Consider the following 115,343-nt stretch of genomic DNA (forward strand, 5'->3'; position numbering starts at 1 on the left):
TCCACTTCGACCGTGAGCTCACGTTCGACCTTGCCGAAGATCTGCACGTCGGCGACGCCCGGAAGCGCGCGCAACTCTCGCGTGATGCCCGGATCGGCGAGCCGGGTCAGCTCCGCCGGCGACAGCACGGTCGAGGAAATGGCGAGCGAAACGATCGGCCGATCGGTGTCGTTGAACTTGTTGACGATCGGCTCCTTCATCTCCGTCGGCAGATCCGACCGGATCGACGAGATCGCGTCGCGCACTTCCTGCGAGGCGACGTTGAGATCCTTGTCGAAGAAGAACTCGATCATGATCATCGAGTAGCCGTCGTACGCCTTGCCCATGATGCGCTTGACGCCCGAGATGGAGCCGATCTGCTCTTCGACCGGCTTCAGCACTTCGCTCTCGACGACGTCGGGCGACGCGCCCGGATACACGATGCCGACCGTGAGGAACGGCGGATCGACGTCCGGGAACTCGTCGGTCTTCAGCTTGAACAGGGCGAACGTTCCGAAGATCACCATGGCGACCATCGCCACCACGGTGATGAGCGGCCGCTTGATTGCGAAATCTGAAATAATCATGGCTTGCGCTCCGTGTCAGCCGCGACCGCGCTGACTTTGACCGGCGTCTTCTCCGAGATGCCGCGCGCCGCGCCGAGCAGGATCGTGTCGCCCGGTTGCACGCCGCTCTTGATCTCGACCGTCTCCGTGGCCGCGTCGCGAATCCCCAACTCCACCTCTGTCTTCGTCACGAGGCCGTTCCTAATCTGCATCACGAACGGTTTCAACCCGCTCTCGTCCACCGCCGCCGTCGGCACGACCGGCGCCTTGCGCACTTCGCTCGCCACGTGGCCGTCGGCGAAGAGGCCGCCCACCAAAGCGTTGTTCTCGTTGGGCAGCGAGACGATGATGCGCACCTGGCGCGTCGCCGGATCGGCCACCGGATTGATGTTGGCGATGTGGCCGGTGAACGCGCGGTTCGGATAGCCGTTGACGGTGAAATCCACCGGCGCGCCGACGTGAACCGCGGAGAGTTGATCCGCCGGCACCGACGCCTCGAGCCGCATCGTCGCCGGATTCACGATCACGTACAGGGCGCCGCCCGGCTGCACGACGTCGCCCGCGCTCACCTGCCGCGCGCTGACGATGCCGGTGAACGGTGCGACGATCGTCGCCTTGCTCAGCTGCTTGTTCGCGTTGGCGAGAATCGACTTCGCGTTCGCCAGCTGGGCCTGCGCCGCCGACAGCTGGTTCTGCGACATCTCGAGGTCGCGATCGGCGATCGCGCCGGCCTTGAGCAGCGCCGTGTTGCGATCGACCTGCCGCTTGTCGAGATCGACCGTGTTTTGGGCCGTGGTCGCCGCGGCCTGCGCCGACAACACGGACTCCTGGAGCGTCGCGTCGTCGATGCGCGCCAGCGTCTGGCCGCGCGAGACGCGCTGTCCCGCTTCGGCGAACGTTTGGAGAATCGTTCCGCCGACTTCGGCCCGCACGTTCGCCTGCTCCTCGGGCTGCAGCGTGCCCGAAATCGCCGGACCCGAACGCAGCTGCTCGCCCTTCACGACCGCGATGTTCTCGGGACCGACGAGCATCGCCGGCGGCGTCGTCGCCGCCTTGCTTGCCGGTGCGCCTTTGCACCCCACCACTACGAGCGCCAAGGACAACACCGCGGGGGTGAGGGTGGTTAGACCGCGGCGCGTAGCGCTCTTCTTTCGGTTCATGGCTGAATGCTCCCTGGGGGGGGGGGTCCACCGGCGCCACTGGTCGAGCGCGCGGCTTGATTTGCCGAGTTGGTTTGTTGTTGTGATTGATTCAACTGCTGTTGTTGCTGCTGCGCGTTGGCGTTCTGCCCCGAGACCGCACCGGTGCCGGTTTGCTGGATCGGGAGGTCGCGCAGCAGCGCGAGTCGGACGCGCGCGACGGCGAGATTCCGCGCCGCCATCGCCCGGTTCGCCAGCGACTGCTCCAGCAGCAGTCGCGACTGCGTGAGATCCGTTTGCGTCGAGATCCCCTCGCGGAACCGCACTTCGTCGATCGCGTAGGTCTTCTGCGCCTGTTCGGCGGTGCCCTTGCTCGCTTCCCACGTCGACTGCGCTTCGGCCAGCTGGTTCAGCGCGACGCGTGTGTCGAGCGCCGCGAACTGGCGCGTTTGCTCACGCTGCGCGCGCGCCTGCCGCAACCCCGCCTCCGCGATCAACTGGTCGCCCTTGATCCGCCCGCCGTCGAGAATCGGAAAGCTGGTCTGAAGACCGACCGTCCAGTTGTTGACGCCGAAGTTGGAGCTCGGGAAGAGTTGCTGCGGGAAGTAGAGCCGCTGGAACGCCGACACGATCGCCAGCGTCGGAATCCGCTCCGCGCGCGCGACTTTGATCTGCGCTTCCGACGCACGCACCGCCTCGTCGAGTTCGCGAACCGGCGCGCGGCCCGAGACCGACGTGTCGACGGCCGCCGACGCGATCGACGGAAGGTTCGGACCCTGCGGCGTCTCGATCTGCGTCGTGAGCGACACGACGTTGTCGAGCGGCATGTTGAGCAGCTGCTTCAACCGGAGATACGCGACCTCGCGGTTCGACCGCGCCTGAATCGCGACGGGCAGCTGGTTGTCACGCGTCACCTGCGCACGCAGCAGATCGTACTCCGCGGCGTTGCCGACTTGCCGCGCGACTCGCGTCTGCGCGAGCACGACTTCCGTCTGCGCGACCGATGAATCGGCGATCGCCACGAGCTGGTCGGCGAGCGCGGCGTCGTAGTACGCCGACGTCACGTCGAGCGCCGTCTGCGCGCGCTGCGCCGAGACTTCGATGTTCGCCGACGAGAGCTGCGCGTTCGCCGCGTCGGCCTGCGCCGTGATGCGGCCGCCGGTGTAGACGTTCTGCGAGAAATTGAGTCCGACCGTCCATTGGTTCTTCGCGCCGAAGCTCGTCTTGCTCAGATCGAAGCCCACGCCCGAGGTGGACGATTGGCAGCTCGCCGATTGGGCCAGCGCGGCAAGGCGCTGGTCCGGCGTGGCGTTGGCCGGAATGTTCGGCGCGCAGAGCGCTTGCAGCTGCGGCTTGGTCGTGTCCACCGGCGTGGCGGTGCCGGAGAAGCTCGAGAACTGCGACTCGAGCGTCTTGTTGTACGCGGCCGACGCGTTCAGTTGCGGAAAGAACTGGCTGCGCGCCTGATAACGCTGCCCCGTCGCGCGAACGACGTTCGAGCGCGCGACCTCGATGGTCGGACTCTGTGCCTCCGCCAGCCGCAGCGCGTCGTCGAGTGAGAGCCGAACGGTGGCTCCGACGGCCGCGCCTGCGGCTGGGGAAGTGGGGGAAGTCGGTTGTTGTGCGACGAGCGGAACGGCGCAGACGAGCGCCGTGGCGAGCGTCAACGACGCCCGCGCGAAGCGGATATGTCCTTCGGTCTTCATGGGACTCGGTGGGTAAGAAGTCATGCGAGCGCGTCAGTCTCCGGCGGCTGACCGCGCGACTTGCAGTGGGCGCGCCCGGTCGATGCCGAGCGCGCGGACGACGATTCCTACGTATTTCGCGGCGGCTTCTGATTCAGGCTCGGGGAAGACGTGCTCCATCATGTCGCGACAGATCGCGTCGCCGAACATCGCGCTCATGAGCATCGCGCGGACGGTTTCGACGTCGACGTCTCGGTCGGCCCAGCCGCGGTCCTGGAGCCGTCGCATGTAGTTCGAGAGAATCCTTCCGGCGCACGTCGGGCCTTCGCACATCGTTACCGCGGCCCCGGGTCGTTCCTCCGCCTCGCCAACCGACGTCCGGATGATCGCACGGTTCTCCCTGAGGTGGCCCAGGACTCGGCGAACCCACTCGGTCAGTTCTTTCACCGGGTCGACCGGTTCGTCGGGGAGCTCGGGGATCGGAGTTTGAGCGTTGTGAGCAGCCATCAACGCTTCGAACAGAGCGGCCTTGGAGCCGAACGTTCGGAAGAGCGTGACCTCGTTGACGTCGGCTTCGATCGCGATGAGGCGCGTCGTCGCGCCCCGGAAGCCGTGCTGGGCATAGACTCGCGTCGCGGCTTCGAGGATGCGGGCTCGGATATCCATGGCGAGGATCCTAAGGCCGCTCCGGTTGCGATGCAAGTACCTACTTGCTTCGAGTCCGATACATCGGAACCCGATTCCCGCCCTCGACAGGACCGAACGGCAAACGCTCCAAACGGCGAGAGGGCGGCAAAAGCGAGTCGATCCCCCGATTCGCTCCTACCGCCCTCGTCGCCGTCTGGCGATCTAGCCCTTAACTGCCTTCGCTCGTGGGCCCGTTGGCCCTACCCGCAACTTCGCTCTTGGGCTTCTTCGCTCTTGGGCTCTTTCGCCCTACGGTTTCTTCTTCGCCGAATCCGTCGTCGCCGCTCCCGCGAGCTTCGACTGGATCGACTGTGCCTTCTCGAGGTGCGCCTGGATCGTCGGCTGCGCCTTCGTGATCAGCGCCTTGAGGGACGTGTCCTGAGCCGCGCTGCCCGCAGTCTGCAGAAGGTTCAGCACCGACTGGTGCACCGCGACTTCGTTGTCGATGTAGGCCTTGTCCCAGTCCTTGCCCTTCGGCATCGACGTCAGGTTGTCGTGCATCTTGGCGGAAGCCGTCGCGAGCGTGTCGTTCGACGGCGCCTGCGGCGCGAGGTTCTCCTTCTTCGCCAGATCCTGTCCCGCGACGCGGAGCTTGTGATGGTCGCGCTCCATGTCGCGCCCGAATTCCTTCACCGCCGCGCTCGTGGCCTTCGTCGACGCCAGCTTGCCCATCGCGCTGTCGCCCGCGTTCGCTTCGTCGAGCAGCGCGACGATGTTGACGTCGGTCAGCGTCGCCGTCGCAGCAGCTGTCGTGTCGGTCGTCGGCGTCGCCGCCGCCGGCTTCGCCGTCGTGTCCATCGCGGCGAGCGTATCAGAATTCCTTGCACTCTTGGTGCACGCCGCCGCTACCACGGCCAGTGCGCACGCGCTGATGATTGCCATGCTTCGAGCAGGGCGTTTCGACATGGGTTCCTCCGCACGGTTGAGACGCCCCGGGCTCTCCAGGGCCGCCTCCACCATTGGCAAGATCCGTACGCACCGCTCCGGTCGGGCCGATCGAACCGGTCCGCATGCGTGCTCGACTGTATTTCCCGGTCCTCACGCGTGCTCGACCGTATTCGAGTTCGCTAAACCGCCTCAGTCACCGGGCTCAGGCACGGCTTCGGGCAGATGCGCGCTCGCGCGTCGGCCGAATCGCGCGAGCGTTCGCTCCCGCCACTCGTCGAGAATCTCGTAAACGGTCGGAATCACGACGAGGGTGAGCACGGTCGACGTGATCACGCCGCCGATCACCGCGCGGCCGAGCGGCGCGCGAAAGTCGGCGCCTTCGCCGAGTCCCATCGCGACGGGGACCATGCCGGCGATGAGTGCGAGCGTCGTCATGAGAATCGGGCGGAGCCTTATTCGGCCCGCCTCGATCAACGCGGCGCGTCGATCGAGGCCGCGTCCCGTGTGCGACCACTTCGCGAAGTCGATCAGCAGAATCGCATTCTTCGCGACGATGCCCATCAACAGGATCACACCGATCAGACTCATGAGGTTCAGCGTATCGCGCGTCACGATGAGCGCGAGCACGACGCCGATCAGCGACAGCGGCAGCGATACGAGGATTGCCAGTGGATCGAGGAACGATCCGAACTGCACGACGAGAATCAGATACATCAGCATCACCGCGACGCCGAGGGCGATGAAGATGTTGCTGAACACCTCGTTTTGGCTTTCCGTCTCGCCCCCCAGCGAGATGTGGTATCCGGAGGGCAGCGACAACCGGTTCACGGCCTGCGTCACGCTACGCGACACGTTGCCGAGCGACGCGCCCTCCACGTTCGCGCCGATCGTCACCACGCGTTCGCGCTGGTAGTGGTCGATCTGCGACGGCCCGGTACTCGGTGTGATGTCCGCGATCTGCCGAAGCGGTACGTACGCCGGCATCCCCGTGCCGGGCGTGCCGGCCTGTGCGGGTGTGACGAGTACCGGCAGTGCCCCGAGGTCCGCGGCATTTTCGCGCGCCGACGGCACGAGCCGAACGTGCACGTAGCGCGAAATCCCCGCGGGATCGACCCACGTTCCAGCGTCCACGCCAGCGAACGCGAACCGCAGTGACGACGCGAGCTGACTCACGCTCACGCCGAGCGTGCCGGCAAGGCCGCGATTGACGCGCACGTTGAACTCGGGCTTCTGCCCCTTCGTCGAGAGACCGACGTCGACCGCGCCCGGCACGCCCGACACGATCTTCGCGATCTGTGCCGCATAGCTGTTGAGAACGGCCAGATCGGGACCGCGCAGCTGCAACTGCAACTGTTTCTGCGCTCCGCCGAATCCCGACGCGAACGTGAACGCCGTCGCGCCGCCGACTTGCCGCATCTCGGTGCGCAGAATCTGCCCGAGCTCGTCTTGGCTCATTGCCCGCTCTTTCTTGGGCTTGAGGCGGACGTAGACCGTGGCGTTGTCCGCTTCGGAAGATCCGCTCGTGCTGCCCACCGTCGTGTACGTGTAAGCGACCTCCGAACGCGCCCGGATCATGCGCGCGATTTCCTCGGCCTTGAGCGAGGTATAGTCGAGGTTGGACCCGGGCGGCGTTTCGATCGCGATGTTCAATTCGCTCTGATCGGTCACCGGCACGAACGCGAAGCCGCCGATCAGAACCTGCAGCGCGATCGCGAAGATGAACGACGCGGCGGCCAGGGCGACCATGGTCCAGCGGTGGTCGAGCGCCCACGCGATGACCGATTTGTAGCGATCGGCCTGGCGATCGAACCACATGTTGAAGCGGTCGAGCGCTCGCGCGATCGGATTGCGCCGCTCATGCGCCTCGAGCTGCGGATCGGGCCAGTATGCCGAGAGCATCGGGTCGAGCGAGAACGACACGAAGAGCGACACGAGCACCGCGGCCGCGATCGTCAGCGCGAACGGCTTGAACCACTGCCCCGCGACGCCGGGCATGAAACCGACGGGCACGAACACGGCGACGATCGAAAACGTCGTCGCGGCGACGGCGAGGCCGATCTCGTCGGTTCCTTCGTGCGCCGCGGCCATGTGGTCGGCGCCCATCTCGACGTGTCGCACGATGTTCTCTCGCACGACGATGGCGTCGTCGATCAGAATGCCGATCGCCAGCGACAGCCCGAGCAACGACATCGTGTTGAGCGTGAAGCCGAGCATCAGCAGCGGCACGAACGCCGAGAGCACCGATACCGGCAGCGCAAGACCGGTGATCACCGTCGAGCGCCACGAGTTCAGGAAAAGGAACACCACGAGGACCGTGAGAAGCGCGCCTTCGACGAGCGCCTCCTGGACGTTGCGCACGGAGTTGCGGACGCGCACACCGGCGTCGCGCACGATCTCGATCCGCGTTCCCGGCGGCATCAGGCGCTGCAAGCTGTCGACTCGCGCCCTCACGCGGGTCGCAACCGCGGTCGTGCTGTACTCGCGCGATTTCACGATGTCGAGACCGATCGCCTGTCGTCCACTGAAGTACGCCGCCGACAGCGGCTCGGCGGCGCCGGCTTCCACGTTCGCCACCTGGCCGAGGGTGACGAGTTGTCCGTTGCGCGCCGAAATGACGAGCGCCGAGAAATCCTCCGGCCGATCGAGCCGTCCTTCCAGTCGGATCGAGCGTTGCTGGAGCGCGCTGTTCACGTTGCCCACGGGCGCGGCGAGGTTCTGCGCGCGCAGCGCGGCCACGACCTGATCGATGCCCACGCCCAGCGACGCGAGATCGGTGGGGCGGACGTTGACGTTGAGCTGTGCGCTGTCGCCGCCGACAACGTTCACCTGCGCGACGCCGGCGATCGCCCGCAATTCTCCGGCGATCGTCTGATCGGCGATCTGCGTGAGCTGCGGCGGCGACAGGACGCTCGACGTGATCGCCAGCGAGACGATCGGCAGCTGATTCGGATCGAAGCGCTGAATGATCGGCTCGATGATCTCGGCCGGAAGTTGAGCCCGCACCGCGGAGATGGCGTCGCGAATGTCCTGTGTCGCCTGGTCCACCGGCTTCGAGAACACGAACTGCACGATGATCTGCGCGAAGCCGTCCGTCGCCGTCGAGTTGATTTTGTCGACGCCGCTGATGCCGGAGATCTTGTCTTCGATACGTGTGAGGACTTCGCGCTCCACGACGTCCGGGGACGCGCCGGGGTACGCGATCGCCACGAACACGATCGGCGCGTCGATGGCGGGGAACTCGTCGGTGTCGAGCTTCGTCAGCGCGGCGAGGCCGAACACCACGAGCGCGATCATCGTCACTACGGTGACGATGGGCCGCCGGATCGCGAAGTCTGAGACGAACATGTCAGCGTCCTGAGTCGCAACATGGGTGCCCGGCGCCGCTCGCGACGGGCCGGCCCGACGCGCTCGGGATCACTGATGCACTGGTGTCGGCGTCCTCACGAAAACGATCGCGTCGAAGTTCGTCGGCAACTCGATCGTGGTTTCGAACGCTCCGGGTAACACCGGTGAATACAGCTCGTTGATGAGGCGCATTTGCCGCGGCCCGCGCAGCCACCCGCCGGCCTTGTCGCTCGGAAGATTCCGCGCGTCGAGCCAGAACGCGTCGCCCGAGGGGGACGGCGCGCGATTCAGGACATCCTCGTACGAGTTTGGCGTGGGACGAGCCACACGCGTGTCGGAGAATCCCGGCTCTCCGCTGCCGCGTCCGCCGGAGCCGCGGTTCACCGATGGGACCCGCGCTCGAAGCATTCCCCCGCCGACCGCGAACGCGACGGGGCGGTAGGCGGCCGTAAGACGCTGGCCCAACGGGACGCCCGTTTGCACGGTGGTGCGCTCGAGCGTGAGACGTCCCATCTCTACGTCTCCGCCCCATAGCACGATGCGGCCCTGCGGCCCGAAGAGGTTCGCCAGGTACATCACGTGTTCCGCGTTGCCTTCCTGTCGCGGCAGATGGCGAAGGCCGACCGCCACATGATGCTGGATGAGGCGCGCCATTTCCTCGGCGTACGCCAACTGCGCGGCGGCTCCCGCGCTTTTTGCACGAGCGCGTGCCGCAACCACGCTGTCGAGGGCGGCGCGCGTCGCCGGCGCGCAGGCATTCCAGAAGGAGCTATCCGCGGCGCGACCCTCGAGCCCGAAATGCGCCGACTCATTTTCCGCCACGCATGCGTAGCTGCGCGTCAGCCAACCGCGTGTGGCGACGTCGATCACCGAGTCGGGCAGCGTGACGATCGTCCGAACCGCGAGTTCGGCGGTCGGGATCTCGAATCCATAGAAGTCGATCTGCTTGTCGGAATGCAAATGATTCCAGTCGCGCAGGGCGTTCACGAACGCCACCATCTCGCGCGTATCGAATCGCCACGAGCCGAGCGCGCGCAGAAGACGCCGCACGTCGTTGGGGTTGCCCGGACCGCCGCGCACGTACCGATCGATCTCGAGGGCTTCGGGCATCGGAGCCTGAACGGCGACCGCCTTGAAGCCCGAATCCGAGAGCGCGACCAATGTGCGGCGCACGACCTCCGGGAACTCCGCCGTTCCCTCAGTGAGCTCGCTGAGGCCGAGGATTCTCGCCCCGCTCGCGATCGCGGCGACCCCGCGCCGCTCGTCGGCCGAGGGCGTCGAATCGTGGAGCGCAATCGGCGCAGCGTGCGATTCGACCCACGCGAGCGCCGCGGTCGCTGAGTCGCTGAGCGCTGGAGGGGGTGCCGGTGGCGGTGGCGGCGGGTGGCTGCATGCCGCAGCGGCGAGTGACGCGGCGAGGGCAAGCTGGCTCACGCGATACAACATCGGAAAACCAGAACGGCGCGAGGTCGTGCGTGTCATCGTGAATTTCCGGGGCGCGCCAGCGGCGCGCGTTCTATTGTGATCACTCGAACTTATAGCCTCTCGGCGTCTCGCCCTCGTGCTCGCACCGCGCGCGCGATCAAGAAGGCGTAAAGCCCCCCGCCGAGACGCCTGTCGCGTCGGATTCAACGTCGCCACTCGACGCCTCGTCCAGCAGCAGCTCCAGCTCTCGCGCAGCAGGACTGATACCCGGGACGCGCGAGCGCAGCCTGAGCCGCGAGAGCACCCGGCGAATCCCGAACCCGTCGACCGGTACAATCGCGAGTCGGCCGAGCTCGAGCAGATCCGTCGCGGCCACCCGAGACACGACGCCGAGGCCCAGCCCTGCGGCGACCCCTTGTTTGATCGCCTCACTGCTGCCGACACGCATGGTCCGAAGCCGGACGCCACGGTCGGCGAACGCGCGCTCACCGGCGCGTCGAATCGGGCAGCGTCTGTCGCTCACCAGGAACCGGTAGTCGGCGAGATGTTCCGGGACGACTCGGTCGCGGGAGCGGAGGTCGTGGTCGCCCGAGGCGACGACCACCAACTCGTCATCACGCCAGGGAACGACTTCGACGAGTTCGTGCTCGATTGGATACTCGCTCAATGCGACATCAACGTGCGACTCTAGCAGCAGTTTGAGAACAGTTTCGTCGTCGACTTGCCTCGCCGTGATCATCACGGTCGGCCGGCGGCGATGGAACCGCGCCAGGACTGGCGGCAGAAGGTAGGTCGCGATCGTCGGGCTGGCGGCTACGCGGAGACGGCCGCGCTTCAACCCTCGGATCTCCCTCAGCTCGCGCTCGGCAAGTCGCTCGATGCCAAAGATTTCGCGCGCTCTGGCGTGAAGTGCCCGGCCGGCCTGGGTGAGACGCGGCGTTCGCCCGTTGCGGTCGATGAGGCGAACGTTGAGGCTGCGCTCGAACTCACTCAGCGACTTGGAGATCGCCGGCTGGCTGAGGCCGAGCTGTGCGGCGGCTTTTGTGAACCCGCCGTGATCGACGACGGCGGTAAACAGCCGGAGGTGGTGGAGATTGATTGACATTACCTATTCTGGGAAGTGTGTACTTGGCGCACGGCCCCCAAAGTCGGCCGAGAAGTCATAGGCGGAATGCATCTATGACTTTTCGTTATGAGCCGGAACGGCACAAAGAAAACGGCCTGCCTAAGTCGCGGCAGGCCGTGCAGTTGGGTCTAGCCGACCTTAGCCGGTTCTGGCGGGTCGTTGGCCTTCCATCCGTGGCCGTGGCTGCGATGCACCGCGACCGACGGCAGTTTATCGGGGGGCGGATCGACCTCAAGGGACTGGAGAAATTCAAAGACGATATAGTCGTCGGTCGGCTGATGCCCGAGCACGATCATGCGCAGCAACCGATCGGTCGGCGCCGACATTGCGTTCGCCCCTGTTTCCCACCTGCTGACAGTTTCGCGGGTGACGCCCATCGTCGCCGCCAGGGTGATCGACGAAAGCCCCACGTGCTTCCGAAGGAAGCGGATCTCGGATGGGGCCAGCATGCGTGGCTGCTTGACGAACATCGCCGCGAGCAGGGCATGCAGTTGGCTCAGGCGTGGAATCCCAATCTCCTCATAGCCGCACGCCTCGCATCGCGTCACTTCGACACCATGCAGCTCTACGTGGTGGAGTCCAGCGATGTCGTATCGGATGACAGCCTGTCGGTCGGTCGTCACGGGGCCGCCGCCGCACTCATCGCATTTCGTCATTTTTTCCTCCACATGGTGACCACGCGCAATCGTTCACGTGACTTGAAAACGAAGACCAGGCACATCTTCGGTGTCACCACCCTGTACCGCAGTTCTCCATTGATGTACTCGGGAGCCGCGAAAACCCCTCCGCGAAGCATGTTCCGTGCATCAACGACATCGAGCGGGCCGAGCGAATCACCGGCCATCTCCTGCTTTGCATGCCCCGAGAAAATCACTACCCCCGTATCAACGATCTGGTTGGCAAGCTTCTTCGCCTCCGGACCGCTCATTGGAACAAGTGTCGGATCGTCGGACGGCGGCTCCGGCTTATGTGACATAATATCACACTGTGAGGTAACGGCAAGTAAGGGGCCGGATAGCCCCCAGGCCGCCGAGGAGGGGAATTTGCTACTTGACGCACAGACGTGCGCCAAGTATAATATTACATGGCCAACCGCAAAGCTGGAACCGCCAAAACCGCCGTCCTCGCCAATCTCCCACGGGCATGCTCGGACGAGCGCACCGCCGTTGAGTTCTTCGAGGCGCAACGTTGGGGTTCAGCCCCCAACTGCCCGCATTGCGGCGATACGGACGTCGTAATGATGAAAGCGAAAGACGGTTCCCGGAATGCCCGGTATCTCTGGCGGTGTCACGGTTGCAAGCAACAGTTCACCGTCAAAGTCGGGACGATTATGGAAGGCTCGCCTGTTCCGCTGCGCCACTGGGCATACGCTTTCTATGAAGCGTGCAAGTCCAAGAAGGGCGTCAGCGCGAAAGAAATCGAGCGCCAGTGCCACGTCACGTACAAGACCGCCTTGTTCATGATGCATCGCATTCGTTGGGCAATGGCACCAGCGAATGCGAACGAACCGAAGCTCGGGCAGGACGGCGGCATCGTCGAATACGATGAAACGTTCGTCGGCGGCAAGCCGCGCGGCCTGCCAAACTACATGGCCCACCTTGGCCATCGGAAAATGGGAATGCGCCCCGATTTCAAAGAGCGCAAAACCCCGGTGGTCGCCGGCATCGAGCGCGGCGGTCGCGTGAAGGCGCGCGTCGTTGACGACACGAAGGCGGAAACGCTCGGCGCGTGCGTGCGCGAAATGGTCGATCCGTCAGCGACGCTGATGACCGACGAGAAGCGCGCCTATGAAGCGATTGGTCGCGACTTCGCCGCGCACCACACGATCAAACACTATCGCGGACGTTGGGCGGATGGGGATGTGACGACCAACCGCATCGAAGCTTTTTGGGCGCTCCTGAAGCGGCAGATTCTCGGGACGCACCACAGCGTCAGCAAGAAGCACCTGCACCGTTACGTCAGCGAGGTGGAGTTCAAGTTCAACACGCGCGGCATGGATGACGGCCAACGCACGGTGCTCGCGATTCAGTCGGCCGACAACAAGCGCCTGACCTATCGGAAGCAGGTGGACGGATGAACGTCACGTCCGCTATTTTTGAAAAAGGTCCAGCCGGGCGTGGTCTTGGACACCGCACCCGGCTGGGGACGAACCGCGAAGGGTTGGACTCCTTCACGGGGGGGTGGAGCGTTCGAGGATTGAACCCGACGGCGGAGATTCCAAGGCCCCAGCCGGTCACCAGACGCGCCCCACAATTGTTTTATCACAGCGGTCCCGGCGCCTTCACGGCGTCGCGGATCGTTGTGTTACTTCAAACCGCGAAGCGCCATATACGCTCGCACCTGAGAGTCGATGTAGTTCCACTCAGCCAACGACAGATCGGCGGGAACCGGAACCGCAAGCGTTCCACGGCTCGGCAGCTGGATCATGAAATCATCGGGGCTGGACTGTCGCGCGTCAGCGCGCCCGCCCTCATCGCGACGCGGCACTTCGGTATCGCTCTTCGTCCCGTTCGTCGGCTTTCCGTTTGTCTTGGCCTTCGCCGGACGGTCGCCCGATACGACGCTGAGTCCCCGCGCCTTGAAGTGCGGCGAGAACGTACATCCGGTCGCTGTCAGCCCGTCGAGATAGAAGCGCAGCGATTTCCGAAGGACGGAGCCGCTGACCCCGCCGTTGTCGCGGAAACGATCGACCAGCTGCTTAAGTGTCGCGCGGTCGGTATCAAGGTCGCCGATGATTTGTTGGTAGTGGCCGAGGAACACGGCCTTCCACTCGTGGACCCACGTATCCGTGCCGACGCTCGACGCCAAATCGTGCAGCGACTGGGTCACGGTGCCCGTGTCGTCGATCAGATCGAAGAAGCGGAGCGCGCCGCGCACCTGACTCTTCGCGGTGCCGGACATCTTCGTCATGACGCTGGCGTCGATCTGCGAAGGGATCGCGGTGTTTTTCAGCGATTCAAGGAAGCCGACGAATGTCTTCCACGGCGCGTACGGCGGGGTTTGAACGGCTTCGGCTGGACCGGCGGTCATGGCAACCTCGTGGTTTGCGCGAACGCCTATATCTAGCGGAGGGTCATATGATGGGTCAAGTGGGTCAAGAATTGGGCAGAGGGGATGATGTCATCGTCCGTGCCTTCGGAGATGAACCGGTCGCCCTTTTCGTGGTATCGGACGACGGGGAGTATATCACCGTCGCCAGCCGTGACGGCGTCGCGACGGTGCGATTCCCCAGGGCGTGCGTCTTTCGGTTCGATTCCGCGCTTCTGAGCGCCATGAAGGCCGCATTCGACCGAAAAGAAGCCGATTTGCTCAAGTCCCTTTGGAGGAACCTCGTCCGTGCCTAAAAAGCCCAAGCGAGCGCCGAAAAAGCGAGGCCCAAAAGCCGACATGCTGGTCATCGACCGGAACTGGAAGGACGCTGTGAGCGACGCCATGAAGCGGGGAAAGCCGCCCGCCGAAGAAGCGAAGCCGCCAAAAAAGAAACGGGCCTCGAAGAAGTGAGGCCCGCTCTAAAGGGTGTTACCCTGTTAACCCGGAGGGATGGTGTGCGGCAAGTACATAGTTCCCCCTATTCTCATCGAAGCGCGAGAATAATGTATTGTCTTTATGACATCCCCACCACCTTGGACGCCTGTTCTCTCGTCCGACGGGCTACGGTCAACCGTGGCCGCTGTGGTCGTGATCGTCGTGGCCGTCGTGATTCTCATCCTCGAACGCGTGGAACGACGTGCCGATGCGCGCGATGAACTGGCCCATCAGCGACGGCGTCGCGTTGAGCTTCGACGGGTCCAGCAGCGAGCCGTCCGTGTTCGTGAACCACGTCGCGAGCGGTACGGTGACCGTGATCGACGTCGCCGTGCCTGCTGCAACCACGAGAGGAGTCGTGAATTGAATCTCTCCGCGCACCGGCGTCGCGACCGTGACGTCGAACGCGGTGCCGTCGAACGTTCCCTTCAAACGAACGAACGCCAGGCGGAGCTCCAATTCTTGGAATGTGCCCGCGGGAATCGCGTCGGCCGGCACGCTCACGATGCTTCCGTCGAGCGGCAGGTCGATCGACGTCGGACCGATCTTCATCTCGCCGCAATCGTCGCTGCCGCTGCCATTGTGGTCGCCATCAGCGCTCGCGCTTGCACTCGGACTCAGGTTGTCGTTGGCACCTTCGTTGTCGTCGGCGCACACCGCAGAAGACGCCGGCTTCAGCTCGGCGCGCGAAACGGTGATCGTCACCGCGCTCAGAACCAGTGTGTGCCCGTTGATCGTGATCGGCGCCGCGTCGGCGAGTGCGCCGAGCTTCGGGCCGGTCGTGAACGCCAACTGACTCGATGACGTCTTTACGCTCGTGGAGTCGCTGCACGCCGTGGCGAGACCTGCGAGCGCCACCAGCGATGCAATTCCGTACGTCGTTCGTGTGTGCCGCATACGTCGTGTCCCTCGCGAAGCTTGTGGGAGATACCGCAGGAGTCGCGGCGGTCGGGTCTGCATTCGCATGCATCGGACCGCCGTTACCGCGTGAATCTTCTTTGCACGACATAGGTTCCTCGCCGCGCGATCGTGTGAGGATTCACATAAGCACGACGTGATGCCGCGCACACTTCGCTCGCATGCGTAAAAATTCTTGCGCGTCACCGATGCGCAGGTCGTCGGACGATGTCGGCGAATCCCCGACGGGGGATGCGTCCGCTCGCGTGTCCGCTAGTCCGCGCGGAGCGCGTTCGCCGGATCGATCTTGGTGGCGCGGCTCGCCGGCGCGTACGCGGCGACCAACACGACGACGAGCAACGCGGCGCAGGCGGCGGCGAGCGCGACCGGATCGGCCGGGCTCACCTCGAACAAAATCGAGGACAACAGCCGCGACGTGCCGAAGGCCGCGACGAGGCCGACGAGTGCTCCGATGCCGGAGACGCGCAGCGCGTGAATCAATACGTCGCGGCGAAGTCGTTCGGGCTCGGCGCCCAACGCCATACGAATCCCGAGCTCGCGTGTTCGTTCGCGCACGATCGACGCCATCAAACCGTAGAGGCCGATCGCCGCGAGCAACAGCGCCGCCACGCCGAACACCGACATGAGAAGCGCGCTCATTCGCGGTTGCGACAACGGGGCGTCGAGCAGCTCGTCCGTGGGATGGACGTACCACAGCTTCAACTGCGGATCGACGGCGGCGACCGCTTGTCGCATCGCCGGCAAGACGCTCGAAATGTCGCCGCGAGTGCGCATCGCGAAACCGAACTGCCAGAAGCCCATCTGGCGCCACGGGACGTAGATGAGCGGCACGACGGTCTTCAGCGCCCGAATGTGCGCATCACCGGCGACGCCGACCACCGTCCGCCACGCGGTACTGTCCGACAGATAGTGAATGCGCTTGCCGATCGGATTCTCCCCGGGCCACAGACGCTTCGCCGCCATTTCGCTCACGACGGCAACCAGCGGTGCATTCTCGCGATCGGCGTCGGTGAACGCTCGACCGCGCAGAATCGGCGTACCGAACGTGCGGAAATAGTCCTTGTCTCCGCTCAGCTCCGGATAGAACCCGTTCGACGCGTACTCACTCGGCGACTGTCCCTCCTTGTCGACGCGACCGAGGAACACGTTTTCACCGACCAGCGGCGGGATGAGCGTCGGCGTCAGAGCAACGATTCCGGGAATGGCTCGCCAACGGTTGAGAATGTCGTCGCCGAGTGGATAGTACTTCGACACGGAGTCGTATTTCTTGGACGGCCATGAGACGGAGAGCTGGGTGAGGTGCTCCGGCGTGTAGCCGAGGTCGATCGACTCGAGGCGCAGGAGGCTGCGCGCGAGGAGCGCGCCGCCGGCGAGCATCACCAGCGCGAGCGTCGTCTGGCCCGCGACGAGCACGTGACGGAAGCGACGCCGCGCGGCGGAGTCTCGCCCCGAGCGCGAATCGAGGCGCAGCGTCGACGCGACGTCGGTGCGTGCCGCGAGCAGCGACGGAACGACGCCGAACAACAGCACGGCGAGCATCGTCACTCCGACCGTGACGAAAATCGGCGCGCCGGACAGTCCGATCACGTCGAGTCGCGGCAGACGCGATGGAGCGGCGGCGATCAATAGCTGAATCAGCGCCACCGCGCACAACAACCCGAGTATGCCGCCGCCGACCGCGAGCAACGTGCTCTCCAGGAGAAGTTGCCGCGTGACGTCCGCGTACGTGGCGCCAAGCGCGCGTCGGATCGCGAGTTCGCGCGTGCGCGAGTTGGCGCGGAGCAGAAGCAACCCGCCGACATTCACGCAGGCGATGACGAGCAACAGGATTACGGCCGCGCTCAGCGCGATGAGTGCGGGCCGGATGTCGCCAACCATCGCCTGCGTGAATGTCTTCACGTTGGCCCCGTTGATCCCGTTGCCGGTGCGCCACGGTGGTATCGGATTGCGCTTGATGATGGAGACCACCTCGCTCGCCGCCGCGGAAGGCGTCGCGCCCGGCGCGAGACGAGCGATCGCGATCGTGCTGAAGCCGGTGTTGCCGGTGTCGGGCGACGGCCATGGCAGCCAATAGCCCGCGCCGTTCGGAAAATCGAGGCCCGGCGGCGCGACGCCGACGATCGTGTACGTGAGCTGCGAGTACGGCTCGTACAAGTGGTGGCCGACGATCTTCGGATCGCCGCCGAACCACTGTTGCCAGTTCTGGTAACTGATCACGAGCGACGGCGGCGCTCCGACGACGTCATCTTCGGGCTTGAGCATGCGTCCGAGCGCGGGCCGCGCGCCGAGCACATCGAAGAAACCGCCCGACACGACCACCCGGCCCAGCGTCAGCGTGCGATCGCCGTCGACCAATGGGCCTTGCGACGTTCCCCAGTGCGCATAACCGCCGACCTCGCGGAGCGTCCGGCTCTGCCGCTTTATGACCTTCAGATCGCTCTTGACCAGCCCGAACTCGACGGTTGGATCCCTGTAGGTCGACAACACGACCACGCGGTCGGGGTTGGGAACCGGTATCCGCTGGAACAGCACGGCGCGGAACACGGTGAACACGGCGACCGCCGTCCCGATTCCCAGTCCGAGGATCGAGAGGGCCGCCGCCGTGAACGCCGGTGTACGGCCGAGGCCACGAAGCGCGATGCGAATCGAGCGGATGGAGTCGGTCATCGGTCCTGGAGGATTCCGTTCGAGTGACGCGAAGAAAGACGCCGTCGGACTTCAAGACACGCGGTGCTGCCGGAACCCTCTCGCGGGGTCAGGTGCGCACGAGCTTCTTGTAGGCGACGCGATGCGGCTGGTCGGCGTCGGCGCCCTTTCGTTTGTGAAGATCGTCGACGTACGACTGATAGTTCCCTTCGTGCCACACGACCTCGCTGTTCCCCTCGAAGGCGAGGATGTGCGTGGCGACGCGGTCGAGGAACCAGCGGTCGTGCGAGATCACCACGGCGCATCCGGCGAAATCGACGAGCGCATCCTCGAGCGCGCGCAGCGTGTCGACGTCGAGATCGTTCGTCGGCTCGTCGAGCAGGAGCAGATTGCCGCCGCTCATGAGCGTTTTCGCAAGGTGCAGCCGGTTGCGCTCGCCGCCCGAAAGCAGCCCGACTTTCTTCTGCTGATCCGTGCCCCTGAAGTTGAAGCTCGACAGATAGGCGCGGCTGTTGAGCTCCTTGCGCCCGACCATGATCTGCTCTTGGCCGCCGGAGATCTCCTGCCACGCGCTCACGTCGGAATTCAGCGTGCGATTCTGATCAGTATAGGCGATCTGCACCGTCTCCCCGACCTTGAGAGAGCCCGAATCCGGCTCTTCCTGATCGACGATCATCTTGAATAGCGTCGTCTTGCCGGCGCCGTTCGGTCCGATGATGCCGACGATCCCGCCGCGCGGCAGCGCGAACGAAAGTCCGTCGATGAGCAGCTTGTCGCCGAACGCCTTGCGAAGGTCTTTCGCATTCACGACGTCGTTGCCCAGCCGCGGCGGCGGTGGGATCACGATCTCGTGCTGCATGATCTTTTCGGCCGTCTCCTCCGCGACCATCTCCTCGTACTTCTGCACGCGGGCCTTGTTCTTGGCTTGGCGCGCACGGGGAGCGAGACGCACCCAGTCGAGCTCGCGCTGGAGCGTGCGCTGGCGGGCCGACTCCGTCTTCTCTTCCGCCGCGAGGCGCGTCCTTTTCTGGTCGAGCCAGGACGAGTAGTTCCCCTCGTACGGAATGCCGTAGCCCCGATCCAGCTCGAGGATCCAACCGGCGACGTTGTCGAGGAAGTAGCGGTCGTGCGTGACGGCGACGACCGTGCCCGGAAAGTCGTGCAGGTAGCGCTCGAGCCACGCGACGCTCTCGGCGTCGAGGTGGTTCGTCGGCTCGTCGAGGAGCAGCATGTCCGGCTCCTCGAGCAGCACGCGGCAGAGTGCGACGCGGCGTCGCTCACCACCCGACAGCGTCGTCACGTCGGCGTCGGCCGGCGGCAGACGCAGCGCGTCCATGGCCACCTCGATCTTGTTGTCGAGATTCCACAGGTCGTGCGCGTCGATCTGCTCCTGCACGCGCGCCTGGCGCGCGAGGAGTTTTTCCATCGCCGAGTCGTCCATCGGCTCGGCGAACATCATCGAAATCTCCTCGAACTCTTTGAGAAGCCGGCGCTGCGCCTTCACGGCGAGCTCGACGTTGCCTTTGACGTCGAGCGAGGCGTCGAGCTCCGGCTCCTGCGGCAGATAGCCGATGCGCGTGCCTTCACGCGGCCAGGCTTCGCCCTGAAAATCGTGATCGACGCCGGCCATGATGCGGAGCAGCGACGATTTCCCAGATCCGTTGGCGCCGAGCACGCCGATTTTCGCGCCGTCGTAAAAAGAGAGCCAAATACCGCGCAGGATCTCCCGCGATGGCGGGACGACCTTGCGCAGGTCTTTCATGACATAGATGAACGTCGGAGGAGGCACGTGAGACGGGTGGGCTGGGGGGCCGGTAGGCCGGGGGCCGTAAGCCGGAGAACAGAATCTAGTCCCGTTCAAGGGCTACAGTTTGAGCTCCCAGACTTCGGCGATCGCCGGCGTGCCGAAGGAGCGATGCGACTCCTCGCGCACGCAACGGAAGCCGGCGGCGTGATAAATCCGCCTGGCGGCGGTGAGCTCGCTCTGCGTCCAGAGGACGATCTTCTTGTAGCCGGCCTGCCGCGCGAACTGGACGACTTCGTCGACGAGGCGCCGGCCGATTCCGAGGCCGCGCGCCGACGGCTCGACGAGCAGAAGCCGCAGTTTCGCGACGTGCTTCGACTTCGACACCACGAACACAGAACCAGCGATCTCGCCGCTTCGCTCGGCGATCCAACACCGCTCGCGTGAAGGATCGAGGTGCTCGATGAAGTCCGCGACGACTCGCGCGACGAGCGCCTCGAACCGTTCGTCGTAGCCGTACTCCGCTTGGTACAGCGCGCCGTGCCGGTGCACGATCCAGCCCATGTCGCCGGCGCGGTGGGAGCGAAGCGTGAAAGGCTCCTCGGTTGCTCGCGGGGCGGGCCGCTTGGCCGGCTCGAGCGAGCCGCGAATCGTCGCCATCGCCCTGACCACGCGTTGCTGATGCGCATCGCTCAACGGCGCGAGCATGCGAACGACTTCATCGCGCGCTCTTTGATCGAGCGGCGCAAAGGCTTTGCGGCCCGCCGCCGTAAGCGCGAGATGCGTGTGGCGTCGGTCGTCCGCATCGCGCCGCGTCGTGATCAGCCCACGCCGCTTGAACGCCCGCAGGGTACGACTCAAGTAGCCGCGGTCGATGCCCAGTGTCGACGCGATCCCGCTCGCGGTGGTTCGGTCACCGCGCGCGAGCTCATAGAGAACGCGCACTTCGGTGAGCGAGAACTCGCTGCCAAGGTGCGCGGCGCCGAGCGCGCCGATGCGGCGCGTGTAGAAGCGGTTGAAATGCCGAACGACGTCGGCGCGCTGATCGATTTCCCGCATGACTCCACCGAGATGACGGTGAAGTGACGATCGGCGAAGTGGTTGACTTTGTCAACTATTTGCCATCGGGCTTCCTTCCCCCCTGGGGTCCGCCGTGGTGGTCGTCGCCCCAGATCGACGCGAGATCGCGGCCTTCGACCACGTTGGCGTGGATCATCCAGCCGAACAGGTTCGCGTGAAAGTCGCCGCCCACCGCGTCGCACTCGGCCTTCGTGGCGATCGGACTCTCCGGACCGAAGACCGGTTGGCCGTTCTTTCGCTCGAGGTACCGCACTTCACCGCCCTTTTTCGGCAGACACCAGTTGACGTGCTTGTGCCAACGCGCGACGCCGAGCGGAACGCGGTCGTTCAGCCGATCGAGGCTCGCGGTTTTCGGCATCGTGTACATCGCGCCGACGAGCTTGAGCTTGCCGTCGGCACCCCGTGAATAGAGGATCGACGTCGGCTTGGCCGGGTCGAACCGGAACGCCTCCATGAAGGCGCGGCCGTAGTTCGTGAAGTGGTAGACGTTCTGCTGCTTCACGTTGGGGAGGAACATTTTGTAGCCGTCGGCCACCGCGGCCGCCGTGTCCGCGTACTTCGCGATGACCTGCTTCAATTCGCCCGCCAAGCGCATGGCACTCACCGAGTCGTCGTGAGTCGCGGTGCGGACGGGGGTGAGCTGCATGTGCTTCATCATGTTCCCGTCCATGGCACCGCTCATCGCGTGGTCGGCCATGCCGGCCATCCGCGCGCTGTCCATGGCGCCCCCGGGTTGCTGGGTGGCTCCCACCCCTAGCGCCGCGGCGTGCTTCTCGTGTCGCGCCAGCAACAGGATCGCCGCGGCGCCGAGAGTGATTGTTATAGCAGTCGTTTTGGTCATACCTTACCCGGGTGGACGCGTGGATCGTTGGACGGTGGACCGGTAGGCCGCGAGGCCGGGTTGTCGCCTGTTTCCCGTCCACCTGTCCACCAGTGCACCCGTCCACCGTTTACTAGATCGACGCCCGCTTCTTCTACTCGTTAACTCTTGGTCCTGCAGACGCTTCTTCCCGACCTTTCCGGCAACCCGCTCAGGGCGATCCCCTTCGTCTTCGCCGGCGGCGTGCTGACGAGCTTGACGCCGTGCATTTATCCGATGATCCCGATCACGGCCGCGATCGTCGGCGGGACGTCGGTCGCCGCGCCCGCGGGAGCGTCGAAGCCCACGCGATCGCGACCCGTCGCCCTCACGCTCACCTACGTATTCGGGCTCGCCCTGGTTTACTCGGCACTTGGGCTGTTTGCCGGAATGACCGGAACGCTTTTTGGCACGGTGAGTACGAATCCATGGCTCTACCTCGCGATGGCGAACCTGTTGCTTGTCGCGGCGTTGGCCATGTTGGACGTGATCCATGTTCGGTTCCCAGCGGCGATCGTCGAACGGGCGAGCAACGTGGGGACCACGGGACGATTGTCGGGCGCGTTCGCCATGGGCGCCATGTCGGGCCTCGTGGCGGCGCCCTGCTCCGCTCCGGTGATGGCGGCGGTTCTGACCTGGGTGGCGTCGACGAAAAGCGCCGTGCTCGGCTTCGTCTACCTGTTGGTGTTCTCGCTGGGAATGTGCAGTTTGCTGGTGTTCGTCGGCGTGTCGTCGGGTACGATCGCGCGGCTTCCGCGCGCGGGCGTGTGGATGGTGTGGGTCAAGCGCTTCTTCGCGATCGTGATGGTGATCGCCGCCGAGTACTACCTGGTGAAGATGGGACAGCTGCTCTTCTGATTCGAACGCTTCGAGAGAGTTTGAGACGATGAGAATCTCGATCCGCCGTACATCCATGTTCGCCGCCGCCACGGTGGCGTTGACGATTGGCGCTTCGCGCGTCGCATTCGCGCAGGATCTCGGCATCGAGCTCGGGAGCATTGCCCCGGGCGCCAAGCTGCACACGCTCGACGGCAAGGACACCGACCTGTCGGCCTACATCGGCAAGGGTCCGGTGCTGATGGAGTTCTGGGCCGTGTGGTGCCCGAACTGCAAGGAGCTCGAGCCGACCTTGCTGTCGGTCGCGAAGAAATACGGCAACCGCGTGAAATTCATCGGCATCGCGGTGTCGGTGAACGAGACGCCGGACCGGGTGAAGGCGTTCGTCGAGAAGCACGGGATGCCCGGCGATCAGCTCTTCGACACGAAGGGCAACGCGACGGGCGCCTACGACGTCCCCGCGACATCGTACGTCGTCGTTCTCGACAAGAGCGGCAAGGTCGTCTACACGGGACTCGGCGGAAAACAGGATCTCGAGTCGGCGCTCAAGAAGGCGATGTAGGCGGTGTGGGCCGGCGGGCCGGTAGCCCGGTGGGCTGGAGAATCGGACAGCGTTAGATGCTGCGCGCGCAGGCGGCGAGACCGTCGAGGATCGCTTTGACGTCATCCTCCGTGGTTCGCGGGTTCATCATCGTCACGCGGAGGACGCGGCGGCCGTTCAGGTTCGTGGCGGTGATCCAGCCTTCGCCCGACGCGTTGAAGCGTTCGCGGATGCGGCGATTGAGATCGTCGAGCTGCGCGTCCGAGCGCGATCCGTCGCCGACGTAGCGGAAACAGAGGATATTGCCCTCGGGCTCGTGCAGCGCCTCGAAATCCGGGCGCGCCGAGATCTCGTCGTAGACACAGCGAGCGAGCGAGCAGAAGTAGTCGTAGAGTTGCTCCATCCCGGCCGCGCCATAGCGCTCGAGGCCGACCCAGACCTTGAGCACGTCCGCCCGGCGGGTGCACATGAAGCTCCGCGTGCCTTGATCCCACGCCCGCTCGCCGCGAGCCTCGTGGAACAGATAGGGGGCGCGCTGCGAGAACGCCGCCTCGAGGTCTCCTTCGTCGCGCACGAGCAACATCCCGGCCTGGCTCGGCATGAGCATCATTTTATGAGTGTCCCAGGCCACCGAACGGGCGCGCCCGATGCCGCTGAGCCTGTGCTTGTGCTTCGCGGACCAGAGGGCGGAGCCGCCGTGGGCGGCATCGACGTGCAGCCAGATGCCTCGGGCATCGCAGAGCGATGCGATCGTGTCTATGTCGTCGAACGAACCCGTGGCCGTCGAGCCGGCCGTGGCGACGACGGCCATGACACGACGGGTGTCGCGCGCGAGCTCGTCGAGCGCGCGCTCGAGCGCCGACGGGTCCATCGCGTAGCCGCGCGACGAAATCGCGCGAACGTTCCGCATCCCGAGCCCGAGCTGCGCCGCGGCGCGGGTGACGGCGTAGTGCGCGTGCTCCCCGCAGAGCAACGTCGGCGGATCGGCCCCCACGCCGTCGGACCAGGCATTCGGCATCGAGGCGCCGCGAGCGGCGAGGAGCGCGGTGAACGTCGCTTCGGTTCCACCGCTCGTGAACGTGCCGCCCGCCCCTTTGGGAAAGCCAACGAGCTCACACATCCACGAGATGACTCTATGCTCCAGGATCGTTCCGACGGGCGACATCTCGAACACGGCGATCGACTGGTTGAGCGCCGCGGTCACCGATTCCGTCCAGATGGCCGCCGGCAGCGGTCCGGAGTTCTGGTGCCCGACGTAACGCGGGTGCCACAGGTGATTCGATTCGGCGATCACGTCGCGGCGGATGCGATCGACGATCGCGTCGATCGGGCGGCCGTCGCGCGGGAGCGGCTCGTCGAATCGCGCCGCGATTTCGCCCGGCGTGTGGCGGGTCGAGACGCGCGTCTCACGATCCCGCGTCTCGGCGAGGTACGACGCGATCACTTCGACGAACGCGCGGCCCACGGCGGAGTCGGCGTCGGATTCGATGGCATCGAGAATCGGCGGACGTTCGAACGGGCGGTCGGTCGAGCGCGTGGCGGCGTCGGTCACGCGGCGGCTCCGAGGGGCAGGTCGACCACTTTGATCGTCCGTGTGAGGTCGAGGGCTCGATACGCCTGAATGCGGTCGATCCTGACCGGATCGTTGACGCGAAAGCGGGTCAGCTCGCGCAACGAGTCGCGCGACAACTCGGGGTAGAAGCTCAACGTCACGTGCGGGGTGAAGGTGTAACGAGGCCGCTCGTGCGACAATCCGCTCGACTTGATCCGCTCGTGCAGCGCGCGGATCGGACCATTCGGATCGATCAGCATCACGACCACCGGGCTTTGCATGAACCGCGTCGGAGCCTGGAGGGTCACGTCGAACGGCACGCTCGCCGCGGCGACACGGGTCAACGCGGCGAGCACTTCGTCGTCGGTGGTGTCGGGAAAAATCGGGCCGACGCCCGAGGAGCCGGTGATCGTGACGTGCGGCGGAAGCTCCGCGGCCATGCGCGGATCGAACCGTCGCTGCACATCGAGCACGCGAGCCGCCACGTCGCCCTTCAACTCGGACATCACGATGATTCCGGGCTTCACGCTCGAAAACTACAAGGTGATCTCCCGCGATCCCTCGAGGTCGGCCAGGAACATGTTCTCCGCTTCTTCGCCGAGCGACGCGTCTTCGATCACCGCGTCGAGCTCGTAGTTGACGGTGACGCCGAGGGGGTTGAAGTCGGTCGATCCGACACGCACCCAGCGGCCGTCGACGACGCTCGTCTTGGCGTGCATCATCTCGCCGCACCACTCCCAGATGCGGACGCCGTTCGTGAGTAGCCGCCGGTAGTAGCGCTTCGCGAGCAGCGAGACCCACGGATGATCGTTACGCCCTGGCAGGAGGATGCGGACATCGACGCCGTCGCTTGCCGCGCCGTTCAACGCTTCGACCTCGGAAGGTGAGGGCGTGAAGTAAGCAGTGGCGATCCAGATCGATCGGCGCGCGGAGATCGCTTGGATCTGGAGCGCACGCGACACGCGTTGCCTGAGCGGCTCGCCCTCGATGATGCCGACGAGCGCGCGTTCGTCGGTGTCGGGGTCGAGATGCGCGCCGCGCGCCGGCCGATGCAGGAATCGATGCGACCCGCGGCGCTCGTGCCCCACGGCTCGGCGCCACATCCGATCGAACGCTTCCTGCATGTCGTTTGCGGCGGGGCCGTCGATGCGCACCGCGGTGTCGCGCCAGCGCGAGCGCTTGATCTTGTCGACGCCGGTGGTCCACTCGCGGCCGATACCGACTCCGCCCGTGATTCCGACCGCGCCGTCCACGACCAGCAGCTTGCGGTGGTCGCGCGGCACGAGTCCGAGCCAGCGGTGGAACCCCGGTCGGTTGAACAGCACCACTTCGAGGCCGGCGGCGCGCAGCTCTCGGAGGAACTTGCGCCGCGTTCCGCGGATGCCGATCCAGTCGAGGAGAATGCGAACGGCGACTCCGCGGTCGGCCGCGGCGGCAAGTGGCCGGGCGAACCGGTCGCCGACGTCGTCGGCGCGGAAGATGAAGCTCTCGAGCGAAATCGACGAGCGAGCGCTCTCGATGAGCGCCAGCATGGCGTCGAACGTCGCCGGTCCGTCGCGGAGGAGCGACACGCGATTGCCGCTCGACACGTTCGCCGCCGCGATGCGCCAGAGTCCGCGCGCGAACGACGGCCCGCCCCCCTCGCCGATGCGCGGCGATTCGGACGGCCTTCGGACGACGGTTTGGCGGGCGGGGGCGGGACTAGTCACGTTGCCGCTGGTTACAGATTGCGTGCCCGACCGAACACCGACGATGGCCGGGCGGACTATTATATCGCATGCTCGAGATCGATCTCACAGGGCGGCGCGCGCTCGTGGCCGGAGTAGCTGACGACGCCGGCTTTGGATTCGCGATCGCAAAGGCGCTGGCCCAAGCCGGCGCCAGCGTCTGCGTCGGAACGTGGCCGCCGGCGCTGAACATTTTCCTGAATTTGCTCGAGCGGGGCAAGATGGATGAGTCGCGCAAGCTGTCGTCCGGGTCTCTTTTGTCGTTCGAGAAGATCTACGCCCTCGACGCGGTCTACGATACGTACGACGAAATGCCCGAAGACGTCCGGACGAACAAGCGCTACAAGGACGTCGGCGACTGCTCGATCGGCGGCGTGGCGGCGCGTCTCGTCCAGGATTTTGGCGACCACCCGCTCGACATCGTCGTGCACTCGCTGGCCAATGGCCCCGAGGTGAAGAAGGCGCTCATTGACGTGAGCCGCTCAGGCTATCTCGCGGCCATGAGCGCCAGCGCCTATTCGCTGATCTCGATGGTGAGCCGCTTCGGGCCGATCATGCGGCCGGGCGGCTCATTTGTGTCGCTGACGTATCTGGCCAGCGAACGAGTGATACCGGGTTACGGCGGCGGAATGTCGTCAGCCAAGGCCGCGCTGGAGAGCGACACGCGCACGCTCGCATTCGAGGCGGGCCGCCGGTTCGGGTGCCGCGTGAACACGATCTCCGCCGGCCCGCTCGCATCGCGCGCGGCCAGCGCGATCGGGATCATCGAGAAGATGGTCGAGTACGTCTCTGACAACGCCCCGCTGCCCGAAAAACTCACCGCGCAGGAAGTCGGCCAGGTGGCGGCTTTTCTCTCATCGCCGCTGGCGAGCGGCATCACGGGCAGCACCGTGTATGTGGACAAGGGCTATCACGCCATGGGCATGGCGGTGCCGCCCGATCGCGACGCGACGCACGCCTAGCGAAGGACCCACGCGTGGCGAGCGAGCACTCGTGACCAGCGACCCACCCTTGGAACGAACACTACTGCAACGCAGATGACAGAGGGTGGCTCGCCGGCCACATACAACGCTCAGGCGATCGGCCCTTTCGACTCGATTTCCTTGAGGCCGGCGGCCTTCAGCACCGTGTTGATGCGCGGCAGGTTGGCGTTGATCGTCGCGCGCAGTTTCGCCAGATCCTTGTTGAGCTCCGTCGCGAGGACCTTGTCCACGTCGTAGCTCTGCTGCGTGGGCCGCCCATCCGCGCTCTGCACGACGCCGAGGAGCGCGCCGATACGGTTGTTGAGGCGGATCGGATAGTTGAGCGGATCCTGGCCGCTGCGGTTCTTCGTCTGATAGAGCGAGTCCTCGACTTCCGAGATCGAGGTCGCGAAGGGCACCGAGAGCGACGTGAATTGCGAGAGCTGCGTGGACGGCATCTTCTTTTCGCGGTCGGCGAGCTCGGTTTTCAGACGCCTGATCTCCTTGACCGCGTCGTTCGCTTCGGAAAAGCGGTCGCGAACGGCGAGCGCGAGGCGCGACTGCTCCTGCCAGTCGGCGAGCGTCGCCTTGATGCGCGGATCGGGCAGAACCCGGAACGTCTCGGTCGCGATCTGCTTTCCGTTCACGGCGAGGCGCACCTTGTACGAGCCCGGCGGCACGAGCGGCCCGGTCACGCCCGCCGCCCAGAGGATCATTCCCGGAAAGCTCGACGCGTCGGGATAGCGCATGTTCCACGCGAACGTGTTCACGCCCTTCTTGCTGGGAACGCGCGGCGCCGGCGGCGGAGCGAAAAAGCCGTCCTCCGGCTGCTGGCCTCCGGCCGGCTGAGCCGCCGAGTCGGCCTTGCTCGAGTATCCTCGAATGAGCTTTCCGCTCGCATCGAGGAAATCGAGCGCGACCGTGTCGTTCGCCGTGCCGAGCCAGTACTGCACGACGACTCCCGCGGGCGGATTCTGGCCGACGGGATGGTTCGGAGCATTCTCGGGCGTCACTTGAGCCGGCGCGGCACCGCCGCGGCCGCCGCCACCACCGAAACCGCCGCCCGTCGCCAACCGATACTGATCGCGCGGCTTGAACAGATGCGCGCTCTCGGCTTCGACCGCGCTCGTCATCTGTTCGAGGGTGGTGATGTCGTCCATGATGTAGAAGCCGCGGCCGTGCGTGGCGACCACGATGTCGCCTTCCTTGAAGACGAGGTCGTGCACCGGAACGATCGGGAGGTTGAGCCGCAGGGTCTTCCAATGCGCGCCGTCGTCGATCGAATACCAGATGCCGCGCTCGGTGCCCGCGACGAGAAGGCCGCGCTTGGCGGGATCCTCACGCACGACGCGCGTGAACTCGGTCGCCGTGATCCCCGCGTCGATGCGCGTCCAATGCGCGCCGCAGTCGGACGTCTTCCATAGATACGGCTTGTCGTCGTCCAGCTGAAAGCGGTTCGCGGCGACGTAGGCGACGCACTCGCCGAACTTCGACGCGTCGATGCTCGACACGCGCGTGAACTTCTGCATGTCCTTCGGCGTGACGTCGGTCCACTTCACGCCGCCGTTTCGCGTGAGGTAGATCTTGCCGTCGTCGGAGCCGGTCCAGAGCGTCTGCGCGGTGACCGGCGATTCCTCGATCACGAACACGGTGCCGTAGTACTCGATCGACGTCTGGTCCTTCGTGAGCGGACCACCGGAGTTGCCCAGCGTTGCCGGATCGTGGTAGGTGAGATCGGGCGAGATCGCCGTCCAGCTCTTTCCGCCGTTGGTCGACTTGTGCACGACGTTCGATCCGGCGTACACCACGTTCGGGTTGTGCGTCGAGACGATGATCGGGAACGTCCACTGGAAGCGGTACTTCAGGTCCATCGCCGGGTGACCCATCGGGTTGTCCGGCCACGGATTCACGTTCACGCTGATTCCGGTGCGAAGGTCCTTCCGGGTGAGCAGGTTGCCGTAGCTGCCCGCGTACACGACGTCGGGGTCGTCGCCGCGCGACGCTATCCATCCGCTTTCACCGCCGCCGGCCTCGAGCCATTCCGATATGTCCAGGTTTCCCCTGCTGGGCCCGCAGAGTGTGGAGTTGTCCTGCTGCGCGCCGCAGATGTGATAGGGGAAGTGATTGGTCGCGATCACGTGATAGAACTGCGCGGTCGCGAAATCCTCATCCGACCAAGTGCGTCCGCCGTCGACGCTCACTTCGGCGCCGCCGTCGTCCGACTCGATCATGCGCTGATTGTTCTTCGGGTCGACCCACAGATCGTGCGAATCGCCGTGCTGCATGCCACGCACCGCACGGAAGGTCTTGCCGCCATCGGTCGACTTCATGAACGACACGTTGTTCACGTACACGACGTTCGTGTCCTTCGAGTCGGCGTGGATCTTGGTGTAGTACCACGCGCGCTGGCGCAGATTACGGTCGTTGTTCGTACGCTGCCACGTAGCGCCGCCGTCGTCGGAGCGGAATACGCCGCCGGAGTCGGCCTCGATGTTCGCCCAGATGCGATTCGAGTTTCCGCCCGACACGGTGATGCCGATGTTCCCCCAGATGCCTTCGGGGAGACCGGGATTTCGGGTGAGCTCCGTCCAGTGGTCGCCGCCGTCGGTCGTCTTGAACATCCCGCTGCCCTTTCCGCCCGACGACAACAGCCATGGCGTTCTCCCGGCCTGCCAGAAACCGGCGTACAACACGTTCGGGTTGTTCGGGTCCATCACCAGGTCGACGACGCCCGTCGAATCGTTGCGGAAGAAAATCTTGTCCCACGTTTTGCCGCCGTCCTTCGAGCGAAACACGCCGCGTTCCGGATTCGGTGCCCAGACGTGACCGAGCGCCCCGACGTAGACGAGATCTGGATTCGTCGGATTCACGACGATGTCGGCGATCTGCCGCGTCTCGGCGAGCCCCATGAACGACCACGTCTTTCCGCCATCGGTCGTCTTCCACACGCCGTCGCCGTACGAGACGTTGCCGCGGATCGGATATTCGCCGCCGCCGATGTACACGACATCCGGCGACGACGCCGAAACGGCGATCGCGCCGATCGTGCCGCCGAAATACTTGTCCGTCACCGGCGCCCACGACTGTCCGTCGTTGATCGACTTGAAGACGCCGCCGCCGGTCGTGCCCATCCAGAACTCGTTCGGCCGAGATGGATTTCCGGTTGCCGCAACCGAGCGGCCGCCGCGATACGGCCCGACCTCTCGCCAGTGGACTCCGGCGAGCGCGAGTGAATCCTGGGCGCGCAAACGCGCCACAGCGGGGTGAACGAGCACGGCGAACGCGGCGAGGGAGCCGGCGAGGCGAGCGATGCGCATCATCTGTTTCGGGAGGCGGGCGGGGACGGTCGGAACCGGTGGCAGGGAAAAATGGGGTCGAATGTAGCCTATCGATCTACACGCGATCTGGCCATGAGCGACGCCCGATGAACACAGGCGGCACCCGCCCTGCACCTCTAGCCGGCGTGCGAGCGCTACCATCCGATACCAATCGCTGCGTCGTTTGCGGTGGAGCCGAGAATTCGGTCGTCGCGGATCATCGAAGCGTCCGCGACGAGATCGAGGCGTTGTGGGCCTATCACGCGCGGCGTCTTCGCGTCGACACGCCGACGACTCGGCTCGTCGACCGCGTCACGTTCTCGGAGAATCCACCGCTCCGCGTGGTGAAGTGTCGAGACTGCGGGCTCGTGTACCGCAGCCCGGCCGAGCCGGCGCGCGATCTCGTCGACGCATATCGACGCGCGGCGCCGTCGTCGGACGCGCTCCGCGCCTTGCACTCCGCGCAGTACGGCGCCGCGCGCTCGCAGGTGCGGCGTCTCCGACGCGTCTTGGGGCGCCGGTGCAGCGGGCTCGAGGTGGGGAGCTATGCGGGTTCGTTTCTGGCGGCGGCCCGCGACGACGGGATGCGCTTCGAGGGACTCGACGTGAGTCCCACGGTCAACGCGTTCACTCGATCGCTGGGCTTCGTCGTCGAAGACGGCGACTTCGGCTCGTATCGCGCGCGCCGCTTGTTCGACGTCGTCGCGATATGGAATACGTTCGATCAGCTCGGAGATCCGCGCGCCGCGGCTGAGGCCGCGTGGCGCATGCTGCGGCCCGACGGGCTGCTCGCGCTGCGCGTTCCGAACGGCGGCTTGTACGCGCGTGTGCGCAACGATCTCGCGAGCCGGAGCCGCCTGCGCCGCGCGGTCGCGCGCTCCACGCTCGCGCAGAACAACTTGCTCTCGTTCCCGTACCGCTTCGGGTTCACGCCGGGCGCGCTCGGGCGAATGCTGCGTGACGTCGGGTTCCGGGTCACCCGCGTCGAGGGAGATGTTCTTCCCCGGCTTGCCGACGAATGGACGCGCCCCTGGGCGCGGGTCGAGGAGTTGGTGTTCAAGCACCTGCTCCGCTCGGGCGCCCGCTACGACCCCGCCGGGGCGCCCTGGTTCGAGCTCTACGCGCGACGCATCGGCTAGACGCAATCCGCCGTCGCCCGGTCGCCCGGTCCACCGGTCCGCGGTTTCACCGGCATTCAAACCAATTGAATCTTTGCGGCGTCCAAGGCCGTACCAGATCTTGCACCAACCTCGTTAGTGGAGCCTCCCTGATGCCCCGCGACGTCAGCGATTTGCTGCACGGGACACTCGACGTCCTCGTGCTCAAAGCGCTCTCTCTTGGTCCGTTGCACGGCTACGCCGTCACCGAGTGGATCGAACGCCACGGCGACGGCGATCTGGTGATCGTGGATGCCGCACTCTATAAGGCGCTTCATCGCCTCGAGGACGGCGGCGCGATCGAAGCCGAGTGGGGCCTCTCGGAGAACAATCGAAAGGCGAAGTACTACTCGCTCACGCCGCGCGGACGCGCGCAACTCCGCACGGAGACCGCGACCTGGCGGCGCTACGCCAGCGCCGTCGGACGGATCCTCGAGGCGAATTGAGCGTGCGGCCGCCGGGCGGGGTGCGGCGTGTGTTTCGGCTTCCGTCCACGGAGGTCCGACTCGCGCGTGAGCTCGACGAGGAAGTCGAGTTCCATGTGGAGCGCCGCGTCGCTCGGCTCATCGCCGATGGCGTGCCGTACGACGAAGCGCGCGCCGAGGCGATGCGACGATTCGGCGACGTCGACGATTTGCGAACCTACTGTCACGACATCGAGAGGGCGCACATGCAGCGAATGCAAACGGCCGAACGCGTGGAGAGCATGATCCAAGACGGGCGCGTGGCGTTTCGGCAGATGAGGAAGTCGCCGGGCTTCTCCTTCGCCGCGGCATTCACGCTCGCCCTCGGCATCGGCGCGGCCACGGCGCTGTTCAGCGTCGTGAACGGCGTGCTGCTCAAGGCGCTCCCGTTTCCGGGACCCGATCGGATCGTGCAGATCACCGGACTGAACGCGAACGGCGACGTCCTTCGAAATTTCGCGGATCCAACGTTCGAGGCCATAGGGGCGCGCAACCACACGCTCGACGCTGTCGCCGAGATGAATTCCTATTACGTGATCGTATCGAACGACGGCGAGGCGATGCGTCTCTCCGCGTCGTGGGTCAGCCGTCAGTTCTTCGATGTCCTCGGTGTGAAACCCGCCGCCGGCCGGTTCTTCGTGCCCGAAGAACAGCAGCGCGGCGCGGCTAAGGCGGCGGTGATCAGCTACGCGCTCTCGCAGCGCCTCTTCGCCAGCACCAGCAAAGCGGTCGGGGCAAGGCTGCCGAACGGCTCTTCGTTCCTCACCGTCGTCGGCGTGCTGCCGAAGGGACTGGAATATCCGCCGCAGACCGACGTCTTCCTCGCGCGCGAGACCGAGGTGCGATACCCGAGCTACACGGCTGGCAACTGGCGGCTCCTCGCGCGGGTCAAGCCGACCGCGACAATCGAACAAGCGAAGCAAGACGTCTCGCTCGTGTTGCGCCAACTCAAGGCGGAGGTCGGCGAGAACACAATTACCGTCGACGGCAGCGTCGTGCCGCTCCGCGATCAAATCGTCGGGCAGATCAAACCGATTCTGTTGCTCCTCTTCGGCGCGTCCGGAGTGCTTCTGCTCATCGCGTGCACCAACGTGGTGAATCTGCTGGTGGCGCGCATGGCGGCGCGCGAGGGCGAACTCGCGGTGAGAGTCGCGTTGGGCGCGGGGCGCGGACGTCTCATTCAGCAGTTGCTCATCGAAGCGACTTTCCTTTCGCTGCTGGGGTGCGCAGGCGGTCTCGCGCTGGCGTCCGGCGGCGTGAAGTTGTTGCTCGCGCTTCGCCCCACGTCCATTCCTCGGCTTTCCGAATTGGGCGTCGACTGGCGGGTCATGGCGTTCGCGGTCGCCGTCTCGCTGGTCGTTGCGTTCGCCCTCGGATTGGTGGCGGCGTGGCGCGGCGCGCGCGGCGATCTGCGCTCGGCACTCTCGCAGTCGCAGCGTTCGCAGTCGGGCGGCGTCGCGAGCTACGGGGTGCGCGACGCGCTCGTCGTCGTGCAGTTGTCGATGACCGTCGTACTGATGGTCGCGGCGGGCGTGCTCGGTCACAGTTTCATGGAGCTGATCACGACGGACGCGGGTTTTCGGACGAAAGACGTGGCGATCGTCACGCTCGTGACCGAGACGGGAGAGTTCTTTGCGCCAGCCGACGAGCGCATCACGCGCCGGAGTCAGTTGCTCGACGACGCGGCGGCGTTGGCTCGGCGCACTCCGGGGGTCAAGTCGGTCGGCTTGATCAGCAACCCGCCGCTGAGCGGCGGCGGCGCGGACGGCGGGTTTCTCATGCTCGAGAACGCATCGGAAAAAATCTCGCCGTCCGATTTCGAGCGGATGTTCAAGGACAAGTCGCGCACCGGCGACGCGTATTACCGACTCGCCAACGCGGACTACTTCAAGGCGCTCGGTATCCCGCTCTTGACCGGTCGCTTCTTCGACGACCGCGACCGCAGAGACGCGCCCCACGTCGCGGTGATCAACGCGTCGCTCGCCAAAGCCAAATGGCCGAACGAGAGCCCGATCGGCAAAGCGATCGAGTTCGGAAACATGGACGGCGACCTCACGCCGATGACGATCATCGGCATCGTCGGGGACCTGCGCGACGGAGGACCGTCGACCGACGTGACGCCGATGATCTACGGCTACTATCGGCAGCGTCCGGGAAACGGCGGGCAGTTCAGCGTGGTGATGGTCACCCCGTCGCCCACGACGACGCTCACAACGATGCGACGGGAGCTTCGGCGAGCTCGGCCGGATGTCCCGGCGCGCTACTCCACCATGGATGAGGCCGTAGCGGCATCGGTGGCGACCCAGCGGTTCATGCTCACGCTCGTCGGCGTATTCGGCGCCTTGGCGCTGCTGCTGGCGGCGCTGGGCGTCTACAGCGTGATCTCGTACCTGGTCGCGCAACGCGGTCGAGAGATCAGCATTCGTGTGGCGCTGGGCGCGCGATCGGCCGACATCCTCGGCCTCGTCATTCGGCACGGGTTGATGCTGGCGGTCGTCGGAGCGCTCGTCGGGGTCGCCGGAGCGTTCTCGACCACGCGGCTGCTCACGCACATGCTCTACGGGATCAGTGCCTGGGACCCTGCCGCGTTTGGAGCCGTCGTCGTCTTGCTTGCTGTGGTCGCCGTTTTGGCCAGCTACGTCCCCGCCCGCCGGGCTGCCCGAATCGAGCCAATGGACGTGCTTCGCGGCGGCTGATCCGGCTTGCCGAAAGTGGTCCGCACCCGGTCTCTGGATCAATTTGATCCAGGGCCGGCTGGTGTTTCGCTGACGCAGCGATTTGACCAACGAGCCCGTTCGTGGTATGAGCAGTAAGTAACTGGGACGCTTCGTCCCCCTCTCCCACAATCAGGGCTGTATCCATGCGAACGAGCTCGCTCCTCGTCTTGGGGTCTGCCGCCGCGACGGTCGTCGCGATCGGCTGCACCACCAAGACCCCCGCCCCCGCTCCGGCGCCGGCACCCGCGTCGGCCCCAACGCGACCGGCGCAGCAAGCACCGTCGAGCGTCCCGAACGACACCTCCGAAACGCCGGCTGGCGGCGGAGGTGGTGGTGGCGGCGGAGGTGGCCGCGGCGGCCGCGGTGGTGGTGCGAACGGCGCCCAGGGCGGGAACACGAATCCCCAGCCGTACAACCGCGTCGTCACGGCGCAGGCGCAGACGAAGAACGGATTCTTCAAGACGATTCGCATCGGCGACCGGCTGCTGTTCGAGATCCCGCGCAGCCAGATGAACAAAGACATTCTGCTCGTGCAGGAAATCGCGCAGACGGCGCTTGGCGCCGGCTACGACGGACAGGCGGCGGGCAACCGCGTGCTGCAGTTCGAGCGGCGCGAGAACCGCGTGTTGCTGCGCGGCATCTCGAACGAGATCATGGCGAGCGACACGCTGTCGCCGGTCGCCGGCGCGGTGAGCGCGTCGAACGTTCATCCGGTCATCGCGATCTTCAACGTCGAAGCGTACGGACCGGACAGCTCGGCCGTCATCGACGTCTCGCGTCTCTTCACGCAGCCGCCGACGGAGCTCTCACCGGCCACGCGCATCGGCGCCGGATACACGGTGGACGCGACGCGATCGTGGATCGAGCGGCAGGCGGCATTCCCGGACAACGTGAACGTGTACTCGACGTTGACCCTCCAGCAGGGCGCCGGTGGTCGCGGCGCGGCGACGACGGGTGGCGGTCGCGGCGCGGGCCGGGGCGGCGCGGGATTCACCTCGCCGACGGCGACGATCGTGATGTCGTACAGCTTCCACCGGTTGCCCGACGTGCCGATGGAGCCGCGGATCTGCGACAACCGTGTCGGCTATTTCTCGTTGACGGTGACCGACTACGCCGGCGACGAGCAGCGCATGGCCAGCAATACGCACTGCTACATCACGCGCTATCGCCTCGAGAAGAAAGATCCCAACGCGGCGATCTCCGATCCGGTCAAACCGATCGTGTACTATCTCGACGCCAACACGCCGATGAAGTGGCGTCCGTGGTTGAAGAAGGCGATCGAAGATTGGCAGCCGGCGTTCGAGGCCGCGGGCTTCAGCCACGCGATCATCGCCAAGGATGCGCCGACGAACGATCCGGATTGGTCGCCTGAAGACGCGCGCTACTCGGTGGTGCGCTGGCTCCCTTCGACGACCGAGAATGCGAGCGGGCCGAACATCCACGACCCGCGCTCGGGCGAGATTCTGAACGCGCACATCCAGTTCTACCAGAACGTCCAGAACCTGGCGCGCACCTGGTACTTCACGCAGGCCGCGGCGAACGATCCGAGAGCTCGCGTGTTCCCTTATCCCGACTCATTGATGGGGCGCTTGCTCGAGTACGTGCTGGCGCACGAGGTGGGGCACACGATCGGCTACCAGCACAACATGAAGTCGAGTTCGCAGTACGCGCTCGACAGCATTCGCAATCCTGATTTCCTCCGTCGCATGGGCCATGTCGCGACGCTCATGGACTACTCCCGCTTCAACTACGTGGTGCAGCCCGAAGACCACGTGCCACCCGAGCTCCTCATCCCGCGCATCGGTCCGTACGACATCTGGGCGACGCACTGGGGGTACGCACCGATCGCGACGCCGATGGCGGTCGCGCAGCAAGGCACCAACAGCCACACCGGCGCCGAGCTGATTCGCTCGGCCGAGGCGAAGCGCGTCGTGCTGGATCAGTGGGCGCGCGAGCAGGATTCCAAACCGTGGCTCCGCTTCTCGACGAGCGGCGCGTTCGGCTCAGATCCGGGCGACGAGACCGAGGCGGTCGGCGACGCCGATCCGGTGCGCGCGACGGAGCTCGGGTTCAAGAACCTCCACCGCAACATGCAGTGGATCGAGTCGGCGACGGTGAAGCCGACTGACGACTTCGATGTGCTAGCAGAATTGTACAATCGCCAAATCGGCCAGTACCGCACCGAGCTTGGGCACGTCGCGAACGTCGTGGGCGGCATGAACTCACAGGAGAAGTATGGCGACCAGCCGGGCGTACGGTTCGTGCCGGTTCCGAAGGCGAAGCAGCAGGCGGCGATGAAATTCCTCGCCGAGAATTCGTTCCAAACGCCGACGTGGCTCATCGACACGGACATCCTCCGCAAGATCGAGCCGGAAGGCGAGGTCACGCGGATCACGGCGGCGCAGTCGGCGGCGATCAACGCGCTGCTCAACGACGGCAAGCTGACGCGGCTCATCGAGAACGAAGCGCTGGCGAAGAATTCGTCGGACGTGTACACGCTAACCGAGATGTTGGGCGATCTGCGCCATGGCGTGTGGACGGAGATCTACGGCACAGCGCCGGTGAAGATCGACGTCTATCGCCGCGGCGTGCAGCGCGCGTACCTCACGGACGTCGGCAACAAGATCAACCCGCCGGCAGCCGGCGCGGCGGCCGGCGGCCGTGGTGGTGGCGGCGGCGGCCGCGGGGGCGCCGCTCCCCCGCCGAACACGGGCGAGATCAAGTCGATGCTGCGCGGCGAGCTGAAGACGCTCGACGCGGAGCTGGCCGCCGCCGCGAAGCGCGCGACCGACGTGCCGACCAAACGCCACATCGACGACGCTCGTCAGCAAATCAGCCACATCCTCAAGCCGGCTGCTGCTGCGAGCGCTGGCGCGGCGGACGAAGAAGGAATCACGCCGCCGGCAGTGAAGTGGGAGCGCTGAGCCGAATAGAACCGCGTGACGCGGAGCCGCGGAGCCGCGGCGAGGCGGAGACGCGGAACGGTTTGAAACTGGAACGCCCCGCTTGGTTGGGGGGCGTTTCTATTTTGGGTCGGCTTTGCGGTCTGCGGGCGCCGCGGGTAGCGGTGTAAGCTCGCCGTCGGCGATGGCCGCGATCTCTTCGGCTTCTTGCCAGTCACGTCGCAGTGACTCGAGCTCGCCCTCGAGCGCGCGCTGCTCGGAGTCCTCGTGGAGCGACATCTCGAGCGCGAGACGCTGCACTCGAGGAAGGCGGTGCAACGCGCCTCGATTGCGCGGCGCGATGCCGTTTGGTGCCCAGAATCCGACCTCGCGCCGAGCCTCGCGCTGCGACTCGAGCACTTCGGCGATGGTCCTTCCTCGCGGGCCGCGGGCGACTCTCGCGGCTTGCTCCTCATAGTCACCGGTTCGGCGTTGAGCGTCGGCGGCGATGAGCGCGATTGCCTTGGCGGGATTGCCCGCGTCGGCAATGAACGTCGACGCGTCCCTCACGGAGCCGGCCGATCCACCGCCGCGGTTCACGAATGCGAGCAGTGTCGACAGGGCGCGCGTCGCGCGGTCACCCGCGAGCTCGAGGCGGCCGTAGGCTAGTCGCACGTGCAGGTGAATCGGCTCGCCGGGAATGGCCGTAAATCGAGTATGCTCGAGATTCGGTACCAATGGCCGGCCACTCTCTCCAACGATCTTCGGAACAGCCCTCAGACGTCGCAGGTTCCACACGCTCATCGCGAAATTCGCCGCGGTCGTCTGGGCGAAGAAGAGGCCGATCGCGTCGCGCGCGCCGACGCCGGTGACGCCGATCAGTCCCGCGAGCATCGCGGACGCAGCGCTGATCGCGAGCTCCTTTCGGAATCGTCGCCGAAACGACTCGCCGTACCGCCATGCCGCGAACTCCGGCCGCAACGGGTGCCCGATCCGAATCAACTCCGTCGCATCAGGGAGCCGAACGAGCCCGATGTTGTCCGTCTGCGCCCGAAGCCTTTGCGCGCGGAACGTGCGTTCGGATTCCTCGACGGCCTCCCATCGCTCCTCGATCGGCGTGAGATTCCAGCGCGCGCAGTGTTGGCATACGACCCACAAGCGACCCTTCGCGCCGTCGAACGCCAGCCGGCGGCCGACGGGAAAGTGTTCGACGACGTCGTTCCTTCCGAGAGGCTTGTGGCAATGCAGGCACGTGGAATACATGCAGTCTTAACCATGGGCGCGGGGTGAACCGCGTGGAAGCCGTCTCTCGCCCCGCCCGCGCGTGAACTGGAAACGCTGGGCATTCACCTTCGCGTCGTTCGCGGCGGTGATCGGCGTCTCCGCCTTCTTCATCGTTCGCTGGTGGCGCGCCGGCAGCACGATTCGCCTCCCGCTGGAAGCGCATCTCCTGGCGATCGCGGCGGTGTTGACCGAAATCATCACGCGCTCATGGAAGATTCAGTGGAGCGCCAAGGCCGCGCACATCGAGCTCGATTTCATGACGGCGCTGCGCACGACGCTCGCCGGAGACTTCGGCGCGTCGATCACGCCGGCGCGCTCCGGGGCCGAGCCGGCCCGATTCCTCGTCCTTGCCGAGTCGGGGATCGAAACGTCGAGCGCGCTGGTCGTGCTGTTCGCCGAGTTGTTTTTGGAATCGCTGTCGCTGGCGACGGTAGTGATCGTCGTCGCGATTGTCTTTCGGCACGCCGGCTTCGTGCTGAAAGCGCTGGTCGGGGTCGTCGGCGTGTACGCCGGCTTCGTGATCGGCGTCGGCGTGATCGCCGTCGTTCTGGCGCGGCGGCACGTCGACGACACGCCGCCTCATTGGGCGATCCGTCTCCGTCTCGGCGGCAAGCGATGGACGAAAATCCATCGGTGGTTCACACAAGTACGCGCGACCGTGGACCGGATGCGGCACATCGAGTTTCGGTGGGCGGCCGGCGCCTATTTCATGTCCGTGATGCACGTCGCGATGCGACTGTGCGTGTTGCCCGCGCTCGTTCTGGGCGCCGGCGCCGACGCACCGCTCGCGCCGCTCGCGCTCTGGCCACTCGGTCTGCTCTACGGCGCGGCGATCGTCCCCGCGCCCGGCGGCGGCGGGGCCGTGGAGCTGGCGTTTCGCGCCGCGCTGGCGGGCGTCATCGGCCCGCGTCTCTTTGCGGCCGCATTGCTGTGGTGGCGTTTTTACACGTTCTACATCTACATCATTCTCGGCGCGATCGTCGCCGGAAATACGGCGTTGCGCGCCGTACGAAAGACCCAGGAAATGAGCCAATTCGAGGCCGCCTGACTTCTCTCAACGAGCCCTGGCCCGATTGATGAAGAAGTGAGTCTCCGGAATAGATGAACCTGTAAGCCGCCGACTGGCCGTCGGAGGCGACACGGAGGCTTGGATGCGCTGGACTCCCGGCGGTGAAAGCGGGAACATCGAGGACCGCCGCGGTTCCGGCGGCATCGGGCCCGTTCACGTGGGTATCGGCGGCACGGTCATCCTGATCGTGCTCAGCCTGATCTTCGGACGCGATTTCGTCTCCGACAACACGAATCCCAACCCGTACTCCGCCGGCGGCACCGCGGCGGGCTCGCTAGGTCCAGGCGGGCCCGGCGGGCCGGGCGCTCCGGTCAACGAGTCGCCCGAGGAAGCGCGAGAGGTTCAGTTCGTCTCGTTCGTATTGGACACGGCAGAGGCGACGTGGGCCAAGATTCTTCCGGCGACGACGGGTACACAGTGGCAGCCGACCAAACTCGTCCTGTTCCGCGACGCCACGGCCACGGGCTGCGGCGTCGGGCAGACCGCGATGGGCCCATTCTATTGCCCCGTCGATCAGAAGTTGTACATCGACCTCGCCTTCTACGACGAGTTGCGTTCGCGGTTCGGTGCGCCGGGTGAGTTCGCGCAGGCGTATGTTCTCGCGCACGAGCTCGGTCACCACGTCCAGCATCTGCTCGGCATCGACGCCTCGGTGCGCCGCGCGCAGCAGCGTGATCCCTCGGCCGCGAACGACCTCTCGGTGCGTCTCGAGCTTCAGGCGGATTGCTTCGCCGGCGTGTGGGGCCACGAGTCGCAAGGCGAAGGAATTCTCGAGCCGGGCGACCTCGAGTCGGGCCTGAACGCGGCGGCCGCCGTGGGCGACGACCGCATTCAGGGCGCGACAACCGGCCACGTGAACACCGACACGTTCACGCACGGCTCCTCCGCGCAGCGCGTCTATTGGTTCAAGCGCGGATTCGCCTCGGGGGAGCCGAAGGACTGCGACACGTTCAACGGAGCGATCTAGTCGAGGCTCGTTCCCCGCACGAGAGGCCTAGGGCTGGAATTCGACGCCGACGACACAGACTTGAACAGCAATTCCCGCAGACTGACAGCGCAACATCTGCGGGATTGTTGTTTTTTGTCCGTGTCGTCTGCGTTCGATTGTTCTTGCCCAACTCAGTGGCCAGTCCGCTGCAAAATCGCGGCGGCAGGCTCTAATACATCGAGGGCGCGAATCGCCCGATTGACGTACGCGAAGAGCGCCGGATCGAGACCGGCACGCTTCATTCGGTCGGGATCGTTCACGTATCCCGCGCGCACTTTGCGTTCGATCTCGGGGTTCCCGCCGGTGAATTCGCGCACGAGCTCGCGCCATCGGGCCGCGAGGGCCGCGACGTCGGCGCTCGCCGGATCGTCGCCGCGCAGCATCGCCGCGCGCATGCGGGCGATGAGGCCCGGCCATTCGCGCTCCACGGCACGCACGTGGTCGCGCCCGAACCGCTCGCCGCGCTCCTTGATCTCGTTCCACTCTTCCGGCGTGAACTCGCGCTCGAGCGACGTCATGCTCTCGATGGCCCGAATCAGTTCGTCGGGTGACGCGATCGCGCCAGCGACGAAGCTCGCGTCGAGCGTCTCGAGGACCGATACGAGCCGCTCCTGCTCGCCGATCTGCTCGCGCAGCCGTTTGATGTGGAGCTCGATCACGCGATGCGCCGAAAACTCCGGGGCGTCGAGGCAAGCGCGAATTTCGTCGAGGCTGAAGCCGAGCTGCCGAAGCGACTTGATGCGCTGCAGGCGCGCCAGTTCGCCGGCGCCATAGACGCGATGGCCGGAAGACGTAATATCCCGCGGTTGGAGCAAACCGATCTCGTCGTAGTAATGCAGCGTCCGCACGGATAGTCCCGTGCGTTTGGCGAGGTCTCCAACTTTCATTGCGTTATCCACACCCACGCGGGTCGGCATCTTCCGAGGCAGCCGCTTTTCGTTGAACGTGATCATGCACCCAGCTTACGCCCTCACGTTACGTCAGGTTCAAGCGCCGAGGAACCGGTGAGCGACCCGCCACACGCCGTCGTCGTACGCCGCGCCGGGACGAACGAGCACGACGCCGGGCTGCTGGCCGCACTGGGCGCCAGGCTGTTCGAGGAGGCGTTCGGCCCGATGAACGAGCCGGAGAATGTCCAGCTGTTCTTGGCCAAGACGTACTCGCCCGATCTTCAGCTCGCGGAACTCCGCGACACGGATCGCGCCGCGTGGGTCGCGGAGGCCGAGGGCGAGGCGATCGGCTACGCGATCGCCCGCCTCGGTTCGCGATCGCCTTCTGTTTTCGCTCGGCGGCCGGCGGAGCTCCAGCGGATCTACGCGGCTCGCGCCTGGCACGGCCGCGGCGTCGGCGCGGCTCTGATGGACGCATGCGTCGCACAGGCGCGTGCGTGGGGCTGCGACGTTCTCTGGCTAGGCGTTTGGGAAGAGAATCCGCGCGGCATCGCGTTCTACGAAAAGGCGGGCTTTCGCCGCGTTGGCGAGCAGCGTTTTCTTGTCGGTACCGATTCGCAACGGGATCACGTGATGGCGCTCAGCCTCGCGTAGTCGGCGCGCCCAACCCTCGAGATCCATCGATGAGAACAGAACGGCCACGATTCGTCTATTACGTGCTGCCCGCCGCCGCGATTTTTGCCGTGGCCTTTGGCGCGGTCTGGGGGTGGGTCGGCGTTCAGGCGCTCATCGCCGGAGCCGGATGGTTCGGCGTGCTGCTCGTCGTGTTCGGGATCGCCGGCGTGGCGCTCGGATTAGCGCTGTGGCGAGCGTGGCGTCTTGTCGCGGGTCGCGCTCGCAGCGGGTAGAGGCGGGGTGCAGCGGGATTTTCTACGATGAGCGTCAAGAAACATTCTCCGTCGTGACGAGTGGCCACTCCGCCGTGGGATCGGTGCGCGCCGAAGCGCGACTATGGCAGTTGACGCTGAATCTCTTTCGCCTGCTCCGACGACACGATCCTGAACCACAGGAAATTGTGCGGGCCGAGCGTCAACACGTACGGCACGTCGCGAATCGACGGGAAACACGCCTTGCTCCATAGCTCGACCGGAACGCAATTCTCGAAGTCACGGAGCTCGAGCTCGACGTACTGCGCGAAGCGCGAGAGGTTGTTGACACAGAGGATCGTCTCGTCTTCGTACCGCCGCAGAAAGACGAGGACGCGTCGGTTCGGACAGTTGATCGCTTCCCAAGTCCCGCGGCCGAACGCCTTGTATTCCTGCCGCACCGACACGAGCCGACGCGTCCACCGGAGCAGCGACGTCGGCGTGCGCTCCTGCGCGGAGACGTTCACCGTGTGAAATCCGTACGGTGGATCGACGATGAGCGGCGAGTACAGCGCCGCGGTTTCTGCTTCGCTGAAGCCGGCGTTGCGGTCGGCGCTCCACTGCATCGGCGTGCGCACGCCGTTGCGATCGCCGAGATAGATGTTGTCGCCCATGCCGATTTCGTCGCCGTAGTAGACGATCGGCGTGCCCGGCATCGACATCAACAGCGCGTTCATCAGCTCGATCTGGCGGCGGCCGCTTTCCATGAGCGGCGCGAGGCGGCGGCGGATGCCGGCGTTGATGCGCATGCGCGGATCGCGCGCGTATTCGCGGTACATGTAGTCGCGCTCTTCGTCCGTCACCGTCTCGAGCGTGAGCTCGTCGTGGTTGCGCAGGAACACCGCCCACTGGCAGTCGAACGGAATCTCCGGCGTCTGCCGCATGATCTCGACGATCGGCGTGCGGTCTTCCTTGCGCACCGCCATGTACATGCGCGGCATGATCGGGAAGTTGAACGCCATGTGGCATTCGTCGCTGTTCCCGAAGTACGCCACAACGTCGCTCGGCCAGAGGTTCGCCTCGGCGAGAAAAACGCGATTGGGGAACTCCGCGTCGACTGTCGCGCGAAGCGTCTTGAGGACGGCGTGCGTTTCCGGAAGGTTCTCGCAGCCCGTGCCCTCGCGTTCCACGAGGTATGGGATCGCGTCGAGCCGCAACCCGTCGACGCCCATGCGCAGCCAGAACCGCATCACATTGAGCAGCGCGGCCAGCACGTCCGGATTGTCGAAGTTGAGGTCGGGCTGATGGCTGAAGAAGCGGTGCCAATAGAACTGCTGCGCCTCCGGATCCCACGCCCAGTTGGAGCGCTCGGTATCGCTGAAGATGATCCGCGTGCCCGCGTACTTGTTCGGGTCGTCGCTCCACACGTACCACTCGCGCTCGCGCGATCCCTTGGGGGCCTGGCGCGCGCGCTGGAACCATGGATGCTGGTCCGACGTGTGGTTGATCACCAATTCGGTGATGACGCGAATGTCGCGCTCGTGCGCGGCGGCGAGGAACGCGCGAAAATCTTCGATCGTGCCGTACGCCGGATTGATCTCCTCGTACGCCGAGATGTCGTAGCCGTCGTCCTTGAGCGGCGACGGATAGAACGGCAACAGCCAGATCGTGTTCGCGCCGAGTTGGCGAACGTAGTCCAGCTTGTCGATCAGCCCGCGAAAGTCGCCGTAGCCGTCGGCGTTGGAGTCGCGAAAGCATTTGACGTGAAGCTGGTAGACGATCGCGTCTTTGTACCAGAGGGCGGGGTCGTTCGTATTCACGTGGCCGTGGCGGACGCAACAACCGCGCCTCGGCGACTGACGGTTTGCACCCGGAAACGGCCGCGAGTACATCTATCATGTTGACGGCGTGTCGGATCACCCGCCGTCGCGGCCGTACACTCGAGTTCTCCAGCAAGGGGGGCCTATATGTGGCTTCGACTCGCGCAGCTCCGTCGATCACCCCTGATGCTCCTGCTCGCCGCGATCGTGCTCGCCGGGGTCGCGCTCTTTTTCCTCGCGGTCACGCCGGTGGCTGGCGTGAGCGAGCTGCGCCCGCTTGTTACGGCGGCATTCAGTGTCCGTGAGTACGTGCTCCCTCACAAGAATCCGGACGCGTACGCCCACGACCCCGCCGTGGCGAAAGACGGACACGTCTACTTCGCGGATCAGCACGGGAGCTACATCGGGCGACTCGATCCCGAGACGGGAGAGGTCAAGGAGTATCCGACTCCGACCCCGAACTCGGGACCGCACGGCATCATTGTCGTTCCCGACGGGAGCGTATGGTTCACCGAGAACAATGCCGGTCGGATCGGTCACCTCGACGTGACGACGGGCCAAATCACCGAGTTCAAGACCGATTCGGCGCGGGACCCGCACACACCGCTCTGGCTGAACGGCACGCTCTGGTTCACATCGCAGAACTCGAACAGGTACGGAACGCTCGACCCCAAGACCGGCGCCGTCACGCTGTACACCCCGGCCACGCGTGGGGCGAAACCATACGGACTTCAGCGCGCGCCCGACGGTTCGCTCTGGATGGCGCTCTTCGGCACGAACAAGCTCGGACATCTCGATCCGAAAACCGCGCATCTCACCGAGATCGATTTGCCAAATCCGGCGACGCGCCCGCGACGTCTCTGCATCACGTCGGACGGCCGAATCTGGTATTCGGACAACGCGCGCAGCCACCTCGGCATGTACGACCCGAAGACCAAGACGGCGAAGGAATGGCAGACGCCGAGCGCTAAACCGGACACCACCTCGAACCCATACGGCATCGGCGTCGCGCCGGACGGCGCGATCTGGGTCAACGAGGCTCGGCAGGGCACGATGGTTCGCTTCGATCCGGCGACCGAGCGCATGGAGGTCGTGCCGATTCCGACCAAGGGAACGATCGTGCGCAACGTGAGCATCGACTCGACGCGCCATCGGCTTTGGATCGCCGAGAGCGGTCAGTTTCGGATGGGTCGGATCGACCTGAAATAGCGGCCGCTATCGCGGGCACGACACCCGGGCGACGCGCACGCTGTCCGCGCGGTCGCCCGCGATCACGCGCGCGCTCGAGCCGCTTCCGGTCATCAAAAGCGTGACGAGCTTGTGGCTGGAGTCGCTTCTCGACAACCGGACGCCAATCGTGTCCGCGTGGCCCAAGAACCACAGCCCGATGGCCGTCGGCCCAACGCGTCCGTTGGAGTCCAGAGCGCGCACCGAATTGACCGCCGGAGCCGGAGCCGCTGCCGGAATACTGCTGGCGGTCGGTTGAGCCGCGCCCGACGCCGCACCGCCCCGCGCACCGCCGACCCCTCCCGCGACGCCGCCGCGACTGGGTGTGAAGCTGGCTGCCGCTGGTACCGCGCCGTTGAGGGCCGTCTCTCGCGCATCAAGCGCGAATCCAGACGGCAACACGCCGCGCCATTCCGTGGAATCGACGGCAAGCCGATAGCAATCTCTAAATGTGAAAACGCGAGACCCGGCCGCGTCTCGTTCGGTCAAGACGGACCCTTGCATTTGGTTGACGCCTCCCGCGACGAACGCCGCGCGGCGACGCTCGAGCGCATCCCCCCGCCTGAGCGAATCGGCGCTGACCTTCACCAGCTCGTCCTTCGCGCGCGTCGAGTCGAGTTGCCTCACCGGAGGCGCCGGCTCGGCAGCGGGCGCCGCTGCCGGCGCAGCAGCGACGTGACGCGGCGAATTCGTGACGGCTCGCCGATCCAGATGCGCGGTTTTTTTCTCGAATCCGGCGGCGTCAGTCAACTGCGGCTTGGACGACGCACTCGGCTTGGTTGAGGACAGGTCGGCACTCGCAGCCGCACGCGCGGACGACGGGGCCGGGGCCGGCGCCTTGGCCTTGCCCGACGCTGACATCTCCTTGAGCGCGACGATCGAGTCGGCGACAGGGCTGCCCGCCCTCTTCGGCGCCGTGAACGTCGGAACAGTGACGAACTGCTTGTCGGCTGCCTTCTCACCCAACGCGCTGTTTTCGGCAACGCGGCGCGCGGTGAACGTGAGGCCGGCGGCCGCGATGATCGTCGCCGCAATCGACATCCGCACCGGCGTGAACGCGAACCGATACCACTGCCGCCGACGCGTTGTCGCTCCCCCACCGTGCTGCGCCGGAGGAACTACGCCCGCGGGCGCCGCGTCGAGCGCGGACGCGATGCGCGACGCTCCGGCCAGAAGCCCTCGCGCTTCGACGACGAGAGCGCGGCACTCCGCGCATCCCGCCACATGTCGGGCGGCGCTCTCCGCGTCGTCCGGCGGCAGCTCTCCGTCGAGCCACGCGTGGATCGTTCCTTCGTCAAGATGCTGCATGAGTCCCTTCTCCTTTCGTCGCGGCCGGCACAGCGCCGCTGCGCGGCCAGCCCGCCTCGCGTTGCAGCGCTTCGTACGCTTCGACCAGACGCTTCCGCGCGCGCGCCAGCGTCGTTCCCACGGAAGCCACCGACAGGTCGAGCGCGCTGGCGATCTCAGTGTAGTTCAGCCCTTCTTCGCGCATGAGGAGCGCCTCGCGATCCCGCTCGCCAAGTGCGTCCACTGCGCGTCTCGCCAGCGCCGCTTCCTGCGCTCGCTCGAGCGACGTCGGCTCCGGGTCGACCGCCTCCTCGGCACGCGCGTGTTCTCGGAGCAGCTCGAGGTGCCGGCGGCGGCGTGCATCCTTTCGCGCTTCGTCGCGCACCAGATTCGTTGCCACCGCGAAGAGCCACGAGCGTTCGCTGGTGATCGACTCCTGCCGCGCCGCTCGGAGAAACGTCTCCTGCGCAACTTCTTCCGCCCAGTCGCGATCCCCCAGCCGCCGTGCGAGATATCGCACGAGCGGCTGATGGTATTCGCGGAAGAGCCGGTCAAGATCGATCATGTGAAAACTGGTATCCGGTCACCGGTCGCGGGTATCGGAACTGCTGGCTGTCAGCACCCGGTGACCTGTGATCTGTGACCGAAAGTTCACCACGCGTGTACGAGCGCCGTTAGCGCGGCCGGCGCCAGGTCGTTCATCCCACTGTCATCCACTCGAATCACCGCGCTCTTGCCGACCACCACAACCCGATCGCCCAGCGCGAACACCGATTTGAGCTCCGGAAGTTGCTTCAGAATGTCGAAGTATGCGTTCGAGTACGGCTTGACGCTCGTCACCGGCATGCCGGCATGATAGCGCACGTCCGTCCAGGCGCCGTCGCGCAGTGAAAGCGTCCGTCCGTCGATGCGCCGCGTGGTGCGCGCTTCGTCTTTGTCACGCGACACATGGCCCGCGGCGAACGACAACGAGTCGACAACGGCGATGTTGGAAGCACTTCGCTGCGCCGAGGCCGCCTTGGCGGACTCGAACCTGAAACCCGCGGCGTCTGAGACCTGCGCGGCCGGCGCCGCCGCACCTCTTCCGCTGCCGCCACCCGCACCCATCATCGCCGTTCGCACGGGCATGGACTGCGGCTCTGTGACGAGGTACGAAGTGAATTCCGTTGGAATGCCGTATCGCTCGCCGAGCGAACGGATCTCGTCGTCGACCTCGGACGAGCCGCCGTTCTTTCGCTTCTCGGCGCTCAGGTAACCGACGCGCTGCGTCGCCCAGAGACGCGCGACGAACGAGTTCTCGCGGTCGCGATCCGGAAAGTCCACCGTCGACGTCCACGTCACCGTCGTGGTGCCTCGGCGACCCTCGACGATGACTCGTGCTTGACCGTGACCGGAGTAGCGCGCCACCAGCGAAAGATCCCGGTCGGCGAATAGATCGGTCATTTCACCGGGAAGCATCCGCGAGAGGCGCACGTCGCCGTCCACGCGCACGCGAACGTCGGTGAGCATCGGGCCGACGAGACGATTCGCGACGATGCCGATCATTCGTTCTACCGATTCGTCGGGACGCACGAACTGCGACGTTCCGCGCCCCTGAAGGGCCAGCTGCTCGAGGAGACCCACGTTGACGTCTGACCCCAGCCCGAACGTGAAGATCCGCCGCGGTTCTTCGGCGTGGGCGTTGGCGTCGGCGGCCATCGCCGCGAGACGGTCCGGCCGCGTGTCGCCCACGGTCGGCTCCCCGTCGGTCACGAAGAGGATCACGGGCAAACGGCCGCGAACCACGGCCGGGCGCAGCGCCTCGCGCAACGCGCCCTCGATGTTCGTGCTCCCCGACGCGTCGAGCGCGTCCAGGTAGCGCGTTGCGTCACGCACGTTGTCCGGCGTCGCGGAAACAAAGTCGTCGCGGAACGTGTGCACGTCGCTAGAGAAATCGATCAATCGGAACCGGTCCGTTTCGTGAAGCGTCGACAGCAGCTGACGACCCGCCGCGCGCGCCTGCTCGATCTTGCGACCGTTCATCGAACCGGAGACGTCGAGCACGAGCGTGACGTCACGCGGGATGACGTCCGTTCGACGACCCGCGGGCGGTGTCACGCTCAGCAGCGTGAAGCCGTCTTCGTTGCCTGGCGCGTAGTTGAGCGCCGTGATCGCGGCCTCGTTGCGCGCGCGTACCGGAAGGAGCAGCGTCACGTCGCGGGCATCGCCGCGCACGCTGACCACGCGACGACCGTCGCGGTCCGCCACGTCGAGCTGGTGCGTCGGCGAGAATGGGGCGCCGAGCTCCGGCGCCTGACGGTAGGTCAGTGTGAACGATGCATCGCCGCCGTCGCGCACGTTGGTCGTGCCGGGCGCGCCTCCGCGGAAATAGTCAACGCGCAGCGCGTCGCCTTCGCGGGGCGCCACGCTTTGAAACCGCACGACGACCGTCCTTTCGCGGCCAGGCTCGAGCGGGAAGATGCGCGCGTGAAGAAGCCCGTGCCCCATCCATTCGACGAGCGCGGGGTCGCGCCTGGCCCGGACGATTGACTCGTAGATGTTACGGGCCTGGCCGGCGTTCATCGTCTCTCCGGCCACGAGCTCGCCGTCGATCGACAGCGCAAGATTCTGAAAGGCCGCGTTCGTCGGCAGCGGAAACAGATAGTCCGCCTCGCCGAGCGTCGGCCCGCGGTTCACGAACCTCTCTTCGACCTCGTAACGGAGTACGTGGTCGGCGAGCTCCACGCGCACGTCGCTCCGCGTTCGCACGATGTTCGTGGCGCAATCGCGAACGATCGGGGGCGTGCGGCCCTCGAGCGGCTGAATTCCCAGACCGCACGGGCGTGGGACGATCCATCCCTGCGCGCCTAACGCCGGCACGGCGAAGGGGGTGGCAACGACGATTGTGGCGCGAAGAACGCGGCTGCAGAACCTACCCACGACGCGACGCATGATTGGCCCCTGAAGGCGGTACATCAGGGAGACGTCGGTCGCCGGCCAACTTGCACAACGCCTTGCACCGATTGGGCCAACGGGCAGGCATCAAAATCTTTGGATGGAACACCCTGTGGCATGCGCCTTCCCTAGTCGGAGGGCATGCGAAGCACCTTGGTATTAGCCGGCTTCATGGCCGGCACGGCCGCGGTCGGTGGCGCGCTGATCCAGAGTTGCGCGCGACCGCCTCGGCCCGATCCGACGGCCGTCGCGGAGCCCCGAGATCCCGCGGCACTGGCGTCTAGTGAAGTTCGTCCGACGACGATTCTCGAATCTCCCACCGTGTCGCTCGCCCTCGACCGCATCGATCAACACGATCTGCCGCTCGATCGCACGTTCGCGCATTCTGCGACCGGCAAGGGCGTCACGGTCTACGTGTTCGACGGCGGAGTCTCGACGACGCATCCGGAGCTCTCCGGGCGCGTTCGCATCGGGTACACCGGCTTCGCCGAAGATGCGAAGATCTGTAACGCTCACGGCACCGCGGTCGCCGGCGCCATCGGCGGCGCGACGCTCGGCGTCGCACCCGACGTGCAGATCGTGGATGTGAAGATGGTGCAGTGCGAAAAGCTGCGCGGCACCATCAAAGCCATCGTCGACGGAGCCCGTTGGGTGATCGAGGATCACAAGGTGCACCCAGGTCCCGCCATCGCGAACTGGTCGTTCATCGCCGACACGTCGTCGCGAATACCGTCGCTCGATTCCGCAGTTGCGGAGCTCCGAGCCGCGGGCATTCCCGTCGTCGTGTCGGCGGGCAACCTGGACATCGACGCCTGCCGCGTGTCGCCGGCCAATTCACTTGGCGCGATCGTCGTCGGCGCGTCGGCGCTCGCGTCGGAAGAATCCGCCGACGGAACCACTCACACGATCGACCGGCGTGCGCCGAACACAGCCTTTGGTCCGTGCATCGACATCTACGCGCCCGGCGATTCGGTTCTGCTGCCGAGCCTCGACCGGAACAACTCACCGGTGACGCAACTCTGGAACGGCACGTCGATGGCTGCCGGCTACGTGAGCGGAGCGCTCGCCCTGTACTTAGAGACGCACCCAAAGGCAACGCCGGACGAGACCGCTACCGCCGTGGAGCAGGCCGCGACGCTGAACGTCGTACGCGATTCGAAGGCGCCCGTGTCGAGAATGCTGTACGTCGGCGCGGTGGAGACCCGCTTCGCCAGTCGCGTCGCAGTGCGAGGATCGGCGCGACACTGACGTCACACCGCGGCCTCCCGCACTCAGCGGCTCAGGACAGCGTAGGCTCGTTTGGCAACGCGGATCGCGCGCTCCAATCCCTCGATTTGATCGCTCGGGGACGGAGCGCGCATCTCGATTGACACCCATCCCGAGTAGTTCTCACGGGCAAGCGCCGACGCCGCGCTTTCGTGCGCCGACTGGCTCGACAGAAGACCGAGATGCGGCTCACTCGCGTGAACGTGGGCGACGAACGCGGCGGCTCGCGCGATTGCGTCCTCGGGATTCTCGTTGGCCAAGATCATCCCGCCCACGTCGGCGTTGAGGCGAATCGACGAGTCGTCGACCATCCGGCAGAGTTCGATCGCCTCGGACGTGCGTGTGATGAAATCGCAGCCGTATTCGGTCGGATTCGCCTCGAGGCAGAAGATCACGCCGCGATCGCGGGCGTGTGGCGCGAGCGCGCGGAAGAAGTCGGCGGCCTGGCGCATCGCGTCGTCGGTCGAACGCTCGCCGCGAACGCGATTCTTGGGCGATCCGTACACGAGTGTTCGCGCTCCGACCGCGGCCGCGAAGTCGGCGACTCTTCGCAGGTGATCCATCATGGCTCGACGCTCCGGTTCGCTGCCGAGGAGTTGAAGCTCGGGCCGGCCGAACAAGAGCGATTGCAGCGAGACGATGGGCAGTCCACGATCTTCCCAGCTCTTGCGCAAGTCAGCGACATCCGCGGCCGGCGCGTCGTACGGCGCGGCGCGCCACTTGGTCGGGGCGAGCTCGACACCGCCTACGCCTTCGCGCACGAGCACCGCAGCCGCCGCGTCGTCGGCGTTCGCATCCCAGGCGATGTTCGAGACGGCCAGTCTCACGGGGACTTCGTCCGTTCGCGCGCCACGTACGCCGCGATTCCGCGGAGCACTCGAGCCGAAGTCTCGATGTAGGCCCCTTCGCCGCCGAACAACCCCGCGTGCCGCGTGCGCATGTCGTAGCGCGCCGGATTCGCCGAGACGGGATTGTCGAATTCGATGCCGAACGCCGAGCGCGCCACGTCGGCGACGCTCACGGGCTCGGTCGGCAGGTGTACCAGGGGAAGCCGGCTTCGCATCGCGATGTCGAGGTCACTCCACAGCCGCTTCGTGTCGTAGAACTGAAAGATGCCGCGCGAGTCGATCTTCCGTACGTCATTGTCGTGCAGAAAGTCGAAGATCACATTCTTCTTGAGACCGGGGCCGTAGAGTCCCGGCAGACGCACGATCGTCGTGTCGAAGCGCGACGAGATCAGTTCTTCGAGCACACGCCGGTCCCGGCCATAGGCGTGAAGTCCGTCCGTCGCGACCGGCGAATTCTCGTCGACGCCGACTGGCGATCCAAACACGTCGACTGTGGACAACAGGACGAAGCGTGTCGCCGACGCCCGAGTCACGGCGCCCGCCAGGCGCTCGATGTTGGCCAGATCGCGCACGGGGTCCGCGTTCGCCTTCCATTTTTCGGCCGGCGCGCCGGCGCAAACGATCAGATCGAACGACTGGCCGGCGATCTCTTCGATGTTGCGCGAATTGAAGAGCGCGTCGAATCCGCGCTGCGCGAGGAGATTTCCGCCGACGAAGCCGGTGTAGCCGATGAGCGCGGCGGTCTCTCGCGCAGTCACGGATCGAAACGGCCGAGCACGGCAGCGGCCAGCGTGCGGAGAACGAGAAGGTTGCCCTTCACCGGGCTGATCTTCGTCGGCGTCTTTCCGGTTTCGGGATAACGGCGTGTCACTGGCGTCTCGGTCACGCGGAAGCCGAGGCGGGCGGCGCGTATCGCCAAGTAATAGTGGAGCTCGTACCCCATGAACACATCGCGAAGCGGCGCGACGCGCGGATCCGCGAGCAGGCGTCGGCTGTAGGCGCGAAATCCGTTCGTCGTGTCGGTGTAACGCGTGCCGGCGGCGATGCTGATCATCGGCGCATGAATCAACTTCACGGCCCAGGTGCGGCTCGGCGGCGTGTTGATGCCGTGTCCCCCAGGAACGTATCGCGAACCTTGCACGTGGTCGTATCCGGCGTCGAGCAGCTCGATCATGCGCGGCAGCGCGTCGAGGTCGTCCTTTCCGTTGCCGTCGATCACGACCATTCCGTCGTAGCCCTCGTCCAGCGCGAAGCCGACCGCCATCCGCATTTGGGCGCTGAGGCGCCCGGGTCCTCGCTTGATCAGGAGGGCACGCAGCCGAAAATCCGCGAGCGAATCGGCCGCGAGCGACCCGTCCGTGCTGCCGCCGTCGGCCACGACGATGTCGATCCGGTCGGCGAAACGCGCCATCGCGGCGAGCTGCTTTCGTACGCGCTCGCCCTCGTTGATCACGAAGACCGCGACGCAGTATCGCTGACGCTTTTCGCCGAAGACGAAGCGTTCGTGCTCGGGAACGCCCGGCGCGCTCACGATGGTGGGCGCCGGCGCGGTCACTCCGCCGTCTTCCCGACGACGTTTCTTCGTTCTTCGCGCAGCAGCACGGAGCTCGTGTGCTCTTCGCGCACGTAGTAAGCCGGCCGGTCCCGCAGCCGAAGCGAGATGCTGCCCACGTACTCGCCGATCGCCGCCAGCACGAGCGCGAGGACGATGAACACCACCGCCTCGTGGAACGCCGCGCCGGCGATTTCGCCCACCGCCGAGTGAAGCATCACGAGCACGAGATTCAGCACCGCCAGCCCGACGCCCGCCCAGACCGCCAGACGAAGCGGATGCGTGGTCGAGTCGATGATCAGCGCGCGCGCGAGGTCGATGGCGTCGCCCTTCGGGCGCACCGTCGTCGTACCAGACCGGTTGATCGGCGAATACGGAAACGGCTGCTTCCGAAAGCCGATGTACGACGTGAGCATTCGCAGGTATTGGTCGGGGCCGCGAATCTGCGTCAGCGCGTTCACGACCTGCCGGCTCATGCATCGGAATTGTGTCGAGTCTCGCGGAATCCCGAGCCTCGCGACGTCGTTCATGTACCAATAGAAGGCGCGCGCGCCCGTCCGATACCAGAACGGCTCGTTCTTCCGGTGCAGTCGCACTCCGTAGACGACGTCGGTGTCGCCGCGCGCTCGCTCGAGAAAGTCGGGGATGAGCGCCGGCGGATCCATGCTCGGCAACATCACCACGACGTAATCGCCGATGGCTACATCGAGCCCAGCGGTGATCGCGGTTTCTTCGCCGAAGTGACGCGAGAGGCGCAGAAAGCGAAGAAAATCGTGGCGCTCGAGCAGCGTGCGGACGCGCGCGACGGTCGCCTCGGGGGCTCCGTCGTCCACGAGAATGATCTCGTGGTGCGAGACGAGGCCGCCCAGCACGGCGACCGTCTCCTCGACGAACGCCTCGACCGCGCCGGGGCTATCGCCTTCCAGCGGGGCGACGATCGAAATCAGGGAGTCGGCGGACATCGGTCGGGGTGGGACGTGGAACGCGCCGCGCGGGCCGCTGGTCGAGCTCCGCGAGCAACGCGTCTTCGACGTCGTACACGCTGTCGATCTTCGCGCCCAGCACCGTGATCAGCGCGGGGTGCTCGGCGCAGCGACGCAGCAGAATCGGTCGGCTGTCGTCCTTCTCGCTGCGCGGCATGACGGTCTTGATCTCCCAGATCGAGTCGGCGTACCGCGTGGTACGCATCGCCGGAAGGTAACGCGCCGCGTCGCGCATCATGTGGTCGAAGCGCGAGCTCCCGGCCAACGTGCGAAGTTCCACCACGGGAGAGTCGGGCTTGTCGTTCCAGCTGAAGTGCGGCGTGTAGCGCACGTGGCTCAGCGTGTGGAGACCGCGCGACGGATAGGGCATGAGCGAAAAGAACGGACCGTCCATCACCGTCACCGCCGCGCCGTCGAGCGCATCGGGCGGCTCGACGAGCGCGAGCTCGGTGAGCTCGTGCTTCGCCGGAATCGGTTCCGCCTTCGATGCGTTCAGCACGTGGTTGAGGCGCGAGTAGGTGCAGTTGAGCGCGAGCGCCGCGTGCACGGGCGGAGCGGCGGACCGGAAGACCGGGGGGGCCGCCAGCGTATTCAGCCCGACGACGAGCCCCGACGGCGTCGTCGCCACCGCCACGGCCTCCGTCGACAACGAAACCTCGACGCCGGCGTTTTGGAGCTCGCGAGCCATCCTCACACGCAGCGCCGCCGCGTCGAAGGCACACTCCTCGACCTCGAAGACCGCCTCGATCCGCGATCCGTCGAACAGCTTGGCGACCCGCGACGGCGCGGCGGCGAGCGGCGCTTCGATGCGGCGGCAGAACTCAACGAACTGGCCCGCCGTGACCTTCGACATGCCGCGTGCCACCGCGTAGTAGTGCGTGAACGAGCGGTGCACGCAGTCCGAATACTCGTTGAGAAACCGCCGGTAATTCAGGCGCGAGCGGAGCGACGTCAGGATGCTGCGCGGATAGTGGTATCCGTTGTGCACACGCGCTTGGTTCCGGGCCGAGGCCCGAGACAGCAGCGACGCTTCGCGCTCGACGAGCAGCACGCGGAGGCCGCGCCGACGCAGCATGAGCGCGAGGCGCGCGCCGTAGAAGCCGCCGCCGATCACGATCGCGCCGTAGCTCGACGAGGTCGTCGGAATTGGGGAGGAAAAGCGCGTGGTCTCGTTCATCGCCGCCGTCTGGGAGACGACGCCTGTCGGGCACGGTAACGCCGGTGCTCGCGGCCAACCACGGTTTCGTCACCTCGGCGCTTCACTGCTACGCTCGGAATTCTGCTGTCGGCACCTTGTGAGCTAACTTCTGCACGCCCCTTCATCCAACGCACCGACCCGCGATGACCGCGACCGCGACCGACCTCGACCTCCTCTGCATCAATACCGTCCGCACCCTGTCCATGGACGCCGTCCAGGCAGCCGAGTCCGGACACCCGGGCACGCCGATGGCGCTGGCGCCGCTCGGTTACGTGCTCTTCACGCGCACGATGCGCTTCGACCCGGCGGATCCCGCGTGGTTCAACCGCGATCGGTTCATCCTGTCGTGTGGACACGCGTCGATGTTGTTGTACTCGTGTCTCTACCTGACCGGCTACGACCTCTCACTCGACGACATCAAACAGTTCCGCCAGTGGGGAAGCAAGACGCCGGGGCACCCGGAGCACGGCCACACGCCGGGCGTCGAGACGACCACCGGTCCGCTCGGACAGGGAATCGGCAACGCCGTCGGCATGGCGGTGGCCGAAACGCATCTCGCCGCCGCGTTCAACAAGCCGGGACACGAAATCGTCGACCACTTCACGTACTTCATCTGTAGCGACGGCGATCTCATGGAAGGCATCTCCCACGAGGCGGCGTCGTTCGCCGGACACTTCAAGCTCGGCAAGCTGATCGGCTTCTACGACGACAACCACATCACCATCGACGGCAAGACCGATCTCACGTTCACCGACGACACCGCCAAGCGGTTCGAAGGCTATGGCTGGCAGGTGCTCCACATCGCCGACGTGAACGACCTCGAGGCAATCGAGGGCGCCATCGCCGAAGCGAAGAACGACAGCGAGCGTCCGACGCTGATCATCACACGCTCGCATATCGGCTACGGCAGTCCTCGCCAGGACTCGGAGAAGGCGCACGGCGAAGCGCTCGGCAAGGAGAACGTCGTCATCACCAAGCAGAATTACGGATGGCCGACGCTCGACACGTTCTTCGTGCCCGCCGAAGCGCTCGCCGAATGGCGCCAGGCGAAGGATCGCGGCGCGCGCTACCACGACGAGTGGAACGCGCGGTGGAAGTCGTACGCCGACGCGAACCCCAAGGATGCGGCGGAGCTCGAGCGGCGGCTGGCCGGAAAACGTCCCGCCAACTGGGAGGCCAAGCTCCCGACGTTCACGGCGGAAAACGGCACGATCGCCACGCGCGCGGCCTTTGGCGCAACGTTGAACGCGACGGCGGATCTGCTTCCCGAGCTCGTAGGCGGTTCGGCGGACCTCACGCCGTCGAACAACACGTCGGTCAAAGCCTGGCAGAACTTCACGCCTGCCTCGCCGGGTTCGCGCTACGTCCATTTCGGCATTCGCGAGCACGGCATGGCGGCGATCATGACCGGCATGGCGCTGCACGGCGGCATCCTCCCGTACGGCGGCACGTTTCTCATCTTCTCCGATTACATGCGGCCGTCGGTGCGGCTGGCGGCGCTCATGGGCGCGCGCGTCATCTACATCTACACACACGACTCCATCGGACTCGGCGAAGATGGGCCGACGCACCAGCCGATCGAGCAGCTCTCGTCGCTCCGCGCCATTCCGGGCCTCAACGTCGTTCGCCCCGCCGACGCCAACGAGACCGCCGTCGCGTGGAAAATGGCGGTGGATCAGCCGGCGGGCCCGGTAGCTCTGATTCTCACGCGACAGAAGGTGCCGTTCATCGATCGCTCGAAGTACGGATCGGCCGAAGGACTGATGCAGGGTGCGTATGTCCTGGCGGATTCCCCAGGGAACGAAAAGCCGCGGGTTGTGCTGATGTCATCAGGGTCCGAAGTGCAGCTCGTGCTCGCGGCCCAAAAGACCCTCGCCGATCGCGGCGTCGCGGCACGCGTCGTTTCCATGCCCTCCATGCAAGTGTTCGAGAAGCAGCCGAAAGCGTACCAAGACGCGGTGCTGCCGCCGGGCATTCCGCGCGTGGCCATCGAGGCGGCGCAGCCGATGTCGTGGTACCAGTGGGTCGGGTTGTCGGGCGAAGCGATCGGGCTGCACCGATTCGGCGCGAGCTCGCCCTACGAGCGGATCTACAAGGAACTGGGAATCACCGCCGACGCGGTCGTCGATGCGGCCCTTCGAGTGACGTCGGCCTGATCCAATGGTGCGCGCGCGTCAGCGCGCGTGGCGGTACATCATCTCGACCAGCTCGTCATACATCGACTCGGCCTCCGACGCTCCGGCGCGAATGGCCGAGCTCGCGCAGTGGCGCAGATGGTTTCGCATCAGTTCGCGCCCGACGCTGCGCAGCGCTTCGTGCACTGATGAGATCTGCGTCATCACGTCGGCGCAGTAGCGGTCCTCCTCGACCATTTTTTGTAGACCGCGCACCTGTCCTTCGATGCGGCGAAGGCGTTTGAGGTTTCGCGCCTTGATGTCCGGATCGACGGCGACGGCCTTTCGGCCGCCCCCCGTGCCGGCGTGCACGTCGCACGCGCAGTCGGCGACTGCATGATCGTGTTTCACGGCGTCCACCTCCGCAAACGAAGACTGTTTCCGACGACGCTCACGGAGCTGAGCGCCATGGCGGCGCTGGCGACGATCGGGTTGAGCAAAACGCCGAACCGCGGAAAGAGCACGCCTGCGGCGAGTGGAATCCCGATGACGTTGTAGACCATCGCCCAGAAGAGATTCTCGCGGATCGTGCGCATGGTCCGGCGCGAAAGGGCGATCGCGTCGGCGACGCCGGCGAGATCAGGGCGCATCAACGTGACTTCGCTCGCGTCCATGGCGACGTCCGTGCCCGTTCCGATCGCGATGCCGACGTCCGCCCGCGCGAGCGCCGGCGCATCGTTGATTCCGTCGCCGACCATCGCGACGACGCGCCCCGCTTGCTGTTGTCGTTCCACCTCGGCGGTCTTCTGTGCCGGAAGGAGGTTCGCCGAGACGCTAGCGATGCCCGCTTCGGCGGCGATGGCGTGCGCTGTGCGCTCGTTGTCGCCGGTGAGCATCATGACGTCGAGTCCCAAGCCGTTCAGTCGTGCGATCGCCGGCCGAGACGTCTCTCGGAGTCGATCCGCGACCGCGATGACACCGAGCATGCTGCCGCCGCTCGCGACGAAGGCGAGCGTCTTCCCGTCATCCGACAATCGAGAGGCGGCATCGGCGAGATCCTCGGGAATCGGGGTCGTTTCCGCCACGAATGCCGCCGTTCCCACGATCACTTCCTTTCCGTCGACGTGAGCCCTCGCGCCGTGCCCCGGCTCCGCGCTGAACCCGACCGCCGCGCGACGGTCCGCCTGCACGGCGTCGGCATGTTCGACGATCGCACGGGCGATCGGATGTTCCGACAGCCGCTCGACACTGGCGGCGGCACAAAGGAGCGTGGTGCCGTCGACTCCGCGGACGGGCACTACATCGGTCACGGCTGGTCGGCCGTTTGTCACCGTACCGGTCTTGTCGACCAGCACCAAGTCGACGCTTCCCGCCCGTTCAAGCGCCCGACCGCCCTTGATCAACACACCACGCTCGGCGCCCTTTCCCGTCGCCACCATCACGGCTGTAGGCACGGCGAGGCCCATGGCACACGGACAGGCGATGATCAGCACCGAGACGCTCGCCGCGATCGCCTGCGCCGCGTGTTCGCGCCCGCCCAAGATGAGCCACGCGACGAGCGTCGCGAGAGCGATCGCAAGGACCACGGGCACGAACACACCGCTCACGCGATCGGCGAGATTTTGAATCGGCGCGCGCGTCGCCTGCGCATCGCGCATCAGGCGGACGATGCGAGCGAGCGCGCTGTCTTCGCCGAGCGACGTCGCACGCGCGACCAAGGCGCCTCCGCCGTTGACCGTGCCGCCGAATACTGGAGCGCCGACGACCTTGCTCACCGGCATCGATTCGCCTGTGAGCATCGACTCGTCGACGGCGCTCGATCCCTCGACGATCTCGCCGTCCACGGGCACTCGCTCGCCCGGCCGTACCAACACGAGATCTCCGAGCCGCACGAGCTCGATCAGGACGTCGTGCTCGGTGCCGTCGCGCAACACCCGTGCGCGCGGCGGCTGCAAGTCGACGAGCCGGCGGAGCGCCGACGTCGTCTGACCTTTCGCGCGCGCTTCCATGGCGCGGCCGGCGAGCACGAACGCGAGAATGAAGACGACCGCTTCGTAATAGACCTGCGGCTGCACGCCGTGCCGGGCGAGCAATTGCGGACTCGCCGTCGCCACAGCCGAGAAGATGAAAGCCGCGCCGGTGCCGACGCTGATGAGCGTGTTCATGTCGGCGGCACGATGTCGCAGCGCATTCCAGGCGCGCGAATAGAAGTCCCGCCCCGCCCACAGCATCACGGCGAGTGTGGCGACGAGCATGACCCACCACGCGCTCGGCGCCGAGGCGCCGGTCTCGGACATCGCCGACATCGAAGACTTGGACATCGAGACCGCCATCTCGACGACGCCCACGGCGAGCGCGAAGCCGGCCTTGGCGCGCAGGTCGCGGAATTCATCGCGTCGCTTTTTGTCCTGCTCAGCCTGCGCTCGATGCACGCTCGGCGCTTCGCTCGCGAGCTCGGCGCCGTAGCCGGTCGCCCGAATCGCGTCGACAAGCGCTGCCGGTGACGATCGCGACGGATCGTAGGTCACCGCCGCGCTGTTCATCATGAGGTTCACGACGGCATCGTCGACGCCGGGCGACTTGGCGAGCGCCCGCTGAACGCGCGCCTGGCACGCGGCGCAGGTCATTCCCGTGACTGGAATCGTGATCGAGGCTCTCTCGCCCATGGCTGGAAGATACCCCCCCACCCTATGCTCTGCAACGGACCACCGCCGTCCTCAACGCTTTCCTCTTGGCCAGGCTCGGCGCATCCGCGGTCAGCGAGGACCCAAAACGCAACGGCCCGCCTCGAGGCGGGCCGTCGGTAAACTCAGCAGGCGGGGCGCGTCAGGTCAGCGTCCACCGTATCGCGGTTCTCAGCGCCGTTCCGAGCAGCGCCAGCTCGGCGGCAAGACGACTTCGAAACAGCGCCGCGGCATGCGCGCCCGCGACATGAAACCATCGACGCGATTTGGTTGCCGTCGACAACGCGGCGGCCATCGTTCGCCCATCCTTCCAGCGTAGATCGCGCTCCTTCGCTAGACCACGGTCGATCGCGTCGGTCAGCGGCGCGGGCGCGTTCGGCACGAGAGACCGCAACGGCACGTGCAGTTCGCCGATGTGTTTCGCCGCCAGCGCCTCGAACGTCGGGGCGTCGAACGGCAACTTTCCGCTCAGCATGTAGTAGCCGAGTACTCCCAACGAGTAGAGATCGCTCCGCCCGTCGAGCACCAGTTCGCCCACGGCCTGCTCAGGCGACATGTAGTGCGGCGTGCCGAACACGCGCGAGACCTCGCTGCGGACCGGATCGAGCGAGCGCACCAACGCGACACCGAAGTCGGTGAGCATCGCGCGCCCCGTACCGCGCTCGATCAGAATGTTTTCCGGCTTGAGGTCGCGGTGGATCACCCCGTCGCGATGCGCCGAGTCGAGTGCGAGCGCGAGATCGCGCAGCAGTCGACGAACCTCGTCCGGCTGGATGCGTCGCTCGCGTCGCACGCGCTCAGCGAGCGATTCACCGTGCACGTACTTCATGACGATGTACACCAGGTCGCCGGCTTCGCCGAAGCCGTACACCGGAACGATTCCCGGATGGCTGAGTCGCGCCGTCAGCCGCGCCTCACGCCGAAACCGCTCGCGATGTTCCTCCGACGACGCGAACTCGTAGCGCAACGCCTTGATCGCGACGAGGCGATGCAGAGCGATGTCGCGGGCGAGAAACACGACGCCCATGCCTCCGCGACCGAGCTCGCGAACGACCTGAAACTGTGTGCCGAGATGCTCGGCGATCTGATCGCGCTCCCACGTACGCGAGACCGCGAGCGATGCCGACGTGGGCATCTCGAGCGTATCTGCGTAGGGATCGACGAGTAACGACAGGGAGCTCATTGCTGAAAAACCGAACTGGGACCGTTGAGCGCACCGTCGCGCTCTTTTCTCTCAGACACTCGAAAGCTTTGACACCCGAGCGCCCGAAAGCGTTTCCCTCACGACGCGCCGGTCGCACACGACGTCGTGCAAAATCCTACGGAAGCGTGCGACGAAAAGTTCCGTCGCGCGTTTGCGGCGTCTTCCGTCGGTTTGTTGTCCCGGTCTACCGGCCTACCGGCCTACCGAACCAGCATCCCCGTAAACACATACTGCTGCAGCAGAACGAGGACCCCGACCAGCGACGCCAGCGCCAAGCTATGGAAGAAGACGAAGCGGAGAATCCGCCACTCGTGGCCGTTCCAGCCCGTAGCCGTGCTCGCCACGACGATGCTCTGGGCGTCGATCATCTTCCCCATCACGCCTCCCGAGCTGTTGGCTGCCGCCATCAGCACCGGATCGAGCGACAGCTTGGTCGCCGTGATCTTCTGTAGGCTCCCGAACAGCACGTTCGATGACGTGTCGCTTCCGGTGAGCGCGACGCCGAGCCAGCCGAGCATCGCGGCGAAGAACGGGTATGCGGCGCCGGTGTGCGCGAAGGCGAGACCGAGGATCGCGTCTTCACCCGAGTATCGCGTCGTGTAGCCGAGGGCGAGCATGGCGGCGATCGTCAGCAGCGATCGCCAGACAACCCGGAAGGTCGTGACGTAGCGGCGCAGCAGATCGACGATCGAATACTTGAGCGCGAACCCCGCAATCAGCGCCGCGACGAGGATGGCGGTTCCCGTCGCCGACAGCCAGTTGAGCGAAAAGACGGCGGCTTCTGGGGTGGGCTTGGGAACGACCGGCGGCACGCGCGAGACCATCCTGTCCAGACCGGCGATCGGAATGTTCGGAGAGGAGATGTGGTTGAGAAAATTCTTGACCTGCGGCGTACCCCACGCGAACACGACGACGACGAGCACGATCCACGGGACGAGAGCCACGCGCAGCGGCGGCGCCGCTCGCTCGCCTACGGTGGCCGGAGACGCCGCCGGCGCATCTTCGCGCTCGAATCGGCCGCCCCGCCAGTAACGCAGGAAAACCGCGAGCGCGAGCATCGAGCACGCTGAGGCCACGATGTCCACGAGCCAAGGCCCGTGGTAGTTCGACACGAGAAACTGCGGGATGGCGAACGAGACGCCGGCGACGAGTAACGCCGGCCATAGCTCGCGGACGCCGCGGAATCCGGCGTAGGCCGCGATTAGCCAGAACGGCACGATGACGGAAAAAAACGGGAGTTGGCGACCAACCATGGCGCTCAGCGATCGCAAGTCGAGGCCGGTGACGCCCTGAAGCGCGATGATGGGCGTGCCAAGCGCGCCGAAGGCCACAGGTGCCGTGTTCGCGATGAGCGAGAGCGCCGACGCCTCGAGCGGCGGAAAGCCCAGTCCGATCAGCATCGCGCCGGTCACGGCGACCGGGGTGCCGAATCCGGCGGCGCCCTCGAAAAACGCGCCGAACGCGAACGCGATCAGGAGCAGCTGGAGCCGGCGGTCCGTCGTGATCCCGGCGATCGCGCGCTGAAGCGCGATGAACACTCCGCGCTCTTCGGTGATACGGTAGAGGAAGATGACGTTGAGCACGATCCACCCGATGGGCAGCATGCCGTACGCGGCTCCAAGCAACGCGGCGCGGGCCGCGAGCGCCGGAGGCATACCGATGATGGCGACCGCGACCATCAGCGCTGCCGCCAGCCCCGAGAGCGCGGCGACGTGGGCGGGCACCTTCCTCGACGCGAGGAGTCCCAGCAAAACGACGAGCGGGAGAGCGGCCGCGATGGTCGACAGCGGTCCGTTCAGGGGGTCGTAGTTCTGAAGCCAGGGCATCGGTCGCGAGAAGGCGAGGGTTCACGGCGAGCTGCGAGGGGCGAGCTGCGGCGAACTGCCGGGGAGGGCGCTGGCAAACGACCGGCTGAGCTTACTCGTCTTTCACCTACATTCCAATACCCACTCACCTCCAGGCGCGCTCGTAGTAGGCGCGCTCCTCGCCTCGTCTTGTGTATATGAAACCCAGTCGATTCGACCACCGCGCCTGGCCGACACTGGCGGCCAGAGTGGTTTTGGCGTCGCTCGCCTGGCGTCTTTGCGTCTCGACAGCTTCGGCGCAGCGTCCCGCCTCGGACTCTTCGCGCGGCCGATCGCGACCCACGGCGACCAAGAGCGCGCCATCGAAGACGCCGGCCAAGTCGGCGGTCAAAACGCCGCCGAAGGCCGCGCCAAAGCCGGCGGCCGACCCTCCCAAGTGGCCGGTCGACGCTCCGGATCCGCTCCCCGGCTCGATTCTGCCGGCCAAACGGATCGTCGCGTTTTACGGCAATCCGCTCTCGAAGCGGATGGGCGTGCTTGGGGAGCTCGATTCGGTCGCGATGCTCGCGAAGCTCGACAAGGAGGTCGCCGCGTGGAACGCCGCCGACCCGACCCACCCGGTACAGCCGGCGCTTCATCTCATCGCCGTCGTCGCGCAGAGCACGCCGGGCGTCGCCGGCAAGTATCGCATGCGCATGGACAGCGCGCTGATCGAGAGGGTCTATAGCTGGGCAAAATCGAAGAACGCGATCATGTTCCTGGACGTCCAGGTCGGACAGGGGACGCTGCAGGAAGAGCTGCCGCGGCTGATGCCGTTCCTATCGCGCCCTGACGTCCACCTCGCCATCGACCCCGAGTTCTCGATGAAGTACCACAACGTCCCCGGTACGCGTATCGGGACGTTCAACGCCGAGGACATCAACTACGCGTCCGGGCTGCTGCGCGATCTCGTGACGCAGCTGCATCTCCCGCCGAAGATTCTCATCGTCCACCGATTCACGCGCGACATGCTCACGGGCTACAAGCGCATCACGCTCGACCCGCGCGTGCAGATCGTGATCAACATGGATGGGTGGGGTCCGCCCGCACTCAAGCGCGAATCGTACCGAGCATACGTGTACTCGTATCCGGTCGAGTACACGGGGTTCAAGCTCTTCTACCACAACGACACGAAGAAGAAGGGGAGCACGCTCATGACGCCGGCGGACGTGCTCTCACTCAACCCCAAGCCGCTGTACATCCAGTACCAGTAGTCGGACGCCGCGCCACGCATCGGATGCAAGAACGGCCGCCCAAAAGAGGCGGCCGTTTTTTGTAGGTCCAAGGGAACGGCGACGGACGGAATCGAACCGCCGATGCGCCGATTTTCAGTCGAGCACCATGCCGCTCTGAGCCGCGCGGCCTCCCTATTGCAGAGCGCTGCTGACTTGTTGTTGTCACCAACCCAAGCGTTCGAGGGAGCGTTCCATGTCGCGTGCTCGGTTGCGGTCCGTGCTTGCCGCCGCAGTTCTCGGTGCGATCCTGTTTGAAGGATGCGGTGGAGACGACAACGGCGGCACGACGACGCTCACTCCGGCCATCTCGATCACGCTATCGGCATCGTCGCTGTCCGTCGTGCAGGGCACGACGGGCACGGTCACCGTCACCCTCGCGCGCACGGGCGGCTTCTCCGGCGATGTCGCGATTGGGGTGACGGGCCTGCCTACCGGCGTCACCGTATCGTCGGCGACGATCGCTTCGGGCGCGACGTCGGCGACGCTTACCTTCACCGTCGCCGCGAACGCCGCGCCAGGGAATTCCTCGGTAACGATCAACGCGTCCGGAACGGGGGTCACGGCGGCTTCGGCAACGGTTGCGCTGACGGTGACCGCGGCCACCGTCTCCGGGAACTACACCCTGACGGCAAGCCCCGCGGCTCCGTCGATCGCGCAGGGCGGATCCGCGACTGTTGTCATCACGGTCAACCGCACCGGCGGCTTCGCCGGGCCGGTGGCGCTCGCGGTCACCGGCGCGGCGAATGGACTCGGCGCGACGCTCGCGACGGCCAGCACCACAGGAACGACGGACACGCTGACGCTCACCGCCTCCGCGACCGCTACCGTCGGTGCGCAAACGCTCACCATCAAGGGTACGTCGACCGGCCTCACCGATCAGACCGTCACGGTGCAGGTCACCATCACGGCACAAACATCGTCCGGCAATGTCACGTGGCAGTTCTGCGGCTCTCTCGGGATTCCGATCTGGGTCGCCTTCCAGGACGGCACGAGCGGCGCGTGGACGCACGTCGTCGGGACGAACGACTCGTACACGTTCAACGTCACGCAGTCCGTCGGCGGTGTTGCATACGTGCTGCCTTACGCAACCGGTGGCTTCGACCTCGAGGTCTTCTACGGATCGAAGGCGGATCTGCAGGGCCGGGCCAACGAAGTCTGTAACGGCGCCGTCGGCGCAGGAAAGACGGTCACCGCCGCGGTGGCGGGAACCGCCACGGGCGACGTCGTGCTCGGGAGCCTCGGACCTTCGGCGGGAGTGGTGGCCGGATCGACGATGACGTTCTCGAACGTGCCGAATGGCAACCTCGATCTCGTCACCGGCAGATCTACGCTGACAATCAACGGCACCTCGGTCTCGTTCAACCTCGCGAAGATGATCATACGCCGGAACCTGAACCCGGCCGCGGGGAGCGCGCTCGCCACGATCGACTTCGGCGCGGCCGAGGCGTTCGCGCCGGTGACGAAGAACCTCACGATCACCAACCTCGGCACCGACATTTCGACGCTGGTTGGCCTCTACTTCACGACGAACAACACGTTCGCGACCTATTTCCTCGACCCCACCAGCGGCGGCGCGAGCCGCACCTACGCCGGCGTGCCAGCCGCGAACCAAGTGACGGGCGATCTGCACGTGCTCGCGATCCTGGCGTTGCCGAGTCTCACCGGAACGACCCCGCAGCGAGAGGCGTTGTTCGCATTCCACACCGCCGTGGACGAGACGTTCGCGCTCGGCCCCGCTCTCACCGCGCCGACCGTGTCGACGCTGTCGGCGACGGGATATGCGCGTCTGCGCGCGGCGATCAGCGTCCAGTCGCAGTACAACAAGCTCTTCATGTTCACCGCGACGCAAGCTGGCGCCGCGCCGCGCAAAGCGACGATCCAGCAAACGGCCGGCTATTCGAGCGCCTCGACGCTCAACCTCGACGTTCCGGATCTGTCGGGCGTGCAGGGCTTCGACGTGAACTGGGGTCTCAAGGCCGGCACGCTCGTCAATTGGACCGTGAGCGCGACTGGGTGGGCCGGAGCGGCTGGCATCGGGCAGCCGCCGTTCACCGACGGAGGAAGCTTCATGTTCGCGTCCTTCCCGGGCACGATTACGCCATGACGTTCGGCAAGTGCGACTGACGGAGACGAAAACGGCCGCCCAACGAGGCGGCCGTTTTCGTCGAATTGTGCGCGCGCAACAAGCTGAGTGGCTAGGGACGGAATCGAACCGCCGACACGCGGATTTTCAGTCCGCTGCTCTACCAACTGAGCTACCTAGCCTCAAGCCATTCAATTTATTCGAGTTATTTCCCATTCGTCAACGCGCTGATCGCAAACGAGACGAGGGCGTCGATTGGGTTGGATACAGTGTACAACGCGCGACACGCCTGGGTAGCGCGCCCGCGCGGCGCCCATGGCCACGGGTCTTGATAGTACTCCAATACGCCCACAAACCACGTTTGTCGATCCCGGTGTGACGTTCTCCCCGGCGACGATAGTTGTCCTGCGGTCGCTCGCTGATCCGAGAATCTCCATCTCGCCAACCCCCAGCCCCGCACGTACATTGGCTCGGCTCATCCGCCCCGCTTTTGTGTGGTCGTCTCAAGGCTCACGCGTTCGGTGACAGGATCGTTACCAGCCGGCGCGACCAATTCAGACGCACGCCGCATAAGTCAGCACGGCCCGCTCGCTCCAACCTTTCGAGCCGGGTGAATCACGGGCGATGTCGGCCAGCGACATTCATCTCCACGAGGACACTCCTACCGTTATGAAGATTTCACGTTGGACGCTGCGAAGTGCCCTGAGTATCGCGGCGCTTCTCGGAGCGGCGAACGGCCTCCAGGCGCAAGTGTCGACGGGCGGCTTCACTGGGATCGTCACCGACGAAACCGGAAAACCAATGGCGGGCGCGCAGGTCCAGGTCGTCAATCGATTGACCGGTGCGCGCGCCGGCGCGCTCACGAACTCCGCCGGACGATACTACATCTCCGCGCTCGAAACGGGCGGACCGTACACGATCACCATCCGCCGAATCGGCTTCGCTCAGCGCGACACCAACAATCTCCAAGTCTCCCTCGGCGAGACGGTCCGCGTCGACCTGTCGCTCAACACGGCGGTCACCCGGCTCGCCAACGTCGAGATCGTCGCGTCGACGACCGGCGCCATCATGGCGCAGTCCCATACCGGCGTCGAGACGAACGTCACGGATTCGGCGATCTCGCGACTGCCGACGTTGAACCGCAACTTCACGGACTTCGTCGTGCTCTCGCCACAAGTGTCGACGAAAGGCCCGGGCCTCTCCGGCGGCGGCCAGAACAATCGCTTCAACGCGATTCAGATCGACGGCGCGGTCGCGAATGACCTCTTTGGTCTGAGCTCGACCCTGCAACCCGGCGGTCTGGCCAGCGCGAAGCAGGTCTCGCTCGAAGCGATCAAGGAATATCAGATCCTGTTGTCGCCGTTCGACGTTCGCCAGGGCAACTTCACCGGCTTCCTCGTGAACGCCGTGACGAAGAGCGGCTCGAACGAATTCCACAGCACGGGCACCTACAGCACGCGCAACGAGAAGATGGAGCGCAACGTCTCCTATCTCCGCTCCTCGCCGTTCAAGCAGTCGCAGGAAGGCTTCTGGTTCGGCGGTCCGATCATCAAGGACAAGTTGCTCTTCTCGGTCGCGCCGGAATTTCAGCAGCAAGAGGCGCCCAACATCGGCCCGTACCTCGGCCAGCCCACGAACATCACGACCAAGCCACCGGCCACGCAGCTGGCCGTCGACAGCTTGGTCAACATCTTGACGTCGAAATACGGCTTCGCGAATCCCGGCAACGGCGGCCTCTGGGATACGAAGAATCCGCTGCTGAACCTCTTCGCCCGCTTCGACCTCATCAACTTGCCGGGAAATAGCCGCCTGGTGGCGCGCTACAACTATGTCAGCGCCAAGCAGGACGTCGTCAGCACGCGCAGCGCCACGCGCCTCGCGCTCACGAACAACGGCTACCAGATCACCGACGGGACGAACAGCGGCACGGCGCAGCTCTTCTCGACGTTCGGCAATGGCGGGACGAACGAGCTGACCGTCGGCTACACGGACATCAACGACGTTCGCGCGACTCCGATTCAGGCGCCGTTCGTCGTCATCTCGCGCACCTCGAGCTTGGGCACCGGCAACGGTTCGCTCGCGGCTGGTACAGAGAACTCGTCCCAGGGCAATGAGCTCGACCAGAAGATCGCCGAGTTCACCGACAACTACAGCTACCCGTGGGGCGCTCACCGGTTCACGGTCGGCACGCAGAACAAGTTCTACAAAGTTCGCAACCTGTTCTCACAGAATTCCCTCGGCAATTACACGTTCGGCACGCTCGATTCCCTCATCAACGACACGCCGAGCTCCGCGACGCTCGGCATCAAGCTCGACAACAGCGACGGCGCGGCGCATTTCACGGCGCGTTCGCTGGCCTTTTACGGTGAAGACGAGTGGCAGGCGACGAACCGCCTGAACATCGTCGGCGGACTCCGTCTCGATCTGCTCGGCCTCGTGTCGAAGCCTGGAACGAATCCGAACATCCTTTCGAGCTCGCTCGCGGTGAACACGTCGAACGTGCCGATGAACATCCCTCAGTGGTCGCCGCGTATCGGTTTCAACTGGGACGTGACGGGCGATCAGGTGAACCAGCTGCGCGGTGGCACGGGCGTCTTCGTCGGCAACCCGGCCTACGTGTGGCTCAGCAACCTGTACGGAAACTCGGGCGTCAACGGATTCGCCAACCTGTCCTGCAACAACGCCAGCCTCGCCCCGGCGATGCCGGCCGCCGGGTCGCCGACGCCGACGAACTGCAAAGGCAGCACGGGTACGCCGGCGATCACGGTCAACACGACGAACCCGGACCTCAGGTTCCCATCGACGTGGCGCAGCTCGATTGGCTTCGATCGCCGACTGCCGTGGAACATGATCGGCACGATCGAAGGGATGTACACCCGACAGGTGCAGAACTTCTACTATCAGAACACCGGATTGGTGAAGGATCCGATCGGCCACGACCTGAACGGCCGCGCGATCTACGGTGACATCGCGACCGCGTCGTCCAACCCGGTTCCCGTTCGTCCTGCCGGCGTCACTGGTGACGTCATCAACATCACCAATCAGTCGACGCACGACTACGCGTACAGCATCACGGAGCAGATCATCAAGCGCTTCTCGAACAACTTCGAGGGCCAGATCGCCTACACGTACAGCCACTCCTACGACGTTTGGGACCTGACCTCATCGGTCGCTTTCTCGAACTGGCAGTTCGGCCGTTCGCTCTCGGGCCGCGAAGACGCTCAGGAGTTGGCGCCATCGAAGTGGGATGCTCCGCACCGCTTCGTCGTCAGCGGCCAGTACACGCTCCCGACGAAAACCGGCATTTCGATGACCTGGATCGGCGAATCGGGCGTTCCGTTCGAGTACGTCTACGGCAGCGACATGAACGGCGATAACTCGGCGTCGAACGACCTGCTCTACGTACCGACCAATGCCCACGACACGACGCAGATTCGTTTCACCACCAGCGGCAGCGGCGCGACTGCCCGCACGCCGGCCCAGCAGGCGGACGACCTCGAGAATTTCATCACGAGCCATTCCTGTCTGAACTCGCAGCGCGGCACGATCATGAAGCGCAACAGCTGCCGCACTCCCTGGGACAAGGTCGTGAACCTGTCGGCTCGCCAGACGCTGCCGACGGTTCAGGGCAAGAACTTCATCCTCCAGCTCGACGTCTTCAACTTTCTCAACCTGCTCAACAAGGACTGGGGCTCGCGCGACTTCGGCAGCTCGAACAGCCCGGCCCTTCTCACCCGCCGGTCGTACGTCGCCGCCCCGGGTCAGCCGATCAAGATCATCAGCGGCGCGCAGCCGGTTTTCAACTACAACGTCGTGAACCAGTTCAACACGCAGAACCCGCAGTCCAACTACGCGCTGCAGCTCCAACTCAAGTACCAGTTCTAGAAACTCGCACTTCCAATGCACGACGGGGGCGCCTCACGGCGCCCCCGTTTTTTCAGTCTACGAAGTTTCCCGGTAGACCGGTCTACCGGTCTACCGGTCCCCTGGCCCCCCACCTACCTCTCCAACTTGAACCCGGCGATCACGTCCGGCCTTTGCGCCGCGTTCGCGACGATCCAGCCCGTCGCGTACATCCAGCGGCTCATCCGCGCCAACTTCGGGATGTCGATGCGCGACGGCTCGTCGCGCGGCGTGTGATAGTCGGGATGCAGTAGCGTACTGAACTCGATTGCCGGAATTCCCGCGCGCGCGTACGGCAGATGATCGCTGCGGAAGTACCAACCTTCCGGATGCGACGGGCGATCCCACACCGTATCGAGCTTGAAGTGCGTCAGCTCCGCGTTCGCACGCAGCGCGTCGTCCACCAACGCCATCGAGTTCCGATGCGGCGGCTGTGCGCCGAGCAGCGCAGCGCTATCCGGATCGTTGCGACCGATCATGTCCCCGTTCAGGACCGCGACGATCTCCGAGTGCGGCACCGTCGGGTGATTCACGTACCAGCGTGACCCCAGCAATCCGCGCTCTTCCGCGCCGTGCCAAACGAAGAGAATCGGACGCGGCGCCGGATGCGCGACGAACGCGCGCGCGATCGCCAGCATCGCGACGCTGACGCTCGCGTTGTCGTCGGCGCCGTTCCAGATCGAGTCGCCGTTCACGACGTAGCGCGTCCCGTCGTGATCCTGATGCCCGCTGTACAGCACGTATTCGTGGGCCAGGCGGGGATCGGTGCCCTTCACGATGCCGATCACGTTCCCCGACGGATAGTAGAACGTCTCGCTGACGATGTTCGCCACGAGCTTGGCGTTCGGCGATCGTGCCGACTCGAGCGCATCGTGGTGAAGCCACAGCGCCGGAATCGTCGGCGCGTTTCCACGCCCGCGGCCACCGCCGCCAGCGCCGGCGCCGCCCGCCCTACCCGCGCCTGCCGCGTTCTGGTTCGGCGGCCGAGCAAAGGTGCCCGCCGGCCCGCCGGCCGAGTCGATCGCGTACTGTCCCCGCGACGACACGGTGGCGGTTGCAACGAACGCTTCGTCGAGGGCGCTCGATCCGTCCGAGATGAGAATCGCCGCGGCTCCGCCTGCCTGGGCGATGCGCGCTGCGTGCTGTCGCAGCATGGTCGCGGTGGTCGCTTGGAAATTCCCGCGGATCGTGAATTGGGCCGCCGGCTGAGTCGGGATGGGCGTGACCACCATCGCCACGGCTTTTCCTTTCACATCGGTACGTTCGAGCGCCGCCGAGTCAGCCACGAATACCACTGGCAGGTCTTCGGTTGCTGGCTGATTCGATAGAGCGACAGCGTCGCGCCAGAGTTGCAGCGGTTTGCCGCCGAGACTGATCTGGCTGCTCGCGCTCAGTCGCGTGCGCCGCATTTGCCACCACTGAAAGAACGTCCCGTCGTCGCCGGCCGGCTGTAGCCCCGCCTCGCGTGCCTGCTCGGCGACCCAGCCCGTGGCGCGCATTTCGTCGAGGGTGCCGGCTTCCCGCCCGCGCATCGCGTCGCCACCCATCGCGAACATGTCGCGCCGTAGGTCGGTCTCGCGGATCGCGTCGAGCGCCGGCGCGATCACCGCGGGCCGGCCGCCGGTTGACGACACGGGGGCCGACTGCGAGGGTGCCGACCCCGACGATGTGCAGCCGACCGCGAACATCGCGACCGCGACGCCGACGGGGCTACGCATTTTTGCGCTCGCCGACGCGAGCCGTGATGACCGACTTGATCCCGCCGCGAACATTGAAGTCACCCACCACCTCCATCCACTGTGGTTTCGCTGCTTGCGCGAGGTCGTCGAGGATTCGGTTGACAGCGCGCTCGTAGAAGATTCCGTCGTTCCGGAAGCTCCAGAGGTACAGCTTGAAGCTCTTGAGCTCGAGGCAGGTGGCGGCCGGGACGTATTTGATGCGGATCGTTCCGAAATCCGGCGCCCCGCCTTGAAGCGCCTCGAGCTCGGCCGCGTCCGTCTCAATTCCGCCGAGCGGGCAAAGGGACGTGAACTCGGCGCATTCCATCGCGATCTCGTAGCCGCGATCGGGGTACGGATTGGGAAACGTCTCCAGCAGTTCAGGGCGTGGCATGACGCAAAGAATGCATGAGGTCCGCACCTCGGTGCAAATCATGCATGGCTTGAGAAACGACGCCGGGATGGAAACAATCTTGGCTGGCGCCGTCGAGTACCGAGGCGCATATTGGCAATGGGCCGGCGCTATGCGCTGGTCATCGCCGCCGCGAGAACGGCGTGGCGGCATCGCCCCCCGGGACATCCCGGGGGGCTCTTTCTTTTCACCGGATCTTTTTTCGGATTGTCGCGGCGGTCGAACGATCAGGACTCGCGGCCGCGAAAACGCTTGGACATTTCCTCGAGCGCGCTGCGTTCGTCGGATGTCAGACTGTCGATGCCGTGTTCGGAGATTTTGTCGAGCAGGCGATCCAACTCGTCGGCCCGCGGCTCCGCTCGGCGCGGCGACGGCGACGCCGCGACGATTCGTTTGGCGATCGTCGCCTTGCTCTTGGCCACGACGTCGTCCACTTCGTCCGCGCGCTCACGGCGGGGCGGGTTTCTCGGAATCGCGCGGGGCGGCTCGTCCGCTTCCGGCAGGTTGGCGACGCGCTGACGCACCTGGTCGATGTTCGGCGACGTCGACACCATTCGCATGTACACGTACGCGGCGAACACGCCGCCGAGGTGCGCGAAATACGCGAGGTTCGTCCCGGCAGCCGCGCCGGCGCCGCCGTCAGCTCCCGCAACGCCCATTACGACGTTGAACACGAGCAAGCCGACCATCAGGGATCGGGCACGTACGGGAAAGACGAAGAGGAACATGACCTCGTCGTCGGGCCACTGCATCGCATACGCCGTCATGACGCCGAACACCGCGGCCGATGCGCCGATCAGCGTTCCGCTTCGGAAGAAGAGCAGTTGGCACGCGACGCCGCCGAGGCCACACAGCAGGTAGAAACCGGCGAAGCGCCGCGAGGTGCTACCCCACGACACCGTTCGCGGCGCGTCCGGATTCGAATTGCCGAACGCTCCGCCCGAGCCCCATTGCCGCTCGACTCGTGGCCCGAACAGGTATAGGGCATAGGCATTCACGAGGAGCGGAGTCAGCCCCGCGTGAACGAACATGTACGTGACCGGGCTCCACCAATGCCCCGGGAACCCCGTCGTGTCGAAGCCGAGCCACGACCGCATGTCGGGATAACCGACGGCCGTTTGCGCCAACATCACGAGGAGGTTGAGCGCGATGATCGCCTGCACAGCGGGCGTCAGCCTGAACTGCTCGGATTCCGGTGGCGGGGTTACGACGGGCGACGACATGTTCGCTTCGAGGCGCGTGAAGGTGTCTCTATTCTAGTAACACGACTAAGGATGAGCGGTTCCGGTCACCGTGAACGACCTCAGCGCATGCCGGTCGGTGGTGGAAGCCGGAGGAGGAGGCGAACGTTACCGTGCAGCGCACCAGCGCGCTCGAACAAGGTCGTCCATCGCCGGTCCTTGTCGACCGGCGTTGCCGCGCTCGGGTGGATCACCACCGCAGCGGCACCGCTCGTCTCATGCGCCCGCTCCACGACCCGCAACATGTGGGCGTCGGTCGTGTGCCCATCGACGTTGAGTACCAACCCATGTTGCATGTCCGAGGCCGCGGCCGCAGCGAGCGATGCGAACGCGCGGTCGTGGGCCGACTCCGACCCGGAGCCATCGAGCGTGATCTGCGCGAGGCGCACGATCTTCTTCAGTTCCGGAATTTGCTCGGGGCGTTGCCCGTCGCAATCGAGCATCACTGGCAACGCCGTTTCCACCCGGGCGAAGGCGTCGCGCAAATAGTCGACGTTCGCCAGAGGATCGCGGCCGGTGATTGAAATCGAATGGAAAGACGATCGCGACATCGCGCGTCTGATCTCCGACGCCAACGCGTCGGCAGTGTACATCGTCGCGGTCTCCGCTTCTGCGGCGAACCGCACAAAAAGCTGGCGATGACCGATCCAAACGCCTTGCGCCTGGAGTCCGGCGGGGACGCCCGCCAGCGCGGCGGTGGGAACAGATGGTCTGTTCACGACGCTCTCCGCGCGCGCGCCGAGTCGGCGTGCGCATCGAGCGCGAGGCGCACGATGCGATCGCACAACTCCGGGAAAGAAATCCCGGCCGCGGCGGCCGCCTGTGGTATGAGACTCGTGTTCGTCATGCCCGGGAGCGTGTTCGCCTCGAGACAATAGAACGTGCTGTCGCTCGACATGCGGAAATCGATGCGCGCACACCCGCGGAGTTTGAGAGCGGCGAACGCCCTTCGCGCCTGATCTTGAATTCTCGCCGTCTCTTCCGCCGTGAGCTCTGCCGGGAATCGCTCCTCGGCCATGCCCGCGGTGTACTTGCACTCGTAATCGTAAATCTCGTGCCTCGGGATGATTTCTCCAACCGGAAGTGCTTCGCCGCCTAGGATGCCTACCGTGAGCTCGCGCCCGGGAATGAAGCGTTCGACCATCACCTCGTCGTCGAAATCCGCCGCCTGGTCGATCGCCGCCTGAAGAGCGCCGGGCTCCTTCACCACAGACAACCCGACGGTCGACCCCTGTTTGGACGGCTTTACAATCGCCGGGTAGCCGATTTTTGAGGCTACCTCGGATGCCGTCGCCGGGGCCATCAGCCAGTCGGCGGTCGTGACCCCGGCCTGCCGGAACAAGGCCTTGGAAAGATCCTTGTCCATCGCCAGGGCGCTGCCCAGGGTGTGGCTGCCCGTATACGGGACGCCGGTCAGCTCGAGCATCGCCTGGATCGTCCCGTCCTCTCCGCTGCCCCCGTGGAGCCCGAGGACGACGACGTCCGCGTCGCCACGTCGCGGCAGGTTCGACGCCAACCGCGGCAATGCCTCCCGCGCCATCTGCCGAAGCGACTCCTGCGTGGGCGGCGCGACCCGGACTACCCCGCCGGCGGAGAGGGCTCGCTGCTCCTCGGTGCTGATCTCCCCCCGCGCGGGATCAACCGCGGTCACCGCGTGCCCAATGGACCGGAGCGCTTCGGCGATTCGAATTCCACTGGCGAGCGACACGTCTCGCTCCGTCGACGTGCCTCCCATCAGAACGAGAATCTTGAGACGATCCCGTCCACCTCTCATCGGGCCATCAAATAGTTGAGCATGTCCGAGCGAGTGACGATTCCTTGAACGTTGCCATTCGAGCGCACGAGAACGGCGGGGTTCGATTTCGATAGAAGCTTGGCGACGTTGTCCACCGGTTGCGCCATGTCCACCATCGGGAATGGCGGGTCCATCACCTCGCTGACCGTCGCGTCGAGCAGCTTGGTGTTGTCCAAGCTCTTCGCCGAAAGTGACCAGTCGCTCACCGACCCGACGCAGTTCGCTCCCTCCATCACGGGCAGCTGCGACACGTCATGGAGCGACATGAGTCCCAGCGCCTGACGGACGGTCGCGCCTGGCCCCACGCTGACCACCACTGGAGTGTGGCCGCTGCTCCGCGCCTTCGCGTCGATGAGCGCGGCGAGGGTCGTGCGGTCGGCGTCGAGCAACTGGTTCTCTCGCATCCACTCGTCGTTGTAGAGCTTGGAGAGATAGCGCTCTCCCGTATCCGGCAGCGGCACGACGACCAAGGCGTTCGGATCGTCAAGTCGCCGCGCGACGTGCAGCGCGACATGCACCACGAGGCCGCTCGATCCGCCGACGAACAGCCCTTCCTCGCGCGTCAGGCGCCGCGCCATGCTGAACGACTCCTTGTCGTTCACCGTCATGAAGTCGTCGATCACGCTCATGTCGAGCGTGCCGGGGACCTTGTCCTGCCCGATCCCTTCGACTTTGTACGGCACGCCCTCCGGCTTGTTCTCGCCCTTCGACCGCCACATGTCACACAGAATCGACCCGACGGGGTCGCCGGCGATGACCTGTATCGCGGGATTCTTCGCCTTGAGAAAGCGCCCCACGCCGGTGATCGTGCCGCCCGTACCGGCGGCGAACACGAAGTGCGTCACCTTCCCTTTGGTCTGTTCCCAGATCTCCGGGCCGGTCGTGTCGTAGTGCGCCTGCGAGTTCGCGTCGTTGTAGAACTGATTCGCGAGGATCGCGTTGGGCGTCTCATGCGCGATCCGCTTCGCCATCATCACGTAGTTGTCCGGGTGATCCGGCGGGACCGCGGTCGGCGTCACGATGACCTCGGCCCCGAACGCTTTGAGCAGCCGGACTTTCTCCTGCGACATCTTGTCCGGCATCGTGAACACGCACTTATAGCCCTTGAACGCCGCCGCGATCGCGAGACCGATGCCCGTGTTCCCGCTCGTCCCTTCGACGATCGTCCCGCCGGGTTTGAGGCGTCCCTCTCGTTCGGCGCGCTCGATGATCGGCAGGCCGATGCGGTCCTTGAGGGAGCCGCCCGGATTGATGAACTCCGCTTTGGCGAATACCGGCGTGCGGATGCCGCGCGTCACGCGGCTCAGCCGAATCAGCGGAGTCCAGCCGATCAGACCGAGCACGTTCTCGTACGGAAGTACGTGACGCGGCGCGGGCGAGACGGAAGAGGAAGAAATCGACATCGGCGTGTGGGCCAATCTAGGACCCGCCAGTCAGCGGCGCGACGCGGATGATCGCGCGGAACGACGTCAGTGCGTCTTCCTCGCCTCGTCGGCCAGCCTGGCGAGCAGCGAGAGCGCATCCAGGGGCGTTAGCGTGTTGGCATCCACGCGGACGAGCTGTTCCACGACCGGGTGCGGCGCGCCGCCGAAAAGGCCGAGCTGGTCCGTCGGCGTCGCTTGCTGTTTGCCGACTGGCGTTGGGCCCGATGCCCCTCCGAGGCCGCGCACTAGCTGCTCTCCTTCGAGCAACGTCAGCACTCGCCGCGCGCGGTTGATTACTTCACCGGGCAAACCCGCGAGTCTGCCGACCTCGATGCCATAGGACCGATCCGCGCCGCCCGGCTCGAGCCGATGGAGGAACAGGATCTGCTCGCCCGCCTCGCGCACCGCGACGTTGAAATTGCGCAGCGCGGTGAGCTCGTCGGCGAGTTGAGTCAACTCATGGTAGTGCGTGGCGAACACGGTCTTGCAGCGAATCGTGTCGTGGAGGTGCTCGGTCACCGCCCACGCGATCGACACACCGTCGTACGTCGCCGTGCCTCGGCCGATCTCGTCCAGCAATACGAGACTGCGCGCCGACGCTGTGTGCAGGATCGCGCTCGTCTCGCTCATCTCGACCATGAACGTCGATTGCCCGCGCACGAGATTGTCGCTCGCGCCGACGCGTGTGAAGATCCGGTCCACCACGCCGATGTGCGCCGCCGACGCCGGGACGAAGCTTCCCGCCTGCGCCATCAGCACGATCAGACCAATCTGGCGGAGAACGGTCGACTTGCCCGCCATGTTGGGCCCCGTGAGGATGATCACGCGTGCATCCTCGACGAGACGCAGGTCGTTCGGAATGAACTTGTCGCGCGGCATCATCCGTTCGACGACCGGGTGGCGCCCCGCCGCGATCTCGAGCTCGAACGCGTCGGACACGACCGGCCTCACGTACCCCTCGCGCGCCGCGACGTCGGCGAGCGTCGCCAACACGTCCAATTCCGCGACCGTACGCGCGATCCGCTGCAATCGCGCGATCTCCACGCCCGCCGCGGCGCGAAGCGCGTCGAACAATTCGCGCTCGCGCGACTCGATGCGTTCGGCCGCGGTGAGGACGCGCTCCTCGTGTTCCTTGAGGGCGGGCGTCACGAAGCGCTCGCCCGACGTGATCGTCTGGCGGCGCTGATAGTCCTCGGGCACGAGGTGCAGGTTGGACCGCGTGACTTCTATGTAGTAGCCGAAGACCTTGTTGAATCCGACCTTGAGCGACGGGATGCCGGTTCGCGCGCGCTCGTCTGCCTGAATCTTCGCGATCGCGTCGCGTCCGCCGTCGCGGAGCTCGCGCAAGCCGTCCAGTTCAGCGTCGATGCCCACCGCGATCACCGCATCCTCACCGATCGCCAGCGGTGGACGCTCGACGAGGAACGTGCAGAGTCGCCGCGCGATTTCCGGCGCGTCGTCCCACGCCGCCGACATCTCGGCCAACCGTCCGGCCGCTGCAACTCGCTGTAGCGCCGACGCCACCGAGGGCAACGCGGCGAGCGAATCGCCGAGGGCGCGCAGCTCGCGCGGCGTGCTTCGCCGCGCCGCGGCTTTCGCGGCGAGGCGCTCCACGTCGCGCACGTCGTCGATGGCGTCGCGCATCGCTTCGCGCGCGATCGGATCGGCGACGAACCTGTCGACGCCGTCGAGCCGCCCGTCGATCGCGACACGATTCGTCAGCGGCGCGAGGATCCATTGTCGCAAGAGCCGCGCGCCCATCGGCGTGCCGGTGCGGTCGAGCACCGAGAGCAGCGTCCCCTCGGCTCCGCCACCGCGCAGCGACTCTACCAACTCGAGGTTGCGGCGGGTCATCTCGTCCAACGGCATCGCACCACCCGGCCGTTCGACGATCGGTCGCGCCAGTTGCGGCAGACCCGCGGGCTGCAGCTCGCGTAGATAGCGCAGCAACGCGCCGGCGGCTCCCACGACTGCACCATCCGACGCGCCGAGCCCGAAGCCTTCGAGCGACAACACAGTGTATTGCCTCGCGAGGTCTTCCGCGGCCAGCGGTGCGTCGAACTCCCACAGCTCGCGCTCGGTGACGAGCGCCTCACTGCGCGACGCCGGAAGACGCGCGCGCGAATCCGGCGGCACGAGAATCTCACGAGGCGCGAGACGCGCCATCAGCGGATCGAGATCGCCGAGCGTCGTATCGATCAGCCGCACTTCGCCCGTCGAAACGTCTGCCGCCGCCACGCCAACTCGCGCATCCGGGTTGAACGCTTCGCGTTCAGCCGCCACCAGAATCGCGCAGATGAAGTTGTTTCGCGTGCCGTCGAGCAGGTCGTCGGCGAGCGCGACGCCTGGAGTCACCGTCTCGATGACCTCTCGGCGAACGACGCCCTTGGCGAGCTTCGGGTCCTCCGTCTGCTCGCAGATGGCGACCCGAAACCCTTGCTGGACGAGACGGCGCACGTAGTCACCGGCCGCCTTCACGGGAACGCCGGCCAACGGCACGTCGGCGGCGCCGCCATTGTTGCGTGAGGTCAGCGTGAGCCCGAGGACGCGCGACGCCGTTTCAGCGTCGTCGTAGAACATCTCGTAGAACTCGCCCATGCGAAAAAACAGGATCGCGTTCTGATGCCGTCCTTTGATCTCGCGATACTGCTGCATGAGTGGCGTCTGCGCGGACGTCGACATCGTCGTCACTTGTCGTCTGAACCGATTTCCGTGACGATCGCGCTGAGCTTCTTCGCCTTGAGTTGCGTCTGCGCGGCCATCGCGGCGCCGCGCGTTTCGTACCGTCCCACGCGAACGCGGAACGGCTTTGTCGCACCGACGATGCGCGCGGTCACGCCGCGCGCCGCGAGCCGGGTCACGAGCCGCGTCGCCTCTGTCTTCGTTTGATAGGCGGCGATTTGGAGCGTGTAGCGGCCCGCCGACGGCGCCGCCGCGGGCTCGCCGCGGGTCGGCGTCGTGTCTCTGACCGTCGCCGGCGGCGGCGACCCTGGCGGGTAGGCGATCGGGACACGCGATCCGACGCTGACGTCGTTCGCCGTGCACCGGCCCGCGTAATAGCCAAGCTGATTTCGAAGCTCGACGGCGCTCGCCGGCGCCGCATTCGTCGCATCTCGCCACGCCCTGCATCCACGGGGGATGTCGTTCTGGTCGAACAGCAGACGCACGAGCATCAGCCCCGCGCGGGGGCGTTCGGGATGCGACGGGGCCTCGAGCATGAAACGCTCGAGGTGCCCGGCGGCCGCGGCGCGGTCGCCACGAGCCGATTCCACCTGCGCGAGTTGCAACAGAGCGTCGCCGACGTGCGGTCCAAACCAGTAGTCGACGACGAGGCGGCGGTAATCGCGCTCGGCATCCGACGGAGTGGCCGCCAACGCCGCGCGCCAGTACAGCGCCTCGGCGTACATCGGCGAGTCCGGCGGCGACGCCGCGATCATCGAGTCAACGAGAACCCGCCCCGCCGCGCCGTTACCGCTCTTCACCAGAGTCCGCGCGCGCGCGAACACCGAATCTGCCGCGGGCGTGATCGCGTTCCCCTGCGCGGCGACGTTCTGCGCGCGGACCGACGATCCCGCCGCGAGCAGCAACAGAGCCCCGAACCATCGAACGAGCGAGCGCGATCTCAGCGTCATGATTCGCGAATCAAGCGGCGCGCCGTCCGGGGCGCGCACTGCACAATAGAAGGACCAGTGTCGCGAGCACTTGCTCGTCCGAGGATACTCTGCTGTCCTTGAGGGTCTTGTCGGCCTCGAGCAGCGCGTCCAACGCGGCGTCGATCGCCGCGGGCGACCAGCGCTCGGCCTCGCGCACGCAGGTCGAGACGAACTCGCCCCACGAACGTCCGGTGAACACGGATCCGGATTCCTTGAGCAGCGAAAACAGATCCTGGGTCAGCTTCCCCGCGTGCGAGCCTCGTTCACGCGCCGCCTGCGCCCACGCGATCGCGAAAGTCTGGGCGGCGAGCGCCATCACCGTGGTGACGGCGCTGGCTTTCGGTTGTTGCATCACGGTGTCGAGCATCCCCACTGCAGCCACGGCGTCGCGGCGCGCCACCGCATCGAGGAAATCGCCGAGCGTTTCCCCGGGTCGGATACCCACGACCGCGGACACAGCGATCTCGTCGATCGTCGCTCCGCCGGTGAACGCGGCCAGCTTGTCGAGCTCTACGCGCAGCTGCGCCAGCTCCGTGCCGACCGCTTCCTGGAGCAGTGTGACGGCGCCGCTCGTGATGGAGGCGTGCAGATCGTGCTCGACGTAATATGAGATCCAGCGTGGAATCCGCGCGCCGCTGAGCGGCGCGAACTCGATCCCCGTCGTCGTCGATAGAAGCGCTTTGTCCGGCTTCACGCCGGCCGGCGCAACGAGCACCACCAGCGCGTCGGGGGCGGGCCGGTCGAGGTAGGCGTCGAGGATCGCCCTCGCGTCCTTCTTCAACGCGTTCACCTCTCGCACGACCACGGCGCGCCGCTCGGCCATCATCGGAGGCGTGCTGGCGATGGAGCCGAGAGTCGTCGCGTCGACCTCACTCCCGCGCAAGAACTCGAGATTGAAGTCTCGCGTCGCCGGCTCGATCGCGGCGTCGATCAGCCGACGCAGCTCCTCGTTCTTGAGGTAGTCGTCGTCGCCGTAGAAATAGTAGGCCGGATCGAAGGAGCGCTCTTTGGCCGCGGTGCGCAGCACCTTTGCGTCAGCGGCGGGGGGCGGCGACATGCCCGAGAATATATGCCGCCGCGCGGAGCTCCGAAAAGAAAAAGGCCGGCTCCTCGCCGACCGCTTCCCGCGCCTGCCGCAACCGAGTGTGTCAGCGTCCTTCGGACGACTGAAGCTCCATACTCGCGAATCGAACCGGGGCCTCGCCGGCCATCAGCATCGCGGGCCAAAACGGGATTCCCATCGGCACGGCGGCGACGTACGCCGCATTCGCGAGCGGCGTGGCCTCGGGCGCCGCAATGGCCGTGAAACTGAGATCAGGTGACGAATCGGCCGCTTGGGCGACGGGAGCGGCCGCGACCTGCGTCGGAACGACGTAATGCGCCGTTCGCATCGACATCACGACGACAACGACGATGCCCGCCGCGACCGCGGCGAACGTGCTCATCGCCGGCATCGAGAAGAACAGAGAACTGCGCGGGGCGTAACGTAGCGACGGGCCGACCTCGGTCAGTCTTGCGTTCAGGCGGACCATAAAATCGGCCGACGGCTCGATGGTCGGAAGGTTGTGCACGAGCATCAGGCTTCGCCGCACGGCGGTATCTTGACGCGCGCACGAGGGGCAGCGGCCGAGGTGCGCTCGCATCCCTTCCATGTCGACGGCCGCCAGCAGGTCGTCGACGTACGCCACGTGTTTGCTTCGAAACTCGCGACAGTCCATCAAAGTGCTCGGAGGCTGGTACCGCAGAAGTGGTGTTCGTCAGTCGGTACCCTGCGAACCAGAGGCGGTTCCAGAATACGGCGGTCTCAGGAGAGACGCGAGACCCGCAGAATGCGAAACGGGCGAGGCCGAGTTGGCGCCGCCCGCTTCTCCCCTCCATCTATCGTACAGCCGACCTCGAGTCTCGACGCTAATCGATCTTCGGCTCGATGATCGACGCAAAGGCGTTGCGCGCCCTGTTCAGCCGTGACTTTACCGTTCCCAAGTTGCAGTCCGTGATCTCGGCAATCTCCTCGTACGACTTCCCCTCCAGTTCGCGGAGCACAAACACCTGCCGGTGATGCTCCGGAAGCCGAGCCACGGTCTCCTCCACGAGAGCCCGCAGATGCCGGCGACGGAACATGTCGTCGGGGCGAGCGGTCGTGTCTTCGAATTGCAGCGGACGCTCTTCATCGTCCCAGTTGGCCTTGATGGTCTGGAACAGGACCAACGGATTGCGGGAACGATTGCGGAGCTCGTTCTTCGCCAGGTTCGACGCGATCGTGTAGACCCACGTCGAGAACTTCTTCGTCCGGTCGAATCGGTGCAGATGTCGGTACACCCGGATGAAGACCTCTTGCACGAGATCCTCGGCCCGCTCCCGGTCCCCGATCGTCCGGTAGATGAAGTTGAGAAGCCGCGTCTGGTACCGCTCGACCAGCTCGGTAAAGGCGCGCTCCTCGCCCCCGAGAAACGCTCCGACGACGGACGCATCGTCCAGCGTCTGGAGTCTTTGACGTGCCGCGCCAGCCAACGGCGCCCGTTTGATTGCGACTTCAGCCATGGTAGCAGTGCCCCCTTGGCACCTCATTGAAGGGTACGACCGGACGAACAGGAGAGATTCGATCGCGGCCCTCAGGAACCATCACTTCTCGCCCATCCAAAGGGGCAGGTGCCATGCCGGGGGTTCCCAGAATCTTGGCACGTTTTAAGCCTTTGGATATCAATGACTTGGATCGACACCGGCCGGTCCGGCCCGGATTCCCCTATGTCCACAATACGTGACGGAACCGTCGGATCCGGCGCGTTTCGTTGTCCTTCTTTTGACACAGCACCGACGGCGCGGGTTGCTCAGCGACCGGCTCGGAACCCTGCGGCGTAGAGGATTGAGAGCGCCGTTTTCGCGTCGTTGATCCGCCCCTCTTGGATCAACTCGAGCGCGCGGGAGAGGGTCATTGTCTCGACCGTCATGAACTCGTCGGGTTCGTGCGCGGTTGACCCGCGCTCGAGCCCCGTGGCCAGAAAGACGTGGATGCGCTCGTCCGTAAAGCCAGGCGTCGTGAACATCGTGAACATGAAGTCCAACCGGGAGGCGGCGCATCCGGTCTCTTCACGAAGTTCTCGAACGGCGCAGTCCCGCGGATCCTCGCCCGGCTCGAGACGGCCGGCGGGAATCTCGTACAGAAAATCACCGGCCGCGTATCGATACTGACGCAGCAAGAGGATCTGCGGATCTTCGCCGTCGACGTCGCTGACGAACGGGACGATCGCGCTCGCCCCGGGATGGCGAATGATGTCCAGTTCTCCGACCGACCCATCAGGAAAGCGAACCGTATCCCGGTCGACCGCGATGATTTTGCCGGTGTACTTGCGCTCGGTCCCGACCTGACCGGCGCTTTCGAGCGGTGTCATTCGATGCGCTGGCCCGTGGCGTCGTACAGCGAGACCGGCCCGAACTCGAGCGTCGTGAGCCGCTCTCGTATCACCGACGGATCGCCGACGGCGACGAGTTGCAGCGCCTCGGGGTGCAAGTGCTGTCGCGCGGCTTCGAGGATCTGATCGCGCGTCACCGCCCGCACGCGCTCTCGATACCGGTCGTAATAGTCCTCCGGCAAACCGTGCACGACGAGGATCGACAACGCCGCCGCGATCGCCGCCGTCGTCTCGAACCGAATGGGAAAAACGCCGTCGAGGTAACTCGTCGCAAGCGACAGCTCGTCCTCGCCCACGCGGTCGGCGCGAATCCGGTCGATCTCGATCAGCACCTCGCGCGCGGCCGCATCGGTGATGTCGGACCGCACGGCGGTCTGAACGAGGAACGGCCCGGCTTGACGTCTCCAGTCGAACACCGAGAAGGCGCCGTACGTGTAGCCGTGCGCTTCGCGCAGATTCAAGTTGATGCGCGAGTTGAACAGCCCGCCGAGAATCGCGTTCATCACGTTCACGGCGAAGAAGTCCGGATGGTTGCGCGGAATTCCGATGTGTCCGATGCGCAGCTCCGATTGCGGCGCGTCCGCCTTCGCCACGATGTGCACCGCTCGGCCAAGGCGCGACGGTGACGCGTCTGCCGCGATTTTTTGCGGTTTGCTTCCGGACCACCCACCAAGCGTCGAACGCGCCAGCTCTTCGGCGCGATCCGCGGTCACGTCGCCGACGACGATGACGGTCGTCGCGCCCGGAGCGTAGCGCGATTCATAAAACGCCCGGAAGTGCGACCGCTCGAGGCCCGCTACGCTTGCTTCGTCGCCGCCATCGGGCCGCGCATAGCGCGATGACGGCGTATAGAGAAACTGCGTGAACAGCTCATCGGCCAAGCCCCGCGGCTCGGCTCGCAGTTGGAGCAGCTCCGCTTCGCGCTCAGCCTTGAGTCGGTCGACTTCGCGCTGCGGGAATGCCGGCGAGCGCAGCACTTCGCCGAGCAGATCGAACGCGGCGGGCAGCCGGTCCGACGTCACGGTCATCGTCAACGCCGCTTCGTCCCAATCAGCCTCAGCGTCAATCGAAGCGCCCAACCGCTCGAACCGCTCGGTAAGCTCGGCTCCGTCGTATTTGTCCGTGCCCTCGAGCATGAGCTTCGCGCCGAGCCGGGCGACACCTTCGCGCCCCGCCGAATCGCAGACGGCGCCCGCGTCTATGACGACCGCCACCGTCACCAACGGCAGTTTTGTAACCGGCGCCACGATGAGCTCGAGGCCATTCTCGAGCCGGCGGCGAACGAACCGCGGAAAGTGGTAGTCGCGGCGTGGTCCCGGCGCCGGGCGCGGCGACTTTCGAGGCTGCTGTGCCGTGGGCGCGCTCATTCGATCGCCGCCGCGGCTCCAGATCCCACGAGTTCCTCAGACGACGCGTCGCGCGGCACGTACACGAGGCTCGCGCGGTTGTTCTCGCCCAATCGTTCGCGGATGAACGCGTTCACGGCCTTTGCCGTCACCGCGCGATAACGGTCCACCTCGTCGTTCACCTTCGTCGGATCGCCGAGATATGTAGCGAACAACGAGATTCGGTCGGCGCGCTCGGCCGCTTGCTGCATCGCCGAGACGAACATCGTCTGGATGACGGCGATCGCCCGCTCGACATCCTCGTCGGATACTCCGTCTCGCATGACGGCGTCGATCTCGTTCGCGACGTCGCGCTCGAGTTGGTCGGCCGAGATTCCCGGCCGCGCCGTCGCGTCGACGACGAGCAGATCCATTCCCTTCGACAAGTCGTACGTGAAGGCCGTCACTTCGGCGGCGACTTGCCGCTCGCGCACGAGGCGCCGCCGCAAGAGGCTCGCGTTCCGGAGTCCCAGCACTGCGCCGCACGTGCTCGCAGCGTAGTACTCCTTCGTCCCGAAGACCGGCGAGCGAAACGCCAAGAACAGTCGCGGCAGCATGATGTCGTCGGCGACGACTTCACGGCGCCACTCACCGAACACAGGCGGGAGCGACATGTCAGGCAGTGGCGGCTTCCCCGCGCCGCGCGGAATCTCGCCGAAATGCCTTTCGACGAGTCGCCGCGCCTCGGCAGGCTCGAAGTCGCCCGCGATCGACAAGACCGCGTTGTCGGGGGTGTAGTAGGTGGCGAAGAACTGCTCGACGTCGCCGAGGCTCGCCGCCGTCAAGTCCTCCATCGAGCCCATGAGCGAGTGATGAAACGGGTGCTCGGGCGGAAAGCAGAGAGCGGGGAGCTTTTCCATCCACGAGCCGTACGGCTGGTTGTCCATCGACCAGCGGCGTTCGTTCATCACGACGTCGCGCTGCGTGTCGAGCTTCTGCTGCGTCATCGCGGGCAGCAGCTTGCCCATGCGGTTCGCTTCCAGCCACAGTGCCAGTTCGAGCTGGTTCGATGGCAGCGTTTCGAAATAGTTGGTGCGCTCGAGCCAGGTGGATCCGTTGAGCGTTCCGCCCGCGCGCTGCACGAGCTCGAAGTGCTCGTTCGCCTCGACGTCGGCCGAACCCTGGAACAACATGTGCTCGAACAGATGCGCGAACCCTGTGCGACCGGGCGGCTCGTTCGCTGAACCGACGTGGTACCAAAGATTCACCGCGACGATCGGCGCCGTATGATCTTCGGACAGGCTCACAAATAGTCCGTTCGGCAACCGAAGGGTTTCGATCGGAATGCGCATCGGTCTAAATTGCACTCATCAAGTGGGCACTGGAACCCTGACGAGAGTTTACTCGTCGAGCCGAAGCGGTCGCACGTGTTACGAATCATCTATTTAGTCGCAGCCGGAGCGGCGCTCGCCTATGTCGGGCTCCTCCTCATGCTCTGGCACTATCAGGAACGGGTGCTGTTTCAGCCGCCTCGCGCGGTGCATGACGGACCCGTCCAGGCCGAGCGCGTTTCCTATCGGACCGCCGACGGAATCGAGCTCTTCGGTTTCCTCGTCGGCAACTGCCGATCGCCTCGAACCGCGGTAATCGCCTTCCACGGCAACGCTGACGTGTCCCGCTGGTTCATCCCGTGGGCCACGCGGCTCTCCCGCGAGGCCGACGCATGCGTCCTGTTGCCCGAGTATCGGGGATACGACGGAATCGGCGGGGGGCCTACGTACAGGACCTCCGCCCTCGACGCCGAAGCGGCCATGGATTTCCTGACGCGGCGGCTCGGCATCGCGCACACCGACGTCGTCCTCTACGGCCACTCGCTCGGCAGCGCCGTCGCCGCGGAGCTTGCTGCGCATGACACCCCGCGCGCGCTCGTCCTGCAATCGCCCCTGAGCACGGCAAAAGCGATGGCGGCCCGCCTGGGGGTGCCGGGGATATCCGGGCTGTGGCGACTCATCTCCCGCATCCACTTCGACACGCCGACGCGAGTTCACACGCTCCGCGCTCCCGTGTGGGTGTCGCACGGGGATCGCGACGTCGTGGTGCCGGTGCGCATGGGACGCGAGGTCTTCGCGGCGGCCGGGAACAAGGGCGAGTTACTCGTCGTTCGCGGCGCCGGACACAACGACGTTCCGGAGGTCGGCGGTCCGGCGTACTGGTCGTGGCTGGTGCGCGCCGTGGACAGTGGTGAGGCCCCGTCCGCCGGGGCTATTCTCGGCGCTGAAGCAGAAAAGCGATCGGCACCTTGATCGATTCGCCGAGCGCGTACTTCCACGACTCGCGCCAATTCGTCGAGATGGGGCTCGTCCGCGTCGGCGACGCATAGGCCGTGAGCCCGTAGCGTCGAGCTAGAATCGTCAGCCGCAACATGTGGAACGGATCGCTTACGAGAATCACCGTCCGCGACGGTTCGGCGTCCATCAGCGCCGCGACGTGCTGAAGTGATTCAGCCGTCGAGCGGCCTGCGTTCTCGATCATGATCGCGCGCGGCGTCACGCCGTGGTCGATGGCGTAGCGCTCGGCGACCGCGGCCTCGCTCGTCGTGTCGCGGTCGCCCGGACCGCCGGTAAAAATCAGCCGTGGCGCCAGGCCGCGGCGCCACAGATCGATCCCGTGGTCGATGCGGGCTCGAAAGACGGGCGACGGCCGGCCGCCGTATTGCGCGGCTCCCATGACGACGATTGCCGCGACGGGACGCGCGGTATCGCGATGCCCCCAGACATAGACGCCGACGAGCGACAACGCCCACCCGGCGAACATCAGAAGGCTCACGAGCCAGCCGAGCCGCCACCAATTCGCCCGTCGCGGCGGAAGCATACGCCGTCGAAACTAGAACGCGCTCGGCGGCGCGAACGGCCGCTCGCGTGCTGCATCATCCCACGGCCGCGACCGGTATTCTGCCATGGGCGCGAAATTAGTAGTTTGCGCGCCATGGACACCACCCCCGGCCTCCCGACGCTGCGCCTCGTGTCGCACCCTTTGGTGCAACACAAGCTGAGCATCCTCCGGGATCGCGAAACGCCGACGAAAATCTTCAAGGAGCTGGTCGACGAGATCGCGATGCTCCTCGCATACGAGGCGACGAGCGATCTGGTGCTCGCCGACGCCACGGTCGAGACGCCGCTCGAGCGAACCGTCGGCAAGCGTATGAGCGGCAAGAAGCTCACGCTCGTGCCGATCCTGCGCGCCGGCCTCGGGATGGTCGAAGGGATCTACCGCCTCGTTCCGGGCGCGCGGATCGGACACATCGGTCTCTATCGCGATCACGACACCCTCGAGCCGGTGGACTACTACTTCAAGGTCCCGGGCGACGCGTCCGAGCGGGACTTCTTCCTTCTCGATCCGATGCTCGCGACAGGCGGGAGCGCGGTCGCTGCCGTCGCGTCGCTCAAACGGGCCGGCGCGACGCGCATTCGCTTCATGTGCCTGGTCGCCGCCCCCGAAGGCGTTCGTCGGCTCGCGCGCGAGCATCCCGACGTCGTGGTGTATTGCGCCGCTCTCGATCGCGGCCTCAACGAACAGGGTTACATCCTACCGGGACTCGGGGATGCCGGCGACCGTCTCTTCGGAACCCGGTAGGGGTGAACGCTGAAACGAAAACGCGCCCCAAACGGGGCGCGCTCGTCAGATCCAGGTGATCCTCGTCAGCTGAACCACTCACGCGGCGCGTCGCGCTGCTGGTCCGCGGCCTCGACGATCCACTGCTGGGCCTCCGAATCCACGATCTCGGACCGGACTCGGTCGAACCAGGTCTCGGCCAACGTCGTGTCGCCGACTCGGCGCCACAACTCGCCGACCAAGTAGTTGATCACGGCTCGCTCGTCGCGCGGGACGCCGTCGAAGGCGCTCAGTGACTCCTCGAATTTCCAGGCCGCTTTCCGCCGGAAGAAGCGTTCGGCTTCGGTGTCGCCCTCGTCCACGCAGCACCAAGCCGCGCGGAGCAGGAGGTCGGCAACGTGCCGCGGTTCGGCGCCTTGCCACTCGGCCACCTTCGCGGCGGCCTCGTACTTCTCTGAACCCGTTCGCGTCCCGTTGTTGATCGCCGGCGCGAGCTCGGACCAAACACGCTCCTTCAGGATCGGCGATACGTCGGCGCCGTCGGTGAAATCACGATCGGCACCCGAGTAACCGCAACGACTGCACGTGTGAATGAGATACGGCAGCGGCTGCGTTCCCGCCGCGCGCTCGTGAAAGTCAGTACGCTTCCCGCCGAAAGAATTGGTGGATACTACCGTCTGCGAGCGGAAACGTGTCTCGCAGATTGGGCACTGAAGCTCTATCTGCTGCAGCGTGGTCATCGGTTCATCCCCGCCATGCGTCGGTCTTTCCAAAAGTCAAAATGGGAAGAACTGTGCCACATCTCACTCTGCTTTCGGCTACTGATTCGACGTTCTCGACTCTTGTTCACTTTTCAGATCGCCACTATCATTCCGCGTCCGTCGGAAACGTCGCGCCGCCTTCCCGCGCCCGGTCGAGAATGCTGATCAACCTGCTACCCGACTTCTTCGCCGTTCTCGATAGCACCGACCGACAAGCCGCGTACCAGCGCTACTTCAGCAGCCACCGCAAGATCCTCGAGCCGTACTGGCACAATTATGTGATCGATCCCGACGGTCCGCACTACGTGGACATCGTCCGATCGACCGTGTCGGCCGCACGTCCGGATTTGAGGGCGATGCTCGAGCGCACCGATGTGGTGTCGCTTGCACGCAACACCGAGCAGCAGTGCCGCGAGTTGCTTGCAATGGACTGTGACGTCGACGTCGTGTTGATGGTCGGCGTCGGAGCGGCGAATGCCGGCGAGTTGGTCGTCGACGGGCGCGGAATCGCGTTCGTCTGTCTCGAGCATTTTACCGGGCAGACGAACGCGGAGACACAGGGCCTCGGCCTCGACCCCGAGCTCATTCCGCTCTGGCTCGCCCACGAGATCGCGCACGTCGTGCGCTACACGTCGCCGACCAGTCGCAGCGAATTGCGCAACGTGATCCGCGACGCGAACGGATACTACTCGTACTGGGACACCGGACGGAGAACGCCCCTTCGCGAGCTGCTGATCAACGAAGGGCTCGCGATCCATGCGTCACGGCAGGTGAGCCCCGGACATGCCGCATGGGAATACTTCGGGTACGGCCGCCGCCAATACACCGAGGTGCGTCAACTCGAGTCGGTGCTCACACGAGCCATCGGCGGAGATTTGGATCGCTCCGGCCTCGGTCTCCGGCTCCGATACCTCTCGGGCGGCATGAGCGACGAAGCGCGCACGGTCGACCGCTACGTCATTCCCGAGCGAGCCGGTTATTACCTCGGCGCTCGGCTCTGCGAGCCGGCGATCGCCGCCAACGGAATTGCCTGGGCGATGCGCGCGAGCGGCGTCGAGATTTCAGCGCTCGGGCACGCGGCCGTCATGACCGCGTAGTTTCGCTCGGCGTGCGCCGGCGCGGCGCCTCATTTCCCAACGCAGAACCGTCGAAACACTTCGTCGAGCACGTCCTCGATGTCCACCGCGCCGATCAGGTCCTCGAGCATCGTCACCGCTTCGCGAAGATGAACGGCGGCTACCGTTGCCGGCACGTCGCCTCCCCGCCACGCCGACCGGAACGCGCGAACCTCCTCGAGTGCCTTCGCCACGGCATACCGATGTCGCTCGCGAGTCAGAATCGGCGCATCGGCGTGTAGCTCGCCGGCGTCGCCGGTCGCCAGGCTGGCGACGGACGACAACAGGAGGTCGAGGCCAGTGCCTGTTTCCGCGCTGACCCCAACGACGCTCGATGCGCCGATGATGTCGCGCACGGCTTCCAGCTCATTATCAGTCGGCGGCGCGAGGTCGATCTTCGTCCAAACCGCGACGATCGGCGCCGCTGTGCGGCCGGCGAGACTCGAGCCGATCTGACGCATCGACTCGCGGTCGTCGCCGCAGGCCAACACCACGGCCGCCCGCGCGACGTACGACGCGCTGACCTGAACGCCGAGCCGCTCGACCGGGTCCACGGCATCGCGGATTCCGGCCGTATCCACGAGACGCAACGGCAGCGACGGTGTATCGACGACAGCCTCGATCGCGTCGCGCGTGGTTCCCGGAATGTCGGTCACGATCGCCCGGCTTTCGCCGAGCAGTGCGTTGAACAACGAAGATTTGCCGACGTTCGGCGCGCCGGCGATCACCACCAGCGCACCCTCTCGGACCAATTCCCCCGCCCGCGCGGTCGCGAGAAGCTGATCGAGCGCGTTCACGACGGCGTCCGTCTGCCGAAGAATTCGCGCCGGCGCAATCGGCCCATCGTCCTCTTCGGGAAAGTCGATGTCGTACGCGATCAGCGCTTCGAGCGTGATCAGCTCGCTCCTGAGCGACGTGATTCGGCGCGTCAGCCCGCCGTCGAGCTGCCGCAGTGCCATAGCCTGGGCGGCGCGCGAGCCCGCGTCGATGAGATCGCCGGTGGCTTCGGCCTGTAGCACGTCGAGCTTCCCGTTGAGAACGGCGCGCCGCGTGAACTCGCCGGGACGAGCCAGCCGTGCGCCACGCCCGACGAGCGCCGCAACGACGGTCGCCGACACCACGGCGCCACCATGGGTAATCAGCTCGACGGAATCTTCGCCGGTGAACGACGCCGGCGCGTCGTAGCGGATCACCACGACTTGATCGAGCACGGTGCCCGCGACGTCGTGAACCTTGGTCAACGTCGCCACCCGCGCGGTCTCGGGCCACGATAGCAACGCGGCGCGGCCGATGTCGTGCGCGTTTTTTCCGGACAGGCGCACGACCGACAGCGCGCCCCGCCCGGGCGCCGTCGCCGGGGCGACGATCGTCTCCGATGAGTCGATCGGTGAACTGCTGGAATGCCGCGCCTGCTCGCGCGGCATCGTCACGCCGCCGCTGCTCCGTGAACCTCGAGCGACTCTCCCGGCTCGATGATGCGCACACCGGCACGCAGCGGATGGCGTTCGACGGCGGCACGCAGCCGTCGAATCGCGTCGTGCGCCGTCGCAGTCACGTGCCTGAACGTTCCCCAGTGATATGGGACGAAGATCCGCGCACGCAACCGCTCGAACAACTCGAGCGCGTCGTCGTGCGTCAGGTGGCCGCGCCGAAAACCCGGCTTCCACCACGGCGCGTAGCCGATCGGCAGCATCGCGAGATCGAGCTCCTGCCCACGCTCCCAGAGAACCCGCTCGACCAACCCGTGCGTATCGGTGTCGAGCGCGGTGTCCCCGGCGAAGAACGCCGTCGTCGCGCCGCCGTCGATCAGGTACATGTTTGCCGCGCTGCGCCACCGGTCGAAACCGTAGCGGTTGCCGCGGTGGGTCGCGGTCGCGGCGTGAACGCCGACCGAGGCAATCTCGAACCGCTCGCCCGGACCCACTGAAACGGTCTCGTTATAGCCGAGCCGCCGCAACCAGTTCGCCACGGCGGGCGGTGCGATGATCGGAATATCACGCTGCAGGCGGTCGAGAGAGTCGAACGACAAATGGTCGGCGTGCGCGTGCGTGAGCAGGATCGCGTCGAGTCTCGGAAGCTCGTCGAGGGCGATACCTGGCGCCGCCACGCGCGGCAGGATGCGGCCGAGGCGCGCGTCGAAGTTCGGGTCGGTGAGAAGCCGAGTCTCGCCGATCTGGATGAGCAGGGTCGCGTGGCCGATGTAGGTGACGTGCATGGTACCACCGTAACGTGCAACGGCCGTGCACGTCGCGCAGCGATCCGCCGTCTACGTCTTTCGCGTGGCCGGACCGGCCCGCGCCGCGCCCGCTGACCCGAGCGCCGGGGTCGACGAGACGCCCGCGCGCACGCGCTCCCGCGACAGGAACCACTGTTGCGGCAGCGCGGCGATGTTCTGCACGGCGTAGTAGAGGTTCAAGCCCGACGCGAAGTTCAGGAACAGGAACGTGAACATCACCGGCATCATGTAGCTCATCATCTTCGCCTGCGGGTTCGGCGGGCTCGAACGCATGCCGAGCCACGAGAGCAGGTACATCGATCCGCCCATCACGAGCGGGATGATGTAAAGCGGGTCCTTGAGCGCGAGGTCCGGAAGCCAGAGGAACGGCACGCCGCGAAACTCGATCGTGTTCTGGAACACGAAGTACAGCGCGAACAGCACGGGCATCGGCAACAGCATCGGCAGGCAGCCGAGCATCGGACTGAACGGACTCATGCCGTGGTCCTGATAGACCTTCACCAGGGCGTCGCGCTGCTTCTCCGGATCGCTCTTGTACTTCGCCTGAATCGCGGTCAGCTCGGGCTGCAGGCGTTGCATCTGGATGCTCGAGCGCATGGCCTTGTTGTTGAGCGGCCAGAGCAGAAGCCTGATGACGACGCCGAAGATGATCAGCACCCAGCCGTAGTTCACGCGCAGCGTCGCCTTCATCCAGAGCAACACGCGCATCACGATCGTCGCGAACGGCTGCACCACCGGATGGAGCCAGCCGGCGTACGGGTTGACGTTCTCGAGGTCGTTGTTCAGCGCGTGCAGTTCGGCCCACGACTGCGGCCCGATGTACAGGTCGAACGCGAACGCGTTGTTCTTGAGCGGTAGCGTCGTTCTCGCGTACGCAGCATCGACGACCTTGCCCGTGCGCGGCGCGCCGCGCAACAGGATGTCGCGAAAGATTCCCGCCGACGGCAGCGAACCGACGGGCTGCATCAAGGCTACGAGCCAATACTTCGTCTTCGCGGCGACCCACTGGAACGAACCGGTGTCGATGCGCGCGGACCCGGGCTCGAGTTTCGAGAACGCGACACTCGTCGGATCCCGCCTTGGAATCTTGAAAGCGAAGGCGAGGTGCCGCGAGTCGTCGAGCGTGTCCGCCTCGACGGATCGAATGCCCGAGGGAAGATCGATGACGAGCGTCGCCCCTGGCGGCGCGTTGTTGGCGCGGCCGCTCACCGAAAGACGGTAGCCATCCGACGTCGTCCGATAGCTGACGTTGATCGGCACCGACGAGAACGTGACCTCGTTGGGCGTCGGCGCCACCGTGAAATGGAGCGTGTCCAGCGCGATCGTGTCGGCGCCCGCGGCGAGTCGATAGACCAAGTGCAGCTTGCCCGCGGGAGCGATGACGACGTTCGTTCCCTTCGGATCGCCCGGCCGGAGATCGCGAAACGACGGAAGCGTCACGTCGCCCGGCGCGGCGCCGGGGTTCATCAGCGCGAACGTCGCGCGAGGCGTCGTGATCGTGGCGGCCTGCGCGATCGGTGTCGTGGTGCGGCGCGTCGTATCGGCCTTGGGAGCCGTCACCGTCGGTGCCTGCGGCGTGGCCGCCGCGCTATTCGCCGGCGCCGCGGTGCTGACAGCCGTGCTGTCGGCGCGCGTCGCCGCGGGAGGGGGCGCCGATCTCGACGAAAAAATCCGCGGCGTGAGTACGATGACGAGCGCCATCAAGGCGGCCGCGAGCAGCGTGCGTTTATCCATGCAGTGTTTCGGGCGGTCGAATGGCTTCGGACGGTCGAATGGCTATGGAACGGGGTCGTAGCCGCCGGGTCGGAACGGATGACACCGGGCAATCCGCCGCGCCGCCATCCACGCGCCGCGCATCGCGCCGTAGCGTTCGATCGCTTCGATCGCGTAGGCCGAGCAGCTTGGATAATAGCGGCACGAAGCGGGCAGTATCGGTGAGATCGCCACCTGGTAGCCGCGCACGAACAGGACCAGAACGCGCCGCATCTGCGCTACGCGCTCGGCGGCTCAGCGGCCGCGGGAGGCGCGACCCGGCGAAGGATCGCCGTGACGTCGGCCGCCAGCGCTTCCATTCGTGCGGCGTACGCCTCGCGCTTGGCTCGAATTGCCAGATCCAACGCCGCGCCGACACGCAACGAGGGCAGCAAGCGGATCCGCGCCAGCTCGCGAAGCCGACGCTTGAGTCGGTTTCGTTCGACAGCGGTCTGGTGATGGCGTGGCACGATGATACCGATCCGCGAATGCGAGAGAGGGGACGCGAGCACGCGGACGTCGAGGTACGCGGTGCGAATTCGCCTCCCCTCTTGAACCACCCTCTGAATGTCGAGGCGTCGCGTGAGACGCGCCTCGCGCGGAAATCCGAAGCCGTCCCCGCTCCCCTCGTCAGACGCCGGCGTACTTGCTCGGCAACTTGACGGTGAGGCGTTTGCGTCCCTTCTTCCGGCGCCGGCTGAGCACTTCGCGTCCCCATTTCGTTTCCATACGCGTCCGAAACCCGTGGGTTTTGATTCGGCGCTTGTTTCGCGGACGGTACGTCGGCTTACCCATTGGAGCACTCCAAAACGGTCAGAGCAGATTTGCGATATAGACCTTTAAGGTTAGTCCAGGCAGAGAGATAGTTCAAGACATTTTGCGCCGCCGCGCACGCGTTGGGTTTGCTTTTTCCACACAGCCCGTCTAGCTTCGCTGCCCCGCCGCAATCTCTCGTTCGCCGACATGTCGCTGACCGCCCACGAAGCTTGGAGCCGTCTGCTCGATCGCGCTCGTCAAGAGCTGCCCGAGCAGACCTACAGAACCTGGCTCGAGCCGACTGAGGCGCTGTCCATGAACGAGACGACGGTGTTCGTCGGTTGCCCGGACCAGTTCGCCGCCGACTGGAACGAGTCCAAGCATGCCGACATGCTGGCCAGCCTCGCTCCCATCGCACTCGGGCACCCGCTCAGCGTCGTGTTCAAGGTGACCGAAGAGCGGCGGGCCCGGTCGCAGATGGATTTGTTCATCGCGCAGCCGCCGCAGCGACCGATCACGCAGCAGAATGGCGGCATCAATTCGCCACCATTAAGCGATCGATACACGTTCGAGTATTTCGTCATCGGGAAATCCAACGAGCTCGCCGCCGCCGCCGCGCATGCCGTCGGCCAGGCCCCAGGCAAGGTCTACAACCCGCTCTTCATCTACGGCGACACGGGACTCGGCAAGACCCACCTCATGCAGGCCATCGCCCACGAGATCCTGCTCCGGAAGCCCGAGACGCGAATCACCTTCATCGGCACCGAGCAGTTCACCAACGAGCTCGTGGCCGCGATTCAGAACCGCACCACCGCAGACTTCCGCCGACGCTTCCGCGAGACGGACCTCCTCCTTGTCGACGACGTCCACTTCCTCAAAGGGAAGGAGGCGATGCAGGAGGAATTCTTTCACACCTTCAACGCTCTCTATGAAGCCGGGCGCCAGATCGTTCTCACCAGCGATCGACCTCCCGAGGAAATCCCTGGCCTCGAGGCGCGGCTCGTTTCGCGCTTCCACTGGGGAATGGTCGCCGATATCGAGATGCCCGATCTCGAGCACCGAATCGCCATCCTTCGCCAAAAAGCGCAGCTCGACCACCTGGAGTTGACGATTCCCGAAGAGGTGGTCCGGTTCATCGCCGAAAACGTGCGTTCGAGCGTGCGCGAGCTGGAAGGATCGATCATCAAGCTGCTCGCCTACGCGTCGCTCAAGCACCGCGAAATCACCGTCGACGTCGCTCGCGAGGCGCTACGCGACAAGCTCAAGCCGCTCCCGGGTGAAACCCCCGGCGGACCGGCGCTCAACGCCTTCGCGATCCAGCAGGCCGTGTCCAAGGAGTGGGGCGTTACCAACGAAGGGCTTCGCTCCAAAACGCGCACGAAGAACCTCACCGTACCGCGTCAGATCGCGATGTATCTGATGCGCGACCTACTCGGCATGCAGCTGGTCGAAATCGGCGCGGCGTTCGGGGGCCGCGATCACTCCACGGTCATCCACTCGCTCGAGCGCGTGATCGCCATGATGAACGAGGATCCATCGTTCGCGCAGCGTGTCGGTAGGATCAAAGCGGCGTTGGAAAGTCTCCGGAATTGAACATGACGATGCACGCTTTCCACAGCTTTTCAGTCCGCCGCCTCGCCGGACCCTGTGGGGATCTGGAGTACTATCATTGCCCACATGACGTCCACATGAGCCCCCATAGTGGAACTGCTTGATTCGATGTAACTTCCAGCGATTTTCCACTGGTCAACAACGACTACTACGGCTACTAGGTATTTCTCTTTTAAAAAGAGATCTAGTAAGGCCGAGTTGTTTTGCACAAAGAAGCGCAAAGGAGCCGCGATGCGGTTTACGATCTCCCGAGAAAAATTGCAGGAAGGTCTTGCCGCGGTCACCGCGAGCATACCGGCCAAGACGACGCTGCCGGTTCTCGCGAACATTCTCGTCGAGGCCACCGACAAGGGCATTCGATTGTCCGGCACGGACCTCGACATCGCCGTCACGACCGAGGTCGCGGCCGACGTCGAGACCACTGGCGCCACGACCGTCCCCGCGAAAAAGCTCAGTGAGATCGCTCGCGAGTTGCCGCCCGCGCCGGTTCGCATCGCCGCCGCCGGCGAGCAGCGTGTGACGCTCGATTGCGGTCGTTCGCACTTCAAGATTCTCGGCCTGCCGCGCGACGAGTTCCCGGCGTTCCCGAACGTTCGGTTCAACGAGAGCTGGCGCATTCGTTCCGGCGACCTGCAGAAGCTGATTTCGCACACGTCGTTCGCCGTCTCGACGGAGGAAAGCCGGCCGATTTTGAATGGCGTGCTGTGGGAGCTTCGGCCGGACATGATGCGAATGGTCGCGACGAACGGGCACCGGCTCGCCAAGATGGAGACGCCGATCAAGTCCGGCGGCGCTCCGTCGAGCGACTTGATCGTTCCCGCCAAGGCGCTCGAGCAGATCCGTCGTCTCTTTCCCGAGGACGAGGAGCTCGAGATCGCGAAGGGCGACAACCACCTCGGTTTCCGCTCGCCGTTCACGGCGGTCTTCACGCGTCTCATCGAAGGACCCTATCCGCCTTACGACGCGGTCCTTCCCAAGGACAACAACCGCGTCGCCATCGCCGACCGAACCGCGCTCACGAGCGCGCTGCGCCGAATGTCGATCATCGCGTCCGACCAGACGCACCGCATCCGGCTGTCCTTCAACGCCGGCATGCTCAAGTTCAGCGTACAGACCCCGGACCTCGGCGAGGCGACCGACGAATTGGCGGTTCGATACACCGGCGACCCTCTGGACATCGGCTTCAACGCGAACTATCTGCTCGAGATTCTGCGTTTCATTCCGACGGACGAAGTCCGGTTGACGTTCAAGGCGCCTGAGCGTGCGGCGACGATCGAGCCCGAAGGGTGGGCGGATCCGGCCTCGTACCTCTGTCTCGTGATGCCTTTGCGGCTGCTCGACTGATCGGCGTTTACTCTCGTCTCCCCGCCGGCGAAGTTGGGGAGGAGGTCGCGCGACGTGTTCAGTCTCATCACGCTTGTTCAGAGTCTCGGGCTGGCTTACGCGGCGGGGCTGAATCTCTACGCCACCGTCGCGATCACCGGGCTTGCCGTTCGCTACGGCTGGGTGCACAACGTGCCGACCACGATCGAAGGGTTCGGCAACCTCGCCGTCATCCTACTCGCGGTCGCGCTCTACAGCATCGAGTTCCTGGCCACCCTGATTCCAGGCGTCGCGTCGGCGTGGGAGACGCTGCACAGTCTGATTCGGCCGCCGGCGGCGGCGATGCTGGCCGCGGCCACGGCCTGGCATGCCGACCCGGTGATCGTGCTCATCGCCGCGCTGCTCGGCGGCGGGCTCGCGATCACCACGCACACCACCAAGCTCGGGCTCCGCTATGCGATCGACGCGTCGCCGGAGCCGATCACGAACAGCGTGGCGAATGGCGCCGAATTCGCGCTGGTCGCGGTGGTTGCCGTGGCTATCTGGCACCACCCGTTGATCACGCTCTTCTTCGCGTTAGTCGTGCTGGCGGGCCTGATCATGACCGTGCGTTTCATATGGAAAGCCCTTCGTCAGGTGTTCCGCGGCAGATGGATGCCGGCGGCCGGGCTGATGCAGGCGCCGCGAATGCGTGAAGAACGCATCAGCCGCGCGGTGCCGCGCGCGGACCTCTTCGACGACGACTGAAGAAACGCGAAACGGCGCGCCGTGTTCTCGGCGCGCCGTCGGTCGCGAACCTGTAAGCCGGATTCTGTGCGCCGGACCGAAGTCCGGGCGGCGGTCATTCCTCTCGGAGCGCGGTCGCCCGCGCCCTCCAGCAGCCTACCCGCAGCGTGTTGATCGAGGTGGGCGCCTCTCGCTGCTTATTTGGCCTTGCTCCCGCTGGGGTTTGCCGTGCCGCGTCTGTTGCCAGCCGCGCGGTGGGCTCTTACCCCACCATTTCACCCTTGCCCGTGCATTCGAGTTTCCTCAAAGCCGTCGGCGGTGTGTTTTCTGTTGCACTCTCCGTCGTCGCTCCGGCCGAAGCCGGTGACGCCCAGTAGTTATCTGGCAGCGTGCCCAAGGAGTCCGGACTTTCCTCGAGCGGCGATGAAACGCTACCACTCGCGACCACCCGGTTGGCGACCTATTTCAAACATAATGATCGCGCCGCGCCGGAGCGTTCGCAAACGCGTCGCACCTGACGGCGCGCTGACGGCCGTGTTCTACCGTCGTCGCACACGAGCCGAGGACGACTCGTGTAGCCGTCGAATCCCACCCATTCGCCGCGCAGGAACCGATCAATGCATCCCGATCCACGCAATACCGCGAAGCCGCTCGCGATCGTCACGATGTTGACTCCCATTGAGCGGCTCCGCGTCGACGCCGCCGGAGACGGATGGTATCAGACCATCCACCGCGATTCCGTCGCGGAAGTGGTTCAAGATCTCAAGACGCAACGCGCGGGAGCGGTCGTGCTCTCCGTCGCCCGCTGCGACTCCACTGAGAGAGCCGCAGTCGCCGCGCTGGTGCGTGAATTCCCGCGCGTTCCCACCGTGGCGCTGCTCACGAGCGTGGACCGGGCGGCCCCGCAGGCAATGCTCTCGCTCGGATCGACGGGAGTACGCCAACTCGTCGACGTGCGCGAGGCGGACGGATGGCGTGAGCTGCGGAACTATCTGCTCACGACGCGCGCCGAGGACATTCAGCGCGAGGCATTGGGGCAGCTCGCCATCGATCTCGCCGGCGTGTCGCACGACTGCTGGCGTTTCTTCGAGGCGCTCTTTCTCGTGCCGGCGCACGTATCCACCGTTCGGGCGCTCGCTCGTCGGCTGGACGTGCTGCCCAGCACGCTGATGAGCAGATTTTTCAGAGCCAAGCTGCCGGCCCCGAAGCGCTACCTGGCGATGGCACGGCTGGTGCGCGCCGCGAGGCTCTTCGAGAATCCAGGCTTCTCCGTGGCGAACATCGCGAACCACATGGACTACTCGTCGCCCCAGAGCTTCGGACGCCACGTGCGGATGCTGCTCAACATGACGGCGTTGCAGTTGCGCGATTCGTACGACGGTCGCGGAATGTTCGAGCTGTTCCGCGCCACGCTCGTTCTGCCGCACCTCGAGCCGCTGCACCGGCTTCGTCCCCTCGCGCCCAATTGGGGCTCGCCGGCCGCGCGCCAGGTGATCCATTAGTCGCCTCGCGCTTCACCCCTCACCGAGGCGGCGGGCATCGTCGCCATGATCTCCTTCGCGCGCGCGAGCGAGATCACGCGATGCCCCTGCGCCTCGATCGCCTCTCGCCCTCCCTCCTCGCGGTCGACGAGCGCGAGCACGCCGACGATCGATCCGCCGCCCGCACTCACGGCGTCGATCGCGCGAAGCGCCGACGAGCCGGTGGTGATCGTGTCTTCGATCACGACCACCGAGTCGCCCGGCCTGAACGGCCCCTCGATCAGCCGCCCAGTCCCGTGGGACTTCGCTTCCTTGCGCACCGTAAAGGCGCGAACCGGTGCGCCGGTCGTCGCGCTCGCGTACGCGATGGCGTAGGCGATCGGATCCGCGCCGAGCGTCAGTCCGCCGACCGAGTCCGCCTGCCACCCCGCTTCGCGAATGGCCTCCAAACCCAACGGGCCGATCAACGCGAGGCCGTCCGGGCTCATTGTGGTGATCCGCGCGTCGATGTATAAGGAAGACTGCCGACCGGATGCCAGCGTGAAGTTGCCTCGCTTCGCCGAGCGCGTCGCGAGAAGCGTTATCAAGTCGTTTCGTTTCGACATGGCGGGTGCTAGTCTGTGTCGGCGATCAATTAAACACCGTCCGCCCAAATCAACACCATATGGTGCGCGCCGCGCTCGCCAGATTCTCTCTGCGCGAGGTTTCGCTCCTCCTTACGACCGCGCTGCTGTTCATGATTTGCGGCCTCGTGGCGAGCGACAGCGCCCTGTCACGCGCCGCGCAGCGCGAGGCCGAGATCGACGCGTTGGAGTCGAGCTATGCCGTGAGCGCGGTGCTGAGGAGCCCCGGCGTGTTGGCGGCGCCGGCCTCCAGTCCGGCCCTCCGCACGATCGTTCAGCGAGCCCCCGGCGAGCGGGTCGCCGCCGCGCTCATCGCGGGGCACGATACGGTGCTCGCCGTGGGCAAGCGCGCGGCGCTGCGTGGTGCTCTCACGGCGTCGGTTCGTGTCGAAGTGCCCGACACGCTCGTGTGGACGCTCGTCGTCGCCCACGAGATGACCTTCGAGCCGCTGCGAATCGCGCTCTGGGTTCTGAGCCTGCTCACCGTCGCGCTCCTCGGCTACGGTTTGATCCGGGAACGCCGTCAAACCGTTCGAGTCGCCGGCAGGTCCGCGGAGCTCGAACGTCTCTACAGCGAGGTGGCTCGCGCCAACACGGCAAAGAGCGAGTTTCTCGCGAACATCTCGCACGAGCTGCGCACGCCGCTCAACGCCATCGTCGGGTTCGTCGAGCTGCTCAAGGACGGCGTCTACGGTGATCTCACTCTGCGCCAGGTGCCGCCGGTCGATCGCATCGCCGCCTCCGCGACGCACCTGCGCCACCTCGTCGACCAGGTGCTCGACATTGCGAAGATCGCGGCCGGGCGCCTCGAGGTGCACGCCGAGACGATCGTGCTCCGCCCGTTCGTGCTTAACGTCGCCAGCGAGCTCGAGTCGTTGGTCAACGAGCGAGGATTGAGTTTCTCGATCGCCGTCGGCGCATCGCTGCCCAAGTTGCGCACCGATCCGACGCACCTGCGCCAGATACTTGTGAACCTCATCGGCAACGCGATCAAGTACACGCCTTCCGGCGGCGTCGCCGTGCGCGGACGGCTGATCGGAGCGGCGCCTCGCGGACCGCGCCGCCCCACGCCCGACGATCCGGTCCTGAACTCTCAATCCCCGGACCCGCGTCGAATCTGGATCGCGTTGCAGGTCGTCGACACCGGTGTCGGCATCGCGCCAGCGGATCAATCGCGAATCTTCGAGGAGTTCGAGCAGGTGAACGCTGGTCCGCGCAGCGAATCGATGCAGCGCGGCACCGGACTCGGACTCGCCATCTCGCGGCGGCTCGCGCAACTCCTCGGCGGCGACATTCGCGTCGAGAGTCAGCTCGGCAAAGGATCCACGTTTACACTCTGGCTGCCCGTGAATCCGGCGGATCTGGAAACCTCGGGCGCCGAGCCGGTCGCGGCGCCCGAAGCCGGGTCGACGATCACTCCTTCCGACGAAAGATCGACGCCAGCTTCGCCGTGAATCCCTGCTTTTCCGTCTGTCCTGGCGAAGACGTCGCCTGACAAAACTCGCGCGCGAACTCGACGACGTCGGAGTAGCGCTTCGGCGGCTCCTTGCTCAATCCACGCATCACGACCGCTTCCACAGCCGTCGAGAACTTGAGGCCGGGCTTCGCCTGGTTCAGCGGAATCGGCGGCTGCGAGAGAAGCTGCGAGAACATTTCGCGCGGCGTCTTGGCCGGAAACGGCAGCGCACCCGTGAGCAGAAAGTAGGCGATCGTCGCCAGACTGTACTGATCGGCCAGCGGGCCCACGAGCTCGCCCGATAGCGCCTCGGGCGCCACGTACATGAGCGTTCCGACGAAGAACCCGGCGCGCGTGAGGCGTTGCTCCGGCGACATGTCCGTGTCCGTCGCGATGCCGAAGTCCAGTAGCTTCACCTGTCGCGCCGTCGAATCGTACATCACGTTCTCGGGCTTGAGATCGCGGTGAACGATGCCGACTGAATGCGCGGCGTGCACGGCATCCGCGATCTGGCGCACGACGGCGCACACTTCGTCGACCGGCAGCGGCCCCTTCTGCTTGGCGTACTTCTCGAGGATGTCGCCCGCCGCCCACTCGATGGCGAGGAAATGCATCCCCGGTTCGGCTTCGCCGATCTCGATCGTCCGAACGACGTTTGGATGCTGTACGCGCTCGCCGTAGCGGGCCTCGCGCAGGAAGCGGGCGACCGCGGTGCGGTCCTGCCGCAGCTTCTCGCGCAACACTTTTACGGCGACGGTTCCGTGCGACGCGTGATGCGCGCGGAACACCGCCGACGTTCCACCTTCGCCGACTTCGCTCTGGAGCGAATAGCCGGCAATCGTTTGTCCTACGAGATTTTCCCGGGGCACGGCGCGAACCTAACGTCGCGCCCCAGGCTCGGCAAGAATGCCGGACCACGTTGCTTGACAAATTCGGGAGGGCGCTTCTATATAGGGCCGCGCAAGCCGTCCCGGCTTGCTCAGCGCCCATGCAGGAGCGATTCATCCTGTCGGAGGCAGCGCGAATGGCCAGAGGTAAGGTGAAGTGGTTCAATGACGCCAAGGGGTATGGCTTCATTGAACAAGACGGCGGTGAGGACGTTTTCGTCCACTTCTCCGCCATCAGTATGGAAGGGTTCAAGACGCTCGCCGAAGGACAGGAAGTGGAGTTCGAGATCCGCACCGGTGAGAAAGGGCTCCACGCCGCGAACGTGGTCCGCGTCTGACTCGACCGCGGGAAGAACGAAACCCTGCAGCCGCCCGCCAGCGATGGCGGGCGGTGCTGTTTTCAGCCCTTCCCGGTCCGAAATCCCGCGCGACCATATGTCGTGGGATTGAACCGTTCCCGCGACGCTCCGAGCTTTCGAAACGATGACCGCGCCTTCGACTGCCGTTCCCGTGCGCCCGACCATGCCGCCGTCGCCGAGGCTGTTTCTCGTCGACGGCTACGCGCTCATTTACCGCGCCTTCTTTGCCCTCATCGCGCGTCCGCTCACCACCAGCCGCGGCGAGAACACATCGGCCGCCTGGGGCGTCGCCAACTATCTCCAGCGGCTCGTCGAGACGCACAAGCCGGAATACCTCGGCTGGGTGCTCGACTCGGGCATGTCATTTCGCCACGAGAAATATCCCGCGTACAAGGCGACGCGCGAAAAGCTCACCGAAGAGCTGCAGTCCGACTTCGACCGTGGCATGGAACGCATCCGCGCCATTCTCGAATACTACCGAGTACCAATTCTCTCATTGCCTGGTTATGAAGCCGACGACGTCATCGGCACGCTCGCGCGCCAGAGCGTCGAAGCCGGCGTCAGCGCAGTGCTCGTGTCGGGCGACAAGGACTTTCAACAGCTCGTGCGGCCGGGCGTGTGGGTGCTGAACCCCGGACGCGGCGGCTCGGCCGCCGTCGAAGAGCAGTGGGTGAGCGTCGAGAACGGCGCCGAGCGGCTGGGCGTTGCCCCGAAGCTCGTCACCGACTTCCTCGCTCTCGTCGGCGACAGCTCGGACAACGTGCCCGGAGTAAAGGGCATCGGAGAAAAGACCGCACAGGAGCTGGTGAACACGTACGGCTCGATCGACAACATCCTGGCGCATGCCGCCGAGCTGACGAAGAAACGCCCCCGCGAGGCGTTGCTCGAACAGGGCGCGCTGGCCATTCTGTCCAAAGAGCTCGTCACCATCCGCGACGATCTGCCGATCGCGCTCGATCTCGCGAAGCTTCGCATCGCGACGCCGGATTACGCGCGCCTTCGGCCGCTGTACGTCGAGCTCGAGTTCCACACGCTGGCGAGAAATCTGCCCGTCGGCGAAGACGAGCCGGTCCAGGAGGAGACTCCCGCGCCGCCGGCACCGCCGGTCTCGTACGTCACGGTCGACACGCTGGCCGAGCTCGCGGACGCTCTCGATCGCGCTCGGGCGGCGCCGTTCGTCTCGATCGACGTGGAAGGTGTCGTCGACCCGCGCGCGCTTCAGGCGAACGATCCGCTTCGCACGTCGTTGGTCGGTCTCTCGATCGGCATTGCGCCGGGAGAAGCGTTTTATCTGCCGCTGGCCCACCGGCCGCGCACCGAACAGGGACAGGTCGGACTCGGCTTCGACGCTCTCCTCGGCGACGCAATGCCTGCCATGAGCGACGACGCCGCGTCCGGAAAACGCTCACGCGCGAAAAAGACGCCGGAACCGACCAGCATCGCCGCGCGCGCGCTGGCGCAGGGTGGACCGCCGCCGCTTTCGCTTCCCTCGATCGACAGCCCGGAACTCGCGCCGCTGCGAGCGCTCCTCGAAGATCCGGCCGTCAACAAGACCGCGCACGACGCGAAGTACGCGATCCTGTTGCTGCGCCTCGCGGGCATTACGCTGCGCGGGCTCGACTTCGACACGACCGTGGCGAGCTACGTGCTCGACCCCGGCCGCCGCTCGCACGCGATCGATCAGCTGGCGCTCGAGTTTCTCAATCGCAAGACCACGTCGTTCGAGGAGCTGTGCGGCAAGGGCAAAGAGGCGATCCCGTTCGATGAAGCGCCGGTGGCATGCGCGCGCGACTACGCATGCGAGCGTGCCGACATCGTCTGGCGTTTGCGCGAGCGCTTCGAGCCGCAGCTCGACGAGCTTCAGCTCGCTCGTCTCTTTCACGACATCGAGATGCCGCTCGTCGAGGTGCTCGCCGAGATGGAGTGGCAAGGCATCACGATCGACGTCGACTGGTTCGCGTCGCTCAAGGAGCGCTTCGAGCGGGAACGTCGTCGCGTGGAGAGCGAGATCTACGCGACGGCCGGCGAAGAGTTCAACATCAATTCCAATCCCAAGCTTCGCGAAATTCTGTTCGACCGGCTGCAGCTGCCGGTGCTGAAGAAGACGGCGACGGGCCCGTCGACCGACGCGAGCGTCCTTCAACAACTCGCCGAGGAAGGACACCGGCTTCCGGTGTTGCTGCTCGAGTACCGCGAGATCGCCAAACTCGAGAGCACGTACATCGACGCCCTTCCGTTGTACGTGCATCCGACGACGCGCCGCGTTCACACGTCGTTCAGTCAGACCACCGCGGCCACCGGTCGCCTGTCATCGAGTGACCCGAACCTCCAGAACATTCCGATCCGGCGCGAGCTCGGCCGCGACATTCGGCGCGGATTCATTCCGCGAAGCAGCTGGATGATGGTGTCCGCGGACTACTCGCAAATCGAGCTCCGGCTCCTCGCGCACTTGTCGGGAGATCCGGCGTTCGTCGAGGCCTTCCGCGCCGGCGGCGACATCCACCGCCAGACCGCGGCCCTCATCTTCGACGTGCCGCTCGACGCGGTCACGAAAGACATGCGCGCGCGCGCCAAGACGATAAACTTCGCCACGATTTACGGCCAAGGTCCGCACGCCCTGTCCCGGCAGTTGGGCATCGCGCACGCCGAGGCGAAGGCGTTCATCGAACGCTATTTCGAGAGATTTCATCGCGTGCGCGAATATCTCGACTCCATGGTCGATTTCGCGCGTCAACACGGCTACGTGCAGACCATTTTCAACCGGCGTCGCTACATCCCCGAGCTGCGCGACCGGAATTTCAACATCCGGGCGTTTGGTGAGCGAACGGCCGCCAACTCGCCGATTCAGGGCTCGGCCGCGGATCTGATCAAGGCCGCCATGATTCGGATTCACCGTGCGCTTCCCGCCGAGGGCTTGGAAGCGAAGATGCTCCTCCAGGTCCACGACGAGCTCGTTTTCGAGGCCCCGCGACCGGAGCTCGATCGCCTCACGGCTCTGGTCAGGCACGAGATGGAGCACGCCGCCGACCTGGCGGTGCCCCTCGTAGTCGACGTCGGGGTCGGCGAAAACTGGCTCGCCACCAAGATGGATTAGTGACGCCCGTCACAATACTCCCCTCGCAGCTTGCGACATGAGCCGCAAATCGAACGGCTGAGGCAGGCAAATCGGCCAGCCTGACAGCCAGTCAGAAACGCGTAATCAGTTGACAATACACGACTTGACATGAGCATGTGGCCCTGGGCACCCGGATTGCCCTTACAGCGGGCACAACCTGAACGGCATCCTGCCCATGAGCGACATCAAAACTCAGCCCGCCCCGCTACTGGTCGAGCGCGACTCCGCCCGACAGCGGTTCGCCGGCATTTGCGCCAGTCCGACGCGGACCAGTCGTCGCTCGGGCTTTACGCTGATCGAACTCCTCATCGTGGTCGTGATCATCGGCATCCTCGCCGCGATCGCGATTCCGAAGTTCCAGGCGACGAAGGGCAAGGCCTTCTACGCCGGTATGCGAGCGGACCTCCGCAACCTCGCGACGGCCGAAGAGGCGTACTTCTACGATCACGCGAACTACAGCAACGATCTCGACTCGCTGAAGCTCACGGCATCGAACGGCAACGTGGTGACGATCACCGAAAACACCGCGACCGGTTGGTCCGCGACGTCGCAGAATCCCCAGTCGTGGCCGCACTTCTGTGCCCTGTTCCTCGGCACCGCGGCGGCGGTTGCACCCGCGACCGCACAGGGAGTCGTCGCCTGCAATTGACGGGAACGCGCGTGTGACGCGCGTTCCCCCGCAGTATCGCGAATTCGAAAAGCGGCGTGACGGAATGATCTTCGCCATGGATGGCGGTCTGTGGATGCACCGCCATGTGTGGCGAGGCCGTCGAATGGCGCATCTCGTCTCTACGAATCGCTCGCTGCTCCTCGAGTACGGTGCTGCCGTGGGCATCGACGCCGAGAGACTGCAGTACAAACCCCTCAAGGATCCGCGCACCGGCATCCGCCGCGACGCATGGCACTGGGACCTCGGCGGTCCCTTTCTACCGCCGTCTACACCGGCGCGCTGACCGCTCCGGCGGCGCCGTCGATCCCACCAAGTTCTCGATCGATTCCTCGCATGTCGTCGCGCAACGAAGCGAACTCGCGCGCGAATCGCTCACGCAGCATCGGCTCGCGCCGAAAGACCAGGAATGCCCGCGCGCGTCGCCGTGTCCGGCCGAGTCGATCTCGGAACCAGAAGTTGATGTCCGCCGCGATTGGAAGACTGACGAGATAGATGAGCGCGGCGCGCCATCCCAGTAGCCAGTCGACGAACAGTGACTGCGCGATGTAAGTGACCAACACGAACACGGCGCCGCCGACTACCGCCCGCATCGCCGGATCCGCGTTGTCGCCCCCAGGTCTCGCGGCGACCGCACGAGCTGCCCGAAACGGCAGCCAGTGATTCAAGCCTCCCCAAAAAGCGATTGGCCCGCCGATGAGGAGAATCCACCCTTCTCGCACCACGAAGCGCGCGCCGGCCGCCGCGTCAAGTCGGATGTTCACATCCTCGAGTCGCAGACCGCGATCCGAGATTTCGCGTTGCAGCTCGTCGAGACGTGCGACGATTCGCTCTGCGCGCGCGCGCGCGTCGGCCGGCGCACCCGGAAGCCGCGCTGTCAGAACGTCGATGCGCTTTGCGATCGCCGTGTCGACGCCAAGTGGGCGTTCGCCCGCCCCGATCGTCGGCTCCTCCCCGAGAACCGCCGCGATCGACGAAACGAGCCGGACTGCGCGCGCCGCGTCGTCGATGGTCGAGTAGTTCAAGGTCAACGCGCGTAGGCGAGCCTCGATTTCGGCGGTCAGCGCGTCGGCTTGAGGAACGCCGGGCGGCGATTGCCACTCGTCGACGACAAGCGGCTCGCCGACTTCGGCGAACACTCGAGTGCGAGGAGACTGCTTGCGTTCGAAGGTCAAACCAATCGGAACGATCGCGAGCCCCGGCACGTCGCCTGACTCGCGTGCCGAGAGAGCCATTCGGGCCGCGCCCGTTTTGAGCGGGCCCAAAGACGGCGCATCGGTCGATCTTCCTTCGGGGAAGATCAGCACCGTTCCGCCACGCTGAAGCGCGGCATGCACGGCCCGGAACGTCGCACGGTTGCGCGCGGCGTCCAGGCCGCCGGTAGAACGCTCGTCACTCGCTCGTCGCAGCGGAACGACGCCGACCCATCGCAACAGCGTGTTGGCGACCGGGTTCTGGAAGATCGTTGCCTTCGCGGTTATCAGCACTCGTCGCGGAACGACCCACGCGACGACGAGCGCGTCGACCAAGGCGTTTGGATGGTTCACGACCAGCAGCAGCGGACGGCGTTTCGGGATGCGCTCGACACCGGCGACGTCAATGCTGCTGTAGAACCATCGAAGCGCGATCCCGGCGAGGGCGCGCAGCAACGCGTAGATCACTCGAAGAACACCCCGTCTCCCTCCTTCCCGACGGCACATCGGTCCGGTCAGCGGGCCGCAAAGCGGCGCCGAGATGACGCGCGAACCGGACGGCGCGGTACATCGTCCCAATTCCAGGGTAGCTCGCACCCCGGCCGATCACGATACGTCGCGTGACGTAGATGCTTTGCGGCTTCGCCGTTGACGCGGCCTGAAGCGGGTCCAAATTACGTGGAATGAAGCGGTTCCGCCGCATCGCCGCCGTGATCGTCTGCGCCGCCGTCGCGGCGCTCGCCTGCCGACGTGAGAAGCCCATCGCGGTTTCGGATTCGACATCCGCTCGGCCGGCCCCCGCATCCGATACCACCGCGGCACGCACGCCCTCGACTTGGGATCCAAGCGCGGGAGCGCTACTCCTCGTCGCCACCGATTCGCCTACCAAGGCGCTTGTAGTTCTTCCAACCGAAAGCGACACGACGCCGATCGCGACGATTCCCCATCCTGCGAGCGTTACACTCTTCGGTCGCGGAGGAAATGTCCAGACCGCGGACCTCACGAGCGTACGAGACACGCTTGGGTGCCTCGTCGCGCCGCTGACCGCGGCTCCGCCGCCGCATCCGTGGAACGTCGGATTCGTCGGCGGGGTGATCACGCCGCTCGCCGTGGACTCGGCGGCGTCGGTCGATCACGCGGATTCGGCCGTATTCGTGGCGTGGTTGACTCGCCTGGCGTCGGCGTTGCCGAACGATCCGGCGGGCCGATTCTCCGGCCTGCCGTTCGTCGTTCAGAGTCTCTGGCGCTTTTCAGTTCCCGACGGTCCGACCGTCGTTGTCGGCTCGCTCGTGCGGCAGATCAACCAAGAGGCGACGCCGCTGCAAGAGCGGACGTTCATCGTCGGCGAGCGGCGCGGAGCCGACACGACCTTCACCATGGGCTACGCCGAGCGCTCCTACGGACAGGAGGAGACCGTCGAAAGCCGTGAGTTGATCGCGGCTCTCTTGGCCGGCGACACGAAGACGCCGACCCTGGTGCTGGCGCGCGACTATGGCGACGACAACGCCTACAGTCTGGTCGAGCGCGGCGCCGACGGCCGCTGGCGCAACCGCTGGACCAGCCGTCGTCGCCACTGCTGACGACAGCGCGCTCGTCGCTCACGCATCGTCAACTCTGGCCAGCGCCGCGGGCGCGCCGACTCGCCCCGCGACTCCGGCGAGACCGACGAGTGTGAGCACGTACGGTATCGCCAGCGCCAGCTGATAGGGAATTCCAAGGCCAAGCGACTGCACCAGGAATTGCAGCGCGCTCGCCGCACCGAAAATGAGGGATGCAAGTGCGACCCCGGCGGGGTGCCATCGTCCGAGCACCACGATCGCGATCGCCACGAAGCCTCGGCCGGCGGACATCCCTTCGGCGAACGTTCCCGCCTGCGCCAGAACGAGCGTGGCCCCGGCGAGTCCCCCCGTCGCGCCTCCAAACAGAATGGCCAACCAACGATAGCGCCCTACCGGCACGCCGGCCGCGCGCGCCGCGGCTGGCGATTCGCCGATGGCGCGCAGCGACAACCCATCGCCCCGCCGGTACAACCACCACCAAAGAAGTGGAATGAGTAGATATGAAACGTAGGTCACCACCGGCTGGTCGAAAAGACCGTGGCCGAGGATCGGGATCCGGGATAGCACCGGAATCGCGACCGGTCCCGTCGTTGGAATCGACAGGGCCGCCCCTTGCGCCCCGTAGAACGCGCGATAGAGCGTTCCGGTCGCGCCAAACGCGAGCAACGTGACCGCGGTGCCAGTGATGATCTGATCGGCCCGCAACCCGACCGCGAATACGGCGAAGACCGCGGCCGTCAGGATTCCGCAGGCCACACCTGCGATGAATCCGCCCGCCAATCCGCCATGCGTCGCTCCGGCGAGCGCGCCGAACGCGCCGAAAAGGACGACACCTTCGAGACTGATGTTGATCACGCCGGCGCGCTCGACCACCAATTCGCCCAGCGCCGCCAGCGCAAGCGGCGTCGCCGTCCGCACCGACGAGGCGAGAAATGCGTCGCCTAACGAGATCACGGCGCGTCCCCCGCCCTCGCCGCGCGTCCGCCCATTTCGCGACCGATGCGGGCGCGGTCGGCCGCCACCATGACGAGGATGACGCTCGCCTCGACGACGGACACGACGACGGACGGAACGCCGGCATCGCGCTGCATCGCTGTTGCTCCGGCCTCCAAGGCGCCGAACACAATGCCAGTTCCCAACACGGCCAGCGCGTCGAGTCTCGCCAACAGGGCGACGGCGATCGCCGTGTACCCAAAGCCCGGCGAGATGTTCTCGTACAGGGCGTATGTCACTCCGGAGACTTCCACCGCTCCGGCGAGTCCGGCGAGCGCGCCGCTCAGCACGAAGGCACCGGTCGTCACACGACGAACGTCGATTCCGCCGGCCGATCTCGCCGCATCCGGATTCGCTCCGGCGACGCGCGCGCGAAAACCCGCCGCGGTATACCGGAGAGCCCACCAGCAGATTACGCAGGCCGCGCAGGCGAGCGCGAACCCGACGTGCAGACGCGTCGTCGTGCCGAAACGCGGCAGTTGCGCCGCGGCCACGAAGGTCGCAGTCTGCGGATAGATGTGCGTCGGCTCCTGCAGCGGCCCTCGCACCAAGTACGAAACGAGATACGCGGCGACGAAGTTCAGCATGATCGTGCTGATCACTTCTAGAACGTGAAATCGGGCGCGCAACACTGCGGCAATCCACGCCCACACCGCACCCGCGATGCTACCGCCGACCAGCAGGCAGATCACCAATGCCCATGACGGCGCTCGCGATGCGGTTAGCGCGATCGCGCTCGCCGCCGCCGCTCCGGTCAGGAATTGTCCCTCGGCCCCGATGTTGAACACGCCGGACTGAAAGGCGAGAGCGACCGCCAGTCCGGTCAGAATCAACGGCGTGGCGCGAACCAATGTTCCCGACCCGAATGCGTACCACGAACCGAACGACCCGTTCACGAGGGCGCGCGCGGCGCGCGAAACGTCGAACCCCAGCGCGACGAGCGTGAACGCGGTTCCGGCGACGATCGCGATCACGAGCCCGGGCGCGATCCAACGGGCTCGTCCCGCGGTGACGCTCACCGGCTGGCCTCGCCTCGACTCGTCATGCGGGTTCTCGGCGGGCCCGCGCGAGCCGGCGAATCGCCGCGATACCGGCGGCGGGGCCCATCGCGAGCATGGGGAACGCCCAACGCCAGCCGACCACACCGACGACCGGCGGCACGAGCTGGATCGATACCATGGTCAATAGAAATCCGAGTGATGTCTGTACAGTGAGCGCGGTGCCGACGGCGTGCGGCGGGACAGCCTCGGTGACGAGCGTGCTGAATTGCGCGGAGTCGGCGATCACGAAGAAACCCCACGAGAGCGCCAACGGAGCCAGTAGCCAGAGCGAGTGTCCGAACGCGGCGGGGCTGAGCAGCGCACAGGTTCCGCTCAAAGCCATCGCGACCATGACCAGCCGCTCGCGCCCACGCGCGTCCGCTTCCAGGCCGCCCCAGACGCAACCGATTCCGCCGATGGCGATGGTGCCGAACGCGATGAGCGACGCCAATTCGGGCGACACTCTCCCGCTCTCCGCAACGAGGCTCGCGCCGATGAACGACGGGATCCACGTCCAGAACGAGTACAATTCGAACATGTGTCCGAGATAGCCGCCGGTCGCCAGACGCCACTCGCGACGCGAGAGAACGTTTTGGACGAGGCTCCATGAAAAGGGCCTCGGCGCGAACGGAAACGGGCCATCTGAATAGCCCACCCCGACCAGCAACGCTGCGACGATTGCGCAACCGGAAGCGGTGAGCACGACCGCCGCCGGACCGGCGCTCGGAATCGCGTGAACGAGGTAGGGCGTCGCTTTCCCCACGGTCAGCGCCCCGACCACCGTGCCAATCGCCAATCCGCGGCGCGAACGAAACCACGTTGCCGCCATCTTCATCGCCGGCGGATAGACACCGGCGAGGGCCATCCCCGTCGCGAAGCGCAGAGCGAGCGCCGCGGCGAAGCTGCCGGCAACGACCACGCCCGCGTTCACCGTCGCGCCAATGAGCGCGGCGACGGCGAAGTACACCTTCGACGGAATGACGTCGGCGAGGTTGAGAAGCGCCGCGATCGCCGTACCGACGACGAATCCGAGTTGCACGGTCGTCGTGAGCCACGCGGCCTGACTCGTGGAAAGATTCCAGCGCGCCGCCAGCTGCGGCGCTACCGCGCTCGCCGCGAACCACAACGACATTCCCAGTAATTCGGCGGACGCGAGCAGCGCGAGCGCCCGCCACCGCCGCGCGTCGTCGTCGACCGCCGAATAGACCGCTGTCGTCACGCGACGCCGAGCATGGCGCGACCAACCGACTCGCGATCGCCTGCGACCTCGCGAAGCGAGCCGGCGTGCATCACCACCACTCGATCGGCCAGCGCCAATACCTCGTCGAGATCGCTCGAGTGGAGCACGACCGCGGCGCCGGCGTCGGCGGCCCATCGCAGACGCGCGTGCACATCTCGCGTCGCTCGAATGTCGAGGCCTCGCGTCGGATTCTCGGCGACCACGAGCTCGGGAGCATCGGACAGCTCTCGGGCGAGAACCAGCTTCTGCTGATTGCCCCCGGACAGGGCACGCGCCTTCTCGGAGGCGCCGCGACCTCGGACGTCGAATTCGCGCAGGGCCGTCTCGGCCGCTGCTCGCTCGGTTCTCCAGCTGATGCGTCCGCGGCGCCTCCCCATTCCGCGCAGGGCCAAGTTTTCGGCGAGCGAGAAATCCAAAACAAGGCCCTCACGCTGCCGATCTTCCGGAACGAATCCGATTTTCGGCGGCAGTTTAACCTGACCTCGCGAGACCGCCGTTCGCGCGGCCAGAACGCGCAGCAATGCGTGCTGGCCCGAGCCCTCGACGGCCGCGATGCCGAGGATCTCGCCAGCGCGGACTACCAAGGTCGCGTCCCGGACCAGAGCGACGTGTCGCTCGTCCTGCACCCAGACGCGAGTCAGTCGCGCGATTTCTTCTTTACCGAGCGATGAGGATTCGCGCTCAGGACCTCCTCGCTTTGGTGCCACCTCGCCCGTCATTTCTTCGCCGAGCAGTGACGTGGCGAGAGAGCGCTCGTCGACGGCGCCTGCCGCAGCATTGGCGACCAGGGCACCGCGGCGAAGAACCGTCACT

95 protein-coding genes, 1 tRNA gene, 1 other RNA gene and 1 pseudogene (2 of these 98 only partly in view) are annotated in these 115,343 nt (G+C 65.7%); 32 read left to right on the top strand and 66 right to left on the bottom strand.

What is annotated here, in order from left to right:
• The 10 genes from VGQ44_02620 to VGQ44_02665 form a co-directional block, all read right to left on the bottom strand.
• Nucleotides 1-566, bottom strand: partial view of an efflux RND transporter permease subunit gene (locus VGQ44_02620; protein HEV8445679.1) — the 5' portion only. Its footprint begins 2,725 nt before the window's first position; 566 of the gene's 3,291 nt are visible here — the first part of the coding sequence; its start codon is at nt 564-566; the stop codon falls past the left edge of the window.
• On the bottom strand, nt 563-1,705 hold the full coding sequence (locus tag VGQ44_02625; GenBank protein HEV8445680.1) for an efflux RND transporter periplasmic adaptor subunit: 1,143 nt from the start codon (nt 1,703-1,705) through the stop codon (nt 563-565). The genes VGQ44_02620 and VGQ44_02625 overlap by 4 nt, the downstream gene beginning before the upstream one ends.
• The gene (locus VGQ44_02630; GenBank protein ID HEV8445681.1) at nt 1,702-3,390 is read right to left on the bottom strand and encodes a TolC family protein; all 1,689 of its coding nucleotides are present in this window, start codon (nt 3,388-3,390) and stop codon (nt 1,702-1,704) included. Before VGQ44_02630 ends, VGQ44_02625 begins: the two co-directional genes overlap by 4 nt.
• Nucleotides 3,391-3,423: 33 nt before the next feature.
• The gene (locus VGQ44_02635) at nt 3,424-4,035 is read right to left on the bottom strand and encodes a helix-turn-helix domain-containing protein (protein HEV8445682.1); all 612 of its coding nucleotides are present in this window, start codon (nt 4,033-4,035) and stop codon (nt 3,424-3,426) included.
• A 270-nt stretch (nt 4,036-4,305) separates the two neighbouring features.
• Nucleotides 4,306-4,962, bottom strand: a complete 657-nt coding sequence (locus VGQ44_02640; GenBank protein HEV8445683.1) for a DUF4142 domain-containing protein — start codon at nt 4,960-4,962, stop codon at nt 4,306-4,308.
• Between the two features lie 171 nt (nt 4,963-5,133).
• Nucleotides 5,134-8,289, bottom strand: a complete 3,156-nt coding sequence (locus tag VGQ44_02645) for an efflux RND transporter permease subunit (GenBank protein ID HEV8445684.1) — start codon at nt 8,287-8,289, stop codon at nt 5,134-5,136.
• A gap of 69 nt (nt 8,290-8,358) precedes the next feature.
• Nucleotides 8,359-9,771, bottom strand: coding sequence for an erythromycin esterase family protein (locus tag VGQ44_02650; GenBank protein HEV8445685.1), 1,413 nt, complete (start codon nt 9,769-9,771; stop codon nt 8,359-8,361).
• A 100-nt stretch (nt 9,772-9,871) separates the two neighbouring features.
• Complete coding sequence (locus VGQ44_02655; GenBank protein HEV8445686.1) at nt 9,872-10,819, bottom strand: LysR family transcriptional regulator; 948 nt, start codon at nt 10,817-10,819, stop codon at nt 9,872-9,874.
• A gap of 149 nt (nt 10,820-10,968) precedes the next feature.
• Nucleotides 10,969-11,496, bottom strand: coding sequence for a type II TA system antitoxin MqsA family protein (locus VGQ44_02660; protein ID HEV8445687.1), 528 nt, complete (start codon nt 11,494-11,496; stop codon nt 10,969-10,971).
• A complete protein-coding gene (locus tag VGQ44_02665; GenBank protein ID HEV8445688.1) occupies nt 11,493-12,026 on the bottom strand; it encodes a hypothetical protein in 534 nt (177 codons plus the stop codon). Before VGQ44_02665 ends, VGQ44_02660 begins: the two co-directional genes overlap by 4 nt.
• On the opposite strand from VGQ44_02665, the gene VGQ44_02670 reads away from it, so the two are divergent.
• A complete protein-coding gene (locus VGQ44_02670; GenBank protein HEV8445689.1) occupies nt 11,925-12,917 on the top strand; it encodes an IS1595 family transposase in 993 nt (330 codons plus the stop codon). The genes VGQ44_02665 and VGQ44_02670 overlap by 102 nt on opposite strands.
• 227 nt (nt 12,918-13,144) lie before the next feature.
• On the opposite strand, the gene VGQ44_02675 is transcribed toward VGQ44_02670, so the two are convergent.
• Entirely contained in the window at nt 13,145-13,870 is a 726-nt protein-coding gene (locus VGQ44_02675) for a hypothetical protein (GenBank protein ID HEV8445690.1), read from the bottom strand.
• A gap of 306 nt (nt 13,871-14,176) precedes the next feature.
• Between VGQ44_02675 and VGQ44_02680 the strand changes: the two genes are divergently transcribed.
• Nucleotides 14,177-14,341 (top strand): hypothetical protein, encoded by a 165-nt coding sequence (locus VGQ44_02680; GenBank protein ID HEV8445691.1) that lies wholly within the window; start codon nt 14,177-14,179, stop codon nt 14,339-14,341.
• A gap of 156 nt (nt 14,342-14,497) precedes the next feature.
• On the opposite strand, the gene VGQ44_02685 is transcribed toward VGQ44_02680, so the two are convergent.
• The 5 genes from VGQ44_02685 to VGQ44_02705 all read right to left on the bottom strand — a co-directional run bounded on the left by VGQ44_02685 (nt 14,498) and on the right by VGQ44_02705 (nt 21,594).
• Nucleotides 14,498-15,262 (bottom strand): hypothetical protein, encoded by a 765-nt coding sequence (locus VGQ44_02685; GenBank protein HEV8445692.1) that lies wholly within the window; start codon nt 15,260-15,262, stop codon nt 14,498-14,500.
• Nucleotides 15,263-15,535: 273 nt separating this feature from the next.
• The gene (locus VGQ44_02690) at nt 15,536-17,950 is read right to left on the bottom strand and encodes an ABC transporter permease (GenBank protein HEV8445693.1); all 2,415 of its coding nucleotides are present in this window, start codon (nt 17,948-17,950) and stop codon (nt 15,536-15,538) included.
• 88 nt (nt 17,951-18,038) lie between these two features.
• Entirely contained in the window at nt 18,039-19,718 is a 1,680-nt protein-coding gene (ettA, locus tag VGQ44_02695; protein HEV8445694.1) for an energy-dependent translational throttle protein EttA, read from the bottom strand.
• Between the two features lie 75 nt (nt 19,719-19,793).
• Nucleotides 19,794-20,732 carry a helix-turn-helix domain-containing GNAT family N-acetyltransferase gene (locus VGQ44_02700; GenBank protein HEV8445695.1) on the bottom strand — a complete coding sequence of 313 codons (939 nt, stop codon included), beginning with the start codon at nt 20,730-20,732 and terminating at the stop codon, nt 19,794-19,796.
• Between the two features lie 55 nt (nt 20,733-20,787).
• Nucleotides 20,788-21,594 carry a hypothetical protein gene (locus VGQ44_02705; GenBank protein HEV8445696.1) on the bottom strand — a complete coding sequence of 269 codons (807 nt, stop codon included), beginning with the start codon at nt 21,592-21,594 and terminating at the stop codon, nt 20,788-20,790.
• Between the two features lie 147 nt (nt 21,595-21,741).
• Here VGQ44_02705 and VGQ44_02710 point away from each other — a divergent pair, with 147 nt between their 5' ends.
• Together VGQ44_02710 and VGQ44_02715 are read left to right on the top strand one after the other, a co-directional pair.
• Nucleotides 21,742-22,470, top strand: coding sequence for a cytochrome c biogenesis protein CcdA (locus tag VGQ44_02710; protein HEV8445697.1), 729 nt, complete (start codon nt 21,742-21,744; stop codon nt 22,468-22,470).
• 28 nt (nt 22,471-22,498) lie between these two features.
• Complete coding sequence (locus tag VGQ44_02715; GenBank protein ID HEV8445698.1) at nt 22,499-23,011, top strand: TlpA disulfide reductase family protein; 513 nt, start codon at nt 22,499-22,501, stop codon at nt 23,009-23,011.
• 52 nt (nt 23,012-23,063) lie between these two features.
• Here VGQ44_02715 and VGQ44_02720 read toward each other — a convergent pair whose 3' ends face one another.
• Genes VGQ44_02720 through VGQ44_02730 form a run of 3 tightly spaced genes read right to left on the bottom strand, consistent with a single transcriptional unit; the run spans nt 23,064 to nt 26,251 of the window.
• Nucleotides 23,064-24,542: an aminotransferase class I/II-fold pyridoxal phosphate-dependent enzyme gene (locus tag VGQ44_02720; GenBank protein ID HEV8445699.1), complete on the bottom strand. Its 1,479-nt coding sequence runs from the start codon at nt 24,540-24,542 to the stop codon at nt 23,064-23,066.
• The gene (locus tag VGQ44_02725) at nt 24,539-25,069 is read right to left on the bottom strand and encodes a 2'-5' RNA ligase family protein (GenBank protein ID HEV8445700.1); all 531 of its coding nucleotides are present in this window, start codon (nt 25,067-25,069) and stop codon (nt 24,539-24,541) included. Before VGQ44_02725 ends, VGQ44_02720 begins: the two co-directional genes overlap by 4 nt.
• 9 nt (nt 25,070-25,078) lie before the next feature.
• Nucleotides 25,079-26,251 (bottom strand): phospholipase D-like domain-containing protein, encoded by a 1,173-nt coding sequence (locus VGQ44_02730; GenBank protein ID HEV8445701.1) that lies wholly within the window; start codon nt 26,249-26,251, stop codon nt 25,079-25,081.
• 68 nt (nt 26,252-26,319) lie between these two features.
• Between VGQ44_02730 and VGQ44_02735 the strand changes: the two genes are divergently transcribed.
• Nucleotides 26,320-27,231: an enoyl-[acyl-carrier-protein] reductase gene (locus VGQ44_02735; GenBank protein HEV8445702.1), complete on the top strand. Its 912-nt coding sequence runs from the start codon at nt 26,320-26,322 to the stop codon at nt 27,229-27,231.
• A 110-nt stretch (nt 27,232-27,341) separates the two neighbouring features.
• On the opposite strand, the gene VGQ44_02740 is transcribed toward VGQ44_02735, so the two are convergent.
• Nucleotides 27,342-30,551 carry a glycosyl hydrolase gene (locus VGQ44_02740; GenBank protein HEV8445703.1) on the bottom strand — a complete coding sequence of 1,070 codons (3,210 nt, stop codon included), beginning with the start codon at nt 30,549-30,551 and terminating at the stop codon, nt 27,342-27,344.
• Between the two features lie 143 nt (nt 30,552-30,694).
• Here VGQ44_02740 and VGQ44_02745 point away from each other — a divergent pair, with 143 nt between their 5' ends.
• From VGQ44_02745 to VGQ44_02760, 4 genes are all read left to right on the top strand, one after another.
• A complete protein-coding gene (locus tag VGQ44_02745) occupies nt 30,695-31,687 on the top strand; it encodes a methyltransferase domain-containing protein (GenBank protein ID HEV8445704.1) in 993 nt (330 codons plus the stop codon).
• 131 nt (nt 31,688-31,818) lie between these two features.
• Nucleotides 31,819-32,151, top strand: coding sequence for a PadR family transcriptional regulator (locus VGQ44_02750; protein ID HEV8445705.1), 333 nt, complete (start codon nt 31,819-31,821; stop codon nt 32,149-32,151).
• Nucleotides 32,152-32,153: 2 nt separating this feature from the next.
• Complete coding sequence (locus tag VGQ44_02755; GenBank protein HEV8445706.1) at nt 32,154-34,865, top strand: ABC transporter permease; 2,712 nt, start codon at nt 32,154-32,156, stop codon at nt 34,863-34,865.
• A gap of 164 nt (nt 34,866-35,029) precedes the next feature.
• Nucleotides 35,030-37,810: a zinc-dependent metalloprotease gene (locus tag VGQ44_02760; GenBank protein ID HEV8445707.1), complete on the top strand. Its 2,781-nt coding sequence runs from the start codon at nt 35,030-35,032 to the stop codon at nt 37,808-37,810.
• Between the two features lie 99 nt (nt 37,811-37,909).
• On the opposite strand, the gene VGQ44_02765 is transcribed toward VGQ44_02760, so the two are convergent.
• Nucleotides 37,910-39,031, bottom strand: a complete 1,122-nt coding sequence (locus VGQ44_02765) for a hypothetical protein (GenBank protein ID HEV8445708.1) — start codon at nt 39,029-39,031, stop codon at nt 37,910-37,912.
• Between the two features lie 61 nt (nt 39,032-39,092).
• On the opposite strand from VGQ44_02765, the gene VGQ44_02770 reads away from it, so the two are divergent.
• The gene (locus tag VGQ44_02770; GenBank protein HEV8445709.1) at nt 39,093-40,100 is read left to right on the top strand and encodes a flippase-like domain-containing protein; all 1,008 of its coding nucleotides are present in this window, start codon (nt 39,093-39,095) and stop codon (nt 40,098-40,100) included.
• A 103-nt stretch (nt 40,101-40,203) separates the two neighbouring features.
• Nucleotides 40,204-41,088, top strand: a complete 885-nt coding sequence (locus VGQ44_02775; protein HEV8445710.1) for a neutral zinc metallopeptidase — start codon at nt 40,204-40,206, stop codon at nt 41,086-41,088.
• Nucleotides 41,089-41,240: 152 nt separating this feature from the next.
• On the opposite strand, the gene VGQ44_02780 is transcribed toward VGQ44_02775, so the two are convergent.
• Nucleotides 41,241-41,996 carry a MerR family transcriptional regulator gene (locus VGQ44_02780; protein ID HEV8445711.1) on the bottom strand — a complete coding sequence of 252 codons (756 nt, stop codon included), beginning with the start codon at nt 41,994-41,996 and terminating at the stop codon, nt 41,241-41,243.
• Between the two features lie 117 nt (nt 41,997-42,113).
• Between VGQ44_02780 and VGQ44_02785 the strand changes: the two genes are divergently transcribed.
• Both VGQ44_02785 and VGQ44_02790 read left to right on the top strand, forming a co-directional pair.
• Entirely contained in the window at nt 42,114-42,653 is a 540-nt protein-coding gene (locus VGQ44_02785; GenBank protein ID HEV8445712.1) for a GNAT family N-acetyltransferase, read from the top strand.
• A gap of 29 nt (nt 42,654-42,682) precedes the next feature.
• Nucleotides 42,683-42,907, top strand: coding sequence for a hypothetical protein (locus VGQ44_02790; protein HEV8445713.1), 225 nt, complete (start codon nt 42,683-42,685; stop codon nt 42,905-42,907).
• A 101-nt stretch (nt 42,908-43,008) separates the two neighbouring features.
• Here the strand turns inward: VGQ44_02790 and treS are convergent, their stop codons facing one another.
• Nucleotides 43,009-44,685: a maltose alpha-D-glucosyltransferase gene (gene treS, locus VGQ44_02795; GenBank protein ID HEV8445714.1), complete on the bottom strand. Its 1,677-nt coding sequence runs from the start codon at nt 44,683-44,685 to the stop codon at nt 43,009-43,011.
• 147 nt (nt 44,686-44,832) lie between these two features.
• On the opposite strand from treS, the gene VGQ44_02800 reads away from it, so the two are divergent.
• On the top strand, nt 44,833-45,894 hold the full coding sequence (locus tag VGQ44_02800) for a hypothetical protein (protein ID HEV8445715.1): 1,062 nt from the start codon (nt 44,833-44,835) through the stop codon (nt 45,892-45,894).
• Between the two features lie 6 nt (nt 45,895-45,900).
• Here the strand turns inward: VGQ44_02800 and VGQ44_02805 are convergent, their stop codons facing one another.
• The 3 genes from VGQ44_02805 to VGQ44_02815 all read right to left on the bottom strand — a co-directional run bounded on the left by VGQ44_02805 (nt 45,901) and on the right by VGQ44_02815 (nt 50,130).
• On the bottom strand, nt 45,901-47,220 hold the full coding sequence (locus VGQ44_02805) for a zf-HC2 domain-containing protein (GenBank protein HEV8445716.1): 1,320 nt from the start codon (nt 47,218-47,220) through the stop codon (nt 45,901-45,903).
• Nucleotides 47,207-47,764 (bottom strand): sigma-70 family RNA polymerase sigma factor, encoded by a 558-nt coding sequence (locus tag VGQ44_02810; GenBank protein ID HEV8445717.1) that lies wholly within the window; start codon nt 47,762-47,764, stop codon nt 47,207-47,209. Before VGQ44_02810 ends, VGQ44_02805 begins: the two co-directional genes overlap by 14 nt.
• A gap of 86 nt (nt 47,765-47,850) precedes the next feature.
• Nucleotides 47,851-50,130, bottom strand: a complete 2,280-nt coding sequence (locus VGQ44_02815; GenBank protein ID HEV8445718.1) for a VIT domain-containing protein — start codon at nt 50,128-50,130, stop codon at nt 47,851-47,853.
• 144 nt (nt 50,131-50,274) lie between these two features.
• On the opposite strand from VGQ44_02815, the gene VGQ44_02820 reads away from it, so the two are divergent.
• Complete coding sequence (locus tag VGQ44_02820; GenBank protein ID HEV8445719.1) at nt 50,275-51,381, top strand: S8 family peptidase; 1,107 nt, start codon at nt 50,275-50,277, stop codon at nt 51,379-51,381.
• Between the two features lie 23 nt (nt 51,382-51,404).
• Here VGQ44_02820 and VGQ44_02825 read toward each other — a convergent pair whose 3' ends face one another.
• Genes VGQ44_02825 through VGQ44_02845 form a run of 5 tightly spaced genes read right to left on the bottom strand, consistent with a single transcriptional unit; the run spans nt 51,405 to nt 55,959 of the window.
• On the bottom strand, nt 51,405-52,226 hold the full coding sequence (locus VGQ44_02825; GenBank protein ID HEV8445720.1) for a sugar phosphate isomerase/epimerase family protein: 822 nt from the start codon (nt 52,224-52,226) through the stop codon (nt 51,405-51,407).
• Nucleotides 52,223-53,005: an NAD-dependent epimerase/dehydratase family protein gene (locus VGQ44_02830; GenBank protein ID HEV8445721.1), complete on the bottom strand. Its 783-nt coding sequence runs from the start codon at nt 53,003-53,005 to the stop codon at nt 52,223-52,225. The genes VGQ44_02825 and VGQ44_02830 overlap by 4 nt, the downstream gene beginning before the upstream one ends.
• Nucleotides 53,002-53,802 (bottom strand): glycosyltransferase family 2 protein, encoded by an 801-nt coding sequence (locus VGQ44_02835; GenBank protein ID HEV8445722.1) that lies wholly within the window; start codon nt 53,800-53,802, stop codon nt 53,002-53,004. Before VGQ44_02835 ends, VGQ44_02830 begins: the two co-directional genes overlap by 4 nt.
• Nucleotides 53,799-54,761: a glycosyltransferase family 2 protein gene (locus tag VGQ44_02840; GenBank protein HEV8445723.1), complete on the bottom strand. Its 963-nt coding sequence runs from the start codon at nt 54,759-54,761 to the stop codon at nt 53,799-53,801. Before VGQ44_02840 ends, VGQ44_02835 begins: the two co-directional genes overlap by 4 nt.
• A complete protein-coding gene (locus VGQ44_02845) occupies nt 54,712-55,959 on the bottom strand; it encodes an FAD-dependent oxidoreductase (GenBank protein HEV8445724.1) in 1,248 nt (415 codons plus the stop codon). The genes VGQ44_02840 and VGQ44_02845 overlap by 50 nt, the downstream gene beginning before the upstream one ends.
• 164 nt (nt 55,960-56,123) lie before the next feature.
• Here VGQ44_02845 and tkt point away from each other — a divergent pair, with 164 nt between their 5' ends.
• Nucleotides 56,124-58,136, top strand: coding sequence for a transketolase (gene tkt, locus VGQ44_02850; protein HEV8445725.1), 2,013 nt, complete (start codon nt 56,124-56,126; stop codon nt 58,134-58,136).
• A gap of 18 nt (nt 58,137-58,154) precedes the next feature.
• Here the strand turns inward: tkt and VGQ44_02855 are convergent, their stop codons facing one another.
• From VGQ44_02855 to VGQ44_02870, 4 genes are all read right to left on the bottom strand, one after another.
• Entirely contained in the window at nt 58,155-58,505 is a 351-nt protein-coding gene (locus VGQ44_02855) for a metal-sensitive transcriptional regulator (protein ID HEV8445726.1), read from the bottom strand.
• On the bottom strand, nt 58,502-60,760 hold the full coding sequence (locus VGQ44_02860) for a heavy metal translocating P-type ATPase (protein ID HEV8445727.1): 2,259 nt from the start codon (nt 60,758-60,760) through the stop codon (nt 58,502-58,504). Before VGQ44_02860 ends, VGQ44_02855 begins: the two co-directional genes overlap by 4 nt.
• 160 nt (nt 60,761-60,920) lie before the next feature.
• A complete protein-coding gene (locus tag VGQ44_02865) occupies nt 60,921-61,961 on the bottom strand; it encodes a serine/threonine-protein kinase (protein HEV8445728.1) in 1,041 nt (346 codons plus the stop codon).
• A 221-nt stretch (nt 61,962-62,182) separates the two neighbouring features.
• Nucleotides 62,183-63,808 (bottom strand): L-lactate permease, encoded by a 1,626-nt coding sequence (locus tag VGQ44_02870; GenBank protein ID HEV8445729.1) that lies wholly within the window; start codon nt 63,806-63,808, stop codon nt 62,183-62,185.
• A 176-nt stretch (nt 63,809-63,984) separates the two neighbouring features.
• Between VGQ44_02870 and VGQ44_02875 the strand changes: the two genes are divergently transcribed.
• Together VGQ44_02875 and VGQ44_02880 are read left to right on the top strand one after the other, a co-directional pair.
• The gene (locus VGQ44_02875) at nt 63,985-65,040 is read left to right on the top strand and encodes a hypothetical protein (protein ID HEV8445730.1); all 1,056 of its coding nucleotides are present in this window, start codon (nt 63,985-63,987) and stop codon (nt 65,038-65,040) included.
• Between the two features lie 214 nt (nt 65,041-65,254).
• On the top strand, nt 65,255-67,165 hold the full coding sequence (locus VGQ44_02880) for a hypothetical protein (protein ID HEV8445731.1): 1,911 nt from the start codon (nt 65,255-65,257) through the stop codon (nt 67,163-67,165).
• Between the two features lie 88 nt (nt 67,166-67,253).
• Here the strand turns inward: VGQ44_02880 and VGQ44_02885 are convergent.
• Nucleotides 67,254-67,326: transfer RNA gene (locus VGQ44_02885), tRNA-Phe, on the bottom strand.
• A 487-nt stretch (nt 67,327-67,813) separates the two neighbouring features.
• Here VGQ44_02885 and VGQ44_02890 point away from each other — a divergent pair.
• Nucleotides 67,814-71,029 carry a carboxypeptidase regulatory-like domain-containing protein gene (locus VGQ44_02890; GenBank protein ID HEV8445732.1) on the top strand — a complete coding sequence of 1,072 codons (3,216 nt, stop codon included), beginning with the start codon at nt 67,814-67,816 and terminating at the stop codon, nt 71,027-71,029.
• Nucleotides 71,030-71,142: 113 nt separating this feature from the next.
• On the opposite strand, the gene VGQ44_02895 is transcribed toward VGQ44_02890, so the two are convergent.
• The 14 genes from VGQ44_02895 to VGQ44_02960 form a co-directional block, all read right to left on the bottom strand.
• Nucleotides 71,143-72,765, bottom strand: a complete 1,623-nt coding sequence (locus VGQ44_02895; protein ID HEV8445733.1) for a M28 family peptidase — start codon at nt 72,763-72,765, stop codon at nt 71,143-71,145.
• Nucleotides 72,758-73,159 (bottom strand): preQ(1) synthase, encoded by a 402-nt coding sequence (gene queF / locus VGQ44_02900; GenBank protein ID HEV8445734.1) that lies wholly within the window; start codon nt 73,157-73,159, stop codon nt 72,758-72,760. Before queF ends, VGQ44_02895 begins: the two co-directional genes overlap by 8 nt.
• Nucleotides 73,160-73,404: 245 nt before the next feature.
• Nucleotides 73,405-74,400 carry a rhomboid family intramembrane serine protease gene (locus VGQ44_02905; GenBank protein ID HEV8445735.1) on the bottom strand — a complete coding sequence of 332 codons (996 nt, stop codon included), beginning with the start codon at nt 74,398-74,400 and terminating at the stop codon, nt 73,405-73,407.
• Between the two features lie 80 nt (nt 74,401-74,480).
• Nucleotides 74,481-75,137 carry a hypothetical protein gene (locus tag VGQ44_02910; GenBank protein HEV8445736.1) on the bottom strand — a complete coding sequence of 219 codons (657 nt, stop codon included), beginning with the start codon at nt 75,135-75,137 and terminating at the stop codon, nt 74,481-74,483.
• Entirely contained in the window at nt 75,134-76,192 is a 1,059-nt protein-coding gene (locus VGQ44_02915; GenBank protein HEV8445737.1) for a D-alanine--D-alanine ligase, read from the bottom strand. Before VGQ44_02915 ends, VGQ44_02910 begins: the two co-directional genes overlap by 4 nt.
• Nucleotides 76,189-77,616 (bottom strand): pyridoxal-phosphate dependent enzyme, encoded by a 1,428-nt coding sequence (locus VGQ44_02920; protein ID HEV8445738.1) that lies wholly within the window; start codon nt 77,614-77,616, stop codon nt 76,189-76,191. Before VGQ44_02920 ends, VGQ44_02915 begins: the two co-directional genes overlap by 4 nt.
• Before the next feature lie 66 nt (nt 77,617-77,682).
• Complete coding sequence (mutS, locus tag VGQ44_02925; GenBank protein HEV8445739.1) at nt 77,683-80,319, bottom strand: DNA mismatch repair protein MutS; 2,637 nt, start codon at nt 80,317-80,319, stop codon at nt 77,683-77,685.
• A 5-nt stretch (nt 80,320-80,324) separates the two neighbouring features.
• Nucleotides 80,325-81,269, bottom strand: coding sequence for an SPOR domain-containing protein (locus tag VGQ44_02930; GenBank protein ID HEV8445740.1), 945 nt, complete (start codon nt 81,267-81,269; stop codon nt 80,325-80,327).
• Nucleotides 81,270-81,279: 10 nt separating this feature from the next.
• Nucleotides 81,280-82,347 (bottom strand): DNA polymerase III subunit delta, encoded by a 1,068-nt coding sequence (holA, locus tag VGQ44_02935; GenBank protein ID HEV8445741.1) that lies wholly within the window; start codon nt 82,345-82,347, stop codon nt 81,280-81,282.
• Between the two features lie 91 nt (nt 82,348-82,438).
• Entirely contained in the window at nt 82,439-83,008 is a 570-nt protein-coding gene (locus VGQ44_02940; GenBank protein ID HEV8445742.1) for a zf-HC2 domain-containing protein, read from the bottom strand.
• Between the two features lie 190 nt (nt 83,009-83,198).
• Nucleotides 83,199-83,831, bottom strand: coding sequence for a sigma-70 family RNA polymerase sigma factor (locus VGQ44_02945; protein HEV8445743.1), 633 nt, complete (start codon nt 83,829-83,831; stop codon nt 83,199-83,201).
• Between the two features lie 287 nt (nt 83,832-84,118).
• Nucleotides 84,119-84,679: an NUDIX hydrolase gene (locus VGQ44_02950; protein ID HEV8445744.1), complete on the bottom strand. Its 561-nt coding sequence runs from the start codon at nt 84,677-84,679 to the stop codon at nt 84,119-84,121.
• Nucleotides 84,676-86,067, bottom strand: coding sequence for a pitrilysin family protein (locus VGQ44_02955; protein HEV8445745.1), 1,392 nt, complete (start codon nt 86,065-86,067; stop codon nt 84,676-84,678). Before VGQ44_02955 ends, VGQ44_02950 begins: the two co-directional genes overlap by 4 nt.
• Nucleotides 86,064-87,377, bottom strand: a complete 1,314-nt coding sequence (locus tag VGQ44_02960; protein HEV8445746.1) for a pitrilysin family protein — start codon at nt 87,375-87,377, stop codon at nt 86,064-86,066. The genes VGQ44_02955 and VGQ44_02960 overlap by 4 nt, the downstream gene beginning before the upstream one ends.
• Before the next feature lie 75 nt (nt 87,378-87,452).
• On the opposite strand from VGQ44_02960, the gene VGQ44_02965 reads away from it, so the two are divergent.
• Complete coding sequence (locus VGQ44_02965; GenBank protein ID HEV8445747.1) at nt 87,453-88,328, top strand: alpha/beta fold hydrolase; 876 nt, start codon at nt 87,453-87,455, stop codon at nt 88,326-88,328.
• Here the strand turns inward: VGQ44_02965 and VGQ44_02970 are convergent.
• Complete coding sequence (locus tag VGQ44_02970; GenBank protein ID HEV8445748.1) at nt 88,288-88,896, bottom strand: YdcF family protein; 609 nt, start codon at nt 88,894-88,896, stop codon at nt 88,288-88,290. The genes VGQ44_02965 and VGQ44_02970 overlap by 41 nt on opposite strands.
• 114 nt (nt 88,897-89,010) lie before the next feature.
• On the opposite strand from VGQ44_02970, the gene upp reads away from it, so the two are divergent.
• A complete protein-coding gene (gene upp / locus VGQ44_02975) occupies nt 89,011-89,658 on the top strand; it encodes a uracil phosphoribosyltransferase (GenBank protein ID HEV8445749.1) in 648 nt (215 codons plus the stop codon).
• A gap of 65 nt (nt 89,659-89,723) precedes the next feature.
• On the opposite strand, the gene VGQ44_02980 is transcribed toward upp, so the two are convergent.
• Nucleotides 89,724-90,377, bottom strand: a complete 654-nt coding sequence (locus VGQ44_02980; protein ID HEV8445750.1) for a DUF2225 domain-containing protein — start codon at nt 90,375-90,377, stop codon at nt 89,724-89,726.
• Nucleotides 90,378-90,556: 179 nt separating this feature from the next.
• Between VGQ44_02980 and VGQ44_02985 the strand changes: the two genes are divergently transcribed.
• Nucleotides 90,557-91,495 (top strand): hypothetical protein, encoded by a 939-nt coding sequence (locus VGQ44_02985; GenBank protein ID HEV8445751.1) that lies wholly within the window; start codon nt 90,557-90,559, stop codon nt 91,493-91,495.
• A gap of 29 nt (nt 91,496-91,524) precedes the next feature.
• Here the strand turns inward: VGQ44_02985 and mnmE are convergent, their stop codons facing one another.
• From mnmE to rpmH, 6 genes and pseudogenes are all read right to left on the bottom strand, one after another.
• A complete protein-coding gene (mnmE, locus tag VGQ44_02990) occupies nt 91,525-92,937 on the bottom strand; it encodes a tRNA uridine-5-carboxymethylaminomethyl(34) synthesis GTPase MnmE (GenBank protein HEV8445752.1) in 1,413 nt (470 codons plus the stop codon).
• Between the two features lie 2 nt (nt 92,938-92,939).
• Nucleotides 92,940-93,728, bottom strand: a complete 789-nt coding sequence (locus VGQ44_02995) for an MBL fold metallo-hydrolase (protein ID HEV8445753.1) — start codon at nt 93,726-93,728, stop codon at nt 92,940-92,942.
• 51 nt (nt 93,729-93,779) lie between these two features.
• Complete coding sequence (locus VGQ44_03000; GenBank protein ID HEV8445754.1) at nt 93,780-95,483, bottom strand: YidC/Oxa1 family insertase periplasmic-domain containing protein; 1,704 nt, start codon at nt 95,481-95,483, stop codon at nt 93,780-93,782.
• 42 nt (nt 95,484-95,525) lie between these two features.
• Nucleotides 95,526-95,735 (bottom strand): membrane protein insertion efficiency factor YidD, encoded by a 210-nt coding sequence (yidD, locus tag VGQ44_03005; GenBank protein HEV8445755.1) that lies wholly within the window; start codon nt 95,733-95,735, stop codon nt 95,526-95,528.
• Between the two features lie 5 nt (nt 95,736-95,740).
• A pseudogene (rnpA, locus tag VGQ44_03010) lies at nt 95,741-96,094 on the bottom strand (ribonuclease P protein component).
• A 37-nt stretch (nt 96,095-96,131) separates the two neighbouring features.
• A complete protein-coding gene (rpmH, locus tag VGQ44_03015) occupies nt 96,132-96,296 on the bottom strand; it encodes a 50S ribosomal protein L34 (protein ID HEV8445756.1) in 165 nt (54 codons plus the stop codon).
• Between the two features lie 168 nt (nt 96,297-96,464).
• Here rpmH and dnaA point away from each other — a divergent pair, with 168 nt between their 5' ends.
• The 3 genes from dnaA to VGQ44_03030 all read left to right on the top strand — a co-directional run bounded on the left by dnaA (nt 96,465) and on the right by VGQ44_03030 (nt 99,938).
• Nucleotides 96,465-97,850, top strand: coding sequence for a chromosomal replication initiator protein DnaA (gene dnaA, locus VGQ44_03020; protein ID HEV8445757.1), 1,386 nt, complete (start codon nt 96,465-96,467; stop codon nt 97,848-97,850).
• Between the two features lie 249 nt (nt 97,851-98,099).
• A complete protein-coding gene (gene dnaN / locus VGQ44_03025) occupies nt 98,100-99,212 on the top strand; it encodes a DNA polymerase III subunit beta (GenBank protein HEV8445758.1) in 1,113 nt (370 codons plus the stop codon).
• 54 nt (nt 99,213-99,266) lie between these two features.
• Nucleotides 99,267-99,938 carry a DUF4126 domain-containing protein gene (locus VGQ44_03030; GenBank protein HEV8445759.1) on the top strand — a complete coding sequence of 224 codons (672 nt, stop codon included), beginning with the start codon at nt 99,267-99,269 and terminating at the stop codon, nt 99,936-99,938.
• Between the two features lie 37 nt (nt 99,939-99,975).
• On the opposite strand, the gene rnpB is transcribed toward VGQ44_03030, so the two are convergent.
• An RNA gene (gene rnpB / locus VGQ44_03035) (RNase P RNA component class A) lies at nt 99,976-100,377 on the bottom strand.
• Nucleotides 100,378-100,534: 157 nt separating this feature from the next.
• On the opposite strand from rnpB, the gene VGQ44_03040 reads away from it, so the two are divergent.
• Nucleotides 100,535-101,419: a helix-turn-helix domain-containing protein gene (locus VGQ44_03040; protein HEV8445760.1), complete on the top strand. Its 885-nt coding sequence runs from the start codon at nt 100,535-100,537 to the stop codon at nt 101,417-101,419.
• On the opposite strand, the gene pyrE is transcribed toward VGQ44_03040, so the two are convergent.
• Nucleotides 101,416-102,003, bottom strand: a complete 588-nt coding sequence (pyrE, locus tag VGQ44_03045; protein ID HEV8445761.1) for an orotate phosphoribosyltransferase — start codon at nt 102,001-102,003, stop codon at nt 101,416-101,418. The genes VGQ44_03040 and pyrE overlap by 4 nt on opposite strands.
• A 62-nt stretch (nt 102,004-102,065) precedes the next feature.
• Between pyrE and VGQ44_03050 the strand changes: the two genes are divergently transcribed.
• A complete protein-coding gene (locus VGQ44_03050; protein HEV8445762.1) occupies nt 102,066-103,475 on the top strand; it encodes an ATP-binding protein in 1,410 nt (469 codons plus the stop codon).
• Here the strand turns inward: VGQ44_03050 and VGQ44_03055 are convergent.
• The gene (locus VGQ44_03055; GenBank protein HEV8445763.1) at nt 103,435-104,346 is read right to left on the bottom strand and encodes a serine/threonine-protein kinase; all 912 of its coding nucleotides are present in this window, start codon (nt 104,344-104,346) and stop codon (nt 103,435-103,437) included. The two genes, VGQ44_03050 and VGQ44_03055, sit on opposite strands and share 41 nt — an antisense overlap.
• A gap of 155 nt (nt 104,347-104,501) precedes the next feature.
• On the opposite strand from VGQ44_03055, the gene VGQ44_03060 reads away from it, so the two are divergent.
• The 4 genes from VGQ44_03060 to VGQ44_03075 all read left to right on the top strand — a co-directional run bounded on the left by VGQ44_03060 (nt 104,502) and on the right by VGQ44_03075 (nt 108,791).
• A complete protein-coding gene (locus VGQ44_03060) occupies nt 104,502-104,702 on the top strand; it encodes a cold-shock protein (GenBank protein HEV8445764.1) in 201 nt (66 codons plus the stop codon).
• 145 nt (nt 104,703-104,847) lie between these two features.
• On the top strand, nt 104,848-107,817 hold the full coding sequence (gene polA, locus VGQ44_03065; protein HEV8445765.1) for a DNA polymerase I: 2,970 nt from the start codon (nt 104,848-104,850) through the stop codon (nt 107,815-107,817).
• Nucleotides 107,818-108,013: 196 nt separating this feature from the next.
• The gene (locus tag VGQ44_03070) at nt 108,014-108,487 is read left to right on the top strand and encodes a type II secretion system protein (protein ID HEV8445766.1); all 474 of its coding nucleotides are present in this window, start codon (nt 108,014-108,016) and stop codon (nt 108,485-108,487) included.
• 13 nt (nt 108,488-108,500) lie between these two features.
• A complete protein-coding gene (locus VGQ44_03075; protein ID HEV8445767.1) occupies nt 108,501-108,791 on the top strand; it encodes a hypothetical protein in 291 nt (96 codons plus the stop codon).
• On the opposite strand, the gene VGQ44_03080 is transcribed toward VGQ44_03075, so the two are convergent.
• Nucleotides 108,775-110,166 (bottom strand): lysophospholipid acyltransferase family protein, encoded by a 1,392-nt coding sequence (locus tag VGQ44_03080; GenBank protein HEV8445768.1) that lies wholly within the window; start codon nt 110,164-110,166, stop codon nt 108,775-108,777. The genes VGQ44_03075 and VGQ44_03080 overlap by 17 nt on opposite strands.
• Nucleotides 110,167-110,381: 215 nt before the next feature.
• Here VGQ44_03080 and VGQ44_03085 point away from each other — a divergent pair, with 215 nt between their 5' ends.
• Nucleotides 110,382-111,278, top strand: a complete 897-nt coding sequence (locus tag VGQ44_03085; protein ID HEV8445769.1) for a hypothetical protein — start codon at nt 110,382-110,384, stop codon at nt 111,276-111,278.
• A gap of 18 nt (nt 111,279-111,296) precedes the next feature.
• Here the strand turns inward: VGQ44_03085 and VGQ44_03090 are convergent, their stop codons facing one another.
• The 4 genes in view from VGQ44_03090 to VGQ44_03105 are tightly spaced (at most 22 nt apart) and all read right to left on the bottom strand, a layout consistent with a single transcriptional unit that may run on beyond the window.
• Nucleotides 111,297-112,211 (bottom strand): ABC transporter permease, encoded by a 915-nt coding sequence (locus VGQ44_03090; GenBank protein ID HEV8445770.1) that lies wholly within the window; start codon nt 112,209-112,211, stop codon nt 111,297-111,299.
• Nucleotides 112,208-113,269, bottom strand: coding sequence for an ABC transporter permease (locus VGQ44_03095; GenBank protein HEV8445771.1), 1,062 nt, complete (start codon nt 113,267-113,269; stop codon nt 112,208-112,210). Before VGQ44_03095 ends, VGQ44_03090 begins: the two co-directional genes overlap by 4 nt.
• 22 nt (nt 113,270-113,291) lie before the next feature.
• Nucleotides 113,292-114,509: an MFS transporter gene (locus VGQ44_03100; GenBank protein ID HEV8445772.1), complete on the bottom strand. Its 1,218-nt coding sequence runs from the start codon at nt 114,507-114,509 to the stop codon at nt 113,292-113,294.
• Nucleotides 114,506-115,343: the 3' portion of an ATP-binding cassette domain-containing protein gene (locus VGQ44_03105; GenBank protein HEV8445773.1), read on the bottom strand. 641 nt of this gene lie beyond the right edge of the window; the window shows 838 of its 1,479 coding nt (coding positions 642-1,479); its start codon lies beyond the right edge, outside the window; the stop codon is at nt 114,506-114,508. The genes VGQ44_03100 and VGQ44_03105 overlap by 4 nt, the downstream gene beginning before the upstream one ends.

This window comes from Gemmatimonadaceae bacterium (assembly GCA_036003045.1).
Lineage (GTDB): Bacteria > Gemmatimonadota > Gemmatimonadetes > Gemmatimonadales > Gemmatimonadaceae > JAQBQB01.

Bases quoted from the DNA above. Each gene is read 5' to 3' on its own strand.
- VGQ44_02625 (HEV8445680.1), bottom strand. From the start codon at position 1,705: ATGAACCGAAAGAAGAGCGCTACGCGCCGCGGTCTAACCACCCTCACC.
- VGQ44_02630 (HEV8445681.1), bottom strand. From the start codon at position 3,390: ATGAAGACCGAAGGACATATCCGCTTCGCGCGGGCGTCGTTGACGCTC.
- VGQ44_02635 (HEV8445682.1), bottom strand. From the start codon at position 4,035: ATGGATATCCGAGCCCGCATCCTCGAAGCCGCGACGCGAGTCTATGCC.
- VGQ44_02640 (HEV8445683.1), bottom strand. From the start codon at position 4,962: ATGTCGAAACGCCCTGCTCGAAGCATGGCAATCATCAGCGCGTGCGCA.
- VGQ44_02645 (HEV8445684.1), bottom strand. From the start codon at position 8,289: ATGTTCGTCTCAGACTTCGCGATCCGGCGGCCCATCGTCACCGTAGTG.
- VGQ44_02650 (HEV8445685.1), bottom strand. From the start codon at position 9,771: ATGACACGCACGACCTCGCGCCGTTCTGGTTTTCCGATGTTGTATCGC.
- VGQ44_02655 (HEV8445686.1), bottom strand. From the start codon at position 10,819: ATGTCAATCAATCTCCACCACCTCCGGCTGTTTACCGCCGTCGTCGAT.
- VGQ44_02660 (HEV8445687.1), bottom strand. From the start codon at position 11,496: ATGACGAAATGCGATGAGTGCGGCGGCGGCCCCGTGACGACCGACCGA.
- VGQ44_02670 (HEV8445689.1), top strand. From the start codon at position 11,925: ATGGCCAACCGCAAAGCTGGAACCGCCAAAACCGCCGTCCTCGCCAAT.
- VGQ44_02675 (HEV8445690.1), bottom strand. From the start codon at position 13,870: ATGACCGCCGGTCCAGCCGAAGCCGTTCAAACCCCGCCGTACGCGCCG.
- VGQ44_02685 (HEV8445692.1), bottom strand. From the start codon at position 15,262: ATGCGGCACACACGAACGACGTACGGAATTGCATCGCTGGTGGCGCTC.
- VGQ44_02690 (HEV8445693.1), bottom strand. From the start codon at position 17,950: ATGACCGACTCCATCCGCTCGATTCGCATCGCGCTTCGTGGCCTCGGC.
- VGQ44_02700 (HEV8445695.1), bottom strand. From the start codon at position 20,732: ATGCGGGAAATCGATCAGCGCGCCGACGTCGTTCGGCATTTCAACCGC.
- VGQ44_02705 (HEV8445696.1), bottom strand. From the start codon at position 21,594: ATGACCAAAACGACTGCTATAACAATCACTCTCGGCGCCGCGGCGATC.
- VGQ44_02715 (HEV8445698.1), top strand. From the start codon at position 22,499: ATGAGAATCTCGATCCGCCGTACATCCATGTTCGCCGCCGCCACGGTG.
- VGQ44_02735 (HEV8445702.1), top strand. From the start codon at position 26,320: ATGCTCGAGATCGATCTCACAGGGCGGCGCGCGCTCGTGGCCGGAGTA.
- VGQ44_02740 (HEV8445703.1), bottom strand. From the start codon at position 30,551: ATGATGCGCATCGCTCGCCTCGCCGGCTCCCTCGCCGCGTTCGCCGTG.
- VGQ44_02750 (HEV8445705.1), top strand. From the start codon at position 31,819: ATGCCCCGCGACGTCAGCGATTTGCTGCACGGGACACTCGACGTCCTC.
- VGQ44_02760 (HEV8445707.1), top strand. From the start codon at position 35,030: ATGCGAACGAGCTCGCTCCTCGTCTTGGGGTCTGCCGCCGCGACGGTC.
- VGQ44_02765 (HEV8445708.1), bottom strand. From the start codon at position 39,031: ATGTATTCCACGTGCCTGCATTGCCACAAGCCTCTCGGAAGGAACGAC.
- VGQ44_02775 (HEV8445710.1), top strand. From the start codon at position 40,204: ATGCGCTGGACTCCCGGCGGTGAAAGCGGGAACATCGAGGACCGCCGC.
- VGQ44_02780 (HEV8445711.1), bottom strand. From the start codon at position 41,996: ATGAAAGTTGGAGACCTCGCCAAACGCACGGGACTATCCGTGCGGACG.
- VGQ44_02790 (HEV8445713.1), top strand. From the start codon at position 42,683: ATGAGAACAGAACGGCCACGATTCGTCTATTACGTGCTGCCCGCCGCC.
- VGQ44_02800 (HEV8445715.1), top strand. From the start codon at position 44,833: ATGTGGCTTCGACTCGCGCAGCTCCGTCGATCACCCCTGATGCTCCTG.
- VGQ44_02805 (HEV8445716.1), bottom strand. From the start codon at position 47,220: ATGCAGCATCTTGACGAAGGAACGATCCACGCGTGGCTCGACGGAGAG.
- VGQ44_02810 (HEV8445717.1), bottom strand. From the start codon at position 47,764: ATGATCGATCTTGACCGGCTCTTCCGCGAATACCATCAGCCGCTCGTG.
- VGQ44_02815 (HEV8445718.1), bottom strand. From the start codon at position 50,130: ATGCGTCGCGTCGTGGGTAGGTTCTGCAGCCGCGTTCTTCGCGCCACA.
- VGQ44_02820 (HEV8445719.1), top strand. From the start codon at position 50,275: ATGCGAAGCACCTTGGTATTAGCCGGCTTCATGGCCGGCACGGCCGCG.
- VGQ44_02840 (HEV8445723.1), bottom strand. From the start codon at position 54,761: ATGTCCGCCGACTCCCTGATTTCGATCGTCGCCCCGCTGGAAGGCGAT.
- VGQ44_02845 (HEV8445724.1), bottom strand. From the start codon at position 55,959: ATGAACGAGACCACGCGCTTTTCCTCCCCAATTCCGACGACCTCGTCG.
- tkt (HEV8445725.1), top strand. From the start codon at position 56,124: ATGACCGCGACCGCGACCGACCTCGACCTCCTCTGCATCAATACCGTC.
- VGQ44_02860 (HEV8445727.1), bottom strand. From the start codon at position 60,760: ATGGGCGAGAGAGCCTCGATCACGATTCCAGTCACGGGAATGACCTGC.
- VGQ44_02865 (HEV8445728.1), bottom strand. From the start codon at position 61,961: ATGAGCTCCCTGTCGTTACTCGTCGATCCCTACGCAGATACGCTCGAG.
- VGQ44_02870 (HEV8445729.1), bottom strand. From the start codon at position 63,808: ATGCCCTGGCTTCAGAACTACGACCCCCTGAACGGACCGCTGTCGACC.
- VGQ44_02875 (HEV8445730.1), top strand. From the start codon at position 63,985: ATGAAACCCAGTCGATTCGACCACCGCGCCTGGCCGACACTGGCGGCC.
- VGQ44_02880 (HEV8445731.1), top strand. From the start codon at position 65,255: ATGTCGCGTGCTCGGTTGCGGTCCGTGCTTGCCGCCGCAGTTCTCGGT.
- VGQ44_02890 (HEV8445732.1), top strand. From the start codon at position 67,814: ATGAAGATTTCACGTTGGACGCTGCGAAGTGCCCTGAGTATCGCGGCG.
- VGQ44_02895 (HEV8445733.1), bottom strand. From the start codon at position 72,765: ATGCGTAGCCCCGTCGGCGTCGCGGTCGCGATGTTCGCGGTCGGCTGC.
- queF (HEV8445734.1), bottom strand. From the start codon at position 73,159: ATGCCACGCCCTGAACTGCTGGAGACGTTTCCCAATCCGTACCCCGAT.
- VGQ44_02905 (HEV8445735.1), bottom strand. From the start codon at position 74,400: ATGTCGTCGCCCGTCGTAACCCCGCCACCGGAATCCGAGCAGTTCAGG.
- VGQ44_02915 (HEV8445737.1), bottom strand. From the start codon at position 76,192: ATGAGAGGTGGACGGGATCGTCTCAAGATTCTCGTTCTGATGGGAGGC.
- VGQ44_02920 (HEV8445738.1), bottom strand. From the start codon at position 77,616: ATGTCGATTTCTTCCTCTTCCGTCTCGCCCGCGCCGCGTCACGTACTT.
- mutS (HEV8445739.1), bottom strand. From the start codon at position 80,319: ATGTCGACGTCCGCGCAGACGCCACTCATGCAGCAGTATCGCGAGATC.
- VGQ44_02930 (HEV8445740.1), bottom strand. From the start codon at position 81,269: ATGACGCTGAGATCGCGCTCGCTCGTTCGATGGTTCGGGGCTCTGTTG.
- holA (HEV8445741.1), bottom strand. From the start codon at position 82,347: ATGTCGCCGCCCCCCGCCGCTGACGCAAAGGTGCTGCGCACCGCGGCC.
- VGQ44_02940 (HEV8445742.1), bottom strand. From the start codon at position 83,008: ATGGACTGTCGCGAGTTTCGAAGCAAACACGTGGCGTACGTCGACGAC.
- VGQ44_02945 (HEV8445743.1), bottom strand. From the start codon at position 83,831: ATGGCTGAAGTCGCAATCAAACGGGCGCCGTTGGCTGGCGCGGCACGT.
- VGQ44_02950 (HEV8445744.1), bottom strand. From the start codon at position 84,679: ATGACACCGCTCGAAAGCGCCGGTCAGGTCGGGACCGAGCGCAAGTAC.
- VGQ44_02955 (HEV8445745.1), bottom strand. From the start codon at position 86,067: ATGAGCGCGCCCACGGCACAGCAGCCTCGAAAGTCGCCGCGCCCGGCG.
- VGQ44_02960 (HEV8445746.1), bottom strand. From the start codon at position 87,377: ATGCGCATTCCGATCGAAACCCTTCGGTTGCCGAACGGACTATTTGTG.
- VGQ44_02970 (HEV8445748.1), bottom strand. From the start codon at position 88,896: ATGCTTCCGCCGCGACGGGCGAATTGGTGGCGGCTCGGCTGGCTCGTG.
- upp (HEV8445749.1), top strand. From the start codon at position 89,011: ATGGACACCACCCCCGGCCTCCCGACGCTGCGCCTCGTGTCGCACCCT.
- VGQ44_02980 (HEV8445750.1), bottom strand. From the start codon at position 90,377: ATGACCACGCTGCAGCAGATAGAGCTTCAGTGCCCAATCTGCGAGACA.
- VGQ44_02985 (HEV8445751.1), top strand. From the start codon at position 90,557: ATGCTGATCAACCTGCTACCCGACTTCTTCGCCGTTCTCGATAGCACC.
- mnmE (HEV8445752.1), bottom strand. From the start codon at position 92,937: ATGCCGCGCGAGCAGGCGCGGCATTCCAGCAGTTCACCGATCGACTCA.
- VGQ44_02995 (HEV8445753.1), bottom strand. From the start codon at position 93,728: ATGCACGTCACCTACATCGGCCACGCGACCCTGCTCATCCAGATCGGC.
- VGQ44_03000 (HEV8445754.1), bottom strand. From the start codon at position 95,483: ATGGATAAACGCACGCTGCTCGCGGCCGCCTTGATGGCGCTCGTCATC.
- yidD (HEV8445755.1), bottom strand. From the start codon at position 95,735: ATGCGGCGCGTTCTGGTCCTGTTCGTGCGCGGCTACCAGGTGGCGATC.
- rpmH (HEV8445756.1), bottom strand. From the start codon at position 96,296: ATGGGTAAGCCGACGTACCGTCCGCGAAACAAGCGCCGAATCAAAACC.
- dnaA (HEV8445757.1), top strand. From the start codon at position 96,465: ATGTCGCTGACCGCCCACGAAGCTTGGAGCCGTCTGCTCGATCGCGCT.
- dnaN (HEV8445758.1), top strand. From the start codon at position 98,100: ATGCGGTTTACGATCTCCCGAGAAAAATTGCAGGAAGGTCTTGCCGCG.
- VGQ44_03040 (HEV8445760.1), top strand. From the start codon at position 100,535: ATGCATCCCGATCCACGCAATACCGCGAAGCCGCTCGCGATCGTCACG.
- pyrE (HEV8445761.1), bottom strand. From the start codon at position 102,003: ATGTCGAAACGAAACGACTTGATAACGCTTCTCGCGACGCGCTCGGCG.
- VGQ44_03060 (HEV8445764.1), top strand. From the start codon at position 104,502: ATGGCCAGAGGTAAGGTGAAGTGGTTCAATGACGCCAAGGGGTATGGC.
- polA (HEV8445765.1), top strand. From the start codon at position 104,848: ATGACCGCGCCTTCGACTGCCGTTCCCGTGCGCCCGACCATGCCGCCG.
- VGQ44_03070 (HEV8445766.1), top strand. From the start codon at position 108,014: ATGAGCGACATCAAAACTCAGCCCGCCCCGCTACTGGTCGAGCGCGAC.
- VGQ44_03085 (HEV8445769.1), top strand. From the start codon at position 110,382: ATGAAGCGGTTCCGCCGCATCGCCGCCGTGATCGTCTGCGCCGCCGTC.